Annotated in this window: 94 protein-coding genes and 5 pseudogenes (2 of these 99 only partly in view); 63 read left to right on the forward strand and 36 right to left on the reverse strand. The window is 44.1% G+C overall.

The annotated features are described in order from the left end of the window. From JOD82_RS02280 to JOD82_RS02315, 8 genes are all read left to right on the forward strand, one after another. A protein-coding gene (locus tag JOD82_RS02280) for a sugar ABC transporter ATP-binding protein (RefSeq protein ID WP_069011764.1) crosses the window boundary here: on the forward strand, window positions 1-1,307 show its 3' portion. Its footprint begins 175 nt before the window's first position; only the last 1,307 of its 1,482 coding nucleotides appear in the window; its start codon lies beyond the left edge, outside the window; it ends in the stop codon at window positions 1,305-1,307. Between the two features lies 1 nt (window position 1,308). Then, a complete protein-coding gene (locus tag JOD82_RS02285; RefSeq protein WP_013310465.1) occupies window positions 1,309-2,277 on the forward strand; it encodes an ABC transporter permease subunit in 969 nt (322 codons plus the stop codon). A 34-nt stretch (window positions 2,278-2,311) separates the two neighbouring features. Next, window positions 2,312-3,232 carry a ribose ABC transporter substrate-binding protein RbsB gene (rbsB, locus tag JOD82_RS02290; RefSeq protein ID WP_025720638.1) on the forward strand — a complete coding sequence of 307 codons (921 nt, stop codon included), beginning with the start codon at window positions 2,312-2,314 and terminating at the stop codon, window positions 3,230-3,232. Between the two features lie 220 nt (window positions 3,233-3,452). Then, window positions 3,453-4,460: an ABC transporter substrate-binding protein gene (locus tag JOD82_RS02295; protein ID WP_209947452.1), complete on the forward strand. Its 1,008-nt coding sequence runs from the start codon at window positions 3,453-3,455 to the stop codon at window positions 4,458-4,460. Window positions 4,461-4,497: 37 nt separating this feature from the next. After that, entirely contained in the window at window positions 4,498-6,213 is a 1,716-nt protein-coding gene (locus JOD82_RS02300) for an ABC transporter ATP-binding protein (protein ID WP_069011768.1), read from the forward strand. Window positions 6,214-6,250: 37 nt separating this feature from the next. Next, complete coding sequence (locus tag JOD82_RS02305; protein WP_069011770.1) at window positions 6,251-7,231, forward strand: ABC transporter substrate-binding protein; 981 nt, start codon at window positions 6,251-6,253, stop codon at window positions 7,229-7,231. Window positions 7,232-7,455: 224 nt separating this feature from the next. Then, a complete protein-coding gene (locus JOD82_RS02310; protein WP_069011772.1) occupies window positions 7,456-8,520 on the forward strand; it encodes a FecCD family ABC transporter permease in 1,065 nt (354 codons plus the stop codon). Between the two features lies 1 nt (window position 8,521). Further along, window positions 8,522-9,568: a FecCD family ABC transporter permease gene (locus JOD82_RS02315; RefSeq protein WP_069011774.1), complete on the forward strand. Its 1,047-nt coding sequence runs from the start codon at window positions 8,522-8,524 to the stop codon at window positions 9,566-9,568. Between the two features lie 116 nt (window positions 9,569-9,684). On the opposite strand, the gene JOD82_RS02320 is transcribed toward JOD82_RS02315, so the two are convergent. Further along, complete coding sequence (locus JOD82_RS02320; protein WP_007432475.1) at window positions 9,685-9,852, reverse strand: hypothetical protein; 168 nt, start codon at window positions 9,850-9,852, stop codon at window positions 9,685-9,687. A 298-nt stretch (window positions 9,853-10,150) separates the two neighbouring features. Here JOD82_RS02320 and JOD82_RS28965 point away from each other — a divergent pair. Both JOD82_RS28965 and JOD82_RS02325 read left to right on the forward strand, forming a co-directional pair. Further along, window positions 10,151-10,273, forward strand: a pseudogene (locus JOD82_RS28965) (type I methionyl aminopeptidase); the annotation flags it as partial. A gap of 300 nt (window positions 10,274-10,573) precedes the next feature. Beyond that, window positions 10,574-11,530 carry a tyrosine-type recombinase/integrase gene (locus tag JOD82_RS02325; protein WP_029517491.1) on the forward strand — a complete coding sequence of 319 codons (957 nt, stop codon included), beginning with the start codon at window positions 10,574-10,576 and terminating at the stop codon, window positions 11,528-11,530. 149 nt (window positions 11,531-11,679) lie between these two features. On the opposite strand, the gene JOD82_RS29685 is transcribed toward JOD82_RS02325, so the two are convergent. After that, on the reverse strand, window positions 11,680-12,081 hold the full coding sequence (locus JOD82_RS29685) for a DinB family protein (protein ID WP_209947527.1): 402 nt from the start codon (window positions 12,079-12,081) through the stop codon (window positions 11,680-11,682). Window positions 12,082-12,603: 522 nt separating this feature from the next. Beyond that, entirely contained in the window at window positions 12,604-14,565 is a 1,962-nt protein-coding gene (locus JOD82_RS02335; RefSeq protein WP_209947454.1) for an endonuclease MutS2, read from the reverse strand. Between the two features lie 613 nt (window positions 14,566-15,178). Between JOD82_RS02335 and JOD82_RS02340 the strand changes: the two are divergent. Beyond that, window positions 15,179-15,397: pseudogene (locus tag JOD82_RS02340) on the forward strand (ABC transporter ATP-binding protein); the annotation flags it as partial. An 83-nt stretch (window positions 15,398-15,480) separates the two neighbouring features. Here the strand turns inward: JOD82_RS02340 and JOD82_RS02345 are convergent. Next, window positions 15,481-16,698, reverse strand: a complete 1,218-nt coding sequence (locus JOD82_RS02345) for an MFS transporter (protein ID WP_209947456.1) — start codon at window positions 16,696-16,698, stop codon at window positions 15,481-15,483. A gap of 383 nt (window positions 16,699-17,081) precedes the next feature. Between JOD82_RS02345 and JOD82_RS02350 the strand changes: the two genes are divergently transcribed. Next, window positions 17,082-18,179 (forward strand): DUF3900 domain-containing protein, encoded by a 1,098-nt coding sequence (locus JOD82_RS02350; RefSeq protein ID WP_069289650.1) that lies wholly within the window; start codon window positions 17,082-17,084, stop codon window positions 18,177-18,179. Window positions 18,180-18,297: 118 nt separating this feature from the next. Here JOD82_RS02350 and JOD82_RS02355 read toward each other — a convergent pair whose 3' ends face one another. Then, window positions 18,298-19,227: an L-lactate dehydrogenase gene (locus JOD82_RS02355; RefSeq protein ID WP_013310450.1), complete on the reverse strand. Its 930-nt coding sequence runs from the start codon at window positions 19,225-19,227 to the stop codon at window positions 18,298-18,300. A 232-nt stretch (window positions 19,228-19,459) separates the two neighbouring features. Here JOD82_RS02355 and bcaP point away from each other — a divergent pair, with 232 nt between their 5' ends. The 11 genes from bcaP to JOD82_RS02410 all read left to right on the forward strand — a co-directional run bounded on the left by bcaP (window position 19,460) and on the right by JOD82_RS02410 (window position 29,822). Then, window positions 19,460-20,851 (forward strand): branched-chain amino acid transporter BcaP, encoded by a 1,392-nt coding sequence (bcaP, locus tag JOD82_RS02360; RefSeq protein ID WP_209947458.1) that lies wholly within the window; start codon window positions 19,460-19,462, stop codon window positions 20,849-20,851. A 162-nt stretch (window positions 20,852-21,013) separates the two neighbouring features. Next, a complete protein-coding gene (locus JOD82_RS02365) occupies window positions 21,014-22,264 on the forward strand; it encodes a YCF48-related protein (protein WP_209947460.1) in 1,251 nt (416 codons plus the stop codon). A gap of 153 nt (window positions 22,265-22,417) precedes the next feature. Continuing rightward, window positions 22,418-22,600, forward strand: a complete 183-nt coding sequence (locus JOD82_RS02370) for a hypothetical protein (protein WP_029517499.1) — start codon at window positions 22,418-22,420, stop codon at window positions 22,598-22,600. A 188-nt stretch (window positions 22,601-22,788) separates the two neighbouring features. Further along, window positions 22,789-23,184: a DUF2500 domain-containing protein gene (locus JOD82_RS02375; RefSeq protein WP_013371386.1), complete on the forward strand. Its 396-nt coding sequence runs from the start codon at window positions 22,789-22,791 to the stop codon at window positions 23,182-23,184. Window positions 23,185-23,319: 135 nt separating this feature from the next. Next, the gene (locus JOD82_RS02380) at window positions 23,320-24,069 is read left to right on the forward strand and encodes an SDR family NAD(P)-dependent oxidoreductase (RefSeq protein WP_069011786.1); all 750 of its coding nucleotides are present in this window, start codon (window positions 23,320-23,322) and stop codon (window positions 24,067-24,069) included. Window positions 24,070-24,187: 118 nt separating this feature from the next. Next, window positions 24,188-24,610, forward strand: coding sequence for a cell wall hydrolase (locus JOD82_RS02385; protein WP_029517501.1), 423 nt, complete (start codon window positions 24,188-24,190; stop codon window positions 24,608-24,610). Window positions 24,611-24,662: 52 nt separating this feature from the next. Next, on the forward strand, window positions 24,663-25,118 hold the full coding sequence (gene gerQ, locus JOD82_RS02390) for a spore coat protein GerQ (RefSeq protein WP_029517502.1): 456 nt from the start codon (window positions 24,663-24,665) through the stop codon (window positions 25,116-25,118). A 388-nt stretch (window positions 25,119-25,506) separates the two neighbouring features. After that, window positions 25,507-26,808, forward strand: a complete 1,302-nt coding sequence (locus JOD82_RS02395) for a hemolysin family protein (protein ID WP_209947529.1) — start codon at window positions 25,507-25,509, stop codon at window positions 26,806-26,808. A gap of 205 nt (window positions 26,809-27,013) precedes the next feature. After that, window positions 27,014-28,021, forward strand: coding sequence for a biotin synthase BioB (bioB, locus tag JOD82_RS02400; protein WP_209947462.1), 1,008 nt, complete (start codon window positions 27,014-27,016; stop codon window positions 28,019-28,021). A 36-nt stretch (window positions 28,022-28,057) separates the two neighbouring features. Further along, window positions 28,058-29,176: a glycerol dehydrogenase gene (locus tag JOD82_RS02405; protein WP_029517505.1), complete on the forward strand. Its 1,119-nt coding sequence runs from the start codon at window positions 28,058-28,060 to the stop codon at window positions 29,174-29,176. Window positions 29,177-29,330: 154 nt separating this feature from the next. After that, a complete protein-coding gene (locus tag JOD82_RS02410; RefSeq protein WP_209947464.1) occupies window positions 29,331-29,822 on the forward strand; it encodes a hypothetical protein in 492 nt (163 codons plus the stop codon). Between the two features lie 72 nt (window positions 29,823-29,894). Here the strand turns inward: JOD82_RS02410 and JOD82_RS02415 are convergent, their stop codons facing one another. Then, window positions 29,895-31,127, reverse strand: a complete 1,233-nt coding sequence (locus JOD82_RS02415) for an aminopeptidase (protein ID WP_039273168.1) — start codon at window positions 31,125-31,127, stop codon at window positions 29,895-29,897. 162 nt (window positions 31,128-31,289) lie between these two features. Here JOD82_RS02415 and JOD82_RS02420 point away from each other — a divergent pair, with 162 nt between their 5' ends. The 9 genes from JOD82_RS02420 (at window position 31,290) to JOD82_RS02460 (ending at window position 41,774) form a co-directional block, all read left to right on the forward strand. Continuing rightward, window positions 31,290-31,586 carry a hypothetical protein gene (locus tag JOD82_RS02420; RefSeq protein ID WP_023988878.1) on the forward strand — a complete coding sequence of 99 codons (297 nt, stop codon included), beginning with the start codon at window positions 31,290-31,292 and terminating at the stop codon, window positions 31,584-31,586. A 126-nt stretch (window positions 31,587-31,712) separates the two neighbouring features. Beyond that, complete coding sequence (locus JOD82_RS02425; protein ID WP_039273163.1) at window positions 31,713-32,516, forward strand: MBL fold metallo-hydrolase; 804 nt, start codon at window positions 31,713-31,715, stop codon at window positions 32,514-32,516. Window positions 32,517-32,653: 137 nt separating this feature from the next. Then, entirely contained in the window at window positions 32,654-33,673 is a 1,020-nt protein-coding gene (locus JOD82_RS02430) for an aldose 1-epimerase (protein ID WP_209947465.1), read from the forward strand. Between the two features lie 155 nt (window positions 33,674-33,828). Beyond that, window positions 33,829-34,530 (forward strand): FadR/GntR family transcriptional regulator, encoded by a 702-nt coding sequence (locus tag JOD82_RS02435; RefSeq protein WP_209947467.1) that lies wholly within the window; start codon window positions 33,829-33,831, stop codon window positions 34,528-34,530. A 96-nt stretch (window positions 34,531-34,626) separates the two neighbouring features. Beyond that, window positions 34,627-36,171, forward strand: coding sequence for a 2-isopropylmalate synthase (locus JOD82_RS02440; RefSeq protein WP_029517510.1), 1,545 nt, complete (start codon window positions 34,627-34,629; stop codon window positions 36,169-36,171). A 164-nt stretch (window positions 36,172-36,335) separates the two neighbouring features. Continuing rightward, window positions 36,336-37,724, forward strand: coding sequence for a class II fumarate hydratase (gene fumC / locus JOD82_RS02445; protein WP_165146542.1), 1,389 nt, complete (start codon window positions 36,336-36,338; stop codon window positions 37,722-37,724). 199 nt (window positions 37,725-37,923) lie between these two features. Continuing rightward, a complete protein-coding gene (locus JOD82_RS02450; protein ID WP_029517512.1) occupies window positions 37,924-39,390 on the forward strand; it encodes a potassium/proton antiporter in 1,467 nt (488 codons plus the stop codon). A gap of 216 nt (window positions 39,391-39,606) precedes the next feature. After that, window positions 39,607-40,728, forward strand: coding sequence for a phosphodiester glycosidase family protein (locus JOD82_RS02455; protein WP_029517513.1), 1,122 nt, complete (start codon window positions 39,607-39,609; stop codon window positions 40,726-40,728). Window positions 40,729-40,769: 41 nt separating this feature from the next. Beyond that, window positions 40,770-41,774, forward strand: coding sequence for a stalk domain-containing protein (locus tag JOD82_RS02460; protein ID WP_029517514.1), 1,005 nt, complete (start codon window positions 40,770-40,772; stop codon window positions 41,772-41,774). Window positions 41,775-41,899: 125 nt separating this feature from the next. Here JOD82_RS02460 and JOD82_RS02465 read toward each other — a convergent pair whose 3' ends face one another. Further along, window positions 41,900-42,439: a helix-turn-helix domain-containing protein gene (locus JOD82_RS02465; protein ID WP_209947469.1), complete on the reverse strand. Its 540-nt coding sequence runs from the start codon at window positions 42,437-42,439 to the stop codon at window positions 41,900-41,902. Between the two features lie 269 nt (window positions 42,440-42,708). Here JOD82_RS02465 and JOD82_RS02470 point away from each other — a divergent pair, with 269 nt between their 5' ends. After that, window positions 42,709-43,122 (forward strand): DoxX family protein, encoded by a 414-nt coding sequence (locus JOD82_RS02470; RefSeq protein WP_209947471.1) that lies wholly within the window; start codon window positions 42,709-42,711, stop codon window positions 43,120-43,122. A gap of 49 nt (window positions 43,123-43,171) precedes the next feature. Beyond that, entirely contained in the window at window positions 43,172-44,038 is an 867-nt protein-coding gene (locus JOD82_RS02475) for a VOC family protein (RefSeq protein ID WP_209947473.1), read from the forward strand. Window positions 44,039-44,116: 78 nt separating this feature from the next. On the opposite strand, the gene glsA is transcribed toward JOD82_RS02475, so the two are convergent. Further along, window positions 44,117-45,055, reverse strand: a complete 939-nt coding sequence (gene glsA / locus JOD82_RS02480) for a glutaminase A (RefSeq protein WP_209947475.1) — start codon at window positions 45,053-45,055, stop codon at window positions 44,117-44,119. A 295-nt stretch (window positions 45,056-45,350) separates the two neighbouring features. Here glsA and JOD82_RS02485 point away from each other — a divergent pair, with 295 nt between their 5' ends. Genes JOD82_RS02485 through JOD82_RS02495 form a run of 3 tightly spaced genes read left to right on the forward strand, consistent with a single transcriptional unit; the run spans window position 45,351 to window position 58,256 of the window. After that, complete coding sequence (locus JOD82_RS02485; protein WP_245248883.1) at window positions 45,351-48,791, forward strand: amino acid adenylation domain-containing protein; 3,441 nt, start codon at window positions 45,351-45,353, stop codon at window positions 48,789-48,791. 7 nt (window positions 48,792-48,798) lie between these two features. Beyond that, complete coding sequence (locus tag JOD82_RS02490) at window positions 48,799-57,378, forward strand: non-ribosomal peptide synthetase (RefSeq protein WP_141695507.1); 8,580 nt, start codon at window positions 48,799-48,801, stop codon at window positions 57,376-57,378. Beyond that, window positions 57,375-58,256, forward strand: a complete 882-nt coding sequence (locus JOD82_RS02495) for a glycosyltransferase family 17 protein (protein ID WP_069011799.1) — start codon at window positions 57,375-57,377, stop codon at window positions 58,254-58,256. The genes JOD82_RS02490 and JOD82_RS02495 overlap by 4 nt, the downstream gene beginning before the upstream one ends. A 110-nt stretch (window positions 58,257-58,366) precedes the next feature. On the opposite strand, the gene JOD82_RS02500 is transcribed toward JOD82_RS02495, so the two are convergent. Then, window positions 58,367-58,669 carry a hypothetical protein gene (locus tag JOD82_RS02500; RefSeq protein ID WP_069011801.1) on the reverse strand — a complete coding sequence of 101 codons (303 nt, stop codon included), beginning with the start codon at window positions 58,667-58,669 and terminating at the stop codon, window positions 58,367-58,369. A gap of 292 nt (window positions 58,670-58,961) precedes the next feature. Between JOD82_RS02500 and JOD82_RS02505 the strand changes: the two genes are divergently transcribed. The 5 genes from JOD82_RS02505 (at window position 58,962) to katA (ending at window position 63,692) form a co-directional block, all read left to right on the forward strand. Continuing rightward, complete coding sequence (locus JOD82_RS02505) at window positions 58,962-59,867, forward strand: NUDIX hydrolase (RefSeq protein WP_069011803.1); 906 nt, start codon at window positions 58,962-58,964, stop codon at window positions 59,865-59,867. Between the two features lie 28 nt (window positions 59,868-59,895). After that, window positions 59,896-60,387: a riboflavin biosynthesis intermediates N-glycosidase gene (locus JOD82_RS02510; protein WP_039273133.1), complete on the forward strand. Its 492-nt coding sequence runs from the start codon at window positions 59,896-59,898 to the stop codon at window positions 60,385-60,387. Next, window positions 60,384-61,283, forward strand: a complete 900-nt coding sequence (locus JOD82_RS02515; protein WP_069011805.1) for a TIGR02452 family protein — start codon at window positions 60,384-60,386, stop codon at window positions 61,281-61,283. Before JOD82_RS02510 ends, JOD82_RS02515 begins: the two co-directional genes overlap by 4 nt. Before the next feature lie 59 nt (window positions 61,284-61,342). Next, window positions 61,343-61,945 carry an adenylyl-sulfate kinase gene (cysC, locus tag JOD82_RS02520; protein WP_209947477.1) on the forward strand — a complete coding sequence of 201 codons (603 nt, stop codon included), beginning with the start codon at window positions 61,343-61,345 and terminating at the stop codon, window positions 61,943-61,945. Window positions 61,946-62,234: 289 nt separating this feature from the next. Next, window positions 62,235-63,692, forward strand: coding sequence for a catalase KatA (gene katA, locus JOD82_RS02525; RefSeq protein ID WP_209947479.1), 1,458 nt, complete (start codon window positions 62,235-62,237; stop codon window positions 63,690-63,692). Between the two features lie 121 nt (window positions 63,693-63,813). Here the strand turns inward: katA and JOD82_RS02530 are convergent, their stop codons facing one another. From JOD82_RS02530 to JOD82_RS02560, 7 genes are all read right to left on the reverse strand, one after another. Then, complete coding sequence (locus JOD82_RS02530) at window positions 63,814-65,124, reverse strand: MATE family efflux transporter (protein WP_069011809.1); 1,311 nt, start codon at window positions 65,122-65,124, stop codon at window positions 63,814-63,816. Continuing rightward, the gene (locus JOD82_RS02535) at window positions 65,091-65,933 is read right to left on the reverse strand and encodes an ABC transporter ATP-binding protein (protein ID WP_069011811.1); all 843 of its coding nucleotides are present in this window, start codon (window positions 65,931-65,933) and stop codon (window positions 65,091-65,093) included. Before JOD82_RS02535 ends, JOD82_RS02530 begins: the two co-directional genes overlap by 34 nt. After that, entirely contained in the window at window positions 65,926-66,762 is an 837-nt protein-coding gene (locus tag JOD82_RS02540) for an ABC transporter ATP-binding protein (RefSeq protein ID WP_069011813.1), read from the reverse strand. Before JOD82_RS02540 ends, JOD82_RS02535 begins: the two co-directional genes overlap by 8 nt. 8 nt (window positions 66,763-66,770) lie before the next feature. After that, a complete protein-coding gene (gene nikC / locus JOD82_RS02545) occupies window positions 66,771-67,625 on the reverse strand; it encodes a nickel transporter permease (protein ID WP_039273117.1) in 855 nt (284 codons plus the stop codon). After that, complete coding sequence (nikB, locus tag JOD82_RS02550) at window positions 67,622-68,566, reverse strand: nickel ABC transporter permease (RefSeq protein WP_069011814.1); 945 nt, start codon at window positions 68,564-68,566, stop codon at window positions 67,622-67,624. The genes nikC and nikB overlap by 4 nt, the downstream gene beginning before the upstream one ends. Before the next feature lies 1 nt (window position 68,567). Next, window positions 68,568-70,103: a nickel ABC transporter substrate-binding protein gene (nikA, locus tag JOD82_RS02555; protein WP_209947481.1), complete on the reverse strand. Its 1,536-nt coding sequence runs from the start codon at window positions 70,101-70,103 to the stop codon at window positions 68,568-68,570. 207 nt (window positions 70,104-70,310) lie between these two features. Further along, entirely contained in the window at window positions 70,311-71,774 is a 1,464-nt protein-coding gene (locus tag JOD82_RS02560; RefSeq protein WP_209947532.1) for a DHA2 family efflux MFS transporter permease subunit, read from the reverse strand. Between the two features lie 137 nt (window positions 71,775-71,911). On the opposite strand from JOD82_RS02560, the gene JOD82_RS02565 reads away from it, so the two are divergent. Together JOD82_RS02565 and JOD82_RS02570 are read left to right on the forward strand one after the other, a co-directional pair. Beyond that, entirely contained in the window at window positions 71,912-72,481 is a 570-nt protein-coding gene (locus JOD82_RS02565; RefSeq protein WP_029515149.1) for a TetR/AcrR family transcriptional regulator, read from the forward strand. A 202-nt stretch (window positions 72,482-72,683) separates the two neighbouring features. Further along, a complete protein-coding gene (locus tag JOD82_RS02570; protein ID WP_029515150.1) occupies window positions 72,684-72,935 on the forward strand; it encodes a YolD-like family protein in 252 nt (83 codons plus the stop codon). A gap of 202 nt (window positions 72,936-73,137) precedes the next feature. Here JOD82_RS02570 and JOD82_RS02575 read toward each other — a convergent pair whose 3' ends face one another. Beyond that, on the reverse strand, window positions 73,138-73,467 hold the full coding sequence (locus JOD82_RS02575; RefSeq protein WP_069011816.1) for a DUF3817 domain-containing protein: 330 nt from the start codon (window positions 73,465-73,467) through the stop codon (window positions 73,138-73,140). Window positions 73,468-73,845: 378 nt separating this feature from the next. On the opposite strand from JOD82_RS02575, the gene JOD82_RS02580 reads away from it, so the two are divergent. Next, window positions 73,846-75,897 carry a fibronectin type III domain-containing protein gene (locus JOD82_RS02580; protein WP_029515153.1) on the forward strand — a complete coding sequence of 684 codons (2,052 nt, stop codon included), beginning with the start codon at window positions 73,846-73,848 and terminating at the stop codon, window positions 75,895-75,897. 299 nt (window positions 75,898-76,196) lie between these two features. Here JOD82_RS02580 and JOD82_RS02585 read toward each other — a convergent pair whose 3' ends face one another. Genes JOD82_RS02585 through JOD82_RS02605 form a run of 5 tightly spaced genes read right to left on the reverse strand, consistent with a single transcriptional unit; the run spans window position 76,197 to window position 80,473 of the window. After that, window positions 76,197-77,585: a HAMP domain-containing sensor histidine kinase gene (locus JOD82_RS02585; RefSeq protein WP_209947483.1), complete on the reverse strand. Its 1,389-nt coding sequence runs from the start codon at window positions 77,583-77,585 to the stop codon at window positions 76,197-76,199. Then, the gene (locus tag JOD82_RS02590) at window positions 77,576-78,235 is read right to left on the reverse strand and encodes a response regulator transcription factor (protein WP_029515155.1); all 660 of its coding nucleotides are present in this window, start codon (window positions 78,233-78,235) and stop codon (window positions 77,576-77,578) included. The genes JOD82_RS02585 and JOD82_RS02590 overlap by 10 nt, the downstream gene beginning before the upstream one ends. Before the next feature lie 37 nt (window positions 78,236-78,272). Then, the gene (locus JOD82_RS02595; RefSeq protein WP_209947485.1) at window positions 78,273-79,031 is read right to left on the reverse strand and encodes a lantibiotic immunity ABC transporter MutG family permease subunit; all 759 of its coding nucleotides are present in this window, start codon (window positions 79,029-79,031) and stop codon (window positions 78,273-78,275) included. A gap of 1 nt (window position 79,032) precedes the next feature. Next, window positions 79,033-79,764, reverse strand: coding sequence for a lantibiotic immunity ABC transporter MutE/EpiE family permease subunit (locus tag JOD82_RS02600; RefSeq protein ID WP_165146497.1), 732 nt, complete (start codon window positions 79,762-79,764; stop codon window positions 79,033-79,035). A gap of 1 nt (window position 79,765) precedes the next feature. Continuing rightward, the gene (locus JOD82_RS02605; protein ID WP_069011825.1) at window positions 79,766-80,473 is read right to left on the reverse strand and encodes a lantibiotic protection ABC transporter ATP-binding protein; all 708 of its coding nucleotides are present in this window, start codon (window positions 80,471-80,473) and stop codon (window positions 79,766-79,768) included. A 150-nt stretch (window positions 80,474-80,623) separates the two neighbouring features. Between JOD82_RS02605 and JOD82_RS02610 the strand changes: the two genes are divergently transcribed. Next, window positions 80,624-81,751 (forward strand): NAD(P)/FAD-dependent oxidoreductase, encoded by a 1,128-nt coding sequence (locus JOD82_RS02610; RefSeq protein WP_209947487.1) that lies wholly within the window; start codon window positions 80,624-80,626, stop codon window positions 81,749-81,751. A gap of 78 nt (window positions 81,752-81,829) precedes the next feature. On the opposite strand, the gene JOD82_RS02615 is transcribed toward JOD82_RS02610, so the two are convergent. After that, entirely contained in the window at window positions 81,830-82,696 is an 867-nt protein-coding gene (locus JOD82_RS02615; RefSeq protein WP_209947488.1) for a MurR/RpiR family transcriptional regulator, read from the reverse strand. A gap of 180 nt (window positions 82,697-82,876) precedes the next feature. On the opposite strand from JOD82_RS02615, the gene JOD82_RS02620 reads away from it, so the two are divergent. Then, on the forward strand, window positions 82,877-83,896 hold the full coding sequence (locus JOD82_RS02620) for a Gfo/Idh/MocA family oxidoreductase (RefSeq protein WP_069011831.1): 1,020 nt from the start codon (window positions 82,877-82,879) through the stop codon (window positions 83,894-83,896). A 1-nt stretch (window position 83,897) separates the two neighbouring features. Beyond that, window positions 83,898-84,884: a Gfo/Idh/MocA family protein gene (locus tag JOD82_RS02625; RefSeq protein ID WP_209947490.1), complete on the forward strand. Its 987-nt coding sequence runs from the start codon at window positions 83,898-83,900 to the stop codon at window positions 84,882-84,884. A gap of 144 nt (window positions 84,885-85,028) precedes the next feature. Here the strand turns inward: JOD82_RS02625 and JOD82_RS02630 are convergent, their stop codons facing one another. After that, complete coding sequence (locus JOD82_RS02630) at window positions 85,029-87,263, reverse strand: alpha-galactosidase (RefSeq protein WP_069011834.1); 2,235 nt, start codon at window positions 87,261-87,263, stop codon at window positions 85,029-85,031. 243 nt (window positions 87,264-87,506) lie between these two features. On the opposite strand from JOD82_RS02630, the gene JOD82_RS02635 reads away from it, so the two are divergent. The 11 genes and pseudogenes from JOD82_RS02635 to JOD82_RS02685 all read left to right on the forward strand — a co-directional run bounded on the left by JOD82_RS02635 (window position 87,507) and on the right by JOD82_RS02685 (window position 98,154). Continuing rightward, window positions 87,507-88,346, forward strand: coding sequence for an AraC family transcriptional regulator (locus tag JOD82_RS02635; protein WP_209947492.1), 840 nt, complete (start codon window positions 87,507-87,509; stop codon window positions 88,344-88,346). Between the two features lie 136 nt (window positions 88,347-88,482). Continuing rightward, on the forward strand, window positions 88,483-89,340 hold the full coding sequence (locus JOD82_RS02640) for a GRP family sugar transporter (protein WP_209947494.1): 858 nt from the start codon (window positions 88,483-88,485) through the stop codon (window positions 89,338-89,340). 172 nt (window positions 89,341-89,512) lie between these two features. Next, window positions 89,513-90,568, forward strand: a complete 1,056-nt coding sequence (locus tag JOD82_RS02645; protein WP_176715732.1) for a LacI family DNA-binding transcriptional regulator — start codon at window positions 89,513-89,515, stop codon at window positions 90,566-90,568. A 52-nt stretch (window positions 90,569-90,620) separates the two neighbouring features. Then, window positions 90,621-91,793: a Gfo/Idh/MocA family protein gene (locus JOD82_RS02650; protein ID WP_039273095.1), complete on the forward strand. Its 1,173-nt coding sequence runs from the start codon at window positions 90,621-90,623 to the stop codon at window positions 91,791-91,793. 36 nt (window positions 91,794-91,829) lie between these two features. Beyond that, on the forward strand, window positions 91,830-92,558 hold the full coding sequence (locus JOD82_RS02655; protein WP_029515175.1) for a ThuA domain-containing protein: 729 nt from the start codon (window positions 91,830-91,832) through the stop codon (window positions 92,556-92,558). Between the two features lie 75 nt (window positions 92,559-92,633). Then, window positions 92,634-93,740: a Gfo/Idh/MocA family protein gene (locus tag JOD82_RS02660; protein WP_209947496.1), complete on the forward strand. Its 1,107-nt coding sequence runs from the start codon at window positions 92,634-92,636 to the stop codon at window positions 93,738-93,740. A 305-nt stretch (window positions 93,741-94,045) separates the two neighbouring features. Continuing rightward, the gene (locus tag JOD82_RS02665) at window positions 94,046-95,083 is read left to right on the forward strand and encodes an aldo/keto reductase (protein ID WP_069011841.1); all 1,038 of its coding nucleotides are present in this window, start codon (window positions 94,046-94,048) and stop codon (window positions 95,081-95,083) included. Window positions 95,084-95,184: 101 nt separating this feature from the next. Next, window positions 95,185-95,757, forward strand: a complete 573-nt coding sequence (locus JOD82_RS02670) for a TetR/AcrR family transcriptional regulator (RefSeq protein ID WP_029515180.1) — start codon at window positions 95,185-95,187, stop codon at window positions 95,755-95,757. 312 nt (window positions 95,758-96,069) lie between these two features. After that, entirely contained in the window at window positions 96,070-96,822 is a 753-nt protein-coding gene (locus tag JOD82_RS02675) for an SDR family NAD(P)-dependent oxidoreductase (RefSeq protein WP_029515182.1), read from the forward strand. A gap of 55 nt (window positions 96,823-96,877) precedes the next feature. Continuing rightward, window positions 96,878-97,123 (forward strand): annotated as a pseudogene (locus JOD82_RS02680) (oxidoreductase); the annotation flags it as partial. Window positions 97,124-97,302: 179 nt separating this feature from the next. Then, on the forward strand, window positions 97,303-98,154 hold the full coding sequence (locus JOD82_RS02685; RefSeq protein WP_209947498.1) for an NADP-dependent oxidoreductase: 852 nt from the start codon (window positions 97,303-97,305) through the stop codon (window positions 98,152-98,154). 7 nt (window positions 98,155-98,161) lie between these two features. Here JOD82_RS02685 and JOD82_RS02690 read toward each other — a convergent pair whose 3' ends face one another. Continuing rightward, window positions 98,162-99,769: a mannitol dehydrogenase family protein gene (locus JOD82_RS02690; protein WP_029515186.1), complete on the reverse strand. Its 1,608-nt coding sequence runs from the start codon at window positions 99,767-99,769 to the stop codon at window positions 98,162-98,164. Then, on the reverse strand, window positions 99,770-100,846 hold the full coding sequence (gene uxuA, locus JOD82_RS02695; protein WP_209947500.1) for a mannonate dehydratase: 1,077 nt from the start codon (window positions 100,844-100,846) through the stop codon (window positions 99,770-99,772). Between the two features lie 158 nt (window positions 100,847-101,004). Here uxuA and JOD82_RS02700 point away from each other — a divergent pair, with 158 nt between their 5' ends. From JOD82_RS02700 to ppsA, 4 genes are all read left to right on the forward strand, one after another. After that, window positions 101,005-101,658 (forward strand): GntR family transcriptional regulator, encoded by a 654-nt coding sequence (locus tag JOD82_RS02700; protein WP_029515188.1) that lies wholly within the window; start codon window positions 101,005-101,007, stop codon window positions 101,656-101,658. A 50-nt stretch (window positions 101,659-101,708) separates the two neighbouring features. Next, a complete protein-coding gene (locus tag JOD82_RS02705) occupies window positions 101,709-101,918 on the forward strand; it encodes a hypothetical protein (protein ID WP_029515189.1) in 210 nt (69 codons plus the stop codon). 63 nt (window positions 101,919-101,981) lie between these two features. Continuing rightward, window positions 101,982-102,353, forward strand: coding sequence for a hypothetical protein (locus JOD82_RS02710; RefSeq protein ID WP_209947502.1), 372 nt, complete (start codon window positions 101,982-101,984; stop codon window positions 102,351-102,353). A gap of 447 nt (window positions 102,354-102,800) precedes the next feature. Continuing rightward, entirely contained in the window at window positions 102,801-105,419 is a 2,619-nt protein-coding gene (gene ppsA, locus JOD82_RS02715) for a phosphoenolpyruvate synthase (protein ID WP_209947504.1), read from the forward strand. 411 nt (window positions 105,420-105,830) lie between these two features. On the opposite strand, the gene JOD82_RS02720 is transcribed toward ppsA, so the two are convergent. From JOD82_RS02720 to JOD82_RS02770, 10 genes and pseudogenes are all read right to left on the reverse strand, one after another. Continuing rightward, window positions 105,831-107,993: an amidase gene (locus JOD82_RS02720; RefSeq protein ID WP_209947506.1), complete on the reverse strand. Its 2,163-nt coding sequence runs from the start codon at window positions 107,991-107,993 to the stop codon at window positions 105,831-105,833. An 821-nt stretch (window positions 107,994-108,814) separates the two neighbouring features. Beyond that, window positions 108,815-109,144: pseudogene (locus JOD82_RS02725) on the reverse strand (tyrosine-type recombinase/integrase); the annotation flags it as partial. A 135-nt stretch (window positions 109,145-109,279) separates the two neighbouring features. After that, window positions 109,280-109,915, reverse strand: coding sequence for a 5,6-dimethylbenzimidazole synthase (gene bluB / locus JOD82_RS02730; RefSeq protein WP_029515198.1), 636 nt, complete (start codon window positions 109,913-109,915; stop codon window positions 109,280-109,282). A gap of 284 nt (window positions 109,916-110,199) precedes the next feature. After that, window positions 110,200-110,617 (reverse strand): annotated as a pseudogene (locus JOD82_RS29580) (hypothetical protein); the annotation flags it as partial. Window positions 110,618-110,984: 367 nt separating this feature from the next. Next, window positions 110,985-112,157: a MalY/PatB family protein gene (locus JOD82_RS02745; protein ID WP_245248884.1), complete on the reverse strand. Its 1,173-nt coding sequence runs from the start codon at window positions 112,155-112,157 to the stop codon at window positions 110,985-110,987. Further along, window positions 112,147-113,007, reverse strand: coding sequence for a DUF3737 family protein (locus JOD82_RS02750; RefSeq protein ID WP_209947508.1), 861 nt, complete (start codon window positions 113,005-113,007; stop codon window positions 112,147-112,149). The genes JOD82_RS02745 and JOD82_RS02750 overlap by 11 nt, the downstream gene beginning before the upstream one ends. Window positions 113,008-113,155: 148 nt before the next feature. After that, the gene (locus JOD82_RS02755) at window positions 113,156-113,551 is read right to left on the reverse strand and encodes a cupin domain-containing protein (protein WP_069011858.1); all 396 of its coding nucleotides are present in this window, start codon (window positions 113,549-113,551) and stop codon (window positions 113,156-113,158) included. 31 nt (window positions 113,552-113,582) lie between these two features. Beyond that, window positions 113,583-114,329: an SDR family oxidoreductase gene (locus JOD82_RS02760; RefSeq protein ID WP_069011860.1), complete on the reverse strand. Its 747-nt coding sequence runs from the start codon at window positions 114,327-114,329 to the stop codon at window positions 113,583-113,585. 79 nt (window positions 114,330-114,408) lie between these two features. After that, entirely contained in the window at window positions 114,409-115,161 is a 753-nt protein-coding gene (locus JOD82_RS02765) for a carboxymuconolactone decarboxylase family protein (RefSeq protein WP_209947510.1), read from the reverse strand. 129 nt (window positions 115,162-115,290) lie between these two features. Further along, window positions 115,291-115,343, reverse strand: the final stretch of a protein-coding gene (locus tag JOD82_RS02770; RefSeq protein ID WP_069011864.1) for an NAD(P)H-dependent oxidoreductase. It continues 481 nt past the right edge of the window; 53 of the gene's 534 nt are visible here — the last part of the coding sequence; its start codon lies off the right edge, out of view — the gene reads right to left on this strand; its stop codon occupies window positions 115,291-115,293.

Raw genomic sequence — 115,343 nt, forward strand, 5'->3', positions numbered from 1 at the left:
TCATCATTGACGGCCAGGAAACCTATTTTGCTGACCCCAAAGAAGCGGAGCAAAAAGGAATTGCTTTTATTCATCAGGAACTGAATGTGTGGCCGGAGATGACTGTGCTGGAAAATCTGTTTATCGGCAAGGAAATGACATCCAAGTGGGGCTTACTAGATAGCTCCAAAATGAAAGCGCTAGCAAATGAACAATTCAGCAAGCTTTCGGTAAACCTTCCATTGAACGGTGAAGCAGGCGAGTGTTCAGTGGGTCAACAGCAGATGATTGAAATTGCCAAAGCACTCATGACAGATGCTAAAGTTATCGTGATGGATGAGCCGACAGCCGCCTTAACCGAACGGGAAATTCAGAAGCTATTCGAGGTTATTACTTCCTTGAAAAAAGTTGGTGTTTCGATTGTGTATATTTCACATCGGATGGAGGAAATATTCGCGATCTGTGATCGGATTACCATCATGCGTGATGGGAAAACGGTGGATACTCAGGCGATTCCCGATACGAATTTTGATGAGGTTGTACGGAAAATGGTAGGTAGAGAGCTGACTGAACGCTACCCGGTAAGAACGCCTGCTTTGGGAGAAGTGGTGCTGGAGGTCAAAAATGCTTCGCATAAAGGGTTGTTTGAAAATGTGAATTTCACTGTACGATCTGGGGAAATTGTAGGTTTTTCAGGCTTGATGGGCTCGGGACGGACCGAGATCATGCGTGCGTTATTTGGACTGGATGCTTTGGATCGTGGTGAGATTCATGTGCGTGGAAAAAAGGTGTCTATTCGTAAACCGGATGATGCAGTGAAACTAGGGATTGGCTTCATTACAGAAGACCGAAAAGATGAGGGTTTGGTGCTGGATTTTTCTATCCGGGAAAATATGGTACTGCCGAATCTGTTCAGTTTTACTTCAAAAGGATTTATTTCAGGTAAAAAAGAGGTAGATTTTGTTAACACTTTAATTAAGCGCTTACAAATCAAAACCCAATCGGGCGAAACAACGGTTCGCAGTTTGTCAGGTGGTAACCAGCAAAAAGTGGTTATTGCCAAATGGGTAGGTATTGGTCCGAATGTACTTATCCTTGACGAACCGACGAGAGGTGTGGATGTGGGAGCCAAGCGGGAAATTTACCAGTTGATGAACGAGTTGACCGAACGTGGAGTCGCGATTATCATGGTATCCTCGGAACTCCCTGAGGTACTCGGCATGAGCGATCGTATTGTCGTAGTGCACGAGGGAAAGATCAGCGGAGAGCTGAGCAGGGAAGAAGCCACACAAGAAAATATTATGACGCTAGCTACAGGAGGACAGTAATATGACAACTATGAATGAATCAAAAAGCAGCAAAGGCTTTCAAATGTCACAAATCACACAGAAGCTTGGCCCATTGTTGGGGCTCATTATTTTGGTAATCATTGTATCGGTCTTAAATCCCAGCTTTTTGGAACCGCTTAATATTTTGAATTTATTGCGCCAGGTATCCATTAATGCGTTGATTGCGTTCGGTATGACCTTCGTTATTCTCACAGGCGGAATTGATTTGTCAGTCGGCTCCATATTAGCACTATCCAGTGCGTTTGTCGCAAATATGATGCTGGCCGGGTTCGATCCTATTTTGGCGATTATCATCGGTTGTGCATTGGGTGGCGTGATGGGGATGGTCAACGGCTTGATGATTACGAAAGGTAAAATGGCACCGTTTATTGCTACACTAGCAACCATGACTATTTTCAGAGGATTGACACTCGTTTATACCAACGGTAACCCTATTACAGGACTCGGAGACAGTCTGGTATTTCAATTGTTCGGACGTGGCTATCAGTTCGGTATTCCGGTTCCAGCGATTACGATGCTCATTACCTTTGCTGTTCTATGGATCATTTTGCATAAAACACCATTCGGACGCAAAACGTATGCCATTGGTGGTAACGAGAAGGCTTCAATTGTATCTGGTATTAAAGTACCGCGTGTAAAAATCTGGATTTATTCTCTGGCTGGAATGCTTTCCGCGTTGGCGGGAGCTATCTTGACTTCACGTTTGAACTCGGCGCAACCTACAGCAGGTACTTCTTATGAATTGGACGCCATTGCGGCTGTCGTATTAGGTGGAACAAGCCTCTCGGGAGGACGCGGACGAATCGTAGGTACATTAATTGGTGTGCTTATCATCGGTACGCTAAACAATGGCTTGAACTTGCTGGGGGTTAACTCATTTTATCAAATGGTGGTAAAAGGGATCGTCATCGCTATTGCTGTATTGATTGACCGTAAAAAATCCGCATAATACACCTAATCTGCGTAGAAGGAGACACATAAATATGAAAAAGCTTACATTAATCATGACTGCCTTGCTGCTCCTGCTCATGACAGGGTGTTCCTTGGAACCGCCCGAATGGGCGAAACCTAAAGCGGCCGCGAACCTGAAGGACATTAAAATCGGCTTGTCGATCTCAACACTGAATAATCCATTCTTCGTCTCTCTCAAAGACGGAGTTGTGGCAGAGGCCAAAAAACAAGGAATGCAGGTCATTGTTGTGGATGCACAAAATGATTCGGCGAAACAAAGTAATGACGTGGATGATCTGATTCAACAGGGAGTAAACGCGTTACTCATTAATCCGACAGATTCTTCGGCCATTTCCACTGTGGTACAGTCAGCGAATGCATTGAACATCCCGGTTATTACACTGGATCGTTCTGCTGACAAAGGCGATGTAAAAGCACTCGTCGCTTCAGACAACGTAGAGGGAGGACGAATGGCTGCCCGATATGTGATTGATCAAGTTGGAAAAGGTGCCAAGGTGATCGAGCTGGAAGGTGTTCCAGGAGCATCCGCTACCCGTGAACGTGGGAAAGGCTTCCATGAAGTAGCAGATAAGGATCTGAAAGTCATAGCTAAACAATCGGCCGATTTTGATCGGACCAAAGGTTTGAACGTGATGGAAAATCTGCTGCAAGGCAACCCGGACGTTCAGGCAGTATTTGCCCACAATGATGAAATGGCGTTGGGTGCGATCGAAGCAATCCAAAGCTCAGGTAAGAACATTCCAGTCATCGGTTTTGACGGTAACGAGGATGCGCTTAAATCAATTAAGGAAGGGAAACTGACAGCCACCGTAGCTCAGCAACCCGAGCTTATTGGTCAATTGGCGGTGCAGGCAGCCAAGGATGTACTTCAAGGTAAAACCGTGAAAACATCCATTCCCGCTAAGCTGGAGTTAGTGGATCAATCGAAATAAAAAGGACGCTTGACCTAACATATTAAGCTATTCGGACTGATGCTGTAATGCGCATCAGTTCTTTTTTTTGGCTATTCTACGATGACGATACATACACATAAATGGAAGTTTTTTATTTTTGTATTGTAAGAACAGACGGTAAAAGATAGAATAACAATTATATGATAATGAGAATCACTATCATATTATGAATTGTATATATCTAAGGAGGACGTATATTGTGCAACAAAGGTACAGATTAAAACGGGAATCCACGTTTTGTCTTGTGGTTCTTTTGATGGTTGTATTGAGTGCATGTGGAAACGCAGCTAGCAACAACCAGACAAATGACAAGACCAGCACTAATGATCCTTCCGGACAATCCAAAACGGTTGTCATGCGCGAATATACTGATGCTACTGGTAATAAGATCAGTATCCCTGCAAATCCACAGCGAGTTGTCACGACACAATATTTGGATGCTATGCTGGCCTTGGGAGTTAAGCCTGCAGGTGCTGCTTCCCACTTGTTGGAAGGCGACTATTTAAAAGGTAAGATTGACGGAGTTGCGGATATTGGGAACCCGACAAATGTAGAAAAGGTGCTGGAGTTACAACCGGACCTGATCATCACAACAGAATATACCACGCCAGAAGTGAAGGAGCAGCTGGAGAAAATTGCTCCAACCGTGGTCGTTTCGTTTGGAGATGGCGACTTATTTGAGCAACTGCGGAATGTCGCAGCCGTGCTGGGTAAGGAGAAGGAAGCCGAGCAGTGGATCGCTAGTTTCAACAAAAAGGCTGAAGAAGGTCGAAAGAAGCTGGCTGGAAAATTCAAAAAAGATGAAACGGTTACGATTTATATGGCCTACGATAAGAATGTGTTAAGGGTATACGGAGCGCGGAATGTAGGACATGTTATTTACCGTTCACTGGAATTGAATCCTCCTGAGTACATACGCCAGAAGCTGGCGAAGGACCCGAGATTTAATTATGTTTATGATGTTATTTCAATGGAAAAGCTGCCTGAACTATCAGGAGACCGAATTATTATGCTGGTTTATGATGAAGCGAGCAAGGACGGAATGCTTAAGCAAATTGAACAAAGTGCACTGTGGAGAAATCTTCCGGCTGTCAAGAACCACAAAGTGTATTTCATCAAAGCAGATCCGTGGTTTACGTACTCACCGCTAGCCGTTGACCAATCTCTGGATGAGGCCGTTAAAATGTTTTCCGTTGATCCGAAGTGATCAGTTCAATTGAAATTAGAAAGGAGAAGTCATGACTATGCTTAGACGGTTTTTTGAATACTACCGTCCTTACCGGACTTTGTTCATCATTGATTTCTCTTGTGCCTTGCTGGCAGCACTGCTGGAGTTAGCTTTTCCGCTTGCAGTCAACCGGGTGGTCGATGATTTGCTACCCAGTGGGAACTGGAAATGGATTTTATATGCCTGTCTAGCTCTACTCGGTATTTATGTCATAAGTGCTGCGCTGAATTACGTAGTTACCTATTGGGGGCACAAGCTGGGTATTAACATCGAATCGGACATGCGTAAAAAGCTATTTGATCGGGTACAAAAGCAATCTTTTCGCTTTTTTGACAATAACAAAACAGGGCATCTCGTTTCCCGTATGACCAACGACCTGATGGATATTGGGGAAATTGCCCACCACGGACCCGAAGATTTGTTCATCGCGTTGATGACACTGGGGGGAGCCTTTGGTATCATGCTCAGCATTAACTGGAAGCTGGCTGTACTGACTTTCATCATTGTACCCCTCATGATTTACTTGTCTCTTTATTTCAGCCGTAAAATGTCTGCTGCTTTCCATCGTATGTTTTCTGATATTGCGGATTATAACGCTCGCATTGAAAATAATGTCAGCGGGATTCGCGTTGTTCAAGCGTTCTCCAACGAAGCACATGAAATGGAACGTTTTGCTGAGAATAATGGACGTTTTCGTAAAACGAAGCTGATCGCGTACCGGATTATGGCCTGGAATTCCTCGATTAGTTTTATACTAATGAAGCTGGTTTCATTGTTTGTGCTTGTGTGTGGAACATGGTTTGTTATCGAAGGACAGATGACCTACGGGGAATTTATCGCATTTGTGATGCTGTCTAATGTATTCCTGGGGCCAATTAAACAAATTAATTCTGTCATCGAAACGTATCCGAAAGGGATTGCCGGCTTCCGACGGTACCTGGATTTGCTGGAAAGTGAATCGGATGTAGAAGATCTGCCTGGGGCCAAGGCGGTTAGCCATCTTAATGGAGATATTCAATTTGCAGGTGTAACGTTTGGTTACGAAAGCAAAGATAAGGTATTACGCAAAGTAGACCTATCTATCCATGCAGGTGAAACCGTAGCACTTGTAGGTCCTTCAGGAGCAGGTAAAACGACACTTTGCAGTTTGTTGCCTCGCTTCTACGATGTTGAGGAAGGTAGCATTACCATTGATGGGATGGATATCCGTGAAATGAAGCTGGATTCGCTGCGATCCATGATTGGTATCGTACAGCAGGATGTATTCCTCTTTGATGGAACGATTCGTGAAAATATTGCTTACGGTAAGCTTGATGCTTCGGAAGAAGAAATCTGGGATGCTGCTCGTCGAGCTCAGATTGAAGACCTTGTTCGCTCATATCCGGATGGTCTGGGTACAATGATCGGTGAGCGAGGTGTAAAGCTCTCCGGTGGTCAAAAGCAACGTTTGTCTATTGCCCGGATGTTCCTTAAAAATCCGCCTATTCTCATTTTAGATGAAGCGACATCAGCGTTGGATACAGAGACAGAAGCCGCGATTCAGCAGGCGCTGACAGAGCTTTCCCAAGGTCGCACGACACTCGTTATCGCCCATCGTCTGGCAACAATCAAAAATGCTGACCGCATTATCGTAGTTGCAGATCAAGGAATTGCCGAGCAAGGCAGACATGAAGAGTTATTGGCAGTAAAAGGAGCGTATAGTCGCCTGCACCAAGCTCAATATGGAACGTAAATAGGCCGATATGACACCGTAAATAGAGAGAGGAAGATTGGGCTTGACAAAGAAAATGTGGATTGTGATGATGCTTCTGTCAGTCATTTTAGTTCTTACCGCCTGTAGTGGAAACGTGAAGCAACCGGATGAAAAGCAGAATCAAACTTCTAGTGAACAAAAGTCAGAGGAAATGAAAACAGTCAAAACGATTCATGGAGATATTAAGATTCCGGTTCACCCTCAGCGGATTGTAGTTGATATGTACCAGAATGATTTACTAGCACTAGGGATTAAACCTGTGGGAAGTGTTAAATATTATCTGGATAATCCGTTTTCGAAGGAGATTGTGCAGGGCATTGCAAGCATTGGAGATCGCGGCAGCGTATCCATTGAAACAGTATTGACTCTGGAGCCTGACTTGATTCTAATTGGTTCCAAAGATGCTTCTGAATATGAAAAATATAGTAAAATTGCTCCGACCATCGTCATTCCTTATGGAACGTATAAGAATGTGCATGAGGAACTGACAGCTTTTGGTGAGCTACTTGGAAAAGAACAGGAAGCCAAAACATGGCTTGCCCAATACGATCAGCGGATGCAGGCTGCACGTGACAAGCTAAAGGGTATTATTCAGCCTGAGGATACGTTCACCGTAATGGAAGCTTCGGATAAAGAATACTATGTATATGGTGATAATTTTGGCAGAGGAGGACAGGCCGTATACAGAGGACTCAATTTGACACCTCCGCCGCTTGTCCAAAAAGAATTATTAGGTGAGACTCAATGGAAGTCGGTGTCAAAAGAAGTCATTAATCAATATGCAGGCTCTTATATCTTTCTGACGGTTAACAAGGATTTGAGAGGTTACAAAGGAGACAGCATATGGAAATCACTGAATGCGGTCCGGCAAGGTAAGGTTTTTGAGCTTCAGGAGGATCGATATTGGTACTTCGACCCGATTGCCATTGTAGGACAAGCTGAGGAAATCGCAGATATGATCGTCCAGCGGAATAAAGAGAACGCCGCACAGAAGTAGTCGTTTCGGTGTTGTTCGCAGCCCTTTGGTATTTATGCCGAAGGGCTTTATTTTTTCACAATAGGGTAGAGCATTAGGCACTCCTCGAAATTTGCTATTGAAGCTATTGCCACATTAATTTACAATAGTAAAGATTGCGTGATAATAATTCTCATTATCAACATCATCTTCAACACAGTTCGTGATAGCTACATACTATTCAACAGTAAGGGTGAACAATAGTTATGAAATTATCAGAATCATCAGATGGCCCCGCTCAAAGTAAACATAACCAGTCGCCGACTCAATTCCACTCGCGACCTTGGGCGGCTACGCTTATCCTGACAGTTGGGCTTGGAATTTTAGCGTTCGGTATCGCGCTATCCCTATCTTTTGGTGCAGCCTCTATTAGGCTAGAAGAGGTATGGAACGCTGTTTTTCATTTTAAACCCGAGTTGCAAAACCATCAAATTATTTGGGAAATCCGTCTACCTCGAATTCTGGGAGGGGTTTTAATCGGTGTTTGCTTTGCCGTTGCAGGTGCAATTATGCAAGGAATGACTCGAAATCCACTTGCTGACTCGGGCTTGCTTGGACTGAACTCGGGAGCCAGCTTGGCGATGGCGATTTGCTTTGCACTTTTTCCGGGTTCTTCTTTTTTACAATTAATGTTGTATTCCTTCGTTGGTGCAGCTCTGGCTGTTGTGATGGTATATGGTACAAGTTCTATATCCAAATCAGGTCTCACGCCAGTTCGTCTTGTATTGGCGGGTGCAGCTGTCACGGCATTGCTGTCTGCCTTAGGAGATGCGATCAGTTTGTACTTTAATGTTGGACAGGATTTGGCTTTTTGGTATGCCGGAGGGCTTAGTGGAACCAAGTGGGTTCAGCTCGGTATAGTTTTGCCTTGGGTTGTGGCAGCTTTTATCGGCGCTCTCATGTTGTCGCGCTCCATTACGCTGCTTAGTCTGGGAGACGAAATTGCATTGAGTCTTGGTCAGCGAACTGGGGTGGTAAAGGTAGTCGGGATGATTCTTGTTCTGATTCTGGCGGGTGCAGCAGTGTCATTGGTTGGCTCTATAGGTTTTGTGGGATTGATTATTCCCCATATAACCCGCAAGCTGGTTGGCGTCGATTATCGCTGGATTATTCCGTGCTCGGCCATTATGGGAGCTTTACTCATTGTGTTTGCCGACCTGGCAGCCCGTATGATTAATGCGCCTGAGGAGACACCAGTGGGTGTACTTATTGCCTTAATTGGGGTTCCGTTCTTCCTTTATCTGGCACGTATGGAAAGGAGGGCACTGTAAAATGAATAACGTTACGAATGGGGCTATTGCCAAAGCTAGTCATCGTAAAAAAATCCATGATTGGATGGTTGTTGTCATTCTGCTCATATTGCTCATTGCTGCGTTCACCATAAGTGCAAATACGGGAACCATCCGGCTTTCGCCAATGGAGCTATTTAGAACTTTATTTGGGCAAGGGACTCCACAGCAGGAATTAATCCTATTTGAATTCCGATTGCCACGAATGGTTATTTCCCTTCTAATCGGTGCAGGCCTCGCTGTTTCTGGCTGCATTATGCAGGGAGTTTCGCGTAACGGTCTAGCGGACCCTGGTATTCTGGGGATTAATGCGGGCGCCGGGCTGATGGTCATGCTGTTTGTATTGCTTTTTCCATCAATGCAAACTACAAATTCATTGTTTTTACTTCCCGCTCTTGCGCTGATTGGATCAGGAGCAGCTGCTATTCTGATCTACGCGCTTTCTTACAAGAAAGGCGAAGGAATTTCCCCAACAAGGCTACTGCTGAGCGGGATTGGTGTAGCGGCGGGTATCAGTGCTGCGATGATCATTATGACTCTTAAGCTGACACCTGAAAGCTACACGTTTGTAGCTAATTGGTTAGCAGGAAGCATCTGGGGCTCAAACTGGAAATTCGTAATGGCTCTGTTGCCTTGGCTGATTGTATTACTTCCTTTTGTATACTACAAAGCAAATGTGATGAATGTGCTTAATCTGGGGGATCAGACCGCATCGGGGTTGGGTACACCTATCGAAAAGGAACGTATTCTCCTTCTGGCTGCTGCGGTTGGATTGGCCAGTTCTAGTGTTTCGGTTAGTGGCGGTATCGGCTTTGTCGGTTTGGTGGCTCCACATTTGGCGAGAAAGCTGGTGGGCCCGAAGCATAAAATGTTGCTGGTAACCTGTGCTTTAGTCGGAGCACTCCTGGTACTTGTAGCGGATACGATCACACGATCTTTACCTTTACAGAAAGAAATTCCGACAGGTTTGATTGTAGCCATTCTTGGTGCGCCATACTTCTTATATCTGCTGAGTCGCTCCAAAGGGTAACATCCGAAAGAGTACTACCTGTCAATTAAAGGCTACACACAACAAATAACCTTCAACACCACTAAGGAGAAGTGGGGCTGAAGGTTATTTTTTCATTTGATTAGCAGCCTTTCATCTTAACGGGAAGTATTCAAGGCATGAGAGGTTTGATGCAGCTCTCTGATCATTTTATGCAACGTGTAATTTTCCTGACGTGTCACGCCGTGTTGATTTTCCTGAACCAGCAATTGATGGATGTTTCGTTTTAGAATTTCACTTCGACGTTCCAGCATTTCGGTACTCATAAATAAATGAACACTCCCTTTGTCATGAATAAACCTACATTTTTGAAATGAGCATAGGTCGAATATAAGGTTGCCTTTCGACTTCTTTAAGTATATCGTGCTGAATGATCAAGGGAAAACGGAGCTAGACTGCAAATTACTTTTTCTCATCATCCATGCCGTGTCGACAGCGACTCACCCCATGAGTTCTTAGATATACTTCCTGATGCTGGCGATAACAAGGGATTAGGGGCAATTAACTTAATGTATATAATTTGACTGTCTCATGTTTTCTGATTTAAAGGCTATCATGGGGAGTTGGGGTTCTTGTGTGGAACATGACGGTTGGACAGCTCGAATAATAGATCATTCGATTTGTGTTCAATATGAACATACAGTTGCGATAACAGAGGATGGTCCTCAAATTCTGACACTGCTATAAAGTAGTAGTGCCTTTCTGGTTACTGGCGAACAAAATTATAACGAATATGAACCGCATTTATGCGTTTTTTTAATGCTAAATGCTTTCGCTCGGCTGCTAAATAAGGGGGAAAACGCTCTATTTACCCTTGAAAAGCGTTTAAAAAACAGCGTATAATATAAATTATACGCTGTTTAGGTTTAAAACGACTTTTGGAATCTCTTCTGCGTAAGATGTCGATTGAATTGTCGATAAAAATAAGACGAAAATGATCGTTTTACAGTATATTTCGGAATATGAACTGAATTGGAGGCGAGCGGGATGAAAAAAGAGTTGCGACATGTGGAGCTCGATACAACAGAAGAAATTGATGAAATATATACTGAGGAGCTGGAAGCTTTTTTGATTTGGATGAAGGATGCTGGATATACGATACATACGCAAAAAAATTATATAGGGGATGTGAAGCAGTTTTTACGCACGTTGCGTGATAAACCACTCGATCAGGTGAAGAAGATTCATGTTATGTCGTATTTGTCTAAAGCGCGGGAGGGAGGAGCCGGAGATAGTACGCGGAACCGGAAGCATGCAGCGGTGAACAGTTTTTTTAAAGCGCTACAGGAATTTGAGTTATGCAGCACAAATCCGGCAGCGGGAATTAAAAAAGCAAAGACTGAAAAGAATCGTATGCCCGTCTATCTGGATGAAAAGGATATTCATCCGTTTTTGCTCGCGGTGGAGGGGAAATATGCAAATCGTAATATGGCAATTTTTCTGCTGATGGTCTACATGGGATTGCGGGTGGGGGAGGTTCACTCATTGAATGTCTCGGATTACAGTCGAGAAAGACGTACCTTAGATGTGTTCGGTAAAGGACGTAAGTGGCGTACTCTCCCGGTACCGGAAGCCGTGTGTGATTTTGTGGAGCATGCGTTGGAGGAAAGATTGACGCCGTGGAGAGGTAAAGAGGATGCGATGTTTGTATCCCAAAAAGGTCGCCGTCTGGCAGTGCGCACCATTCAACAGATCGCTACAGAAACGTTCGAAAGATTCCAGCAAGATAAGAGTATAGAACGCCGGGAGGCTTATTCCAGCCATAAGCTGAGACATACATTTGCGACAATGCTATTGCGTAAGGGAGCAGATCTGCGTACCGTACAGGAGCTGCTAGGGCATTCATCCATTCAGACAACCACAGTATACACACATGTCACTGATCGGGAAAAAGAAAAAGCAATGGATAAGCTGGATATTCAGATACCAATATCAGGATTATAAGTACAGCGTGAAAGTTGAGATTAAATGAAAATGAGTTTACATAATAATAATTATGTAAACTCATTGGGCAGAATTACATCCTGACTTGAAAATCACATCAACGGCATTAGGTCATTACAATCATGAACGTAGTATTCTTTTTCATAGCGTTAGTCTTGTTTTTGATTGATTTGTTCCAAATGATGCCGCAAATGCTGAATATAATCGTCAACTAGCCACTGTAATGTTTCGGTGGAGTGGTCATCTTTTTGAAATCTTTTCTTAGAATCGAATGATGTACATGAGTTTAAAACATTTATGATTTGCTTATTCAATAGTTTCCATAGATGTATGACATCCACGTAAGAGAACACTTCCTGATACTGATTAGCTGCCACCCATTCATTTTGCGCATACGATTCAATTTTGATAGGGGATGTTGAATGCTTAATCATGATAAATCTTCGATGATTATTAGAAGCGGAGTCGCATAGATGTCCTAGTATTTCTTTTTTGGACCATTTCTCCGAGAACGGTTTGGCATTAAATTCATGTTCTGTGATCGAAAAAATTCTTTTTCATAATCCTCGATGATTCTCGCCAGTTCTTCAACAGCATTCTTCAATAGACTAGCCTCCTTATTTTAATGATCGTCTTATGATTAGCATTAGAATAATTCAAAATAAGCTGGAAAGAAATGGTTAATTAAAGGTTAGTATGATATTGCCTTGACGAAAGCTAACACAAATTTATTTAAAGAAATAAATTTGAACCTGGTACTATGGTAGTTAATTTAAATGAGGACGTTCTCATGAAAGAAGAACATCCCTATCAATTTTTGGAATCCTACAAATCTAAGCATAAGATGCCTTTGTATCCTAACGTTAGAATGATAACAAAAGTGATTATTCGATGAGTGCCGGATTGAGTAATACAAATAAGAGGGAAACCGTCTAGTTTACATAATATATATTATGTTTTCCGTTGGTAGAATCTGCAAGTGGATCGCTCTTGTTAAGTGTCCGCTTGCAGATTCAAGTTTCACTGACAATATAAAAATAGCTTATTTTTCAGTTGAGAATATACCCGTGCGTCTACATTTCATTTTCTGGGGGAGATTCGATCATCACTCCTTCGACATGCTTGCGTCTCAGCAGTTTCCGTTTTTTGCGGTTTTCCTTGGTTTCTAAAACAATATCCAGATCATAGTCGTCAGGATACAGTTCAGTAGCAGCGATGTGAAGGACGAGCCTCTTTTTGTTAATGCTCAGTTTTTGTCCTTGGATCAAAATTCCGACATTCCCCCGTTCATCCTCGGTTTTGTATACAATTCCAGTTCGATCCAGGTAGCCTACATAAACACTATCACCAAGGGCAAATGGCTTGGTTTTGAGAGGAAGTTCTTGTTTCCTCCGTTTTGTGGCTGTATCGTCAAAAGCCGCTTTTTTAGGAAGAGACTTATTTGCATCATCAGACATTTCATCATCAACACAAGGGGGAATAACAAACGATTCCTGTGTATTTTGAGATGCTCTGCCCGCAGAAATGGCCTCGGAACGCTCGATAATACGTGTCCACATGCCCAGCTTCAGGGCAATTGCATATGCGTAGCTTTCTCCGGCCTCTCCAATGCGAAGTCGGTACAAAGGCTGTAGCGTTTCGGTATCAAACTCCATACGAGCATTCTGAAATCCCGGTGTATTTTCAGCAAAATGCTTAATTTCGCTAAAGTGCGTTGTAGCCACTACTGTCGCCCGGCGACGATGGAATTCTTCTAGCAACGCGATAGAGAGACCTACTCCTTCTCCCGGATCGGTGCCGGATGCCATTTCATCAATCAGGATCAGAGTAGAGTTGCCTGTTGTCTCTAATATGCTAATCATGTTGCGGATGTGTGCAGAAAAGGTGCTCAAAGCATGTTCAATGCTTTGCCCATCCCCGATGTCTACCACAATTTCCTCGAATACAGCCATTCGGCTGCCATGCAAAACAGGTACCAGTAGCCCCGATTGCACCATTAGTGTTAAAAGACCGACGCTTTTGAGGGCCATCGTTTTTCCGCCTGTGTTCGGTCCGGTGATGATGAGTGAGGAATATCCTTCGCCAATTGAGAAATCAAGCGGCACCATGGTATGGGACATCAACGGGTGACGTGCACCTTGGATGTCTATAATCCCGTTAAGGTTAAGTTCGACAGGGATAGCATCCAGAGTCATGGCGTATTTGGCTTTTGCCAATAAAAAATCCAATACACCTACTGTCTCTGTATTGATGCTTAGTTCCCGGTTGTATGACTCAGCCATTGCCGTCAGGTCTCCCAGCACTTTCATTTCTTCTTTTGATTCTTCTGCCATGTTCGCGCTCTGATCGAATTGCAGATTCGTAATCTCGGCAGGTTCAACGTAAACCGTTTGACCACTTCCTGATTCATCCAGTACATTACCTTTCACTTGTTTACGGAATTCTTTTTTGATTGGAAGCACGTAACGGCCATTGCGCTGACTAATCATATTTTCTTGCATAATGGATCGGTGACGGCTGGTGAGAGAGTCAAGTTTTCTCTTGATACGTTCTTCAGTAACCGCAATTTTTTTGCGAATTTTAGCTAGTTCTTTACTGGCCATATCCGTCACACGTCCCGAATGAATACATCTTTCGATTTCGGATAAAAGTGGCTCCATGCTATACATGGAAGATGCATAAGCGCTGACGGTTGGAGCAGCGTCCGCCTTGGAATGCATATATTTTATCAGTTGAATACAGCTTCGAATGAATTGAGCCATATGAGAAAAATCACGCTCGCTGAACATATACCCGGTTCCGAGCAGTTGAAGAATGTGCTCCATACCTTCCAACGAAGGAACAGGAACGCTTGCTCCGTGGCGAATGATCTGTAACGCTTCGTTCGTTTCGTCAAGACGAATCTTAATGGTACGGATATCAGTAATTGGCCGCATAGTAGCAGCGTGACGCTTACCCAGGTAAGAAAAAGCACATTCAGAAACTCTTGTTTTAATTTGATCATATTCCAAACGCAGCATTGTAGTTTCGTTCATGAATAAATCTCTCCTTTGGTTGTGTGGTGTAAGGATTTAGAAAACCTTGCTGTTAAAATAAAAAAGGGCGGAGAATGAACAAAACGTTCATTCTCCGCCCTTAAGGAAAGAGGGAATTTATCTTCAAATAAGCCTGTTATTCAACTTTTGTAGTTCCGAGTTCCGTGTTTCCAATTCATTCACGCAATAGTTCTTTGCTAAGCTATTGGGATCGTGAAAGGAAGACGTTTAAAGGGAAGTTACAAAATCTGAAAACAAAAAAACCGCGCTGAACACAGCACGGAATAGAGCCTGGATGAAGATAATCCCGAAGGCGATTTATGATATCCGCATGTTCTTAACTAATATCAGGGTAACAACACGGCAACAAACAAACCTGTCCCCGAAGGGTACAAGCGCCTGATGATACTCCCTGAATATGCAATTGCTTAGTTAAGAACATTCACCGACATCAAAATCTCTCCCTTAATTGAAGATATAACCATACTATACGATTGGACAGGCGTTGAAGTCAAGTCCGACTTCTTTAATACGCTACAATGGTGATCCTTATATTAACATAACGTATATTATGTAAACTATATATCTAATAAAGCTTTGTTATCTTTTAAATGACAATGAGAAGGATATTCAACAGGCTATTAACCGCCTTGTCCAAGGTAGAACGGTCATTGCTATTGCTCATCGCCTCAAAACGATACGAAACGTAGACCGTATTGTAGGATTGGACAAAGGAATGGTCGTGGAGCAGGGACAACATGATGAGCTGTTGGATGATAACGGCCTGGATGCACGATTGTGGAAAAGACAGCATGAAGGAAGAGAGTCATAATCCGTCTGAAATTATGATACAAACATTAAGAAACCGCCCCGGAGGATGGCATATCACCTCTCCAGGGGCGGTTTCTTGTGCTGCTATTCAGAATCATCGGCTATGACAGCTTGTACAGGCCGCCTGTCACGAAGCAATGGTAACAACAGCGTCGCTCCGACCAAAAACAAGCCGGCGCTCACGGTATATACGGTGTTCAGGGAGGATTCGTGTTTGAGTGTTCCGCCGATACTCATACCGACGACCATCATCCCGGAGAACAGGGGAGAGAGGGCACCACCGACGCGGCCGATAAAAGCAGCTTCGGCATTTTTCATCATCATCGTGTTGATACCGATATGAATGCAAGGATAAAATAAGCCGCTGAAAACTTGTAGTGCCATTGTCAGCACAATATTGTGCGACCATCCGACTCCAAAGGTTGTCAGTGTGCTGACCAAAAGTCCGGCCACCAGCAGCAATTGCGGCTGTACTTTTTTGGCAACCCCCATAATCAGGCCACCTCCCACCAGCATAGCCGCTCCGTTCGCCATTAATGGCCATTGCAGGAATTCCTTGTTTTGTCCAAGGTTCTCGATGGCGACAAAAACCATTAATGGTTGAATAAGTCCAACCGCAAGCCCAATTACGGTAAATGTTCCCCCAAGCGTGCGAAGTGTGCGGTTATTCCATACATAACGTACTCCTTCTTTAAGCTCTTGAATGAAATGAGTGGGTTGATCATCTATCTCAAGTGCTTGTTCATCTTGTGGAATACGAGTCAGGACAAGCGCCGAGATGAGAAACAATATTCCGGTTATAGACATTGAAATGAAAATTCCAAAGTGTTGATAAATAAATGTACCGATAACAGGGTCTATAACCATAAATAATGCCATGAGAGATTGAAAAAGGGCCATCACTCCCTGTAGCTGTTCTGGTGCTACATGCTGCTTAAATATCTTCATCGCAGACGGCTGAGAAAATTGAGATAGAATGGCCGAAAAGAAAGTAGACAGCAAAAGTACTTGCCATGACCCGTACCATAATGCCAACAAGACAATAAAAATAGAGGCCGCGGATAGCAAATCGCAACTAATCATAGTCCGTTTGGGCCGCCAACGGTCCGCAAATGTTCCTCCAATGATAGCGAACAGAAAAATAGGCATGAATTCAGCAACCGAAATGAGCGATACGTAGACGGGATCATTATGAGTCAAATCTGTTACATACAAAAGTATGGCAAAGTTGCGCACCCAAATGCCCAAATTTAGCAGCGCATTGGAGGCGATAATGGTCCTTATATATGGATTTTTAAACAACAACAAACTCTCCTTTCCTGTTTTCAAGGCGCAACCCCTTGGGATATTGTTTTATATAAACAAAATTTATTTTTGTCTATATAATAATAGATAATATAATAAATTAACTACTGTTTAGTCAAATGTTTTTTGAAACCAAGAAGAAAGTAGAGCATGGAAATAAAGAGGCCAATGATCCTTAAGGACGTGAATTAGAATAGTGATAAAAGTACTCACTTTAAACTTGCGAGTTGGTAATAATATCTAATCAAAAAAATAACATAATATATATTATGTTAACTAAATTGCTTATCTAATAATAGGGCTCTGAATCCGATGTACCTTTTAAAATCATAGTGATATAATTACGCGTACATGCCTGAAAAGGAGCGAATGGAACATAAATGAACTTTCAAGTGGATTTTTTATCTTTTTTTGTAATTCAGGTAGATGGAAAAGAAGGACAGGGTGGTAAGTCCTATAAGCATTACGCTACAATGGACGACTACGATTATGACGAAAGCGATGTTAAAAAATTTTTGGACGGGGAATTTACTCGTATTAGCAAGCGGAAGGTTGAAAAAAATCCCAGCACAGAGCAGGCACCGACCAAAATCGGCCGCTTTATCGTCGAACCGGAGCATGAATTGAGCAGTAATCCGAATTTCAATATGTTCGCCCGACTGCGGGCAGCAGAGGATAAGGAAGATTTTAAAAATGCTTGTGACGATCTGGTGCGGATGTATCTGGATACGAGCGCAGTACGCGGCGGAGCGCTGATCATTGTACAGGCTACCTTGAATACACACTCGGATGATCCGTTTATTTTTGTGCTTAAATGTGATTTTGAACCTAAAATTGCCAGAATTACCGAAAGCAGTTTGGTGAGTGAGGTCGAAATGGCTATTTCTGCCCGTAATATGAAATCCATCATGTATCCTTACATGCTTGAGGAGGGGATGAACGATGAGTGGGAGCTTAAAATTCACCAGTCTTCGCATGCCCGGTATTTTGAAGATTTTTTGAAATTCGTGACCTATGAGCAATCCATGCCCGAAATCGTCAATGAGCATGTTATGGGCTTCGTTCAGAACTATGTAGAAACCAAATGGCCGGATGCATCTAATGAGGAAAGACAGCAGGAAGAGCGTGATCTGGAATTGTGGGCGGCTAGCGAAAAACGGGATTTGCAAGGGAAATGGGAACCCCTTCAGGTCGTAGAGGCTGCACAGCATATTGTCGAGCTGAAACCAGAAATTGAAGTTCGTTTTAAACTAGATGATACGGCCGTGCGTGGGCTACTGTCCGACTTTGGCGCCAAGCTGCATATCACGAAACTTCATGATAGATATGCACTTATTATTGAAGGCGATGCATTTACGTTTGAAAAGGGATTTTCACCGATTGAGCTGCTCCAACCTGAATCGTTTGAAACGGTGGCTGAGCGGCTAAAAGAGAAACGCCAGCATGAAAATGAGGATGGCGATACGCCACCTTGGTAATTCGAATGCAAAGCAAGACGACAAATTGAACTTTTACATTATAATGACTAAAAAACTGGCCTCTCAACGGATATTACCGCTGTGGAGGCCAGTTTTGTTTAGCTTTTATGTTCCCGATCTACATATGAACTTTGCTAATTTGATCTTTCAGCTTGTCCGCAGATTGAAGCAACCTGGCACGTTCCTCGTCATTGAGCGGAAGATCCAAAATTTCACGTACTCCATTGTGATCTACGATACTTGGAACACCTAAATATACGTCAGATACTCCGTTATAATCTTCCAGCAAGGTGGACACATTAAGTACCGACCCCTCGTCCCCGAGAATGGCGGCTACGATTCGGTCGAGAGCCAGCCCTATAGCATAAGAAGTTGCGCCTTTAGCATCTATAATTTCATAGGCAGCATTCTTGGTATTTTCAAAAATTTCATTTTTCGTTTCTTCACCCAGTTCCAGCGGAGTTCCAGCTACGTTGGCTGTGCTCCATACAGGTAACTCAGAGTCACCATGTTCTCCAATAATATGGGCGTGGATGCTTCGTGGATCGATGCCCTTTTGCTTCCCGATCAGATAGCGGAAGCGTGCGCTGTCCAGCAACGTTCCTGATCCAATGACTCTGCTTGAAGGCCAACCACTGCGTTTCCAAGAGATGTAGGAGAGAATGTCCACTGGATTGGTTGCGATCAGCAAAATGCCATGTGTATTGACCTTGACGATATTATCAATAATACTTTCAAAAATTTCGGCATTACGCTTCAGTAAATCAATGCGCGTTTCTCCCGGCTTTTGTGAAGCGCCCGCTGTAACAATAATGATATCTGCATCACGGCAGTCTTCATAATCACCTGCCCACACTTTGACACCACCGAGAAAGGGAAGCCCATGATTCATATCGAGCATTTCCCCCTTCGCCTTTTTGACGTTGACATCAATAAAGACAAGTTCTGACATGCGTTGGCGCAACAGCAGGGTGTAGCCGGTTGTTGTGCCAACCGCTCCCATGCCGACAATAGCCACTCTACTTCGTTTGTAAGGTTTTAAGCTCATAAAATCCTCATCTCCTTCTCGGGTTGTATACCTTTTCATTTTGGGATATTACTTAAAAATTTATCTTTCCAACTCAGTGTACCCTATATACTAACCCACCGCAAAGAAATATGACATTTTTCCTTGACTTCAAAGGCGAGCTCGCTAATAATTAATCGAATGATAAGAACACGCACTAAAGCGTTGCAGCACCGATATTGACGCATGAAATTATGGAAAGAGGATTCGGCATATGGACTTATTTCGAAAAAAAACAGGACTGCTCCCGCATGAGGAAAGCGGATCTACAGGTCGCTTAAAGAGAACAATGGGTGCCTTTGATCTCACCATGCTAGGTGTAGGATGTATTATCGGTACCGGGATTTTTGTTATTACTGGCAAGGCAGCAGCAGAAAATGCAGGTCCTGGATTGATGCTCTCCTTTGTTATTGCAGGTATTGCCTGCGTACTAGCAGCCTTGTGCTATGCGGAGCTTTCATCTACAGTTCCCGCAGCTGGGAGCGCTTATGCGTATAGTTATATTGTATTTGGAGAAATTTTGGCCTGGGTACTGGGGTGGGACCTAATTCTGGAATATGGAGTGGCGGCCGCCTCTGTGAGTAGTGGATGGTCTGCTTACTTTCAAGGCTTGCTGGCTGGATTTGATGTACATTTACCGCTGGCTTTAACCGCAGCCTTCGATTCGACCAAGGGGACCATTATTGATCTACCAGCCGTGTGCATCATTATGCTCATCACATTGTTACTGAGTCTCGGAGCCAAGGAGACGGTCCGATTCAATTTAATAATGGTTTGTGTTAAAGTCGGAGTTGTATTGCTATTTATTGCAATCGGTATCTTTTATGTTAAGCCTGACAATTGGACACCATTTTTGCCTTATGGATTTTCTGGTGTTTTGAGTGCTGCGGCAATCGTATTTTTTGCTTATCTGGGTTTCGATGCCATCTCAACTGCAGCCGAAGAGGTGCGCAATCCGCAGCGGAATATGCCCATCGGCATTATCTCTTCTCTTGCGATCTGCACGGTATTGTACATTGCCGTTTCAGTTGTGCTAACGGGAATGGTACCTTATACGCAGTTGGGGGTAAGTGATCCTGTTGCGTTTGCTCTCCGCTTTATTCATCAGGATTTCGTAGCCGGATTGATTTCAGTCGGTGCGATTGCGGGGATGACCACCGTTTTACTGGTGCTGTTGTTTGGTCAAACACGGTTGATTTTCTCCATGTCACGTGATGGTCTTTTACCCGTATTTTTATCTAAAATAAATGCCAAAACTCAAACACCGATTCGAAGCACTTGGCTGGTAGGTAGTATTATCGCATTGGCTAGTGGATTGTTCCCGTTACATGCACTGACCAATTTGACGAGTATTGGAACCCTGTTCGCTTTTGCTGTGGTATCGGTAGGGGTTATCGTTCTGCGCAAGAAACGCCCTGATTTGAAAAGAGGCTTTACTGTGCCGTGGGTTCCGTTGCTCCCGCTTTTAAGTGCGTTGGTTTGCATCGGTCTGATGCTTCAGCTTCATATTAGCACCTGGATTGGATTCATTGTGTGGCTCCTGCTTGGATTGCTGATCTATTTCTTCTATGGATACCACAAAAGTTTGTTGAACCGTAAATCCTAATAAATTTTAGTATAAAAAGCCGGCATCCTGCACTTTTGTGAAGGGGCCGGTTTTTTTTGTCATTACGCGAAATGTGTCACATAGAGGCGTTTATGGTATAATTCTGTTTCAGATAAGCTTTTGGCACGTGATTACAGCATGCCATCGAGGGAGGATTTTTATATGAAACTGCGCTGGCGTGCGCTCTTGGGGGGAGTACTACTGCTGATAGGTATTCTGCTGACTGCCTGTTCTGCTGAAGCCCCAGAAACGTTAACAAAACCTCCGATTGAGGAACCTGATGATCAGGGTCAGACGATTACTATTAATCCACCAGTGACTCCAAAGGTGGGCGATCCCAACGCCAAATATGTAGTTCAGACGCGAATAGCGGATTTTCATTTGATTGATAATAATAAAGGGTTAGTTTGGGGAGTTACCCATAATGAGCTCCGACTTTATGATACTCATGATGGCGGAAAGACATGGAATAATATTTCCCCCTCCGAAAACGTCCAATTTCAAGACAAACTTGAATATGGAAAGGACATCAGTTTCACTGATTCGCGTCACGGTTGGGTTGTCCGCCAAAATTTGGATAAAACAGCAACCGTCATTCTGAGAACAGCAGATGGAGGACAGAGCTGGGATGTTTCAGCGCTTCCAAGCGGGGATCATGTGAGCTCGATCCAATATGTAAATCCAACTACTGGCTGGATCATGGCATATGTAAAACTGAATGAGCAGGATCAACAAAAACTGTTGTATCACACCACTGACGGTGGAGCCACGTGGAATAAAGTTGCGCAAAGTTCTGGTATGACATCCAACAAATCAGGCTCAGGTTTACCCGATCGGGGCAGTCTGGCCGGGATGAGCTTTTCTTCCAACAAGCAGGGATTTGTAGCGATCAATCTAGATAACAGTGTTAAGTTGTACAAGACTTTGAATCAAGGGAAAACCTGGACGCCGGTAGCTAACAGAATTCAGGGCTGCCCTCAGGCCAAAGCAGAAGCCCAGCAGTCTCTGAAAGGGAGCAGTACCTCGTATTGGATTCCAGTTCTTTGCTCTGGGGTTAACGGCACAAAATATAATGGACTGTTTACAAATGATACAGGGGCCCAATGGAGCGATGTATCTTTGGGTCTGAGTAGCAAAATTAATTCTATTATCCCTGGCCGTACGTTTCTAAACGAAAAGGAAGGGTGGATCATAACCGAAACCGGATTGAGCCGTACATTGGATGGGGGGAAGACGTGGACAAGTCTCACAGGCAACAAAGTGCTACCTTCGAAGCTAAAAGACTACCCACGATCGGTCAAGCTCCGTTTCGCCTCTTCTTCGGTGGGGTGGCTGCTTCTGGAACGCCTTGATGACAAGAAGTCACTGCTGCTGAAAACGACGGACGGCGGTGCGAACTGGAGAATTTTATAATCGCTATAAAGGTGATTGCCCTGGGGTATTTTTCTCAGGGCGTTTTATTTTTAAAAAATTTAAATTTTATACGATTATATGTGAAAAAAATCACAAACTAACGAATAAGCCGCTGTTATACTAAACCTGTAAACAACGATAGGAGTGATAATCATGAGAGCGAATCAGGATCATATGTTAACCCAATACTACCTACAATTTTGTTATACTTGCCAGGATGCCTATGGTTGCACGACTGAAGAGGACTGCAAGCAGTGTGCAGAGCGTTACGCTGAAGACGAAGATCATGAAGCTCTGGATGAAACACAACGTTATCTCCAGCTTGTACATGTGTAAATCAATGAATCATTCTGATATCGCCATATCTTGAGCCTCCCGGATTATTCCGTGGGGGCTCTTGGCGTTCTTGAGGGTTGCTATCAAATTTGGGCAGGAACATACATATACTGTTATGGAAAGCTTAGGTCAGGTCAGGATGCCCGGTCGTTTCCCTGTGGAATGCCTGGCGGAGAGGAGTGCGGTGCATGGGTTTTGAATCATTATGGATGTTCGATTGGCTGGGCACGGTACTGCCCGTATTTTTCGTTGTCGTGTTGGGTATTGTCGTGTTGTCTGCAGGCAGGGAAGTCATGGAATGGAGTCGGAATAAAAGGCAGCCTGTACTGACGGTCGGTTCCCGAATTACGGCCAGAAGGACACATCTCCAACAGAGGCGGCAGGAGGAACAAGGGACTCGCACCTATACTTTCTATTACGTAACCTTCGAAGTGGAAAGTGGCGACCGGATGGAGTTTAAGGTATCTGGGGAAGAATATGGCCAATGCGCTGAAGGGGATGAGGGACGGCTTACTTTTCAGGGTACAAGGTATATCGGGTTTCAGCGTCTTAATCGCTATAGCTTGGAACAGGTTAAAATGTAGAATTCAGTCTAATTATTTTTGGAATCATTTACAGCCTTCTGTAAGAAACCAGGGTAGGGGGCTGTAGATGTTTCTTGTTCAGCACATTTTGGTACATATATACTAGAACAGAGTAGTTCAGAGGAGGAATGATTCGTGTCATTTGAGGGACAAGTTGTTATTGTAACAGGAGCGGCGCATGGCATCGGGAAAGAGGTCGCTTTTGCCTACGCTGCTCAGGGTGCCTATGTTGTATTTGCGGACTACAATGAGGAAGAGGGTGCCGCAGCCGCTGCAGCAGCCCGGAACGAGGGCTATCAGGCCATTTTTATTCCTTGTGATGTACGGAAGGAAGAAGATATTGTGGCGCTAATCCGTGCTACGGTAGAAGAATACGGCACGATTCATACGCTAATTAACAACGCAGGCGTATCCAAATGGAAATCTCCATATGAGTTAACGCTAGCAGAATGGGATGACATTTTGAATACTAATGTACGCAGCTGTTTTATTGCCACTAGGGAAGCAGCTAAGGTGATGAAACGAAACGCAGAAGGTGGATCTGTGGTCAATATGACCTCTACACGAGCTTTCATGTCAGAGCCGGATACAGAAGCCTACGCGGCATCCAAAGGAGCCATTGCGGCCCTTACACACGCGATGGCTATATCGCTAGGAAAGGACGGGATTCAGGTCAATTGCATCAGTCCAGGGTGGATTGAAACCGGGGATTATGAGCAACTGCGTGCAGAAGACCATCAACAGCATCCGTCTGGGCGAGTAGGAACCCCTAAAGACATCGCACGGGCCTGTCTGTACTTGACACAACCTGGTAATGATTTTGTAACAGGCACGAATCTGGTAGTAGACGGTGGCATGACACGTAAAATGATTTACGAGCCATAATAAAATCCTAAATGAGTAGTCCCAATCTAGGGGCTATTTTTTTGTTTCTGGACTGTCACCCATTGGGCATTTGTACCATACGATAGGGTATGTGATGGAGAAGCGAGGAGGGGACGCGTTGGCTGTAATCAAGACCAACTCAGAGGATGTAAGGACACTCGCCCGATTGATGCGGGCAGAGGCCGAAGGAGAAGGAGAGCAGGGGATGCTCATGGTTGGCAATGTCGGAGTAAATAGGATTTTGGGCAATTGTCTGGATTTTCAGGGGATTCGCCTTATGAACGATATGGTGTTTCAAAGTCCAGGCGGATTTGAAGCTACCCAAAAGGGGTACTTTTATCAAAGAGCCCGTGACCGTGACATTCGTCTTGCCCGTCGTGTCATTAATGGGGAAAAAATACGCCCGGCGTCCAATGCATTATGGTTTTTCAGACCGGCAGGAGACTGTCCGAACACCTGGTATAACCAGACCAATACCGGACGTTTTAAAGCCCATTGCTTTTTTAGCCCGTCTGTACAGGATTGTCCTGCCGTCTATTAGAACGCTTCAACATGAGTTTGAATAATTTAAAACCATTTTAGGAGGAATTTACATGATTTCACAGCAAGCTTACCGTCCTGTTTCTTATCCTGCTGGTAGCGGGTATCCCGAATGGCCCAGAGGGATGAATCCGGTCGGAACTATGCAGCCCATCAGCACCTTCCCCCCTCAGGTTAACAGCGGTAGTGCGATGACACCGGCTGGTATGGTGGTACAGAGCCAGACTCCACAATTTGAGCAATCATATATTGAAAACATTTTGCGCTTGAACTTGGGTAAAACAGGTACCTTTTATATGACGTATGAAAATAACCGGGAATGGAATGCGAAAATATTCAAAGGTATTCTGGAAGCAGCGGGTCGTGACCACATTATTATCAGTGATCCGGCTACGGGCAAGCGGACGATTTTGCTGATGGTGAATCTGGACTATGCTACTTTTGATGAGCCATTGTTGTACCAATATCCCGGCGTCATCGGGAATCCGGGTGCATCCCCGGTTCGCTGATGCCTTTATATATATGAGTCTACATCCTCTGCCAGACGGCAGGGGATGTATTTTGTTTATAATCTTTCTCAAATATAGTAGCTTTCTTGGTGGTAAGCGGCGAAAACGAGAGCTTTACGACCTAAATGATAGTGGAGCTGTTTTTTCTGACATTGCTTGTGGTTTGACTGTATAGAGTATAGTTATATAATTAAATATAAGCTGATGAATAATCTAATCATTTATGCGGAATATGGCTTTGGAAGCCGGAAGGAGTGAATGTGTTGGGAAGTTGACGCTGCTTATGATGTGTTATCGTTCTGTCTATGATGAAACTATCCGAAGGAGGTGCGCCTGTCTGCCGTAATGACGGCTGATGGGGAGCATATTGAGTGACCCTTTACCGAGTATGTTTAACTTATTTATTGTTTTTGCATTAGTACTATTGAATGGTTTTTTTGTATCTGCGGAATTTGCCATGGTGAAGGTCAGAGGCAGCCGTATTGAGACTTTGGTGGAGGCGGGCAATAAAAAGGCCGTATACGCCGCCAATATGTTACACAACTTGGACGCTTATTTGTCTGCCTGCCAGTTGGGTATTACACTGGCATCGTTGGGACTAGGATGGATCGGAGAGCCGGCCATCGCACATTTGATCGAACCTGTATTTACAGCCGCTGGATTAGGAGCGGTATATGTGCACGGTACTGCCGTGGTTATTGCATTTATTGTTATTACGATTCTGCATATTGTGTTGGGTGAATTGGCGCCCAAAACGATAGCTATTCGTAAATCTGAGACCATTACGCTGTATTCAGCCATGCTGATGACTTGGTTTTACAAGTTGATGTATCCATTCATATGGGCGTTAAATGGAATGGCGAACAGCCTGCTGCGTTTATTCCGTCTGGAGCCGGTATCCGAGAATGACGATTCCGCGCATACCGGAGATGAAATACGCATTCTGATGAAAGAAAGCAATAAGAGCGGACTAATTGATAATACGGAATTGGCGCTTGTTGATAATATATTTGATTTTACCGACACGACCGCCAGGGAAATCATGATTCCGCGAACTGAGATGATCTGCTTATACAGTAATGAGTCCACAGAAGAAAATCTCGCGATTGCGACGGAAAGCATGAGAACCCGTTATCCAATCTGCGCCGAAGATAAGGACCATATTATCGGCTTTATCCATATTAAGGACCTTCTGCGGGCGAACACACTGGATACCCGTACGATGATTCGACCGATTCTTGCTGTCCCTGAATCTACGCAAATTAGTGATCTGCTCAAACGCATGCAGCGTAGCAAGACGCAAATCGCAATTTTGATTGATGAATATGGCGGTACATCGGGTATGGTAACGCTGGAAGATATTATGGAAGAAATCGTTGGTGAAATTCAGGATGAGTTCGATCAGGAACGTCCGAGTTGTGAGCAGATTAATGACGAGGAATTTTCCATTGACGGCATGTTATTAATTGATGAAGTGAACGACCGCTTTGGGCTGGATCTTGATCATGAGGATTATGATACGGTAGGGGGCTGGCTATACTCACATGTCGAGGTTATTCCCCCACAGCCTGGTCAGACTGTAATGTTTGAGGGATGTATGTTCACGGTAGAAGAAGTTGAAAACAAGCGGATTTCACGTATTCGGCTGATAAAACAGCTTATCGTCGTGGAAGAAGCAGGAGTCTCATAACGGAATAAACCTAGAGAGCGACCTTGAACGATGTGGGGTCGCTTTTTATTTTGTCTCCTTTACAGAATGGACATGAATTGATATGATGTTCGTGTGATTGTCAACCTAATTATAATTATTTGGGTTGACAATAAAAAAGGAACTTCCTCTTCGTTGAAAATCTTATCCATTTACATGATCATTAAATTTTGGGAGGCAAGAAGGTATGAATTTACTAAACGAGGTTATAGATTGGGGCTCGTTGGCTGAAAAAGCAATACACGGCAGCCGTGTATCGCTGGAAGAAGGCATAGCGGTACTGGAAGCCGATGATGAGGAGTTATTACCGATTATGCAAGCTGCATTTCGAGTACGACACCATTTTTACGAAAAAAAAGTAAAGCTCAACATGATCATGAACGCCAAAAGTGGCCTGTGCCCAGAGGATTGCGGTTATTGCTCACAATCTATCGTATCCACGGCGCCTGTGAACAAGTATAGTATGTTGGACAAGGAATCACTGTTGGCTGGAGCTAGGGAAGCAGTTGCACGGAGAGCAGGGACGTATTGCATCGTAGCTTCGGGCAAGGGCCCAACAGATCGGGAGCTGGATCAGGTGATTGAGGCTGTACAAGAAATTACTCATACAATGCCACTCAAAATTTGCGCTTGCTTAGGGATTCTCAAGGGAGATCAGGCACGGCGGTTGGCAGAGGCTGGGGTACATCGATACAATCATAATTTAAATACAAGTAAGGCCAACTATCCCTCGATTACAACCACACATACATACGATCAACGCGTCGAAACTGTGAAAATGGCACAATCTCACGGAATGTCTCCATGCTCTGGCGTTATTATCGGGATGGGGGAAACGAATGAGGAAATCGTTCAAATGGCTTATGCCTTACGGGAGTTGGATGCTGACTCTATTCCGGTTAACTTCTTGAATCCAGTCCCCGGAACCCCATTGGAGGGAGCAAAGCGAATATCACCTATCCAATCTTTGAAAGTGCTGGCACTGTTCCGATTCATCTGTCCATCCAAAGAAATACGCGTTGCAGGTGGACGAGAGTTGAATTTACGCTCATTACAACCGTTATGCCTGTATGCAGCGAATTCAATTTTTGTTGGAGATTATTTAACGACAGAAGGCCAAGAGGTCACATTTGATCATCAAATGATTGAAGATCTTGGTTTTGAAATTGAGATGTGTGCCCTTTCAACCGTATAATAGAAATTGTACAAACTTGGAAGGGAGAGTTAAACAATGAGCGAAAAAGTATTTATTAGTCCAGGTAAATATGTGCAAGGGAAAAATGTGATTGATAAAACAGGTGAGTATGTTAAGCCATTAGGCCGTACTGCCTTGGTTATTGCGGACAAGCTGGTTTGGGAGATTGCAGCCGACCGCGTGGTAAAAAGTCTGGAACTGGCTGATATTACAGCAGTTAAAATTGAATTTCAAGGGGAAGCCTCCAAAAACGAAGTCAACCGTATTGTGGATCAGGGACGAAGCGCCCAGGTCGACATTGTCATTGGTGTAGGTGGCGGTAAAACGCTGGATACCGCTAAAGCTGTAAATGAACTTCTCGGTTCCTCAGTTGTGATTATTCCAACGACTGCTTCTACAGATGCCCCTACTAGTGCACTATCTGTTTTGTACACCGACGAAGGTGCATTTGATACGTATTCCTTTTTCAGTAAAAATCCGAGCCTGATCCTAGTGGACACAAAAGTCATATCTCAAGCACCGCCCTTATTCCTCTCCTCAGGCATTGCAGATGCCATGGCGACGTGGATTGAAGCCCGTGCGGTCATTGAAGCTCGCGCAACGACAATGGCTGGTGGTTTGCCAACTTTGGCGGCAGAAGCCATTGCGTCCAAGTGTGAGGAAGTTCTTTTCGATTACGGACTGCAGGCTTACGAATCCGTGAAACGCAAAGTCGTCACACCTGCGCTTGAAGCGGTAGTGGAGGCGAATACGTTGCTAAGCGGTTTGGGCTTTGAAAGCGGCGGTTTGGCAGGCGCACATGCGATTCACAATGGTTTTACCGTTCTGGAAGGAGATATTCATCACCTAACACATGGTCAGAAGGTAGCTTTTGGCACCTTAGTCCAGCTTGCCTTGGAAAAAAGACCTTTGTCCGAGGTGGAGCGGTATATTGACTTTTATCTAAAACTCGATCTGCCTGTCACGCTGGAAGACATTAAGCTACAGGAAACTTCCCGAGAGGATTTGTACCGGGTAGCTCAGGCTGCTACCAAAGAAGGCGAAACTGCTCACAATCTACCATTTGCTGTCACAGCGGATGATGTGCTTGATGCAATTTTAGCGGCTGACCAGTATTCACTTGCCTATAAGGCCAAAATTGGACATAGAAACTAACTCCATACGAAATAAAGTAGATTCAAAGGCCGCTGATCAGCGGCCTTTTTTCCATTATTTAACTTGCAACTTATGTTATGATTTTTATGGTACATAATCAGGAAATGCCGGGAGTATATTTAGGGCTTCCCTAAAATTTGAGAGGAGTTTAGCGATGGCAAAATGGAACGTAGAAGATCAAGGTATTCAATATACTATTGAGTACAAGCGTAGCTTAACTGGCGGGAGAATTATTGTGAATGGAAGCGAGCAGAAGGTTAAAAGCCAGAATGCATTTTTGAACTTGATTGATTTTCCTATTAAATTGAAAGAAAAAGCTGTAAATGTTGTTGTCATTGATAACAAAGCGGATTTAGCTGTGGACGGTGTATATCTTGGGTCCAATCAACCTTATGTTCCTGTGAGTAAAGTTCCGGGCTGGAGTTGGGCTTTTGTCGTGGTCAGCTTGGTTATAGGATTGCTATTTTCGGGGATTTTCGGTGTGTGTATAGGAATATTGGGCAGCATGTTTTACGTGAAATCATCTTTATCCATGCATCAAACCACCAATCGAAGAGTTGTAAATTGCTTTATTGTCTTTTTCATCATCAGCGTGATACAAATTGTTTTTGGAATTGCAGCGAATTCTTGGATTAACACGTTGTAAAATAGATCAACTTAGCCTAAGGTTGAAGCAAGAAGGCTCTCACGCATGAAGCGGTGAGAGCCTTTTGCTGTGTTAGATCGCCCAATTTCCTTTACGGAAGATAGGTTCCTCAGTACCGTCCTCAGTAACGCCGTTGATGTCCATTTCACCTGAACCGATCATAAAGTCGACGTGAGTCAGACTGGAATTCAGGCCGTTGGCAGCCAACTGCTCTTGAGTCATATCCTTGCCGCCTTTAAGGTTAAATGCATAAGCATTACCGATGGCCAAGTGGTTAGAGGCATTTTCATCAAACAACGTATTATAGAATAAAATATTTTTATCAGAGATAGGTGACTTGTGAGGTACAAGAGCAACCTCACCCAGGTAGTGTGAACCTTCATCCATTTCTACGAGATGCTGAAGAGTTTCCAAACCGGTTTCTGCCTGTACATCGACAATACGTCCATTTTCAAAAGTCAGTGAAAAGTTGTCGATGATATTTCCGCTGTAGCTAAGTGGCTTGGTGCTGCTGACCTTACCGTTCACTCCCGTTTTAAGCGGAGCTGTAAACACTTCCTCAGTAGGCATATTGGCTACAAAAGTATGTCCCTGTTGGTTGACGCTTTCAGCCGCTACCCACAGATGATCTTTTGCCAATTCGATGGTGAGATCTGTGCCTGGAGCCAGATAATGCAGCTTTTTATAGCGTTTGGCATTTAAAATATCAGATTTACTGGAAAGGGTTTTCAAATGCTCTTTCCATGCCTCCACGGGGTTATCCAGATCCACACGCACGGTGCTGAAAATGGCATCCCACAGTTTATCCATTTGCTCGGAAGCTGGCAGATCAGGGAATACTTTGGCAGCCCATTCTGCAGAAGGATAAGCAATCAGAGACCAACTGAATTTGTCAGCCATTTGATATTCGCGGTATTGACGTAATTCATGTGACCGCACGCGCTGAGCAGCAGTAATTCGGCTGGACGGAATCCCCTGAAGCAAATCCGGATTTTCTGCAATGACATGGAGGACAGCTGCGCCATTTTCGACCTCTTCAGTCATTTCGGCTGCGTACCATTTGGGAGCAATATTAAAAGTTTCATCAGGAGCTAGTTCATACTGTAATCGAGTAATGGTCTCATCACTCCATTTTACTGTAACCAGCTTGGCTCCGGCAGTATACGCTGATTTGACGATAAGTCTCACGAGTTCGGCGGACAAAATTGGTGCATGAACGATGAGTGTCTGCCCAGGATGGACATTGGCGCCGACCCGAACGGCTAACTCGGCATATTTTTGCAATTTTTGTTGAAAATCTGACATGTAACTTTCCTCCATTTCACGAAAAGCCTTAAATAAGGCTTGGGTAACTTGCACAGTTTTTTTGCAAATTCCACACATAGCTTATATATTGTACAATGTAACGAAAAGGTTCACAAATTAGTTTTGGTACTATTTAGTGAAAATGAAAGGGCGGATAGATGAATGACAGAGCAAAATTCACCTCAGGAAGTGAAAGAAGTACATATTCAACAGGCACAAATGACAAGAGATGAGAATGGTGCTTATTTGGGCCAAGTGGTATTTGGAGTAGACGGGCAGAGTTCTGTATATGAAATCACATTCCACAGTAAAAGGGGAAAGGAATGGGATTACAGTCTCCATTTTGCGGGAGAGCCACGGGTGGAGGAAGAGATGCTGCAAATGGATAGCTGGATTGAAGAGAACGATGATTTATTCGACTATTTGCTAGATACGGCATGGAGCAAATTACCCGAGTAATGTAAACATGGTCTATTTTCGTGACAAGCGGATTATATTTAGCAGTGTCCGCATAATCTGCTGACATGGGGGAAGCCTAAAGGTCGATATTAACAGTAAATTCCATGTGAATAGGAGGGTGAAGCTTTGGCAAATCATCTGTTCACCGAAGGAATGACGGCAAATGAAGAGGCTGCTCCCGATCTCCTGAGCTTACGGACGCTATTTGTAAATATGTGTTTTATTGGGGAGCCAGGAAGCCGTTCCTGGGTGCTGGTGGATACGGGGATGACAGGATTTACGGACTCGATTATACGCCTGGCAGAGGAACGGTTCACTGGCCCTCCGATCGCTATTGTGCTTACACATGGTCATTTTGATCATGTAGGTTCGGTTATTGAGTTGGTACAGCATTGGGGTACACCTGTTTATGCACATCCTTTGGAATTACCTTATTTGACGGGAATGAAGGATTATCAAAAACCTGACCCTAGTGTAGGGGGAGGTTTAATGTCGGGCATTTCCTTCTTATACCCCAGTGATGCTATAGATCTCGATGATCGCATCACCTCCCTGCCCCAAGATGGCAGTGTCCCTGGTGCCCCTGGTTGGAAGTGGCTGCACACGCCAGGACATACGCCTGGTCATGTATCGCTTTTTCATGAGCGAAGAAGGTTAATGGTGGCCGGTGACGCTTTTATTACGGTGAAACAGGAATCGGCACTGGCCGTTATTTTACAGGAAAAAGAAATACACGGGCCTCCTGCGTATTTTACAACAGATTGGCAAGCTGCGCAGCGCTCGGTGGAAATGCTGGCCAAGTTAAAGCCTGAGATTGCAGTTACAGGACATGGTCATTACATGCATGGTGCTGAGCTGACAGATCAGCTAGAGCGACTGGCAGGAGATTTTGAGCACATGGCTGTACCCAAACAAGGGCGTTATGTGTAGTCATGTGTGAAGGACGATGCCTTGCGGGGCATCGTTTTTTTTGTGGACGTGGAATTTTTTTGCTCAGCATGGTATAGTCAAGCCAAAAGCTAAACGCTTTCATTAAACATCGTCATTTCATCAAGGAGGATTTTTTGATGACACAACAACATGCTGCAATTGGTGATCTTTATTATGGAATACCGGCGATTCGTCTTAAATTTGGACGATATGAAGCGGTTGCCCTGCCGGGAAACGGCGCAAATCTGATTTCTTTTCGTGACAATGAAACGGGATATTCTTTTCTGCGTGAGCCAGATGCTGAGAGCATAGAGGCTTTTAAGCAAAGCCCGTCCGTTTACGGAATTCCTTTCCTGTTCCCTCCGAATCGGTATGAGGATGGAAAATTCCTGTGGAATGGTGTTACATATGAGCTGCCGATAAATGAAGAGGCGACCCACAACCATCTGCACGGCTTTTTACACACTGTTCGGTGGGAGGTCGAGGACTACGGTTCCGGGGAGCAGGGCAGCTATGTGGTAATAAATCAGCATGTAAGGGAAGGACATCCCATGTTCCGCTATTTACCCTTCACCTTTACCATGAAACTAACGTACAGTCTGGACGAATTTGGCCTGCATCAGCGTTATGTGATCCATAACGAGGGCGATCAACCGATCCCCAATTTATTTGCCTTTCACACAGCGATTCGCGTTCCGTTCGTACCCGATAGCTCGCCTGAGGACTACAAGATTAAGGTCACAATCGGTGAGCGTCGTGAGCTGACGGAACGGTTGTTGGCCACAGGTCAGTTCCAGCCTTTATCTCCGGAAGAGGAACTGCTGAAGACGACGGGAGTTAGTCCTTATTTTGCCTCTATGGATAATCATTACACGGCAGCTCCGCAAAATGGACGCAACTACATGGAACTGACACACAGTAAGACAGGTGCTACCCTCGTATACGATGTAGGTACAGCTTATAAGCATTGGATGATCTGGAATAACAAAGCGAACAAGGAATTCGTCTGTCCTGAGCCGCAAATGAACATGATCAATGCACCGAATCGTCCGGACTTGCCTGCGGAGGAGATCGGATTGATAGCACTGGCTCCAGGCCATATTTTTGAAGCAACCAGCCGTTTGTATTGTATTACACCTAATAAATCGAAATCCTAGCATTTAAATTTATCCTTATAGGCCTGTATCGTGTCCAACGGTGCAGGCTTTATTTGGGGTTGTAAAGCACAGGTAAGGGCCAATGGGGAAGGAGGACGAAAAAGGTTGCAGAATGCCAAGCAGTCATAGTATGATACGAAACAGGAGATGATCAGATGAATTTTCCTTTTCAAGCCGTCAAACGCAAGCAAATCGCCGATGAAGTAGCTGAACAGCTGCAACGAAAAATTGCTGCTGGTGAATGGGATGTGGGCACTAAGATTCCAAGCGAACCTGAGCTCATGAAGCTATTCGGAGTCGGGCGATCTACAGTACGTGAAGCGGTTAGCGTTCTGGTGCATGCCGGTCTATTAGAGAAAAAGCAAGGACACGGAACTTTTGTTTGCCAACCGACAACTTCTCATGAGCCATTGGATTACCGTCTAAGCCGTGCTGAAATTATTGAGGTTTATGAAGTGCGGAGTGTGTTGGAACTAGAGATTGCCAGATTGGCTGCGTTACGTCGTAAAGACGAGGATCTACGCTTGATGCGTGAGGCGCTGGATCGTCGTGCTGCAACCCTGGCCGCTGGAGATATGAACGGGTATTTGGATGCGGATATCACTTTTCACTTGGCTGTTGCCGGAGCTACACGCAATAAGGTGCTTACAGATGTATATGGCAGCTTTGTAGAGGCCATTCGCAAGGCGTTGAACAATCTCATTACCGATCCGGCGATGCAAAATCATTTTACTGTGCAGCATGAAAAAATATATGAAGCAATCCGGGATCAGGATGGCAAGGCTGCCGAGATGTATAGTATTCAACATTTGGACGGCACCAAGCTGGAGCTGCAAAAGCATATGGGAAGTTCATAATTTTTTTTACTCTTAAACATCAGATGATCGGATGAATAAAATATTTAAACCTTCTACTTGAGCATCTCCTAAAATCAAACCAAAGGTGGTATCTGTATGCGCAAAATATGGGTGTTGGACACAACGTTAAGAGATGGAGAACAATCACCAGGAGTTAGCTTAACTAGCACGGAAAAGGTGGAAATTGCCCTTCAGCTGCAAAAATTAGGCGTAGATCGGATTGAGACCGGCTTTCCAGCAACCTCGCCTGGTGAGATCACCAGCATGCAGGAGATTGCCAAACAGGTTACCCAAGCGACACTGGTTGGTTTTGCGCGCTCGAAAGAACAGGATATTGATGCGGTCAGAGAGGCGCTACGAGGAGCAGAGGATGCCTGTCTTCATTTGTTTCTGGCTACCTCACCTATTCACCGCCACCATAAGCTTCGAATGGATAAAACGAAAGTATTAGAGACCGCTGCTGCTGCCATTCGTTATGGACGCAAGTATTTCAGCAAGGTAGAATTTTCAGCAGAGGACGCCAGTCGTACCGAACTGGACTTTATTTGTGAGGTCGTAGATATGGCGATTCGTGCTGGAGCGACAATCGTCAATTTACCGGATACGGTGGGATATGCCTCCCCGGATCAGTTCGGTGAAATGTTTAGAATTGTAAAACAACAAGTGCCCGGTATCGAAAAAATACAACTTAGCACACATTGTCATGACGATCTTGGTATGGCAACAGCTAACACGCTGGCGGCCATCCGTAATGGTGTAGACCAATTTGAAGGTACCATCAATGGCATCGGTGAGCGAGCCGGAAATACACCTATCGAAGAAGTTGCACTGGCCCTTGACACCAGAACCGAGCTTTATGGTGCACAAACGAGTCTGGTTTTGGAGGAACTGTATGCTACCAGTCGCCTGGTGAGCAAACGAACGGGGATGTCGGTGCCGGGAAACAAGGCCATTGTTGGAGCCAATGCGTTTGCTCACGAGTCTGGTATACACCAAGACGGAATGCTTAAAGAGCGTACAACATATGAGATCGTGTCCCCTGAGCGTATTGGTCTGAAGACGAGTAAACTTGTGTTGGGCAAGCACTCGGGTCGACATGCATTTAAAGAAAAACTGGCGGACATGGGCTTTGATGCTTTGACGGAGGAACAGCTGCAAGAGACGTTCCGCAAATTCAAAGCATTGACGGATAAGAAAAAACAGGTGTTGGATGAAGACTTGCTCGTCCTGATGGACGAAAGCCGCAATGCCTCGCCTCAAATGTACACACTGGATTCCATTCAGGTGTCTTATGGTAATCAGTCGGTTCCAGTCGCATCCATTCGATTGGGTAAACAAGATGGGACAGCAATTGATGAAGTGGCAATGGGTAACGGTTCTGTAGATGCGATTTTCCATGCTATAGACAAGGCCAGTGGTGAAGAGGTGGAGTTGGAGGATTATTCGATCCAATCTGTAACTTATGGCAAAGACGCATTGGGGGAAGTGCACGCCATTTTGAGGCAAGGAGAGTACACAGCTCTGGGAAGAGGCACAAGTACTGATATTTTGGAAGCTAGCGCCAAAGCTTACATCGATGCGCTGAACAAGCTACTGGGCAGAAAAGAAGTGCATGCCAAAAGCAATATCACCATTAGTTGATCCTAGTGGTCAGGCTTGTAGACGAATTTTCCTTCTTCCTCCTCTGGACTCATCGTAAAAAAGCGCTTGCAAAATAAATGATAACATTTGAAATTTAATGTATAATAGGCAAGAGAGATCACCATATTTTGTCTGAATTACATAGGCCAAGAGGAGGAAATGAGTTGAACTACCGCATTGAAAAGGATACGTTGGGCGAAATCAAAGTACCAGCAGACCGTCTGTGGGGAGCGCAAACACAGCGCAGCAAGGAAAATTTCCCGATTGGCTCGGAGAAAATGCCATTAGAGGTCATACAGGCGTTCGCGGTGCTTAAAAAGAGCGCGGCGATCAGTAACTATAAGCTGGGTAAGTTATCACAGGAGAAGCAGGACGCCATTATTTATGCAGCGGACGAGATTCTCGCAGGGCGGGTTGATGACCATTTCCCGTTGGTTGTATGGCAGACAGGGAGCGGAACGCAGTCCAATATGAATGTGAATGAAGTGATTGCTCATCTGGGAAGCCAATGGTTACAAGAGCAGGGAAAAGATACGAAGCTGCATCCAAATGACGATGTTAACATGTCGCAAAGCTCAAATGATACGTTTCCTACGGCGCTTCATGTAGCGGGTGTCATTGCAGTGGAGGACCGTTTGTTGCCTGCTATCGATAAGCTCAAAGAGACTTTTCAACAGAAGTCAGAGCAATTCAAGGATATTATAAAAATTGGGCGAACCCATTTACAAGATGCGACACCGCTTACGCTGGGTCAGGAAATAAGTGGTTGGTATGCAATGTTAGACAAGAGCAAGCGAATGATAATCGACACGGTGCAATACATGAAGGAGCTGGCGATTGGCGGTACAGCGGTGGGGACTGGAATTAATGCTCATCCAGAGTTTGGCTCCCGAACCTCAGCGGAAATTTCCAGTTTCACTGGCAAAACGTTCACTTCCGCACCCAATAAATTTCATGCACTGACTAGCCACGATGAAGTGGTGGCCGTACATGGAGCAGTCAAAGCGCTCGCTGCCGATTTGATGAAAATCGCCAATGATGTTCGTTGGCTGGCAAGTGGTCCGCGTAGTGGCTTGGGCGAAATCACGATTCCTGCTAACGAGCCAGGTAGCTCCATCATGCCCGGCAAGGTAAATCCGACCCAGAGTGAAGCACTGACGATGGTCGCTACGCAAGTCATGGGTAATGATGCAGCTATCGGCTTTGCAGCAAGTCAGGGTAATTTTGAACTGAACGTGTTTAAGCCAGTAATCATATACAATTTTTTGCAGTCTGTTCATCTGCTGGCCGATTCCATCATTGCTTTTAATGACAACTGTGCCGTTGGCATTGAGCCTGATCTCACGAAGATTGAGCACAATTTGAATAATTCACTGATGCTGGTGACGGCATTGAATCCACATATCGGATATGAAAATGCCGCTAAAATCGCCAAACTTGCACATGCAGAAGGGCTGTCCCTAAAAGAAGCGGCACTCCGCAGCGGACTGTTGACTGAAGAACAGTTCGATCAATATGTTGTACCTGCGCATATGATTCATCCTAAAGCCTAAAGCACGACGATTGTCTCTGCTTAAGCCTTATAAAAAATATACAAACCAGCTCATCGAGTGCGATTTAGCACAAACCATGAGCTGGATTTTTTATTTTATTATATAATTTTTTGTTTAGAATTAGTATTCTGTGTGATTTGAGGGTATATAGATAAAAGGCGAAAAATTGAACATCTATTTTCAAGATAGGAGAAGCCGTATGGAACAGACAACCGTTATTAATTTTATTGTGCTTTTGCTGTCCGGCTTGCTGCTGGTCGGTGTGCTGACTACCAAATTTTCCAGCCGTTTCGGTATGCCTGCGCTTGTTTTGTTTATTGCCGTAGGCATGGTGCTCAGTCAGTTTATTTATTTTGATAATGCCTTTATCACACAACTAGTTGGCATTCTCGCGCTCATTGTAATCTTGTTTGAAGGCGGGATGCAGACAAAGTTTGCAGATGTTAAGCCAGTTATTCGACCTGCGTTGTCATTATCAACCTTGGGGGTCATCATTACGACTGTAGTCATTGGCGTCTGCGCCAAGTTTATTTTAGGCGTAAGCTGGATGGAATCCATGCTGTTTGGCGCTATTGTTGGTTCGACGGATGCGGCAGCCGTGTTTTCCGTTCTAGGAGGTAAAAACATCAAAAAGCGAATTACCTCGACGCTTGAAGCGGAATCCGGTAGTAATGACCCGATGGCTGTATTTCTCACAGTAACATTGATTGAGCTGATACATCACCCTGAGCAATCCATTTGGATACATATCTTGTTATTTTTATGGGAAATGGGCTTTGGTTTAGCCGTTGGTTTTGTACTCGGACGCTTAGGTGTATATGCCATTAATAAAATGAATTTTGATTCATCCGGTTTGTATCCTGTGATGGCATTGGCATTTGCGGTCTTGACGTATGCGGCGGCATCGTTACTAGAGGCAAGCGGATTGCTGGCGGTGTATGTCATGGCGATTGTATTGGGAAATTCCGACTTGACCTACAAGCGATCTATTATTCATTTTAACAATGGCTTTGCCTGGATGGTGCAGATTATGATGTTTGTCCTGCTCGGGTTATTGGTCTTTCCCGATCAATTGCTGGGCATTGCATGGCAAAGCTTGGCGCTCTCCTTCATCCTCATGCTCGTGGCTCGTCCAATAGGCGTGTTCCTAAGCTTGCTTTTTTCCAGGTACTCTGTGCGCGAGAAAACACTGTTATCCTGGGCAGGACTGCGTGGGGCGGTACCTATTGTACTCGCAACCTATCCTTTACTGGATGAGATGGATGTAGGACCTTTGTTTTTTAATGTTGTATTTTTCGTCGTGCTCACTTCTGCAATTATTCAAGGTACCACTATTTCGTGGCTAGCGGTGAAGCTTGGCTTGATGGACCCTAACGAGACGTCGTCTCCATCACTGCTGGAATTAGTTTCTCTGGGAAAAACTACTTCGGAAATCAACCACATTCAGGTACAAAATGGGATGTCGATAGCGGGCAAAGCGATTCAGGATATACAGTTGCCTGAAGATATTTTATTCACAGCCATCATTCGGAACGAGCAAATTATTGCCCCGAGAGGCACGACGGTGATTGAACCGGGCGATACTTTGTACGTGCTTAGTCCCAAACTCAAGCGACAGCAGATGAAAGAGCTGTTCATGCTGCTCGAACCGGAGGCTGCTCCGTAAATAGGATATCACCCCTACATTTCAGTCCTTCACATTTATGTGAAGGGCTTTTTAATGTATTCTTTTTCAGAGTGGATGAATCTGTTAAAAAATTGACACTATCATTCTACAAAATTAGTTTATGATATTGTCGTTAGATGTCGCAGCCTATCGTTACGGATCATTTGATGGGCAATAGTGATGAAATACGATAGAACCAAACAGGAGAGATGATAAATGAAACCGGAAGTCTTGCCACAGCGTGCAGCAGCTCGCAGGCAGAAAAATAAGAAAAAGAAACGAAAAGGAAAATTTGGTCGCTTTATGCTGCGACTTTTTATTGTATTCCTGTTAGCGGGAATTGGGGGTGGTGCATGGTTGTTTTTAACCCCTTCTGGCAAGGACATGCGCTATCTGGCTGCGGACACGCTGATTACGACTCAGCATCGTCACTGGGCGAAATATTTTATCGGCGAAGCAGAAGCGAAGAAACGAGTGGCTGAATATTCAGCCCGGTTCGAAGAGATGGGTGAGGAGAAGGATAGACATACAATCAACTTGCCTGATCTGATACCCACCAAAGTACAGCAAACGCCGTTGGTTGAAGTGGAAGAAGTGTCGGGTCGTAACTATCATGGCTATGTTATGACGGTGCATGACCCCACTAAAATTAGGCTCGGGATTCCAGCTAAAGTCGGCCGGGGAGAACATGTATCTAGCATGGTCGAGCGTTTGGGGGCTGTTGCTGGCGTAAATGGCGGTGGCTTTGCTGACCCCAACTGGAATGGGAATGGTTTTAAACCGATTGGCGTTGTCATTTCCCAGGGTAAGATATACTACAATGATATGGGGAGAAATGCCTCTGTTCAAATCGTAGGTATTGATAAACAGGGGAAAATGATAGCCGGTCACTATTCGTTGTCCGAGTTGTCCAAAATGAATGTGCAAGAAGCGGTTACTTTTCAACCACGTCTAATCGTGAATGGGAAAGGTCTGATTCGCAATGCAAGCGAGGGGTGGGGAATTGCCCCCCGTACCGCAATGGGGCAAAGAGCTGACGGTGCCATTATATTCGTGACCATCGACGGTCGTCAGCCTGGGTACAGCATTGGTGCCAACTTGTATGATATGCAAAATATTTTGCTTAAACATGGAGCAGTTATCGGTGCTAATCTGGATGGAGGTTCTTCAACGGTGCTAGTCAAGGATAATGCCATTGTAAACAAGCCTTCTTCTGAATACGGAGAGCGGTATTTGCCGACTGCGTTTCTCGTATTTGAGCATCCAGAGACCGTTAGTATCCCGAACATATGGGAAGGTTTGAATCCTGGAGACATTGACGCAGCCAAAAAGAGATAGGTCAGGAATGAACAAGTTCATTCAGTGAACGGAGACTGATGATGAAGCTAAAACGAGCAGGATTTCAGCGATTGTTTGTCGCCTTGTTAATGCTATCCTTACTCTTGACCACAATGCATCAGGCGGCTGCCGAAGCTACTAAACAGGGTGCCATAGCGTCTCAATCAACGCAGTTCATAGATATTGTTATAAACGGACAACCTATTGACAGCAAGGCTAAACCTCTATTGATCGACGGGAAGCTCATGGTTCCGCTTAAATCTTTAGCCGAAGCTGTAGGTGCAACCTACCACTGGGATGTCAAAAAGAAGCAGATTACGCTACAAAAGTGGGCAGAACCCTTGGTTCTTAAGGAGCGGTCACGTAAGAACCAGCAGCAACTTACCTTTGAGGTTGTAAGTGAAGAAGTATATATACCTCTGAGAGATGTTTCGCTTGATTTAGGTTATACGTTGGAGAAGACAAATACACAGATTCAGATTCAGCCGCCGATTCACGGTAAACTAAAAGAACAAATATATGAGGGAGATCTCGTGGCAGCACGCGAAGCGTTAATCCGCATAAACAGAAGTTCTGTCCATCCTTATATAGAACCACACCGTCCTAACACTGAGCTTCTGTCCAGTGTCTACATGTTCCCCCAAGGTGAAGCATTACGGTATTTTACAGTGAACGGGGATGTGCTGAGTCTGATTGAAGTGAAGGACGGTTTTCCGATTGTCACCTATCAAGGGTATGTGGGAGCTCCCTTTGATAAAGAATTTACAATGGAATACGACCCGCTGGGGCGTTTTTTGGAGAATAAAGCCAAAAATCAGTGGGGAACTTATCCGAAAATAAATAAGCCGCTGATCTACGAGTTCACTACAGGATGGGGAGACAGCAGTACCACTTTCTATGGGCGTATTACTACGGATAAAAAAGAAGAACTGCTGGGTACTACTGGTGATCCGATAACTGGACTCCCGGCTAATACCAAACAAATTATGAAAACCTTCAAGCTGCCGTGGGAATCGCGTACAGATGCCCAGCAGGTGATGGAATAAGTTAAAAGCAGCAATAGCAAATGAAAATATAAGAAGCGCGGATCGTTGAAGTAAAGATACTTCCGGTACGCGCTTTTTTCGATAGGATTTGTACTTTTGTTGCTTCGTGCTTGCGTAAATATCTATTAAACATCATTATTTGCTTCGAGAAACACGGAGATCAGAATTCGGGCGTTGTTTTCTCCCACATTTTTGACATAGTGGGGGATGGCTGCTCTCCAGCTAAAGGAATCTCCTGCTTCCAGGGTAGCTGTATCCTCGCCTTGCTCCACGTATACCGTGCCCTCCAAGATAAAATGAATCTCATCCCCTGCATGAGCATGCTCTTCTTCTGTAGATGAGCCGGGCGGCATTTCAACGAGCATCATTTTGACGTTACCCTGACCCCCCAAATGATCGACCTGGAGCCTGTTTTTACCATATAAGGTTTTACGGCGCTCGTCCTTGCGAATCACTTGCATGCGTTCCTCATCTTTAAGAAGCAGAAAAGCAAGAGGTACGTTCAGCGCATTAGCGATGCTGTCCAATGTAGCAATGGAAGGTGAGGTTTTATTATTTTCTACTTGACTCATAAACCCTTGCGATAGTCCGGTTCGTTCGCATATTTGCTGAATGGATAAATTTTTACGTTTACGAGCAGCGCGTATGTTGCATCCTATACTCATAGAGCGTTCCTCCTTTAAGAAAATATAATGTATACTAATGTAATATTTATCATACCAAATATTTTGTTGACAGACCACAGTTTCTTATGATAAATTCACATTACAAAATAATTATTTCTATTACTAATAATTCGAGTTTGATTCACATTCATGTGTTGCGGCATAGATTCAGACAGTATTATTTTTTTAACCAAATTATTAGTAATATAAATTAATTATTCATATGCACTTGTATGAGTGTAATAAACAAACAGAATGGAGAGATAAATATGAGTTCAGCAAGCAGAAATATTTCTACAATTATGCGGGTGGCACTGGGAATTTTGTTTTTGGCACACGGAATTGCTAAATTCCAAATGGGGTTGGGTAATGTAGCAGGCTGGTTTTCCAGCATTGGCGTTCCAGGATTTTTAGGTTATGTCATTGCGGTGATTGAGTTGGTCGGCGGAATTGCATTGATTCTTGGATTACTTACCCGCTATGTATCTGCGCTATTTGTGATTGTTTTGATCGGCGCTATTTTTACAGCAAAATTGTCCGGCGGGTTGATGGGGAATGGTCAAGGAGCTGGCTATGAGCTGGATATTGCTTTTATTCTTGTAGCACTTCATCTGGTATTTGCACCAACGACTCGCTTATCTCTGGATTCGTTGATCGGCCGTCGTGAGTCAACCGAACAATAATTTTTGAATAGCTTTAGTCCTCCAATCCATGTAGAAAGAGGGAAATCTCATGACAGCATATATTCATGACAACACCAAAATCGGGCAGGTTTCATTAAAAGTAAGCAACTTGGAACGTTCTATTCAATTTTATACAGAGGTCGTTGGTTTTCAGCTACTGCGTCAAACGGCGGATACCGCTGAATTGACTGTCGATGGGAAGCATGCGTTACTGATCCTTAACTATATTGAAAATGCAGTTATTCTGCCGCGCCAGTCCGCAGCCGGATTATACCACTTTGCTATTCTTCTACCGAACCGTGTAGCTCTGGGCCTGTCTTTACGTAATCTGCTGGCTCATGAGATTGAAATCGGACAGGGAGACCATGATGTAAGTGAAGCCCTATATATCCATGACCCCGATAATAACGGAATTGAAATCTATGCAGATCGTCCCCATGATCAGTGGAAAAAGGATGCAAATGGATTTTACATGATGGGAACAGATCCCGTGGATGCAGAAGATTTGGTTGCGATTTCCGAGAATTTACCTTGGCCGGGACTACCTGAGGGAACGGTAATCGGGCACGTCCACTTCCATGTGTCTAATTTGCTCAAAGCACAGCAATTTTATTGCGATGTGCTTGGCTTTGACATTACGTGCCGGTATGGCTCTTCAGCCTTGTTCGTTTCCGCAGGTGGTTACCACCACCATATGGGCTTGAATATATGGGCAGGTGAAGGAGCCCCACCAGCTCCTGAGCACGCTGCCGGACTGGATTATTTTGAATTGATCGTACCAGATCAGAATGAATTGAATGCCATTGTGGCTCGTTTAGAGGCAGCAGGCTATGGAGTGCAAGAACGCGATGGCGCCAAGTATGTAGCTGATCCGTTCCGCATTCAAATTAAACTGGTTAACGGTCAAATCTCGTAACATAGAAGGAACTCAACAAAAATAGAAAAGGGTATTCCTATAAGCCGTAAAGGCTGGGAATACCCTTTTTTCGTATATCTAGAACAAGCTCCAATCCAAATCCCGAGACATCGTCTCCAGCAAGTGTACACCGGCTGTACTGTTTCCCATACGGTTCAGAGAAGGTCCAACCAGTCCAATGCCATAGCGTCCAGGTACCATCGTCATAATACTGCCTGATACGCCGCTTTTGGCAGGTAGTCCGACTTGAATGGCGAATTCCCCTGAAGCGTCATACATGCCGCATGTCGTCATAAATGTTTTGGCGATCTGTACATAGCGGCGGGGAATCAGCGGTATACCTGTCACCGGATCACGGCCGTTGTAGGCTAGTACAAGTCCCATACGTGCTAAATCTGTACAGTTCAATTTGACAGCACAATGTCTGAAATAAACTTCAAGCACATCCTCCACATGACCTCTTAAAATACCTTTTTCCATTAGAAAATAAGCAAGGGAACGGTTTAAATGGCCTGTAGCTGATTCTGAATCGTAGACATCCTGATCATATTCCAATGTGTCATTGTGGGTGAGGAGGCGGAAAAATTGGAGAACACGGGCAAATTTCTCTTCTGGACTGTTCCCGCGAATCAGAGAGGAGATCGCGATTGCCCCCGCGTTAATCAGTGGGTTAAACGGAATTCCCGGCTCAACCAGTTCTAATTTTAGCATGGAATTAAAACGGTCTCCGGTAGGCTCCATCCCCACCTTAGAGAAGACAACGTCCTCTCCATTATCCATCAAGGCCAGAATGAGCGTAAATACCTTTGAAATACTTTGCATCGTAAATTGGATTTCCGTATCCCCGGCTACCACGGTTTCACCCTCACCGTTCATTACAACAACACCAAGCGCGTCGGCCGGGGCTTTGGACAGTTCGGGAATATATGCTGCTACCTTGCCATGAATATACTCATGACGGCTTTGTTCTACCCATTCCGGCAGTTTGGTCTGTAATCTCTGCCACTCCGATGTCATTTCTTTTCCTCCAGTCGAGTAACCAATCTGTGGTATTTTATTGTAGAGCAAAAAGTAGCTATATACTTATTTTAAAGAAATTTTCAGTCAAAAAACAAGCTCTGATGTCATTTCTTTTTCTCCAGTTAAATACCCAACCTAATGTAATATCGGAATTATAGTTTATCCTCTGTAGTCTTCATTCTCTTCATCCAACTGCCTATCCAGAAATCACTTCTAAGTGGCACATATACCTTTTTTAGCATTGGCTCATAAGAAAGATTCCCATCTTTAAAAAAGTTAATAGGAGAAGGAGATGAAGTGGAGCATGGTACACGGTATGTTAGCGGATTACCCGCGGGAGAAAACGATTCATCAACTGTTCGAAGAGCAGGTTGAGCGCACACCGGATCACATAGCAGTTGTATTTGGGGACAAGCACTTGACGTATGCTGATCTGAACAAACAGGCTAATCAACTAGCACATGTTTTGCGGGCTAAAGGTTTAGATCAAGACGAGGCTGTCGGAATGATGGTCGAATGTTCATTGGAAATGATCATCGGAATTTTCGGGATTTTAAAAGCTGGGGGAGCGTATGTGCCGATTGATCCTGAATACCCGAGGGAACGTATACGCTATATGCTGACGGATTCTGGTGCAAATCTCCTGCTGACCCGGCTTCCAATCCACCAGCAAACAGAACTCGCCAGTGTTGTACTGGATTTGATGGACAAGCGGAACTATGGGAAAGAAACAGGGAATCTCTCATCTAAGCAAGGTTCCGACACCCTTGCTTGCATTATGTATACGTCTGGCTCTACAGGCGTACCTAAGGGCACCCTGACGATGCACTACAATATTACACGTGTTGTTAAAAAGCCGAATTACATCCAATTCTCGACAAAAGATAGGATATTACAAGTGGCCAGTTTTTCGTTCGATGGTTCTACATTTGGTATTTATGGAGCTTTGCTTAACGGAGGCACTCTCGTTTTGAACTCACAAGATCAAACCATGAATGCACGTGAGCTATCAAGCGTCCTACGGACACAAAAGATCACGAAATGCTTCGTCACGACAGCACTTTTTAATGCATTGGTGGATGTGGATCCCGATTGCTTTGCAACAATTAAAACCTTGCTATTCGGTGGTGAGAAGGTTTCAGTCAGCCATGTGCGTAGAGCGTTTGCCCGTCTAGGTCCGGGCCGCTTAATTCATGTCTATGGACCGACGGAGAGCACGGTATTTTCTACTTATTATCATATCGATCATTTGGACGAAAATGCAAATACCGTACCGATCGGCAAACCCATCAGCAACACGAAGGTTTACATCTTGGATCAAGAGCAGCATCCTCTGCCACAGGGAGTTGCAGGTGAACTGTACATCGCTGGCGATGGATTAGTTAAAGGTTATTTGAATCGTCCAGAGCTGACAGAAGAGAGGTTTATTCAGTCTTCATGGGTACCTGGAGGCAGGTTGTATCGAACCGGAGATTTGGTGCAAGAGCAAGCGGACGGAAACATCGAATATATCAGCCGGATCGACGATCAAGTGAAAATACGGGGTTATCGAATTGAGCCTGGGGAAATAGAGTCGCATTTATTAAAAGTAGATGATATACAACAAGCGGCAGTTATTGCCCGTGAAAAGGAGGCCGGTCAAAAGCAACTGGAAGCATACTTTACGGCGACCAAAAAACTGACAGCAGATGAAATTAAAACGGCTCTCTCTATAAAGCTGCCGAATTACATGATTCCATCTTTTTATATACAACTAGAACAAATGCCATTGACACTGAATGGTAAGCTGGACCGCAAGGCACTGTTGGCCCTTGAAGAGAATATGCATGGTGGAGCAGAATATGTGTCTCCTAAGCCAGGACTGGAAACGAAGCTGATGGACATCTGGCAGGATGTATTGGGTGTGCAGCAGTTCAGTGTTTTAGATAGCTTCTTCGACCTCGGTGGGCATTCTATTCATGCACTTACATTAATGTCGAGAATGGAGCGTGCAGGATATCACGCCACTTTAACAGACATTTACCACTATAAAACGATTCGGGCACTCGCTGATTATCTTCATTCAACTCAGAATAATATTGTAGGGTCCGAAAAGCAACAGGACATCATAAAAACAACTCAAGAGTTGATATCTTGGCTTCACCAAGAAACAGATGGTGTTTACGAGCTGGTGAAATACCAAGTAAGGGATTTTATTCACGAAGTTAGAGATATTCAGGTGCTTTACTGCGACACGGTGGCTGACGTTAACCATATCATGCGGATCATGGACGGGAAAATAACTCAAGAGCTACTGCCACACTACATTGTACCACTGCATCAAAAAACTAAAATGGCTGATCTATACTGGACCATGGATGAAGAGGTATTTTTCCAACGTCTGGGCTTAAAAAGCATGGATCTGGATCAGGTGGAAGGTTTACGCAAGCTTCTGGAAAACGATTATTTGAAAAAAGATCAGTGGATTAAAACAGGAGCAGTGGCACAAGAATATCCGCTAAGTGGAATTCAGCAAATGCAAATTTCGTTTGATACACCTCCAAGTTTAGGTATATTTAGGCTGGATGAGTGCGTGAATTACGATTTTTTGGATCAGGCTTTCGCTCATTTTGTACAAAGTCAAGGATTACTGAGAAGTGTCCCGGTCCAAAGAGATGAATGGACTTATTGGAGGGAATACGTACCTTCTAGCGATGGTTTACCAAAACTCAACATCATTGATGTGTCGGATTACAACCCATGTGGTCCCATTACGGACATGATAAATGATTATGTTACGAACACCCGTTTCGCCGAAGAACATACTTTGTTCCACATGTTTGTGCTGAAACGAAACCTTCGTGAACATTATGTCATAACTATTTATCATCATGCGATATGCGATCGGGTGACCTCGGAAGTAGCTGAAAGACAGTTGGTTGCTTACTACAGGAGTCTGCTTCAAAATCGACCCCTTCCTACGGATGAAGTGAAGCCCTATGTGGAGTATGTCAATCTAATCCAAAGTGGACCGAAAGGAATTACGGAACAAGAATTGATATCAGCCTTTAATCTGGAAGCGTTCCAAAAAAGCAAGCAAAATGTCTTCCAGGCACCAAATCTTCGAACGTGCACAGAAGCCTACCTGTTTAACGTAAGCATCCCTGCTGAAAATCCTTCTTTGGAGTTTGCGCTTTCTGTCTATACAAGGGGCTTGCAAACTTATTTAGGTATGGATAAGCTACCATTGTTATTTTTATATGATGGAAGAAGGTACGAGGAGGCGGCTTATTATAACACGGCCGGTGAATTTATTGATTTTGTACCTATGCTGATCGAACTGAAACAAAATCCGGATGAAATGATGCAGTCTGTCAGAAGCAGACTGGAATTATTAAAACACCATACGATTAATTTTATGCATCTTCTTACAAGTCCTGATTACAAAGACAAGTGGGAACGTGCCAGAACACTTGCACAGTTTGGGAAGCAGTACGAGCAACTAGACTTATTCATGTTTAACTATTTAGGAAACAGCGCTAAGGCAGACTCAAAATACAGCAATTATTATGATGAAACTATCATAAAGCAACCCAATCCGCTGCCGATCTATTCACTGTTCAATTGCATTGCTTCTTCCTACACGGACGGCCTTATTTTTTCTATACGATGCAGTTACGAGATAGAGGTTGAGGAAGTCAGGGCTGCATTTTATCAAGCTGCCGGTATGGCATCCCGGATAGGGGAGGTTTAATAACGTGATGGAATCAGCTAATACATCTAATCAGAGTAGTTCTGATAGGCCGCGACGTTACTTGCCTTTATTTTCTCAGCAAAAAGGAAATGCCGGATTGCCCGAAGGCGATGATCAAGCACTTTACAAGATTCGTTTGGGGACAAGACAGGTCAAAACGATTATGGGTTTTGTACAGCATCATCAGTTGGGTATGCCTTCTTTTATAACAGCCATATGGTCCGTACTGCTATCCCATTACTCCAATCAATACGCTCTGCCTGTTTTATATTCCGTGGTATCAGACAAGGAAGGGAAAGAATGTCGTCTGGATTATCCATTACTCATTCATATACAGAAGGAAGATCATCTTCTCTCTTTGATACAAAGGATACAAATGGAATGGAACAAACAACATAGTAGCGACGAATTGAGAGAGGATTTTTCGCAGCAAACTAAAGTTGATCCTCCATCAGGGGCAGGGAAGGATTTCTTCAATGTGTGTATCGCAGAGATTTATGGTGACTTTCCTTCTCCAAGTTTAAATGCGGAAAAGTCCCCTCCCCTTTACGGTATAGATCAGCCAGAAATCGCGCTCTGCTACCGGTATGACCCGGATATATTGGAGTGCGCAATACAGTATGATGGCAGCCGTTTCGGAAAAATGCAGATCGCTAGATTCGCAGGCCATTTCAAAACACTGCTGGCAAATGCACTCCTTCTTCCGGAGAAGACGGTACTATTTCACCCCATGCTGACCACAAGAGAACGCAGACAGATGCAACAATGGAATGATACGGAACAAGCCTATCCTTTGGATAAAACTGTGGTTCAATTGATCGAGGAGCAGGCTAGCCGAACACCCGATGCAATCGCTTTAGAGTTTGGAGAGCAGAAGCTGACCTACTATGAGTTAAATCACCGGGCAAATCAAATCAGCCGCATGATTTTAGAGTCGTATTCGATACAGGGGCATGGCGTTCTGCCGACCGGCACGCTGATTGCCATCGTCTTGGATAGAAGCGCAGATGTGATCCCGTCGATGTTTGGAGTTATGAAAGCGGGCGCTGCTTATCTTCCGATCGATCCCCAATATCCTGGGGAACGGCTGCGATTTATTTTAGAAGATGCACAGGCCCAAATGATTATAACGCACAGCCAATTAGTAAGTAGGCTAAATCCATATATTTCTCAAATGGGTAGGGGAGCATATTCGCTGATTTGTGTGGATGAATGCTTGGTGCAGCAGGACTACTATCCCTACGAAAACTTGAAGATCAAGGTTACACAGAATGATCTCGCTTATGTCATCTACACATCCGGTTCTACTGGAAAACCGAAGGGAACCCTTATTGAACACGCGGGTCTGGTTACGTTGATCCCTTATCTTGTTGAAAAGTTTGGAATCACCTCAGATTCAAGAGTCATGCAATTCGCCTCCATTAGTTTCGACGCTTCAGTCTATGAATGGATCGGCACGCTATCAGTAGGCGGAACAGTGGTTGTTCTGTCAGACGAGGAACTGCCTCCTTATGCAGACATTTCAGATATTCTTGAAGAGAAAAATATCCACGTTGCGATGCTAACGCCATCTGTGCTGCGAACGATGAAACATAGAGAACTGCCAAGGTTGCGGACAATTGTATCTGCTGGAGAACCCTGTACGCCTGATATTGTGGACTATTGGGGAAGAGGAAGACGATTCGTGAACGCTTACGGGCCGACCGAAGTGACGATTATTTGTTCTACTTCCGTCTGCAGACCGGGAAAAGAAATTACAATCGGCAAACCCGTCTATAACAAACGTTTATTCGTTTTGAATCCATTCGGCAGTCCTGTGCCTGTCGGCGTTCCCGGTGAATTATGGGTGGGCGGCATAGGGCTTGCCAGAGGATATTTGAATCGTGAAGAACTGACTCAGGAACAGTTCGTTCACAAAGAGGTTGTAATTAGCAGTGAATATCCGCCACACAGTGAGCGGCTATATAAAACCGGGGACATTGTGAAATGGACGCCGGATGGTGAATTGGTTTTTATCGGCCGTAGTGATGAACAAATTAAAATCAGAGGGTATCGTATCGAGCTAGGTGAAATAGAACATCAGCTCCGCCAACATCCTGACATCGGTCAATGTGTCGTTCAAGCCTGGAAGGACGGGGCCTACCATAAACTGGTGGCCTATTATACTGCTGTAGAAGAGCTGAAAGAGGCCGATCTGACACAGCACTTAAACTCTGTATTACCAGCTTATATGGTTCCTTCATATTTTTGTTATCTGGAGTCAGTTCCAGTAAATACAAACGGTAAAGTCGACCGTGGAGCTCTCCCTGATCCGAGGGGTACCTTATTTAATCAAGCTGATGAAATTGTGGAAGCAGACGAGGACGGTTTCGAAAAGCGCTTGCTTTGGATTTGGCGGCAGATTTTAAAAAGAGGAGATATCGGGGTTAACGACCATTTTTACGCGGTTGGGGGAGACTCAATTCTTGCCATTCAGGTCGTATCTATGGCCAGGGATCATGGTATCATGCTTACTCCAAGACAAGTTGCGGAGTATCCAACCATTCAGAAATTAGCTGCTGTGGTTACTTGGACAGACAATGATCAAAAGGAAGATCTCAGCATTGACTTGACAGGCGAATTTGGTTTGACACCGATCCAGCACTGGTTTTTCGAGCAACAGTTTGTAGAGCCGCATTATTTCAACCAATCCCAGCTGTTTGTACTCCGTGATTGTGATCCTGTGAAGCTGGAAACCGCCATTAATCAATTGATTCGATTACATCCAGAGCTGTCGATGGAGATCGTAGTCAAGGAACATGCGTATTCGCAGCGCTACCGAAAGGATGCTTCCATTCAACTGGCTAGCTACACCCTTCAACAAGTCGATTATCCCGAATCCGAAATTTCAAGCATATGTGATACGTGGAACAGACAATTGAATTATGAGACGGGCGCCATGATGTATGCAGGAGTAATTCAAGGCCACCCTGACGGTAAAGCCCGTCTGTTTATGACTATACATCATCTGGTCATTGATGGAGTGTCTTGGAGAATATTGGTTCAGGAATTGTATCAATTGTATCAGGGTACAGCGTTGCCTCCCGTTTTAAATCCATACAAGAAGTGGCATTCTGCATTGATGAGTTATTCTAGACATAAAGATACTTTACGTCATATTGAATATTGGAAAAAAGTACAGCATCAAACTACAGCATTTGTACTGCCAGTAGACCATTACCCGGATCGTAAAAAGAGCAGTGAGTCTTCGGAATTAGTTACAATGCTTACTCCTGACGATACGGAACTGCTTTTGCACCATTGCTCTCAGGCTTATCATACCGAGATTAACGACCTGCTACTTACAGCCTGGTCCCTGGCGCTCTCCGCTTGGTCTGGGCAGAAGACGATTTCGTTTCGCTTAGAAGGCCATGGACGTGAGCACTTTGTATCCGATATAGATCTGACAAGAACCATCGGTTGGTTTACCTCCATGTTTCCGGTATGCATTCAGATTACGGACAGTTCCCCCTTGGGAGCGACGATTAAATCTGTCAAAGAGCAGTTGCGTTGTATTCCTCACCGCGGCATGTCATATGGCGCTTTGAGATACTGCCATCCGAATACAGAAGTCCGTTCCGAGTTATCAGCTTCTGAACCTCAGGCTCTTTTCAATTACTTGGGCCAGTTTGATCAGGGGAATGCGAGCGAATTAAACCAGTGGTTAGGGTTTACAAGTGACGCAGCACAGGATTATAGCTCGCCGCTTAATCATGGAACAAGCCTATTGGAACTCAACTGTTCCATTGTTCATAGCAAGCTGCATTTGTTTATGAAATATAGCAAACGTCACTATGAAGAAACCACCATTACTCAGTTGTTAGATACTTTTATAACACGTGTGCTTGCTATTATCGAACATTGTAGCCGGACTGAACACCAAGAGTTCACACCTAGTGATTTTCCATCCGTGTCACTGGAACAACATTCGCTTGACGAGATCGTAAAGACATATCATTGGCAATATGGTTTGGATAAAATGATGTACCTAAGTCCCTTACAAGAAGGACTGCTGTTCCATTATTTAGATCATCCTAGTTCCAATCAATACTTTGTGCAGGTTAGTTGGAAATATCATGGTAGGCTAGAGGTTGACCGTTACCGGGAAGTCTGGAACAGCATTATTTCTGAAAATGATAGCTTGCGGACTTGCTACATTTGGGAGGCGTTGGACAAGCCCATACAATGTATTATCCGAAATGCAGAATGGGATTGGACATTTTTGGATTTTGAAGTAGAGCAACCAGAGCAGCAACAAGAGTGTATCGAACGCTGGATGACAATGGATCGTAATCGCCGTTTTGATCTGAGTCAGCCTGCATTCCGCATAACACTGATTCAGACTGCTTCAAACGAATGGACGATGATCTGGAGCTACCACCATATTTTGCTGGACGGTTGGAGCCTGCCGCTACTAATAAATCGAGTTCATGAGCTCTATGCTTGTAGCCTGCAAAACCGGATGCCACAGCGCAGCTTGACCCGTTCTTATGAAACTTATATTCGTTGGTTAAACAATAAGGATCGCACAGAGGCCGAGTTATTCTGGAAGGCATATTTAGCCGACGTAACGGAGCCAACCCAACTACCGATAGAGAAGGGCATACTTCCCGAGGCACATCAACCGATTGAGAACCAGCAGATCGAGACTCTTTGTATTGATCCGAGACGAACCAAGCGGATCGCTGATTTTGTTAAGCAAGCGCAAGTTTCGCTAAATACGTTGGTGCAGTTTGCATGGGGTAAAGTGCTACAAGTCTATCAAGATGCGGATACAACCATATTTGGTATGGTCGTTTCCGGAAGGGGATCGGATCTTGCAAAAGCGGATCAGATCACAGGTATGCTGATTAATACGCTGCCTTTGGTCATGCACTGGAATGTCGAGCAAACCATCACTGAATATGTACAAAAGCTGCACCAAACCATTCAGAAACTAAATGACTACAGCTATGTGAGTCTGAATGAACTGAAGAGCTGGACTGGTATTCAAGGACATGTCATGTTTTACAGCATCGTAGCATTCGAAAATTATTTGAACGACTATCGGCAACCAGAAAATGAATTGAAGATGTCAGCTATGGAGGAACGAGAGAAAACGAATTATCCAATGACGATCACCGTTGCCAATGACGGGGAACAGATCACCATCAAGTTTATGTATGATGCAGATCGATTGAACCAAGAAACGGTTTGTCGACTAGCAGAGCATCTGCTAAATACGCTGGAATATGTGCTGGAATACCCGAATTACAACGTCAGAGACGTTTGCTTCATGAACAAGGATGAATATGAACGAATCGTCTACGACTGGAACAATACGTATACAGCATATCCCAGAGAGTGTTCAATTATTGATCTATTCCAAGAGCAAGTGGAGCTGCGGTCTTCACAGCCTGCAGTAATTGCGCACAATCAGGTTATGTCCTACCACACCCTAAACCTCATGTCCCAGTACGTTGCCAAGATGTTAACGGATGATGCTGATGATAACAATCATGGAAAGTTTATTGGAGTTTACTTGCCGCGCTCTCTTGAATTCATTGTCTCCATCCTGGCGATCATGAAAGCGGGATATGCCTATGTTCCCATTGACCCCGATTTTCCGGCAGCAAGAACCCGCGAATTAATCAAGGACGCTGGACTGGACACCATTATCACTTCACAGGAAGGAGCGGAACGTATCTCGGAAGCCTGTAAGGGAATCCGTTTAACACTGATGGATACAAAGTATTTTGACCAAAATGGAGTTGTGGAACCAGAAGAGAAGGAGAACATGATTGCTCCCAATGACCTTGCTTATCTAATGTATACATCCGGATCGACGGGAAAACCGAAAGGCGTTATGGTGGAACATCGCAATGTCATTCGCTTGGTCAAAAACACCTGTTATTTTCCGTTTTCTTCTGATATCAGATTGCTCTATACAGGTTCGCCTGTTTTTGACGCTTCTACGTTTGAAATTTGGGGGACGCTGCTGAATGGAGGACAGCTGTTTGTAGTTTCAAAAGATGATCTTCTAAATATACATGTGCTGGAGCAGCGGATGAAGGAGTGGAGAATTAATACACTATGGCTAAGTTCTGCACTGTGTAATCACTGGATTGAAGAAAATGAAAAGATATTTGCTGGACTCCAATGGTTGCTCATAGGTGGGGAAGTTTTATCGGTTAAGCATATCAATCGTATCCGTCTTGCCAATCCGGAACTTTCGATTCTCAATGTATACGGTCCTACGGAGAACACCACCTTTTCGACGAGCTACCGGATCGAAAAGCCTTTTGAGCAGAATATCCCTATTGGCAAGCCCATTAGTAATTCAACTTGTTATATTCTGGACAAACGGGGCCGTGTTCAGCCTGTCGGAGCAATCGGGGAATTATACATGGGAGGAGACGGGGTTGCAAGGGGGTATTGGCAGCAAAACCAAATGACACAGCATGCGTTTGCACCGAATCCATATCGTTCTGCCAAAGATGGTGAAAGAGGTACGAATTCAATTCTATACCGTACGGGAGATCGGGCGAGATGGCTGCCAGACGGGAATATCGAGTATATCGGACGGGCTGACGATCAGGTAAAACTTCGCGGCTATCGAATCGAACTCGGAGAAGTCGAGTTCCGTCTTAACAGCTATCCTGTAGTGAAAGAATGTCTGGTCTTTATCCGGGAGGTTTATGGCGATTTGCGGATGATCGCTTACTATACAGCGGAAGAGGAGCAACGAGTGGAGCAGCTTCATACTTTTATGGCTGAAGGTCTTCCTTCTTATATGTTACCGTTTCGTTACGTTTGGCTGAAATCGTTCCCATTAACGGCTAACGGGAAAATCGATCGCAAAAATCTTCCTTTACCTGAAATCCATAGCAGCGATAAGGAAGCAAATGCTGGACCGAAGACTGAACTGGAGCAAACCATAGAAGAAGTTTGGAGCATGGTCCTGAAGCTTGATTACATTGGCAAGAATGAAGATTTTCACACGTTGGGAGGCCATTCGCTCCATGCACTACGAATAGCCAGCCTATTGCAAAAAAGCGGATATCCGGTTACGGTCAACCAAATATTTCGCGAACAGACGATTGAACTTTTGGCCCTTTCATTGATCCATGCAATGACGGATACAGCAACTGACCTTTGTCCGAACATGGATATCCCATATCAGTCTATAAGAAAAGAATACCCGGATGACGGATTTCCGCTGTCTGCTGTACAAAAACGTTTTTTCCAAAGAGATCTCGTGAATTATAACATGTTTAATGTACCTTACTTGGCTCGGCTCAAGAATTACATTCCTACAGAATTGCTGAACGCGTCGATTGAACCACTATTGAACAAACATACGGCGTTGCGGCTGTCGTTTGCTCAACTGGATGATGAATGGTATCAGTTTGAGCAGACAATAAGTGCAGGACAGGTAGTTTCTTACGTAGATTTGCACATGGTCTCGGGATCACATGACGCCTACATTTCGGAATACTGCTCGAAAGTGCAGCATGAATTCGATATCAAGGAAGGACCTTTATGGAAAGTTGTGTTGTTTGACCATTATTGCGAAAAGAGACAACAGGTGATATTACTTCTGTTCCATCATTTAATTTTTGACGGGATTTCCATAAACATTTTTTTAGAAGAGTTGAGACATCTTCTCTTGCCGGGAAAAAGGAGTGATTTGGCGTTACATGCGGAGGAGAAGGAAAGCAGTTATCGGGATTGGTGCATAGCGTTGTCGCAATATGCGGCAAAGGGCCCTTTTCCTAAAGCATCCACTTTCTGGAGTAAGGTTGTGGAAGGCGGCCAATCTTTACAGGTTGACAGGGAATCGGAGATACAGCCTCTTCACCGACACATGAGAACTATAACGTATGATTTACTTGAAGGAGAGGAGCATATTCTTCTTCTAAAAGCATTGGCTATGAAGCATCATACTACTCCACTGAGCATCTTACTGACGGCGTTGTCACAAGCTTGTTTCCAATTGAAAAAGCAATCGGATTTGCTGCTGCATGTGATGTCTTATCAACGTGAGTCTTTTTTGCCGGGTATTATGATTGATCGTACTATCGGTTTTTTTGCCGGTGCATACCCCCTTCGAATTCAGATCCCAGAAGGAGAACTATTGGGGAATTGGGAAACGGCACTGAGACATGTCACACATACGTTGCGGCATATTCCATCTGAAGGCTTGGATTATTTTATTTTACGACATATGATACAGGGAATTTATCTAGATAAGGAACCACTAAGGGACGGAACACACATGCTTTTCCATTACCAATCAGAGGAAATGAACGGGATAGCTGATGATTTGTTTGAGCCTTTACCCATATCTTACGGAAATACGAACGCGGCGGACAATCCCTCTGCTTACAAGTTAAATATGACGGCAGGTCTTAGATGCGACAGATTAAGTTTAACCTGCTATTATAGTTCACTGCATTATAAGGATCAGACGATCGCTGAGCTAATACGCCTCATATCCAGACATCTGTGCCAAAGCATCAGTGTTCGCCCATATACCATGATAGCGGAGGGGAGCTTCAGATTATGAAAATATATGAATTTTGTCCATTTTTCAATGAAAATCGCATTGCAGATATTAAAATAAAAGAAAATTCCGGTTGGATTGATGAGTTGCACGTGATCGAAGCTAACAAGACGTTCAGCTATTTAGATAAGCCTCGGAACTTTAATCCAGATTATGTTGGTCCCAAGGTCATTTATCATCCATTTCATGCGGATCAACTGTTTCGTGAACCTGAGAAGCACTCATTGTACTTTGATGTGGATAGCTGCGGTGCGGACAACTTTGACCGCTGGTACTGGCGTCTGCTCAGCCATAACAGTGCGTTTCATAATGAGGCTTGCCAAAGAAACAAGAGTATCTCTATCTTGCAGGATAAGGTTGAGGATGATGATGTGATCATTTTGGCTGATTTTGATGAGATCATTGATAACCGGATGGCGGATCGTATTGTTTCGGAAGTGAAGAAACATCAAGTTATTACAATTAAAATGCACTACTCTGTATTCTTCCTGAATCTTTTTTGCCAATCTAATCACGGTGCTCCTTATTGGAGCTATCGCGTGTTCGCCATGACCGGCCGGTACTTCAAAAGTATGCCTTTCTTACCCGACTATCTCAGGAAGAAAGGGATTGCTGAAGCGCTGTATCATGACATTTATTGTCTGGAGGAGCCAGCTGGATTCCATCATTCATGGCTTGAATATCAGAAAACCGCGCTTCCCAAACTGCAAGCTTTTGCCGCCAATGTAGAAGATAAAAGTATTTTAAATGCAGAGTATATTGATCAATGCTTACATGATAAAAAGCTGTACTATATTGATACTGAACTTTATGTTGATAACTCAAAATCGTTTTTGAGCAGTCTACAGGAACTTAAAACAGATGATCTTTGGTACAATTAAAGGGAAAAGAGATCAAATAAAAACTGCCGACGGGGTCGGCAGTTTAGTTTAAAGACCTTCTGATGTATCAGATTGATTTATCGGAAGGTTGTTTTGCTATGTACTTGGAATCAATAGTAGCTGCTTGAATTCAATGAACTTATGAGTGCAGGCAACAGAGCAACAGCCATAATGATATAGATCACGATTACAATAGCGGCCCAAAGAAGGCCTGCTTTAGCGTAATTAGCTTTGCTCGGATTAGTCGAGCCGCTAAATGCCCACACAAACAGCATAATAAGTCCAACTACCGGTATAGCCATCAGAAGTAAACTGATCATCCATTCCTTGAATGAGACTGGAGGCGGGTACACAGGGGCTGGTCTGGATGGTGCTCCTTGTTGATTGTTTTGCGGATTAAACTGGTTAGACAATTGGATCTTCTCCCTACGTGATTAGTATGTTGTGTTTCCTATATTGACCAAAACATCATACATGATATGACAATAAGCAACAAGTAAAATTCAGTAAACAGTCTAATAGTACTATCAAACGATAAAAAATAGGTCTATACACCCTATTGACGAAGCAGTTTTTATATATTATTGTATTGATATTAACATTTTGTTTTTATCAATTGATTCAAATTAAAAGTTACATAGAGCATTCGCCACTTTTGACTCAAAAGCGATGAAATACCCATATATGAACAGGTAGGTGACGCAAGTGACAGATGGATTGAAACATAATTACAGTGGCTTGACGGAAGAGGAATTTTTGGCCGCTTATGATGCGAGTGAATATGAGCGCCCATCCGTAACGGTAGATATGCTGCTATTTACGGTAATGGATCAGCTCCAACAAAATTACCGTAAGCTGCCGGAGAAGTCCCTACAGCTTCTTTTGATCCAAAGAGGGGAGCATCCCTATATAGGACAATGGGCGTTGCCAGGTGGTTTTGTAAGTATAGATGAAAGTCTGGAAGAAGCTGCACGACGCGAGCTTAAAACGGAAACGAATGTGGATCAGATTTATATGGAGCAGCTATATACTTGGGGAGATGTGGCACGTGATCCACGTATGCGGGTGATCAGTTGCGCTTACATGGCTTTAGTTGACCACGATTCCTTGGAGGTACAGGCGGGGGATGATGCCGCTGATGCCCAATGGTTTGAGCTGGATTACAGCGTAGCTCAGGAGACGCGGACGAATCAGCCGGAAGGTTACACATGGGAACAAGACATTGACATCACATTGAAGCATGGGGACATCCATCTGTCAGCCAAAGTAAAAATAACTGAAATTCTTAAGGGAAGAACCATTGAAATCAAGCGAGAAGTGCTGGAGTCACAGGGAATTGCTTTTGATCATGCCAAAATTATTGCGTACGGTATAGAGCGTCTGCGCAGCAAAATAGAATACACAGATATCGCATTTCACCTGATGCCGGCTCTATTTACACTAAGTGAGCTTCAGCAGGTGTATGAAATTATTCTAGGTAAGGAGCTGTTGGCTGCAGCTTTTCGTCGCAAAATAGCTGATCTCGTGGAAGAAACCAATGAGTATAGAAAAGCGGCCGGACACCGTCCATCCAAGTTATACCGATTTAAGCCTCGGTCGCGTTTTATGTAACATAAGGAATATGAAATGAGGAATCATCATGGAAAAGTTTACGTTTTTTTATCGCAGTCATTCGCCGTTTTCGCAATGGTATCCTTCTGATTTTGTCGTGGATGGAATGGAGTTTAACTGTGCCGAGCAATATATGATGTTGAAAAAAGCACAGCTTTTTGGGGATGAAGAGGCGGCCTTGAAAATTATGCAAGCCCCTACTCCAAGGGAACAAAAAGCCCGCGGCCGCAGTGTGCGCGGATTTGACCAATCCTTGTGGGAGGCCAATTGCCGGCAATTTGTGTATGACGGTAATTACGCCAAGTTTACACAAAATCCGAATTTGCTCAAGCACCTGCTTAAAACGAAAGGAACCACTCTGGTTGAGGCTAGTCCAACCGACACCATTTGGGGTGTAGGCTTAGCTGAGAACGATGCTCGTATACGGAACCGCAAGCTATGGCGTGGCACGAACTGGCTAGGAGAAATATTGACGAATTTACGTGAGGATGTATTGCAAAAGGAGGAATGGTCATCATGAAAAATACAATGAATTCTCGGAGCAACCGAGATGCCCGATCGAGTATGGCGCAGGAAACACTATCCATTTTGGAACATGGGTATTATACGAATAACAAACAGGCTCAAGTAAATATGACAAATGACATAGGGAATGCGGTCACAGGCTCGAAGTTATATACACCTTCTCAGCTGGTAACTGTAAAACAAGAGGCAGAGCAAAGAATAAAAAGTATATTGGAGCCTTCTTCCCGCATAGACGAACAGAGGATCATTGCAAAATTGGAGGTTACGGGAGAAAGCACGTTACAGGCGGCATACAGACTCCAGGTAGAGGAGAAGCTGACCCACGTGGCGTGTTTGAATTTTGCATCAGCCAAAAACCCGGGAGGTGGATTTCTCGGAGGCAGCCAGGCTCAAGAGGAAAGCTTGGCTCGTTCGTCAGCGTTGTATCCTTGCATTTCACAAATGGAAGAGATGTATGGACATAATCGGAAGCTGCGGAGCTGTTTTTATTCAGATTATATGATTTATTCGCCTGAAGTTCCGGTATTTCGGGATGATCAGGGAACATTGTTGGAGAAGCCGTATCAAGTCGATTTCCTGACCGCACCTGCTGTAAATGCTGGAGTGGTGCGAGAACGGGAGCCAGAGCAGGTGAATCGGATTGGTGAAGTGATGATGGAGCGAATCCGTTACATTCTTGGAATGGCTAAGCAAAACGACGTAGAACATCTTGTGCTGGGAGCCTATGGTTGCGGGGTATTTCGCAATAAGCCGGAAGAGGTTGCCCTCTGGTTCAAGCAAGTAATTGTAGATGAAGGATATGGTTTGCTGTTTGACCGGATTGTTTTTGCAGTGTTGGATCACAAAGCAGACCAACGTACTTTAAACAGCTTTAAAAATGTTCTTTCTTGAAGTAAAGGCAGTGCATTAAATCGTTTACTATAATATCTCATGAAAAAGGAAGGTGCTGAATGGAACCATCTTCGAATATAACCTGGCATGTGTCCGATATTGATAAGCAAGCGCGTCAGCTTTTGAATGGCCATAAAAGTCCGGTGCTTTGGTTTACAGGGCTGTCTGGTTCGGGAAAATCAACGGTATCCTCCACACTTGAAAAAGCGTTATATGCACGAGGCATACACACGTTTATTTTGGATGGGGATAATGTTCGGCATGGTTTAAATCGGAATCTAGGTTTCTTACCCGCTGACCGTAAAGAAAATATTCGTCGTATTGCTGAAGTTGCAAAGCTAATGGCACATGCGGGTGTCCTAACCATTTGCGCCACCATTTCCCCTTATCGTGAAGATCGTGAAATGGTAAAGGAGATTTTAAAGCAAGAAGGTTGCTATGAGATATATATACAGTGCAGCCTGGAGGAATGTGAGCGACGCGATCCAAAAGGAATGTACAAGAAAGCGCGCGCCGGAGAAATTCATCATTTTACGGGGATTGATGCTCCTTATGAAGCACCGCTGGAACCGGATCTAATCGTATCCACAGAAGGCCGGGAGGTAATCCAGTCAGTTGAGGATATCTTGGATTTTCTTGATAGGAAGCAGCTGCTATTATGATTTTATGATGAATTCTACATGAATATTATCTGAAAGCCTCAATGGTAAAACTTCGAGAAGTGATCAAAGTAATCATTATAGAAAGTAAAAATGAAACATATATATTGGTGAATAAATACAGTACTGCATTTACGGCAAGCCTTATGGGGCTTGCTTTTTTATTTGTGATTTTAAACTAATTCTAAATCCTAGATTATAATAATTATAAAAAAGTATTGATTTTTGTTTGTGTACAATTTATAGTGAAAGGCACATAGTTAACCAATTCATTCAAGAGGTGATTTCAATCATGAGTAACCAACCAACGAACCTGACTACAAGCTGGGGCGCTCCTGTTGGAGATAATCAAAATTCGATCACAGCAGGCTCACGGGGTCCCACACTAATTCAGGATGTGCATCTGCTGGAGAAGCTGGCGCATTTTAACCGGGAGCGTGTGCCGGAACGTGTCGTTCATGCAAAAGGTGCAGGGGCGCACGGATATTTTGAAGTCACTAATGATTTGTCTGCATATACAAAAGCAAGCTTCTTGTCTGAAGTGGGCAAGCGTACACCGATGTTTATCCGTTTTTCTACTGTGGCGGGTGAGCTGGGCTCGTCCGATACTGTACGCGACCCGCGTGGTTTTGCGGTGAAGTTTTATACAGAAGAAGGTAACTATGATCTCGTGGGCAATAATACACCTGTGTTTTTTATTCGGGATGCCATTAAATTTCCTGACTTTATTCATACGCAAAAACGTCATCCCCAAACCCATCTGAAAAACCCGAATGCGGTCTGGGATTTCTGGTCCTTATCTCCTGAATCGCTGCATCAGGTAAGTATTCTAATGTCTGACCGCGGTATTCCAGCTACTCTTAGACATATGCATGGTTTCGGTAGTCACACGTTCAAGTGGGTAAATGCCGAAGGACAGGCAGTATGGGTGAAATATCATTTTAAAACAGAGCAAGGTGTGCAAAATCTTGATGTGGATTTGGCTGCGAAAATTGCTGGTGAAAATCCGGATTATCATACAGAAGATTTGTTTAATGCCATCAAAAAAGGTGATTTTCCTGCATGGAAACTTCATGTGCAGATTATGCCGGTAGAAGATGCAGATACGTATCGCTTTGATCCATTTGATGTGACAAAAGTATGGTCTCAAAAGGATTACCCGCTGATCGAGGTTGGACGCATGGTGCTGGATCGCAATCCTGAGAACTATTTTGCTGAGGTAGAGCAGGCGACATTCTCCCCGGGTTCATTTGTTCCTGGTATTGAGGCATCCCCGGATAAAATGTTGCAAGGACGCCTGTTTGCCTACGGCGATGCACATCGCTACCGTGTAGGTGCAAATCATAATTCGTTGCCGATCAACCGTCCGCATGCGGAAGTTCACAACTACCAACGCGATGGTGCATTGCGCAGTGACAGCAATGGCGGAGGATCTGTCTATTACGAGCCTAATAGTCTCGGTGGACCCAAAGAATCACCTGCGCACAAAATGGCTCCTTTTGAAGTGTCTGGCGAAGCTCAAAGTGTAGCCTACGATCATCATGATCACTACACACAACCGGGCGACCTATACCGCTTGCTCAGTGAAGAAGAGCGTGCACGCCTGGTCCGAAACATCGTAAATGCGATGAAGCCCGTAGAAAGTGATGAAATCAAACTGCGTCAGATCGGACATTTCTACAAAGCTGATCCTGAATACGGACGCCGTGTAGCCGAAGGTTTAGGCTTGACCGTTCCTCAAGGCGAGTAGAGGTATCTGCAAACTCCTAACCTGAAAGCCGTATGAATAAATAATAAAAGGATGTCCCAACACCACGTACATGGTGGATGGGACATCCTTTGTTTTTGAGAGCGATGTAAATCAGGTGCTGCTATATCCTCTGCAAGCGAGGTAAATAGATTACAAGAAACAGTGACCGTCCTAGTGCAAATACGATAAAGGATAGCCAAAGTCCGTGATTCCCATAATGGGGAACGCACCAGAAGAGAGCGATCAAAAAGCAGAGCAATGAAATCAGCATCGAATTGCGGATCGGATACGTTACCGTCATCCCCGTAAACACACCGTAGAATACCAGTCCCAGCCCGGCTGCCAGTGGAAAGACCACAAGCCACCCATTATAAGGGCCTGTAAGGCTAATCACTGTAGCATTGTCCGTAAATAGTGAGATAAGCGGCTCTTTCAGTGCGAAATACAATCCTCCTGTCACTACGCTGGTCACCAGTGTCCAGAACCAGGACAAGTGAATAACCCTTTGCAGCATTTTACGATTCCCGGCACCCCGAGCCTGACCTGTCATGATGCTACTAGCGTTGGCGAACCCATCAAAAAAGTAAGCCATAATGTAATGGATCTGCAACAAAATAGCGTTTGCCGCCAATTGATCGGTTCCAAAGCTCGCACTGCGCGCCGTAAACAGATTAAACATCGTCAGCAGACAGGCTGTACGGATCATAAGATCAAGGTTTGTTGCCATGACACTTTTCAACTCTGAAGCTCCAAACCATCCTCGCCAATTCATCTGTCCGCTTTGCTTCCATTCTCTCCAAATCGATGAGCGGAACACCAGAACGAGACCCAATATACATGCAAGAGCCTCCGCAATCAGAGTAGCGCTTGCAACACCAGTGACATTCCAATGCATCATCTGTGTAAATACAATAGCTAATACCATATTGATTACGTTCATTGTAATTTGCAAAAATAATGTAGCCTTCACACGGGATAATCCCATCAGCCAGCCGAGCAGCACATAGTTCACCAATGTAAGAGGGGCTCCCCAGATACGAATGTTAAAATAAATTGCTGCCTGCGCTGCCACATCCTGAGCTGGATGGATTAGCTGCAGAGAAGCTAACAGAATGGGCTTTTGTAACACAATGAATACCGCACCAATGAGTAAAGCAATGGCCAGTGGGCGCATGAGAGCAGCTATGCCCTGGTCGTTATTTTGTGCCCCCGCGGCTTGGGCCGTGAAAGCTGATGTGCTGACTCGCAGGAAGCCAAACAGCCAATATAAAGTATTGAAAATAAGAGTGCCCACCGCTACACCGCCTAAATACGCGGAATCGCTCAAATGACCGATTACAGCTGTATCCACCGCACCGAGTAGCGGGGTTGTAATCGTCGAAATAATTAAAGGGATAGCTAAAGCAAGATAGGCTCGGTGGGAAGGCAACATGTTGAAAAAACCTCCAGTAATGATTGTGTGTAGGGATGGCGATCCGAATGAAATAATGCTTCCTTGGGAAAATGCTCAAGCACACTGCCTTCTTTCATGACCATGATTCGATCACTCATAAAGTGCACAGCCGCCAGATCATGTGAGATAAACAGATAAGCCAATCCTAGCTCATCCTGCAAATCCTTGAGCAGATTTAAAACGGTGGCTTGTGTGGTCACATCCAGACTTGCTGTTGGCTCGTCCAATACGATAAAATCCGGCTCTGTGCTGATGGCACGTGCGATGGTTACACGCTGCTTTTCCCCACCGCTAAGCTGATGTGGAAACTTGTCCAGATAGCTGGCTGGAAGCTTTACCATATCAAGCAAATGTTCTGCTATATCCCGACGTTCTGAGGACATACCCGTCATAAAAGAAGGAACATAGTACTTAAGCTGGTCCAGTGGCTCCAGCAGGGATTGCAGGATGGTTAGTCTGGGGTTCAAAGCCGCAGATGGATGTTGAAAAACTGCACCCAGCCTGCTGCGAATCCGTTTTAACTCGCTCCGCTTTAATCCCCGGATAGACTGCCCATCTAGTCTAAGCTCACCTTGATCAAATGGGTCCAATGTCAATATACAGCGAGCGAGTGTGCTTTTCCCACTGCCGCTTTCCCCGACAATGCCCAGACATTCTCGAGGGGAGATCGACAGAGCAACATTTTGCAGCACCGTTTTGCCTCCAGTGTAAGCCTTCGTCAAACCGGAGACGGTCACGACAGGATTAGACGTGTCTTGCCGCTGAGCGCAGGCGGCTTGATTATTCATGTGCAGCGCTCCTTTCCATTGCGTCCTGTTCTTCAGTGCTGTTGTAAGGTAAACGTGCTGGAGCGCCCGGAGACAGCGGCGGAATAGCTGCCAATAGACGACGAGTATACGGGTGGTCCGGATGGTTCAGCACCGCTTGCGTTTCACCTATTTCAACCAGTGAACCTTCGCGCATCACTGCGATTCGATCTGCATACTTGCGTACATGACGCAGATCGTGAGTGATCCACAAGACGGAAATACCCGTTTCCGTCCGGATTTGGTCAATGAGCTGCAGCACCCGATGAGCTGTGAGCGTATCCAGCGCCGTTGTGGGCTCGTCGGCAATAAGTAACTTCGGCTCCAGTAGTAGTGCAGCCGCAATAGCTACCCGTTGCAATTGACCGCCGCTGAGTTGGAACGGATAGCTGCGGTACACACGCTCGGCGGGAAGCTGTACGCGCTCCAGCACCTCGATACAGCGCTGCTTGCGCGCCTTGCGATCTTGCTTGCCATGGGCGCGCATCAGCTCGTCCAGTTGGCTGCCTACACGCAGAAAGGGGGTGAAAGCCCCGTGGTAGTCTTGAAAAATGTAGGATATTTCACTGCCAAGCAAAGAGCGCCTTTGTTTAGCGGGTAGATCTAGTAAATTATTGTCCTTCCACGCAATGATACCTTCCGCTGTAACAGAAGAGGGGAGAAGGCCGCCGATAGCGAACGCCGTCATGCTTTTGCCGCTACCACTTTCGCCGGCAAGAGCACACCATTCCCCCGGACGAACGGCAAGCTCCAGTTGCTCTACAATCGTTTTTACATTGGTCCGAATCGTTAAGCCTTCAATAGTCAGCATGTGCCAATTCACTCCTCTGTCCGGGTTTTAACATCATAACGGTCGCGTAGTTTATCTCCAAATACGTTTGCTAGTAGCACGGTTAGCACGACAGCTATCCCAGGAACCAGCATCAGGTGGGGAGCCATTTGAAAATACGCTCGTCCTTCATTCAACATAGTACCCCATTCCGGAATTGGTGGCTGTGGACCTAAGCCCAAAAAAGATAGGGAGGCAATCATTAAAATAATTTTGCCGACATCCAGCGTAGCCAGCACAAGAACATTCCCTATTGCATGGGGGAGAATATGTCGCATGACAATCCGCAGGGAGGAGGTACCCGCCAGTATGGATAACGAAATGTAATCCTTTTGCTTTTCTGCCAGCACGGTACTACGCACCAGGCGTGCATAACCAACCCATTTTACCGCAGTTACCGCGAAAATAAGATTTACTAAGCCTGGTCCGAGCAAACCGCTCAGCACAATGGCAAAAATATAATCTGGTAATGTCATGAAGGCATCGACCACCCGCTTGAATACACGATCCATCCAGCCTCCAATAAATCCTGAAAGCAGACCAAGAGGGACCCCGACAACCAGCGAAACGGCCAAAATCAACAAACTGGTTCCGACAGTCGTCCGAAGTCCAGCTATGACTCTCGATAGTACATCTCTGCCCAAATGATCCGTTCCCAGCCAGTGCGTAGCGCTGATCGATTGTAGTCGATTCCCCATCTGGATACGATACGGATCTTGCGGTGCAAGAAACGGAACGACTGTAATTGCTGAAAGAATGAGCAGGATGGAGAGCGACACGATCCATGTTTTGGACAATCGCGTTCTAGTGAGCTGCCCGTTTTCCGCATGTACGGATTTTATCATGATAAACGTTTCTCCTTCAAAGCGATTTCAGGATTGACCCAACGGTAGGACAGCTCTACCAAAATATTGATACATACAATGAATCCAGCCATAAATACGGTATAGCCCTGAATTATGGGGTAATCCCTTGCAGCAATGGCATCCACAATCCATTTTCCCAGCCCCGGATAGGCGAATAGCACTTCAATCACGACTGTGCCTCCCAGTAGGCTACCTATACTCTCACTGAATACCGTAATGAGTGGAACTAGACTGTGACGGAGCATGTGTCTGAAAAAAATGCGGATGGGGCTGATGCCACGCGCTTGCGCCGCTTTGATAAAGTCTTGCCCCGAGCTTTCAATCAGACTTGCGCGAATCATTCGTACATAAACGGCCGCCATTGCTAATCCCAAGGTAAGAGAAGGGAGTACCAAATGAAAAGCGGTTCCTTCGCCCATAGACGGCAAAATGCGCAATTTAACTGCAAACCATTCGATAAACAAAAGCCCCAGCCAAAAGCTGGGAATCGAGGAGCCGATTAAGGCAAACACACGACTGGCGCTGTCAATCCAGCGGTTACGGTAGAGCGCAGCCATCGTTCCCAAGGGTAGAGCTATTAGCAGCAAAATGAACAGAGAGCCTCCGGTCAGCAGCAGCGTATAAGGCAGTTTTTCCATAAACTCTGTGAATACCGGACGATGGGTTAAATAAGATTGTCCAAAATCAAACTGAAGCAACTGAACCAGCCACTTACCATATTGCACAGGTAATGGTTGGTCCAGCCCTAGTTGGCTGCGCATATCCGTAATTTGCTGATTGGACACAGCTACATCATCGACTCGGAGAATGCTCCGGACGGGATCGCCCGGAACAAGCTTAAGCAGACAGAAGCTCACAAAGGAAAGAATAAGAAAGAACAAAACTAGTTCAAGAAACTTTTTGGCCATGGATTTGAACATGCTAGTTCACATCCAGGTCCTGGGTTAGCAAGTAATATTCACTTTGGCTAGTTACCCAGTTATGTACGTAATCGCGATAGGCCACTACGTTGTTTGGATGGACCAGAAAGGATTGCAGATTTTCTTGGTCAATCAGTGTGACAGCTTTCAGCGCCAGCTTGTTGCGTTGTTCCTCATTCACGGTTGTGTTCAGCTGTGAAATCATACTCGCGAGTTCCGGTACATGCACACGCCCATAATTTAGTGCTCCTTCAGGCATGTAAGCCGCATTTAGAAAATAGCTTGCATCGCCGCGCGGGGCTGTAATGCTACTATAAGTCGCTAAATCCCAATCCTGATGAGCGGTAAGATATTCGTCAATATTATCAACCTGACGGATATCAATCGTAATGCCAAGTTCTTTAGCATTAGCCTGAATCAGCTGGGAAATGAGTGGAAGTTCCGCTCTCGACTGGTAAGTTAGTAATGTAAGTTGAAGCGGCTTGCCGTCAGGGGTTGCAACTTTTCCGTTCTGCACTGTATATCCAGCTTGCTTGAAGCCTTCTCGTGCAGCATTTAAATCAAATTTTTTCGTAATATATTCCGGCGAAAATGGAAAGTCGGGCAAGAACGGCCCTTGAGCAGGGGTTCCCTGGCCGGACATAATACCGCTGGCAATCTCATCACGGTTGATCAGGTTATCGAATGCCTTACGCACAGCCGTCTTTTTCAGATCGTTATTGTTCATATTGTAAATAAGTTGATGCGTTCGCAAACTAGGAAGTGAGTCAACCTTAACAGTAGAATCAGCTTTCAATAGCTCCAGGCTTTCAATTGGCGGGCGATACACAATATCAGCAGTTTTGGCTTGAAAAGCAAGCTGACGTGCATTGGCGTCTTCGTTAAACATGAATTTGGCATGCTTCAACTTTACTTCACCGTTCCAATATTGTTCATTGCGATCTAAATTCAGTTCACTTCCAGCACGGAAGCTGGCAACCTTGAACGGTCCCGTCCCAGATGGGAGGTCACCTGTAGCTGTGGTGTCTATAATAGCCGTATTCGGATGAACCAGCTCAGACACAAATTCTGGGAAAGGCTTGTCTGTCGTAATGGTCAAAATCTGTCCATCCGCATGAATATCACGGATATGTAGCGCATTTTTGACCGATGGATTGAGCTTTAACGCTCTTTCCAAAGAGGCTTTGACAGCAGCAGCATTGACGGTTTTACCGCTGTGGAAGTTCACACCTGATCGGATGTTGAAGGTCCAGTGCTGTCCGTCCTTGCTGTTCCATTTGTCTGCAAGCCAAGCTTCCAGCTTAAGATCCTTGTTCACTTTGATCAGTGTTTCACTTACTCCAGCACGAACAGCTGTGTAATTTACATCTGAATGGGGGTCTATAGTAGGGCTTTGCACGTTGAACAATAAGGTGACACTTTTATCTTGTGGTGCAGCAGATGGAGAGGGTGAAGCTGACGGAGATGAAGCGCAGGCTGCCATCATCACCGCCATTACCGCAGGTATAAATAGTTTAAAATAAGAACGGTTAAACAACAGGGAGTCCTCCTTAATAGTAATCGTAATTTTTACGCTTTAACTCATAAATCATATCGTAACCAAATGAAGGTGCTTTGTAAATATGTAATTGACGAATGTGTATGTAAATTCATATCAAAAAGACTGCTAACCAATAGTGATATGGTTAGCAGTCTTTAAGTTTATTCACATATTTTTAATTTGGGGTCACATGAAAATTATGAATTAGTGCATGGGAGCTTTGGCAGTGCCATGTTCAACATGAACTCTGCGGATGAAAAAGGCAAGGATCAACCCGATCACACTGATGATCATCGCAAAGAAAAATGAATTTTGTGATCCGATTGTCATGGCATTGGCCATTTCATTTACGGATTCAGGCATACTGGATTGGCTCAAATAGCCTTCCATACCTTTGGAGAGAATGCTTACCGCTACAGCTGTACCGATTGCACCAGCAACTTGTTGGAGCGTACTCATAATGGCTGTTCCGTCTGGGTATAGATCCATAGGGAGCTGATTTAGGCCGTTTGTCTGAGCTGGCATCATAATCATGGAAATGCCGATCATCAAGCAGCTATGAAGCACAATAATGAGTACAAGAGTTGATGTTGTTGTAATGCCGGACAGGAAAAACAAAACAGCAGCTACAATCACAAGTCCTGGAATGACAAGCCACTTGGGACCGAATTTATCGAACAATGAACCCATAATAGGAGACAAGAGGCCGTTGATAATCCCACCGGGCAGAAGTACTAAACCTGCTGTTAGAGCAGACAGAGCCAGCCCCTTTTGCAAAAAGAGTGGAAGAATCAGCATCGTAGAAAGGATCGTCATCATACATAGGAACACCATAATAGCGCCAATAACAAACATAGGGTATTTAAATACACGCAAATTCAACATAGGCTGCTTCATTTTCAATTGACGTACAGAGAACAGTATCAACGATATCAGACCGACAATCACAGGAAGCAGAACCATCAGGCTAGCCCAACCTTCGCCACCTTCTCCGGATTTACTGAAACCGAACACGACACCGCCGAAGCCAATGGAAGATAACAGGATAGATAAAAAATCAATTTTGGGCTTGGTCGTTTTTGAAACGTTTTGCATAAATAAAATACCGCAAATCAGTGAGAGAACCAAGAACGGAAGGGAGATCCAGAAGATCCAGTGCCAAGACAGATTTTGCAGTACCAGTCCTGCAATGGTAGGGCCCACTGCCGGTGCGAACATAATGACCAATCCGATGATCCCCATAGCCGCGCCTCTCTTTTCAGCTGGGAAAATGATCAAGATGGTGTTAAACATCAATGGCAATAACAACGCCGTGCCAATGGCCTGAAGAATACGTGCGATCAATAGCACTGAAAAAGTAGGTGCAAGCGCAGCAACGAGACAACCAGCTATTGAGAACAGCAACGATGTAACAAACAGCTGTCTTGTCGTAAAGGTTTGAATCAGCAATCCCGATACAGGTACTAAAATACCAAGTGTAAGCAGATAAGCGGTTGTCAGCCATTGGGCTGTTGCAGTTGTAATATGCAAAATCTGCATCAAATCATTCAGTGCAATGTTAAGTGCCGTTTCACTGAACATCCCAATAAAGCCGCTAAGGAGCAGCGCAATCATAATAGGTAGCACCTTGAACGTTTTGGGTTCAGAGGGTGAACTTGTTTGACTCATTGTACTCATGTTGTTTTTGTTCCTCCAAATAAATTAATAGTGTTGAATTATAACAATCGGTCTATATATAATAAACATGTTGTTATTTTTTTGTCAAAGTATAAGTTGTAAATATTAAATAATGAAGGATGCTGTATATGGCTGCTAAACCCGAATCATACGAGAATATCGTACAAACCGCATCGAAGCTCTTTTTTCATCAGGGGTATCACGCGACCGGACTGAATCAGATTCTTGCGGAGAGTGGATCACCGAAAGGGTCACTTTATTATTATTTTCCGCGTGGTAAAGAAGAATTGGCTTTGGAGTGCATAAGAAGAGGGAATGAGTTTATAAAGCAAAAATTAAAACAGACACTGGACGGGAATGATAATCCAGTGCTAGCCATTCAGGATTTTATTCGTAATACAGCTGAGGAGGCAGACCGTACCGGCTTTAACGACTTCATGCCGATTGGCTTCTGGGCTGCTGCGGAAACTTCCTGTATTAGTGAATCGCTACGTCATGCTTGTGTGAATACGTTTACAGATTGGCAGCACATCTATATGGAGCGTCTTCAGGAATCGGGCTGGGACGAGGAAAAGGCACGCAGTCTGGCGGTACTTATCATTTCGATGCTCGAAGGTGCATTGATTTTGGCCGTTACGCAACAGAGCAGTGCTCCTATTTATAATATCGTGGATTACATTCCACAGTTGGTCAAATAATCCTGTCTCTTCAATTTTCAATCTCTCCTAATGAGCTCCAACAAGTAACTTTAGAGAGCCGATGTTCTCGTTTTTGAGAACTCGGCTTTTTTGTGGTTCTGAGACGTAATTTTACTCACATTACCAGCACCAAATGATGAAAAGTATGGTAAAATAGAATGAATTTGATTTTGATTTTGCACGAAAGGAAGGGTGATAGCAAGTGGCAAAAGCGAAGGTACCCAAACGGCCTACTCGGGATGAATTTGTACTGGAGGAAATCGGGAATCAGCTTGTAGAAGCACAACGAGAGCAATCCGAGGTTGTATTGACCGTATGGGGACGCGCAGAAACAACCCGCGGACAGATTGTTAAAATGGACCCAAGAACAGGGAAGGTTCATGTAGAGAGTAATGGAGAAACGGATAAAGTTCCTTTTATGGATATTATGAGTGTAAATTACCCGAGAGATTAGTTGTTGTGATTACATAAATATAGCAGAAAGGGACAACAAGAATGACAAAGTTAGAGTCTCCCTTACTGCGAGGGAAAGTAACAATTTAAAATTCGCGTATACAAAAACAACCGAGTGGTTTAGAGCCATCGGTTGTTTTTGTATACTGCTGCATGAGTGGGAAGAGCCGCGTTGTTGTATTGGCACTTGCCCTTGTATATGCTTATGCAGCTTTTATCGGGCTGGTATGACTCGCACGTGCTTCGGCTTTCTTAAGCACCTTACGATCAAAAATGAAGGGGCCAAACGGCAAAAGTGAGGCAATCAAGGCAGCAAGACTTTGCAGTAGCGTTATTTTCCGCATAATCAGCATGACCACAGTCGCTACTACATAAGCCACGAACAGTACCCCATGGATCATACCCACCCAGCTTACCATTTGCGGTATTCCAGCTGCGTATTTAAGTGGCATAGCGATACACACAAGCAGTAGATATGAAATTGCTTCAATATTACCAATGACACCAAACATCTTAAAGGCATTTTTGAACATAATACACCTCTTTCTCTTATTACTTAAAATTTAATATATCCTATAATGCATTGTTATTAAACGGTAGAAAGTTACGATATATCGAATATTTACGGCAGATGCCAACGTCACACAGCTTAGCGCTCCTGGAAACGATAATTGTAATTTCATTTAACTTGTCAAAATGTGTATCCCTATTGTATGCGCGACCCCCTATCAGTAAAAATACGGTGTGAAGCCTAAACATTTTGTATGCAAATTCCGATAACAGTTAAATGAACGTGTGTACATTATGGTACATATTTTAAAAGCTGAATTGCAGCAGAAGGGCTTGTAAGCTTAACTTATTAGTTTTTGACAAATAAAATTTCCATACTGGTATCAAGGAGAGCATAGAATATGAATAAAAAACGTTTGCGTCAATGGATGGCTCCGTTCGCAACGGCTACACTGATTTTGAATACGGGATATGGCATTTTGACACCCGATGCAGTGGCTAGCGCGTTGCCGACTGAGAGGCATTACTCAAATCTGACAGGCCTAAATACAACACAGTTACATACCAAATTAGCAACCGCTCAAGGTAGTCAAGTGCCTGTTACTTCAGGTCCGAAAGTGACTACGTTAACCAAAGGTTATGGTCAGAACACCTATCTTAACCAAATGCTAAAAGTAATGTCGAGCCAAATGGTGACTGCGAATATCGCGCCGGCAGAGGTAAGCAATCTGACAGCGGTTCCTACAGAAACAACAAAAGTAAATTTGTCCTGGAACAATCCGTCGGACATCAATTTTGACCACGTAAAAGTGGTGGGTGTTACTAACGATGTGTATGTAGATAACATTAGAAGTAACTCTTATATGTTAAGCGGTTTACAGCCGAACACGACATATACCTTTCGCGTGAAAACGGTGAATAAGAGTGGAAATGAATCTCTCGGTACAACAATACAGGCTAAAACGGCTTCCGTTGATGGTCCTGTGGATAAGACACCACCAGGAGAAGTAAGCGGACTGGCAGCGACGAATGTAGGATATAATGGATTTACCATCAATTACATATTGCCTAAGGATGCTGACTTAAGCCAAGCGATTGTCTATTTAAATGGTACAGAAATTCAAAGAACCACAGGCACGTCTTACACGTTTAATGTCTTGAATGCTGCCACAGCCTATACCGTAACGGTCAAAACGATAGACAAATCCGGAAATATATCTCAAGGAGTTAGTATTCCAGTTACAACTTCTACGGTCTCTACCGATATCGTGCCCGATGTGACAGGTGCTTCAGTGACATCAGTTAATAACTATAGTGTTACTGTTTCCTGGACAAGGCCTAGCGGAATTAGTACGGTCAGTCTGTATAAGGACGGGCAACTGGTAACCGATTCAACAGGAACATCCTATACTTTCAACAATCTTTCGGCAAGCCAGACCTATACGTTCACGATAAGATCTAAGCGAAGCACAGGTACATTGTCCTCCGGTGTGAGACTAACTGCCACAACGGACAGTACGTCTTCCAATTCGTCAGAAGTGTCCAATCTTGAAGTAGATAGCAAAAGTGACACCTGGATCAAAATCACCTATGATATGCCGAGTCGAGCCGACAAGGTGAAGATATATGTGGATGGTGATTATAAGGGGACTACAAGCTCTGAGTCCTATAAAATCACGGATTTGCGAGAAGGACGCTGGTATGAGATTAAGGTCGTGACTGTCAATAGCAATGGAAGAGAATCTAGCGGTGTAAAGATATCAGAACGCACGGATTCGGATGGTTACTACTCTTCTTCATCTAGTTCATCGAACTATGAGAAAGCAAGAGATTTGATGCGAATTGCGGAAAACAGTCTAAATGCGTCCGACTGGCGTTCTGCCAGAGATGCAATCAGTGATCTGCCGAGCGGAACCCGTAAAAGCGATCTACTGGATCGGCTAGAAGCTATTCGCAATAGAGCGATTGGTACCGGTAGTTCATCATCCGGGACGAGTTCTACTACGACAACCACTTCTGGTACAACGTCTTCATATCCTAACAATGCGGTTTCCTCCTATTCATCTTCGTTCACCCTGACACCAGGAGCTAAATCAGCTTATGTCGATGGTCGTGCTACGACGATGGCTCAGGCTCCTCGGATCATTAATGGGGCGACGATGGTCCCGCTGCGCTTTATCAGTGAACGGATAGGTTACGAGGTGAATTATGAAAAATCGACCAAAAAGATTATTCTGAATCGACCTACAGACGGCAAACAGGTAGTGCTTCAAGTCAAGAATTCGACCCTTGCCGTATATGAGTTAAACAACTCCCGAAGTTATTCGACAAACATCACAGCTCCGGTTATTGTTAACGGCTACACGCTGGTTCCATTACGAGTGATTAGCGAGCTTTCGGGGTATCAGGTGAACTATAATACTGCATCCAAACAAATTACGATTACCAAATAAATGCATCTGTTAAAAGAGTTCTAAAGTGAAAACTTTAGAACTCTTTTTTGTCTACTATCCAATAAGTGTACGTAAAATGCGAATAGGGGCGCTTTATAAGCGCCCGCTAATAGAGTTATAAATTGACAATCAGCTACTCTGTAAACAAGTTATTTTGGCTAAAAAGGATATCAAGCTGCTTAAGATCTTCTACAGTTAGTTGAATACTCAGCGTTTGAAGATTAGTTTCGATCTGATTAGGCTTGGTCGCACCTGGAATGATTAAGGTATACGATAGGATTGATTCTCGCTTGTATGATTCATGCACTGATTGGTATCTCAATGCTTACCTGTCCGCCGCTTGTCTGGGTGGAGTTGGTGATGATCAGTTGTCCGCCATGTAGGTTGACAATGGATTTTGTTATATACAGGCCCATACCGTAATGTCCACTCAATCTTCTGGATGAATCACCCATATAAAACTGCTCGGCGGCCTGTTTGAGACCTGCTGGAGAGAAGCCCGGGCCTTCGTCTACGATGCTGAACCGAATACAGTTTTCAACAGATTCTACGATCAGCTGGATCTCGCTGTATTCAGGCGCCTGATCCACCGCATTAGAAGCAACATTCATAATGGCACGCTCAAGTAGCACTGGGTCTGCATACAGCGTCTTAGGGAGGTTATATGCAGCGAATGCTACAGATATTTTTTTGACAGCAGCCAAGGCCATTATCTGATCTTTCACTTTCGATAAATAGAAGTCAGCATCCATCGTTTCCGCCCGCAGGGTGACTAGTGTTTCCGCTTTTGAAATGTCAATGAGAGTTTTAATATACTGCTCCATCTGCCTGGTGCTTTCCGCAATATAATCCGTATAGTTCTTTTGCTCTTCGGACTGTTCGGTCTCGGACAGTAGCTCTACGTTTCCACGAACGATAGTGAGTGGTGTTTTGACATCGTGTGCTAGAGCGGAAATTTGCTCGCGGCGGGATTTTTCGAGATTCCACTGTTTCTGAAGCGATGTCTTTAAAGTTTCTTTCATTTTATCCATGGAATGCAGCACCTGATCGATCTCCATCACGCCACTGAACTTGATTGAGAAGTCCAAATCCTGTGCTTGAATTTGTTTGGTAGCCTGCTGCAATCCGATCATCTTACGTGCCAGCTTTCGTCCGAAGGAGGAAGCCAGTAAAGCACCTCCCCCCAGGAAGGCGATACAGAACACGGCCAAAAAGGACAATTCTGCGTTCGGCAGATATTGACGCAGGATAGGAAGTTCAAACTGTGCCGAGACAGAATAGCGCATCACAGTAATTTCATCATGATGTGGAACTTTTACATAGTTATAGGGAAATTGATACGCAGTATTGCTCTGCTGCGTAACACTCCAAGCGGCTTGGGCCTGGTTTTCAGAAAGATTTCCTTCAATGAGGCGGCCTTCCGAAGTGAACAACGCGTACTTATACAGTTTTATCTGAGAATTCGGTTGCAGGGTCTTGCCCGCTTCAATGATTGACTTGTCCTCCCGTACCTGCTTCTCCGCATAGTTCGCGGGAAGAATGGCCCCATAAGATATCAGGGCATAGAAGATGAGGACCAGGAACAGAGCGAGCGCAATCGTCCCAATACAAAACATAACTAAATAACCCAGGAAAATGGTTCGTAATTTGGTAGTCTTGCGTGCTTGTTGTACTTTGGTTACTTCCATCGGTAGCCGATCCCCCAAACCGTCTCCACTGGAGAAACCTCTACTTTGCCAAGCTTGGCCCGGATATTTTTGACATGCTCTACAATGGTGGCGGAATCGCTGTCCCCATCCAAGCCGAAGACCGCTTCGTAAATCTGCTCCTTAGAGAATACCTGCCCCCAGTTCAAAGCTAGAAACTTACATATTTCATATTCACTTTTGGTAAACGGGACTACAACATTCTGAACGGTGATTTCCTTGCCAGACAGATTGAAATGAACTTCCCCGATGCAGAATACATTACGCCGTTCACGATTCTCCCGTCTGAGATGGGCGTTGATTCGTGCGCGCAGCTCTCCAGTGCCGAACGGTTTGACAATATAATCGTCGGCTCCATCCCCAAGCCCCAACATCACATCGTTCTCCATGGATTTTGCGGTAAGAAACAGTATCGGACAGTCTACCTTGCTGCGAATTTCCCGGCAGAGTGTGAATCCGTCCATGGTAGGCATCATCACGTCAAGCAGTATAAGATCAAATGCTCCGAGCTGCATGGTGAGAACCTGTGGGGAGGCGGAGACCACCGTGACAACATGGCCATCTTTCTGCAAAATATTTTGAAGGAGTGCCAAAACGGCGGGTTCGTCATCAACGGCCAACAAGTTTGCCATGCTTTATTCACATCCCTTGCTTTCTTTACTCTAATCTTTACTCCAACGAACTTTGTCCTTCCCAACGACAAATCCATAACCCTAATAATACCATGATGACTAAGGTCCCTACTACGCAATATCTGATTCCCAAATCGAGCTGTATAGCTTCAGGGATAGAATCAGCTGAGCTTACGCCGTATTGCACCCAGATCGTGATGAACCGGGCCGCCCAAGCAGAGGGAACGAATATCCAATTATGATCACCCAGCCCTGTAAGAAGCAAAGCGGACAATAGACTCTCCATAATACCCAGGCCGATGGAAGCTCCCTTACCGAACCGCAAACTAATGAAAAAATGCAGAATATAAAGGAACACACTGGACACAAACAGAATGCAGGCAGCCAACACATAAAACTTCAAGCCATACGGGGACTCTTTCATAAGATATATATAGCCAGCCCCAAAGCCGCCTGAGGCAAGCAGCACACTGCCAAATCCCAAGCACAGGAGTAGGCTAAGCTTGCTCAAAAAAGGTAACAGCTTCACCGACGAGGTCAAGAGGTGTTGGAAATTTCCAGCGACTGACTCCTGCTCAACAGCAATGGAGCATACAATACCAATCATGGTAGGAAGAACCACAGCCAGGACCTGCAAATAGCCGTCTATCTTCGAAATCGGTGAATACGGAGTAAAGGAATAGTAGGCTAGAAAAATTGCTATCCCCAAGATCGGCACAAGCAGCTGCACGAGCAATAAGGGCTGCCTTCGAAGTTTAAGCACGTCAGATTTCAGATTGCGGAAGAAAGATATCATCTTACTTAGCCTCCCGTTTACGGAAAGACATGGCCGTCAGCACTGACAGAATCATGAATAGACATACTGTGATCAACAGGCCGGGAACAATTATGCCTCCATCCAAAAGTGGATCTCCTGAAGGAACGGCAAGCCCATTAGGCAGCACTTGGATGACGGCGCACATCAATCGCGCTGGTATAGCATAGGGTACCGCCCACCATACAGAAGACGTAGCGAACAAGACGGTGCAGGCTACGTTGCCCAGCATGTTGATGATTAGGGTGGCAAACATGCCTATTCGATCCGTCAGGAACAGGCAAAGTGGAACTTGCCACAAAAAGGTGATGAAGAGGATCAGAGTTGCAGCGACGCTTTCTGCTAGTGTCACGGAAGTTGAGAATACGAATCCGCCAAGAGTTATCCCTATAAATAAAATAATAGAGGAAACCATTAAGAGTCTTACGCAAACCCCGATTTTACCGTACCATACCTGAGCCAAATCTACAGACATGCCAAGGACAGCACGGTATTTCAGCTTCTTGCCATCCTTTTGGATCACTCCTGAGCATATTAAGGTGAGCGCACCTGGCAGCAGCATGAAATACCACCAATTGTAGCTGGCGCTTTGGAGCATATGTCCCCCCATGAGCACGGTACACAGAAGAAGAGTAACGATGGGGGCCAGCCAGACCAGCTTTTTCGTAAAGGTACGCTTTAATTTTAGATGCTCGGCGGCTATATATTGCTGCATCCTACTCATCCCCTTTTCGGTATTCCTGTGCAATCTGCATGAACAACGATTCCAAGTCTTGTCCTGGTGTAACCGCCTCTTGGTAAGCTAATATGCCACCAGCGATAATACCGACATGGTCAACGATTTGTTCGACTTCGGATAAAATATGACTGGAAAGAATTACGGTAATTCCTTGCTTCGGGAAGGAGCGAATCAGCTCGCGTTGCTCCTGAATGCCAATGGGGTCAAGTCCGTTGGTTGGCTCATCTAAAATTAGTAGTTTGGGATGGTTGAGGAGCGCAATAGCAATGCCCAGCCGCTGTTTCATGCCCATCGAGAACTGGCCAGAGCGTTTTTTCCCGGTATGAGTCAAATCAACAATGTTCAGTACTTCATCAATTCGTGAATCAGGTAGTCCGAGCAAGGTTGTACGAACCTTTAAATTCTCTCTAGCAGTCAAATTCTCATAGAGTGGAGGAGATTCGATCAGTGCGCCGATCTGAGCGAGATATTTTCGTGACCAGGGTTTTCCTTGGAATAAAATTTCACCGCCTGTCGGACGTAGCATACCAGTTAACATTTTCAAGGTGGTTGATTTTCCAGCCCCATTTGGGCCAAGTAGCCCATAGACGGAATTCTCCTGAATAGACAGTGTGACGTTGTTCACCGCCTGTTGCCGTCTAAAGGTTTTGCAGAGATTTTTAGTCTGTAAAATAATGTTATCCATATCAGTTCATCCTTTTCATTCGTTCTGACAACTACTTTACAGATCAATTCTAAGAACTTTATAAGGATAGAAATATTAATGTTTCAAACTTTATGCATTCATGCGGTATTCGCTATAATGGATACAGTGATTTAGGAAAGGGATGTATTCATGAAGAGGGTTATCGTAATCGGAGCAGGAATTCTGGGGGCATCGACAGCATACCAGTTAGCAAAATTGGGCGCTGATGTCATTCTTGTAGACCGCAAAGATAAAGGACAGGCGACTGATGCAGCTGCTGGCATTATTTGTCCCTGGTTATCACAGCGACGCAATCAAGCTTGGTACCAGCTCGCCAAAGCGGGCGCACGTTTTTACCCCGGATTGATTGAAGAACTTAAAAGCGAGGGGGAAACAGAAACTGGCTATGCTCAAGTTGGAGCTCTCAGTATTCATAATGATTTGGAGAAAATTAAAAAAATGCAGGAGCGAGCACACTTACGACAAGCGGATGCGCCAGAAATCGGTGAGATTACGCAACTAAATGAAAAGGAAACCCATGAACAATTTCCTTTGTTAGTAGAAGGTTACCATTCTGTTCATATTAGTGGTGCCGCTCGTATAGATGGTCGGGCGCTGCGTGATGCGTTGATCCGATCAGCACAAAGAAATGGGGCAACCCTTATCCATGGGGATGCTGTGCTTCAATACGATTCCGACCATGTAACAGGAGTAACGGTCGGTGCAAACAGCTTCTCATCTGACGAAGTCATTGTTTGTGCAGGTGCATGGGCCAATCAACTGATGCTGCCTTTGGGCATTCATTTTAAGGTTAGCTTTCAAAAAGCACAAATTATGCATTTGCAGGTTTCTAATAGGCAAGACACAGGCACCTGGCCTGTAATCATGCCGCCTTCTGATCAATATCTGCTTGCTTTTGACAAGCAAAAGATCGTAATAGGGGCGACTCACGAAAATGAAATCGAAGGCTACGATACAAGAGTAACAGCAGGTGGAACGCAAGAAATCCTAAATAAAGGTTTAGAATTAGCACCTGATTTAGCAAATAGTACTTTTCAGGAGGTAAGAGTTGGTTTCCGTCCTTTTACACCCGGTTTTCTACCGGTGATCGGAGCTGTTCCTGGCTGGAATGGCCTTATAGCGGCAAATGGGCTTGGAGCATCCGGGTTGACCATGGGTCCCTTTATTGGAAATCAGTTGGCAAAGTTGGTACTTGGAATGGCCTTGGATATCGATATCAATGATTATGATATTCAAAAAGCAATAGTTGAAAGTTGATCCTTGACTGAGGAGAACAATATATATACTGAAAAAGTCGCCATACTGGCGACTTTTAGTTTTAGTACTATATTTATTTTATACGTCATTCATCATGTCATTGAGATGCGAATTCTTCAACGATTGTGTTGCGAATTGCATGTTTTTTAAGTAGTCAATTTTATAGATACAGGAGTAGATCACATTTAATACATAGTCAAAGGCAATTTGCGACGAAAATGTACCAATCTTGGCATGTTTTACTTCGTCATTAGGCACCTGGATACAGATATTACTGAGTTTGGCCAATTCATTTTGACTGGTTGCTGTAATTGTGATAAAAGGAATATTTTCATGTGTAAAGTGCTTTGCTGCTTTTAAAAAGATCGGTGATTTTCCGTGGTAAGTTAAAAAAACAGCGCAATCCTGTGGCGTAAGATTAGCCGTATGGTACGCCCACTCAGACAGCTCCGTAGCTATAACCACATACTTGTTAATTTTCACTAATTTATTTTGGAAACTTTTCGCACGGATTTGTGAATCTCCTAACGCATATATAAAGATCCTTTTCGCTTGATCCAGCAATAGGGCTGTTTGCGACAATAAATCATCATCCATGAATGTAAAGTTTTTTTCTATCGTTTCCTTCATTAATTCTGCAATTTCTTTCGCCACTTGAAGTGGGGATTCATCAAAACCAAATGGATAGTTGGGGTCTACATTGGAAATGTTCTGGGTATTCTGCTGAAACTCCCGAGCAAGTTTGATTATGAACTCCTTGAAGCCAGATAGCCCAAGTTTATGTGTTAATCGATTAATCGCGGAATGCGAAGTATATGTTGCCTTTGCAAGCTCCTGAATATTTAAGTGCAGGATAGTTTCCTTATGAAGCAAAATATAGGATGCAATGCTTTTTTCGTTTGGTGTAAAGTTTTGCATTTCGGATAATTGCATCAGTATTTTCAACAGGTTCACTCCGGTTCAATTGAAATGACGTTTGATAAAGGATCTAAAATAAACATTTTGTTTGAAAATAAACAAACATTTTTAAAAATATTCGGTTGATTGTACCATTTTGGCGGCAAATCCTTTACGATCAACGTTCTTCTTCTATAATAAATGAAAAAGAGCCTAGGGGGAATTAATATGCTTAACATCGGTTATATTGGGAATGGCAAAAGCACCAATCGGTATCATCTTCCTTTTTCATTGACCAGAGATCATTTGAACGTAAAGACGATCTACGCCCGTAATCCAGATAAAGGGGAGTGGGAGAAAATCCCTGGTGTGCAGTATACTGATAATCTTGAATCTCTAATGAACGATAAGGAAATTCAGTTGATTGTTATCTGTACACCTGTAGAATCCCACTACACTTATGCGAAAATGGCACTCGACCACGGGAAAAATGTACTTGTTGAAAAACCCTTTATGTTAACGAAAGAAGAAGCTGTGTCCATCTTCCAATATGCCAAAGAGAAAAATCTGATTATACAGTGCTATCAAAACAGACGTTACGATTCGGATTTCCTCACTACCAAGAAGGTTATTGAATCAGGAAAACTCGGTGATTTGTTGGAGGTGGAAATGCATTTCGATTATTACCGCCCTGAGACCCCCAACTCCACCTCTCATTTTTCCAAATATAACAGTTACCTCTATGGACATGGCGCTCATACCATTGACCAGGTTCTTGCCTATTTTGGGAAACCTGACACGATCCATTACGACGTGCGCCAATTGCTCGGTTCTGGAAGAATGAATGATTATTTTGATCTAGATTTTTATTATCCCTCACTTAAGGTATCCATTAAATCCAGCTTTTTTCGTTTAAAAGAGCGGCCGAGTTTTGTTGTATACGGCAAAAAAGGCGTTTTTATAAAGCAGACAAAGGATCGTCAGGAGGAGCATCTTAAATTATACTATCTGCCTAAGGGACACGCCGATTTCGGCATCGACCAGCCTGAGCATTATGGCATTTTAACATACCTTGATGATAAGGGCGAGTATCATGAAGATAAAATCGTTTCTGAAAAGGGAGACTATGCCCGAGTGTATGACGATATGTATCAGTCGATCGTAATTGGTAAAGAAAAAGTGATTAAAGACGAAGAAACGATAATGTGTATGGAAATACTTGAAAAAGGTATAGAGGAGTGCAGCTAAAATGAAGTTAGGAATTGTCGGAGCAGGGATGATCGTAGGGGATCTATTAAGCTTTATTCAGGAAATCCCGACCATTTTACTAAAGGGCATTTGTTCTAGACCTAGCCACAAGGGGAAATTACTGGATTTACAAAGTAAATATGGAATATCTCAGATTTATTCGGATTACAGCGAGATGCTGATGAGTCGTGATGTGGATACAGTTTATATCGGGTTGCCTAATCATCTTCATTATTCATATGCGAAAGAGGCATTATTGAGTGGTAAACATGTCATCTGTGAGAAGCCGTTTACTTCCAATTTGCAAGAATTTCTAGAGCTAAAAGAAATTGCTCAGCAAAGAAAACTGGTATTGGTGGAAGCCATAACGAATCAATATTTGAAAAATTATTTGTCAATGAAGGAGTATATACCTAAGCTTGGTGAGATCAAAATAGTGGAATGCAACTATTCTCAATACTCATCTCGGTATGAAGCTTTCAAAGCGGGAATAATCCAGCCTGCGTTTAATCCGGAGATGTCTGGTGGAGCCTTGATGGATATTAATTTATATAATATTCATTTGGTTGTTGGATTTTTCGGGAGCCCGAAGAAAGTGCAGTATTGGGCGAACATGGAGCGTGGAATTGATACTTCAGGTATGCTGCTGCTTGATTACGGTGACTTCAAGTGTGTCTGCATAGGTTCAAAAGACAGTACGGCTCCCAATGCAGTGAACGTTCAAGGCAATAAGGGCTATATACACATGGCAAGTTCAGCAAATATATGCGACTGCTTTGATTACACTGCGAATAAGGAAACGCCAATCCGGGTAGATCAGAAAGATCATCCCCATCGAATGTATGACGAATTCGTTGAGTTTGACCGTATCATCGAGGAAAAAGATTTGGAAAAAGTCTCAGAAATGCTTGAACACAGCGAGAGGGTCATGAATGTCATTGAGAAAGCCAAGCAATCCGCCAATCTTGTATTTGGTCCTGATAAATAAAGAAGCAGCTCAATTACTGAGTTGCTTCTGATCCGTAATTCCCACACAGCGGACACTGCATAACGGATAACCACTTCTTCGTTTAATCCTTGATTTCTCTCTTCAGTCATGTCTTTGATATCATTACTTCAAGTCATAATCCAATCACGAGGAAGTCTCTTTAGTTAGAGTGAATAATTCAGATGAAAAATCATATTTCTCCGCAATATTAAAATCCTGGTCAGCCTTATAAGGCGGGGTGAGTATAAGTCCGATGTTCATTAACTCGCTGCCTGTAAAACGTCGGTCCAATTCTTCCACGAAATATACTGCCATTTCGTCCAGTCCGATGAGCTTTAGCCGTGAATAAGCTGCATTGGGGCGTGAGAGAACCTGGTACCAGCCGACGAGAGCATGCTCACGTTCTGCATCAATGGTCATCCATGCTGTTTCATTTTTTTCAAAGGGACTTAGCAGACGGTAAAAGGTTCCCTGTGTAATTAATCGTCGGTGACGTTTATATACTTGTATTTGTTTTTTAATTACATTGCACTCTTCTTCGGACAACGCCAATGGGTCAAGTTCATAACCGAATATACCAAAGTAGGCGACATTGGATCTAGTTTGCAGCGGTGCCGTTCTGCCTACCTGGTGGTTCGGGATGCTTGACACATGAGCACCCATACTGCTAAGCGGATAGGCCATGGAAGTGCCATACTGAATCTTCAGACGTTCTATAGCCTCGCTATCGTCGCTTGTCCATGCTTGCGGAGCGTAATAAAGCATCCCTGGATCAAACCGTCCCCCACCGGAAGCACAGGACTCAAACAAAATCTCAGGGTGTTCGGTAATCAGCTTCTCATATAAAGCATATACACCCAGGACATAGCGGTGAAAAAATTCGCCCTGTCTTTCCTTGCCCAGAGATAACGAATAGGCTTCTGAAATACAGCGATTCATATCCCATTTTACGTATTCGATCCGAGCAGAAGAGAGCACGTCATCCATTAACTTAAACAGGTAATCCACGACAGGCGGTTGGGAATAATCAAGAACATATTGATGACGTCCATGCTTGCGTTGACGGCCGGGTGTTCCCACAACCCAGTCTGGATGCTCCCTCATAATATGAGAGTCGGAGTTAACCATTTCCGGCTCGAACCAAAGACCGAATTTCATCCCGAGCTGATTGATCTTCTTTGCCAAATTCGAGATCCCGTTCGGTAGCTTTTCAGGATTTTCAAACCAGTCACCGAGGGAAGAGGTATCATTGTTTCTTCGACCGAACCATCCGTCATCCAAGACAAAGAGTTCAATCCCCAGTTCACCTGCTTTTTTTGCCATATCAACTATTTTCTGCTCAGTAAAATCAAAATAGGTCCCCTCCCAGTTATTGATCAATACAGGTCGTTCCCGCTCGGTCCAACTGCTGCGAATTAAGTGTTTATTGTACAGGCTATGGTATGCTTGGCTCATGCCATTTAAACCGCTCTCAGAATAGACCAGAACTGCTTCAGGCGAATAAAAACATTCTCCTGGCTTCAGGGTCCAGCAGAATTTGTCAGGATGAATGCCGATCATCAATCGGGTAGTTGAATAGCTGTCCACTTCCGCCTGGGCAAGAAAGTTCCCGCTGTAAACGAGATTAACCGCATATACTTCTCCTTGGTGTTCCTGTGATCCGGGTTTGGCAAGCGCCAGAAATGGATTGTGAACATGACTACTAATTCCTCGAGTGCTCCCAATCGACTGTAGCCCAGGTCTCAATGGTGTACGCTCCACATGACGTTCCCTGCCCCAAGCCCCTGATAAATGAATAATTTCATATTCGGCTTCAGGAAGATCAAGACTCAGGCTCATTAGACGGTTGACTCTCAGGGGATTATTCCCGGAATTCGTTATGGATACGGATCTCGTGATCACGGGCAGTTCGCTGAAGATGGTGTAAGCAAGCACGGCCACCGTTCCTGTAAGAGAATCGGTCAGCGTGATGAGGAGTGTCTCTGCTTCATGTGCTTCCTTACAAAACGTAGCTGGAAGATGAGGAATTTTAGGTTTTCCAGTGATTACCTCGTAATGGTCATAAGTGAACTCCATTATATGAGATCCGTCCTCCTGTATGATCTCAATTGCTGGCTCTCGAAAGTCTCCACTTCCCGCAGAAGGAAATTCCTGCTTAATACTTTCCAACGATGTCACCAAGTCACTATCAAACTCACCGACAGACACGGGACGATAGCTTCGCTCGATAAAGCGGTCATATTGACCAAGGTACTCTATTTTTTTGCCGTAATATAAATGCTCCAATTGCCCGTTCTCCATGACACGGAAAAGATAACTACAGTATTTGTTCGTTAAGTGAAATGTCCGTTCCTTTTGGTTAACTTGTAGACTAGCCATGTACATAGCCCCTTTCAAAATATGTCGAACCACTTGAAAGCGTTATTATTGAATCAGCATAACAAAGATAGTGATAGTAAATACATGACTTTTTTTAAGTTGGATATGGGAAAAACAAAGAACCTTACAAAAAAATATAGTTTAGAGCCAAATTTTTTCTGGACATTTGTCATCCTTAACTTATGCTATACTGTTAAATTAACAAGCATAGGTTCTTTATTTGGAAAAGTGAGGAGGATGCCAATGGGCCAGAATATGATTCAATATGTTGATACGTATACCAGTTCAGAGCATAAAAATATATCAGATTTGATTTTGTATAACTGTGGCACAGAGCTCTGCTTATCCAAACAGGATTTTGGACCCATCGCCCGCGATTTTAATCTGGTTCATTTTGTACTAAAAGGACGAGGTAGGCTGGTGATTGACAACAAAAATTACGATATAGGAGAAGGACAGGCTTTTTTAATTCCGGCCAATAGGGTAGCTTATTACCAGGCGGATGAAGCCGAGCCTTGGGAGTACAGTTGGGTCGGCTTTATGGGCATTAAATCCGACATCTACCTGCAGAACATATCACTTCCACACCAGAACCCTTATATAATTGATATCGAAGATATTACGTTCTTTCATTCCACGATTATTGAGATGTTGCGGATCGGAGATAACACGCTTTCTTCATCGCTGGCTATACAGGGGTATTTATTCCATATTCTTGCCAAACTTGTACACAATTTTGGGGAAACGATGTCGATAAAGGAACAGCTTCCTTATTCGGTGCAAGCGATAAACTTTATTGAGAAAAACTACATCAGTGGCATCCAGATTAGTGAAGTAGCGGAGTACCTTGGTCTACATCCGAATTATCTGACCTCCGTTTTCAAACTAGAAACTGGTGAAACGCCTAAACAATATCTGATAGTCCTCAGGATTAAAAAAGCGTGCGAATTGCTGCAGCATACAGACTATTCGATCCAGGTCATATCTAATTCGGTCGGCTATACCGATCAGTTGACCTTTTCGCGAGCTTTTAAAAATGTAATGAGCATATCACCCAGCGCGTATAGAAAAAAATTTCTTTGATTTTGCTATATAAATCTATAAAAATATTTGTATTTAGAAGCGGTTTTTTTTGCTATCGTAAAACTGTGGATTTTTTCCTGCATGGCATTTTAACGATTGTAGGAAGAGTACTTTTTACGGGAGGAGAATTTCGCGCGTGGATTTCATTATTGCTTTTATTCCAGCCCTTGGCTGGGGAGTTATGCCGATACTGGCGCATATTACAAAAGCCAGTCCCCGAGAACAGCTGACAGGTACCGTTATTGGTGCTGTGCTGTTTTCCCTGTGCTTGTACACCATTCATCCTACCTCATTAACACCGATTCATTTTGTGGTAAGTTTTATATCTGGTATTTTTTGGGCCGCTGGACAATTGCTCCAGTTTCAAGCTTTTCAAAAAGTAAGCGTATCGATCGCCATTCCTGTGATTTGTGGTCTGCAGTTGATAGGGACGACGCTATTTGCCGCACTTATTTTGGGTGAATGGATAACAGGGTACCAATATGCGATAGGCGTTGGTTCTCTTCTGTGTATATTGGTAGGAGTTCTGTTAACCAGCTATCAGGGCAAGTCTGCTGGATTGCCCAAGCCTTTGCCGGTACCCATTATCATAATGTTGGTTTGCTCGGGGTTAGCGTTAAGCAGTTATGTCGTGATTAATCAGTTTTTTCATATATCCGGGCTATCCGTCATTCTACCGCAATCGCTCGGTATGCTATGCTCAGCCATGGCCATGAATCTGAAGGGCAAAAAGCGGCTACGATTCTCTCTGGTGGTTCGCAATTTGTCGACAGGATTGGTTTGGAGCATTGCGAATCTAGCACTATTTATTTCCAATGGGCTGATCGGCATGGCGGCTAGTTTTCCGATCTCTCAAGCGAGCATTGCTATTGCCTGTGTTGGCAGCATTTTAATATTTAAGGAAAAGAAGAGTCCTCAGGAATGGATAGGTATACTTGCGGGAATTACAGTACTGATGATAGGAGTAGGAATGATCAGCATGCTCAAGCCTTAAAGAATCATTTTGTATCTTGTATATGATCAGGTGTTTTGACTGTTTGCCAGTAGGAACCACGAGACCACGTTCTTTTAGTAACGAAAAGAGCTTATCCATCTATGGGGTACGCTTTTTGGGATTGACAGAGGTAGGACTGCATGAGAAAATGTACGCGCGTACATAAAATGATTTGGAGGTGGGTAATATTGTTTCGCGCAAGGAAGTAGCCGAACTTTCCGGCGTGTCTGAAGCGACAGTATCCCGGGTCTTGAATGCGGTAGGTCCTATCAAAGAGGATACGCGAAGAAGGGTTCTGGACGCAGCCAATCAGCTTGGATATGTTCCCAGTGCGCTGGCCCGTAACTTTGCCCGAAGGAAGAGTGGCCATCTTGGTGTGGTTATGCCTTATGTCCCGAAGGCGCACTTGTTCTCAGCCTATTTTTTCTCTGAGATGCTGAGCGGTATCGGAAACAAGGCTAGAGACAGCGGACTTGATCTGCTTCTATTGTTCCGGAAGCCGGGGGAACGGATTGATTACAGTAGTCTTTTCCGTCAGCAAAGGATCGATACCTGTATCATCCTTGGAGCCAGGGATGACCACGATGAGGTGGAAGCTCTAAAGAGGCTTCAGGAAGAAGGACGTCCGTTCTGCGTCATGAATCACCATTTTGAAGGGCAATCGTTCTGTGAAGTGGATGCAGACCATGTAGAAGGCAGCCGGGCGGCTGTAAGTCACCTCATCGAGCAGGGATACAAGCGGATTGCCTTTCTCAACGGCCCGGATATCTATTCCAATAGTACTGAGCGAATGAAGGGTTATCGTACCGCGCTTCAGGACGCTGGGATTGAATATGACCACGAACTGCTTCTGGAAGGTAACTATAGCCGTCGGAGCGGACTCGAAGCCTCAGCTACAATCGCAGACCAATTGAATGATATTGATGCTGTATTTGCGGCGAACGACCGGATGGCTCTTGGGGTAATGCAGGGTCTCCGTGAGCGCGGACTGGCAGCTGACCGGTTTCCGGCGTTTGTAGGCTATGACGATTCGGATGCGGCTGAGATGGCTGTTCCGCCGCTAAGCAGTGTCCGCGTACCTTTTTATGAGATGGGGGAGCTTGCAGCCTCGAAGCTTATACCCGATTCTCAGCATCTCATTCCGGCTCTGGAACTAACCGGGTGCGACTCAATAAGAGAACTCCTATCCACAGAACTGATTATCAGGGCGTCATCCATTCGTCAATAACACCATTCGTCAAAAATTCGTTGAAACTCAGACCCATAAGGAGGATCACGACATGTCTAATCGTCTTCGTATCGGAATGGTTGGCTACAAATTTATGGGCAAGGCTCACAGCAACGCTTACCGAAGTCTACCCATGTTCTTCCCAGATGCCCCGCTGCAGCCAGAGATGTCCGTTATCTGTGGACGCAACGAGCAGGGGGTTCAGGCAGCTGCCCGCCAGTACGGCTGGACCGAAAGTGTTACGGATTGGCGTGATCTAGTGAAACGTAACGATATTGATCTCATTGATATTAACGCCCCGAGTAATGCCCATAAAGAAATTGTCGTGGAGGCTGCCCTCCATGGCAAGCATCTGTTCTGTGAGAAGCCGCTTGCGCTCTCGCTGGCGGATTCACGTGACATGCTGCAGGTAGCAGAGCAAGCAGGGGTCAGACATATGGTAGGCTTCAACTATCGCTTTTCACCGGCTGTCCAGCTGGCAAAGCAGCTAGTCGAGAGCGGTCGCCTAGGCAAAATTTATCATTTTCGTGCCTTCTTCCTTCAAGACTGGATCATGGACCCGTCCTTCCCGCTGGTATGGCGGCTGCAAAAAGACGTGGCCGGTTCTGGCTCTCATGGTGATCTTGGCGCCCATCTGATTGATCTCGCTCGCTTCTTGGTTGGCGAGTTCCATGAAGTGATCGGCATGAGCGAGACATTCATCCAGCAGCGCCCGTTAGCTTTGGAGATGAGCGGGTTGAGCTCCAAAAGAAACACTGAAGCAAATGCTCCAATGGGAGAAGTGACAGTCGATGATGCCACGCTGTTCCTGGCACGCTTCGCCGGAGGTGCGCTGGGCAGCTTCGAGGCCACACGTTTTGCTGCCGGACATCGGAGCACCAATTCATTCGAGATCAACGGTAGCCTAGGCAGTGTGCGGTTTGACTTTGAACGAATGAACGAACTGGAAGTGTATTTCACACAGGATGAGGAAGACGTTCAGGGCTTTCGCCGCGTACTCGCCACCGATCCGGCACACAAGTATTCTGAAGCTTGGTGGCCTGCAGGACATACGATTGGATTCGAGCATACCTTCACCCATGAGATGCTTGAGATGTTGAGTGCCATCTCTGAAGGAAGGCAACCGTCGCCGAACTTCCGTGACGGTGTTGCTTGTCAGGCTGTGCTTGAAGCGGTAGAACGATCCATAGAGGAACGCCGCTGGGTATCCATTGAAGAAATGTAGTATAACAATACATTCCGAAAGGTGAGTGGATTACAGATGCGCAAGGCACTGATTGTATGGGGCGGATGGAACGGACATGAGCCGGAGCAGGTGGCGGCCATTTTTGAACGCATTTTGAAGGAAGAGCAGTTCGAGGTGGAGGTGTCTAATACCCTTGAAGCCTACCAGGATGCAGAGAAACTGCTTGACCTGGACCTGATCGTTCCAATGTGGACCATGGGACAGATTGAGCAGGAACTGGTCGATAATGTCTCCGCTGCGGTTCAAAGCGGCGTAGGTCTCACAGGCTGCCATGGTGGCATGTGTGATGCCTTCCGGAACAATGTGGATTGGCAGTTTATGACAGGCGGGCAATGGGTTGCGCATCCCGGCAATGACGGCGTAGAGTACATGGTGAACATGAAGCGCGGCTCCAGCCCACTTCTAGACCATATTGAGGATTTTCAGGTCAAAAGCGAGCAGTATTACCTCCACGTAGACCCAGCAGTTGAAGTGCTGGCAACCACACGCTTTCCCATCGTACCAGGCCCCCATTCAGCTAATGGGCCAGTGGATATGCCCGTTGTATGGACGAAGCGCTGGGGGAACGGCCGCGTCTTCTACAATTCGCTGGGGCATCACGCAGATATCATAGATATGCCTCAAGTGACCGAGATGATGCGCAGCGGATTTCTGTGGGCAGCAGCAGGCAAACAGGCGGTGGCCACCCGGGGCAGCTCTCTCGCAGAGGCTTATACAGGCATGACAGACAACCAGCAACGCTAGGGTGAACAGGATGGTATCCGATGTAACAAAAGAATGCCATTATCCATTTTTTCTGAAGAAGAAGGGAGTCTAGGCATGAACAAAATGAAAGTAGGCATTATCGGGTGTGGTAAAATTAGCGGAATTTACATGGGAAATTGCCATCGTTTCGACATTCTGGAGCTGTACGCTGTAGCGGATCTGGACCAAGGTCGGGCAGAGGAGCAGGCGGTAGCGTTCAACGTTCCGCATGTATATTCGGTAGATGAGATTTTGGCTGATCCGGAGATCGAACTCATCATTAATTTGACCATTCCGGGCGTTCACGCCGACGTATGTCTCAGAGCTCTTGAGGCAGGCAAGCATGTCTATGTGGAGAAGCCACTTGCCGTCACCCGTGAGCAGGGTCAGGCTGTCTTGGATCTTGCTCATCAAAAGGGACTGCTTGTCGGCTGCGCACCAGAGACCTTCTTCGGTTCCGGTATACAGACATCATTGAAGCTGATTGAAGACGGAGTCATTGGGAGTCCGGTAGCCGCTACGGCTTTCATGATGAGCCGTGGACATGAACATTGGCATCCTGATCCTGAATTTTATTATGCAGTCGGCGGCGGTCCAATGTTTGATATGGGCCCTTATTATTTGACGGCTCTGGTGCAAATGCTGGGTCCGATTGCTGCCATTTCGGGCATGACAGGCAAGGCGATGGACCAGCGAACGATTACGAGCGAGAAAAAGAAAGGCCAGACTATCCCAGTCGATATTCCGACCCATGTGGCCGGGTTGCTGCGCTTTAAGCAGGGAGCTGTCGGTACGCTGATTACCAGCTTTGACATCTTTGGTGGAAGCACTCTGCCACCGATTGAGGTTTACGGTACTCATGGCACGCTGCAGGTGCCTGACCCGAACACGTTCGGAGGGCCAGTTCGCTATAGGCTGCTAGGCGAGCAAGAATGGACAGAGGTACCGCTGCTGCCAGGATACCAGGAGAATACACGGGGCATCGGTGTTGCCGATATGGCCTACGCTATCCGCAGCGGACGGCCTCACCGCGCTAGTGGAGAACTGGCCTACCATGTGCTGGAAGCGATGTGGGCGTTCCATGATTCTTCCGATCAGCAGACCTTTTATACGATGCAGAGCACATGTCAGCGCCCGGCGGCTTTACCGGAAAACCTGCCCTTGTATACGTTAGATGTGTAAAATAATGTAAATTTTACATCCCGCTTTGAATGTTCATTTCTATTAAAAAGAAGACTCCAGCTCCGTTTTGACCGGGGCTTGGAGTCTTCTTAGTTCATTTTCAGGAAGGATTTTAATTGCGGGTATAAAATCATTCTTTACCGGTCGTTCTAGATATGTTATATTGTTGGCGTGGGAGGAGTACACGGATAAGAAGCCAAAAGTTATGGGGAGTGGTGTGAGTGTGAGATCTTGCCGTGGAGCTCTTCTACGAATATTAGAATGATCATTCTTAATATAATAGATGGAGAAGGGATGGATTGAACATGGAATATCGTGTATTAGGAAATACAGGCCTTAAAATAAGCAGTTTTGTATTAGGTACAGGTACTTTTGGTTTTTGGGGCAACAATACGGAGAAAGAAGCTGCAGTCATGTTAGATGAGGCTTTGGCTGGAGGCATTAATCTGATCGATACAGCGGATGTCTATTCAAGTGGTCAATCCGAAGAAATTCTGGGTCAGATCCTAAAAGGACGCAGACAGGATGTTATACTGGCCACGAAAGGCGGAATGCCCATGGACAGTGGGCTTAATCAATCCGGTAACTCTAAATATTGGATTAAGCGTGCAGTAGAGGGAAGCTTGAGAAGGTTGCAAACGGACTATATCGATTTGTACCAACTACATCAGCCAGATATCCATACCGATATTGAAGAGAGTCTTGACGCACTTACGGACCTGGTTCGTGAAGGGAAGATTCGCTATATTGGTACATCCAATTTTCAGGCATGGCAAGTGACCGAAGCACAGTGGACTAGCGAACGTAAAAATACAGCACGCTTTGTATCCGAGCAAGCCCCATATTCCATTGTGAATCGGAGTATCGAATTCGATTTGCTTGCTGCAACTGCAAAATATGGAATGGGCGTAATGGTTTGGAGCCCACTTTCGGGTGGTCTACTAACGGGAAAATACCGCTCAGGAGAAGCGGTTGCCCCAGATTCAAGAGCAGCGAGTTCTCTAGGGAAACTTTCAACTGTTGTAGACCCAAATCGAGAAGAAAACCGAACCAAGTTCGAAGCCGTTGCTAAGCTCCAAACCCTTGCAAATGAAGCAGGATTAACTTTGCCTCATCTTGCCATGGCATTTACACAAGCTCATTCGTCAGTTACTTCTGCTATAGTGGGGGCAAGAACAATTGAGCAACTACGTGAAACGTTAAAAGGCAGTGACATTCGATTAAGCACTGATATTCTGGATGCGATAGATGCTATCGTTCCGCCAGGAGTAACCCTGGATGCCCTGGAAAAAGGATGGACGCCTGATTGGTTACAAGCAGACAAACGAAGAATCCTGGGTTAAATATATAAGACAGACCTCATAGCTGTAATGTATTCACATATTTTAAATCTAGTTTGCCGATCCTTCACTAAATTGTATAATGATTATTCGAGGTGATTACGATGGCAAGATCAAAAGAATTTGAAGTTAATGAAGTATTAGATAAAGCGATACACCTGTTTTGGGCACAAGGATATGAGAAAACTTCAATGCAAGATTTGGTTGAGTTTATGGGCATTCACCGAAGAAGTATCTATGATACCTTTGGGGATAAGCATGCCTTATTTATGAAAGCTCTCGAACGATATGAAACGAAGCAGACCAGCAAAATGAGGTTTCTGATTGAAAAACAAAAACCGATCAAAGAATCAATTCGGGAGTTGTTTGAGGCGACAGTAAGAAACGAAGGAGAACCTCTAGGGTGTTTTCTCGTGAATTCAGGTGTGGAACTCGGCGTGTTGGATCCTGAAGTTGCATCCTTAGTTGATGAAAGTTATTCGCGAACTGAGGAACTCTTGACTAACCTTGTTCTGAAGGGTCAACAATCGGGTGAATTCAAGGCTGACTTGGATCCTGTAGTTATTTCTCATTATTTAATGAATGCGTGGTTAGGGCTACGTACGTTGGTTAAGACAACAACGGATCAGCAAAAATTAAAGAATATTATTGATATGACACTGACCGCTTTAGATTAAAAGTGAAATTACAGCATGACAGGCAAAAGGAGTTACCTCAATGGAGGACTGTTTGTTTCCGTGATACAAGTTTTTTCTTGTCCCTCTAACATAAGAAAGAACTTGTATCTTACGCCTCAAACATGTCAAGGAATACCGCTCCAAAATTACAATTCTTAGCCACGAAAAAATTCTTTATTGTTCGTTCTAAAATTGATATGCTAATAGCAAGTCAGATCTAACTGTTTTTTTTACCCTAATAAGAATGGTCGTTCTAAAATCGTCTTTAAAACTTATTTACACTAATATGCATGTTATGAAGGAGAGAATATTATGAAGTATACAGTTATTACAGGAGCAAGCTCGGGGATTGGATATGAAACGTCATTGGCATTTGCGGCACGTGGCAAAAACCTAATCTTGGTAGCTAGAAGATTTGATAAATTAGAAGAACTCAAATCAGCAATTCACAATATTGACCCTAATGTAAATGTTATTGTTCATACAAGTGACCTGTCTGTTACAGATCAAGCCTACACACTATATAACGATTTAAAGGAATACCAAATTGAGACCTGGATAAACAATGCGGGACTCGGTGAATCTTCTTTTGTAGCAGAACAGAATTTAGATAAAGTTGAAACCATGTTACGTGTTAATATCGAAGCTTTGACCATCCTTTCTACACTATATGTACGAGATTATGCTGATGTAGAAGGAACTCAGTTAATTAACGTTTCATCTGGACTTGGATATGCCATTGCTGTTGGGAGTGTTACTTATTCTGCATCTAAGTATTACGTTAGTGCCTTCACAGAAGGACTTGCAAAAGAACTAGAAATAAAAGGTGCAAAACTAAAGGCAAAGGTTTTAGCACCAGCTATAACAGAAACGGAATTTGTGAAGAAATCATTAGATGCAGAAGATTTTGATTATAAAGCAAACATGCCTAAGTACCACACTGCCAAACAAATGGCGGGCTTCATGGTGGATCTTTATGACAGCAACGAAGGGGTAGGGATTGTAGACCAGAACTATAATTTCAATCTCAGAGGTCAAATATATCCGATCATTTCAGAATTTTAAATTCAATTTATAGATCTGTTGAGTTTATTGAAAGAGGAGAGTATCCAATGAAAAGTTGTGGAGTAAAACGAAGATTGGAAAAATGGAGCTGCCACATCGTTTAGCAATGGCACCAATGACACGTAGCAGATCGCAAGAAGATGGCACACCGGGAGAGCTAACATCTCTTTATTATGCTCAGCGTGCATCAATGGGACTCATTATTACGGAGGGTACACAACCTTCTGATGATGGTCAAGGGTACTTATGGACACCTGGGATTTATACGGATAAACATATTGAAGGATGGAAAAAGGTTACTTTGGTCTGGGGAGTAAAGGTTACACGGACTATCCGACGATACGAGAATTAGAATCGCAAGAGGGACTACAATAGCAAAAGAGTGGAACATGGCGTACAACCGTAAATTGTACGCCATGTTTTTAGCCAATAGTTCCATGGTTATGCTATCCCCAAATTAGCAAAGGAAGAGGATAAATCATGAGAGCAGCACAAATACAGAAATATTCAAAAAAAATCCAAGTGGAGTTAAATGATGTTGACATGCCACAGATCAACAACCATGAGGTGCTTGTCAAAGTAAAGGCAGCAGGTGTAAATCCACTGGATATCCTAAATTTGAATGGTAGTGTTCGGATGATTGCTGACTATAAGTTGCCATTAACTTTAGGGAATGAACTGTCTGGCGTTATTGAAGCTGCTGCTGTACCCCTTACTGCCTTGACTGCTTATCAAGCATTGCACGATGTACTCCATGTCCAGCCGAATAAAAAGCTATTCATTCCTGGAGGAACCGGAGGATTTGGCGCTATGGCAATCCCCATTGCCAAATCACTGGGGTTATTTGTTATTACAAGTGGAAGTGAAAGAGGCAGATCACGTATACTGTCGATCGGGGCTGATCAGTTCATAAATTATAAGGCAGAGAATTATGCTAACATACTGTCCGATATCGATTATGTGATCGACACCTTGGGTACTAAAGAGATCAAAGCTGAACTGGGTATTTTAAAACCACAAGGGAAATTGGTATCATTGAAAGCCGGACCTAATTATCGCTTTGCGGTTGACAATCGTTTTCCCCTGTGGAAAAAAGCATTATTTGGTCTGGTGGGTGCTCGCTTAGATTCTTTAGCGCGCAAGAATCAAAATGAATATCGTTTTTTATTTGTGCAAGCCAATGGAAGTCAATTACAAGAAATCACTAAACTTGTTGAAAAAGAAAATATAAAGCCCTCTATAGATTCAACTTATACGTTTGGTGACATTAACAAGGCGCTGATTAATGTGTCGACGGGCCACTCCCAGGGCAAAGTGATTGTGACCTTCTAAGTAAGTTCTAGTTCACATACTTCTCTATCGTACTTCGGACTGCTCCGGGACCTGCCAGCATTTCATGAAACATGGCTTCAATCTTGTCGCCCAGACCAATTTCATATAATCGGACACCGAACAGTTTGTCATCTTCGAGGAGGCAGCGAACCTTGGAGGTCTGATCGCCCAGCTTCGTATTTTTCAAATATCCCTGCAACGTATCCAGTAACGGGTCCGGACTGAGTGTGAAGGGTTCTCCTTGATCATCCACTCCCAGCAAATAGCGACACCAGATCGCAATGGTCAAGGGAATAGCAGTCAAGTTCGCAGGATCAAGTCCTACTGTGCCAACATAAGACTTTATGGTTTCACCAAAACGGATGCTCATCTTTTGAGAGGTATCTGTTGCAATCCGCTGTGGCGTATCCGGAATATAGGGATTGGCGAAGCGTTCCTGCAATACCTCGTCAATAAATGGTTTCGGTTGAATAATACCGGGATCAACTACAACAGGCAACCCTTCCTTGTAGCCGATAGTTTCCACCAGACGACGTAATGTGTGATCCTTCATTTCATCTGCAATAAGCTCATACCCAAGCAGACACCCAGCTAGCGCCAGCGCTGTATGCAGCGGATTGAGACAGGTAGTGACTTTCATCTTCTCCACTTTGTCCACTGTATCCCGATTCGTGAAAATGATACCAGCTTCCTCTAGTGCAGGTCTCCCGTTCGTAAACTTGTCTTCAATGACCAAATACTCGCTAACCTCAGCATTGACAAAGGGAGCCGTATACGTATGCCTGGAGGTAACGATTAACTCCATGTCGGCTAACCCCAGTTCCTGAAGAGCAGACTGTACTTGCAAGGAAGGGCGGGGGGTAATTTTGTCGATCATGGTCAGGGGGAAGGTTATTTTCTCCTCATTCTGCAGATAGTCTGCAAATCCTTCCTTTACCAGGCCTCTGCGAGTCCACTCCTTGGCGATGGCAATCATACTATCCTTTAACAGATCGCCGTTATGGGAGCAATTATCCATGCTCACAAAAGTCATTGGAAGTCGCCCCTTTAGATAACGCCGATAGGCAAGCGAAGTAGCTATGCTCATCACATGCGCTGGTTGTTCAGGGCCATTCATCAAATCCCTCTCTACAACAGCCAGATACTTGCCGTCGGGCCCGGTCAGAGCGTATCCTTTTTCCGTGACAGTAAAGCTGGCCATCTGCAGGGACGGATTCTCAAATATTTCAATCAGACGGAGGTAGTCGTCTGGACGATTCTGCTCTGCCGCGATTTCCTCAACGATGCTTGCGACCACGCTCTTGTGAAATCTTCCGTCTGCACTCATCAACACCAGTAAGGTTAAATTGTCGTAAGGCTTATAGGCTTTGTCGATCATTTCAAAATCAAAGGCTTCGGCTGCAATAATACCTGTATCCGCTTTCAAGTTATTCAGTAGTTGTTGCTGCGCATTGGCTATCAACCCTCGAAAAATATTGCCTGCTCCGAAATGCACCCATTGCGGTCGAAGTCGGGTGTTATGGGCTACAAGCTCCAGATCATATTTCGGCAATTCAATACCTGCTGCTTCCCAGGCCGCCTTATCTAAAAGGCCTTTCCGGTCAAGTTGGAGCATTTATTTCACTCCTTTGCCTTGAGAGAGACTATCCCAGACACCAAGCAAGTACATAACTCCCAGTGCACGGTCATACAAACCATAGCCTGGCCGACAATTCTTTTCTTCCCCCCATAGATGTCTGCCGTGATCTGGACGTACATATCCCTGATAGCCGTTCTCGTGATAAGCTCTAACTATTTCCGGTACATCGACGCTTCCGTCCTTCCCGCGATGTGACACTTCAATAAAGTCTCCATTCTCAAACACCTTGACATTACGAATATGCGCAAAATGAATACGATCATGAAACTCCCGAATCATGGCTGGTAAATCATTCTCAGGATTGCTTCCCAGTGAGCCTGTGCAGAAGGTTAGACCATTATATGGACTGCTCACTGCGTCTAGGATGCGCCGGATGGTCTCACGACTCCGGACAATTCTCGGCAATCCGAAGATGGGCCATGCTGGATCATCAGGATGAATGGCCATCTTGATGTCAGACTCCTCGCAGACCGGGATGATGCGCTCAAGAAAATACTTTAGGTTGTCAAACAACTTGTCTTCTGTGACATCCGCATAAGCAGCAAAAAGTTCATCCAGTCTCGCCAACCGTTCCGGTTCCCAGCCAGGCATGGTGAACTTCCCAGCTCCCTTGAGAATCCGATCCACCATTTGGCGGGGATCATCAGTAATGGCAGCCTTTTCATAAAAGAGGGCATTGGACCCGTCAGGCAGTTCCTTGTACAGCTCTGTTCTGGTCCAGTCAAAGACAGGCATAAAGTTATAGCAAATCACCTTAACTCCCACTTTGGCTAATTTTCGAATGGTGTCGATATAAATGTCAATATATTGATCGCGGGATGGTAGGCCGATTTTGATATCATCGTGGACATTTACACTTTCTACGACCGCCGAACTAAAGCCCTTGCTCGTAATCTGATCAGCTACCTCCTGAATTCGCTCCATTTCCCATACTTCACCAGCTACCTTATCATGTAAAGACCAGACAATGCCCATAACTCCAGGAATTTGCCGGATATGGTCCAGCGTAATATTGTCGTTGCCTTCTCCATACCATCTCCAGGTCATATTCATAACGATACCTCCCTGATTATATTCGTCTGTCTTGTATACAAGATTGAGTTGATCATAAATTATAGGGTTTGTTCTTGTCAATGATAATTATAAAGGGATTTATCACCTCAAAATGCTTTATAATAGTTCTAGATTTATAAAGTGAAGGTAGGAATGAAATGTTGACGAAAGAAGAAATCAAGCAGCTTTTGAAAAATGATATTTTGTCACTGACTTTAAAGCCGGGTACTCTACTGAGTGAGACGACTTTGTCAGAACGCTTCCAGCTGTCCAGAACTCCGCTACGCGATGTATTAAAGTGGCTTGCGCTCGAGTCCTACATTGATATTTATCCCAAGAAGGGGAACATTGTGTCCTATATTGATCTGGAGTCCGTTGAGCAAATTATTTACTTAAGAAGCGCATTGGAAAAGGAGATTATGAAGGAGCTTTCTTCGCAAATTACATTAAGCGATGTGCAGGAGCTGAGCGATATTCTGGACAGACAGAGAGCTGTGATCGAAGAAGATCATGCGACGGATCAATTTCTCAGTTTGGATGATCAGTTCCACCAAACCATGTTCCAATTGGTGGGGCGGGAGTTTCTTTGGCAGCTCATTCAGCAGTCAAATGTTCACTATATCAGATATCGCAAGCTGCATATGCTGGAAACAGGGAAGCTGATGGGCATCTGGCATGAGCACCAAGCTATGCTTGAATACATGCTGAATAAGGAAACAACCAAAATGGATGATCTGGTTCATCATCATCTTAGAGAGGATATCCATTCGCTCGATTTTCTTCGGAAGTTCGCTGATTATATCAAGAAATAAGGCGGCTAGCTTAAATTAACTTGTATGAATATTGAGGAAGTGGGGGAGTCATGGAGGCTGTTCTACGAGTTGGATATATCGGTGAAAGAGCGAGTAAGAAATGCGAGACTGCAGCAAAATTTATGGGCGGAAACGAGCTGGCCTTTGTCATTCCGTTTTTGCTCGTGAGTATTGTTATTTACCGTCAGGCGGTGGCCAAACTGGAGGAATTCTCACAGGAGTTTTCAGACTTGTATACATGTCAATTGAAAAAATACTGAAATATTTCTATGATTTAAGTGAAAAATGCCAGACCAATTCTAGATTATAAAGGGGGTAACCGTATGTGTAGATATGCAATATGCGGCCCATATAAAGATATCTTTGCCTGCTTTACCTGCAGGAAAGTATATAAGCAGACATCACGGTTTGAAATGCCGAAGGATGAATATGAACGGATTGTCCATGTCTGTCCGCAATGCCAGGCATCCATGCATGACATGGGTCATGATTTTCAGGCCCCGAAGCAAACGGATATCAAACAGTGGAAAAAGGTAGAGCTACTATATCAACAAGGATACACTTACCACTCCTGCGGCTGTGGTGGCCCCGGGTACAGACCCTCTCGGCTGCTAGAGGTGCCTGAATTTCTGGAAACACAGCGAACGTTTGAGAATAAGGGAGAGGCGCTGCTGTACCGGCTTTTGCAAAGCTAGAACAAACGTAAGTGAAAGTAAATTTAGCAAAGGGAACAAACGTATTTTGAAGCGTATCCAACAATTCGAAGAAGTCTACTCGTGGACAGGTTTTCTATCGGAATTTGTTTGATCGAGCAAAGCAGGTGTTGTAAGGTAGATCGATTTGGAATGAGATAATATTCTTGTCATGCAGCACCTGTCGGGTAATAAGAATTTCATCCCATTCATTGCTGCGAAATCGCGGCTTTTTTTATTTTAAGAAGTGATAGCGGAAATCAAAAAAGAACCTGGATAGTTTTATCAGGTTCTTTTATATTGCATAAATCAGACACGATGATATAATCAGATTATCTCTTATAAAGATGTAGTATACATAAATAACACATCTTACAATTAAATCTTACCATGCCGCTAAACTCTTGTCAAATGTTTTTTTCTCAATTTAATGGTTAGGAGAGATGTTGAATGAATTCACTGGTTCTCGATTTTCAAGAAATGGATAACACTCAGCTTTTGCTTGTTGGTGGAAAAGGGCTACACTTAGGGGCATTAACCAAAATGGAAGGAATACAAGTGCCAGAAGGGTTTTGTGTTACAACAGTGGGATATCAAAAAGCCATCGAACAAAACGAAATGATTCATGCTTTGTTGGATCGGCTAACTACGCTTAAAGTAGAAGATCGAGAACAAATTTATGAAATCAGCAAGAAGATTCGACAGGCCATTATGGAAGTAGCCATTCCTTCCGATGTTGTGAAAGCAGTTGCTCACTATCTCTCCCAGTTTGGCGATGAATATGCTTATGCCGTGCGTTCTAGTGCGACCGCTGAGGATTTGCCGCATGCTTCTTTTGCTGGTCAACAAGACACTTATTTAAATATTATCGGCAAAGAATCCATCTTGGAGCATATCCGCAAATGTTGGGCTTCTTTATTTACGGAACGCGCGGTAATTTATCGAATGCAGAATGGATTTGATCACAGCCAAGTTTATTTATCTGTTATCGTTCAAAGAATGGTGTTCCCACAGGCTTCAGGGATTTTATTTACCGCTGATCCCATCACTTGCAACCGAAAGCTGCTCTCTATCGATGCCAGTTTCGGACTTGGAGAAGCACTGGTCTCTGGCTTAGTCTCTGCCGATTGTTATCAAGTACAGGAAGGGGAAATCGTCGATAAGAGGATAGCAACCAAAAAATTGGCTATCTATGGACGAAGAGAAGGCGGAACAGAGACTCAACAAATCGATCTCGATCAGCAAAGGACTCAAACCCTTACAGAACAACAAATTTTACAACTGGCACGAATTGGAAGACAGATCGAAGAACACTTCGGCTGCCCCCAAGACATCGAATGGTGTTTGGCGGATGATACATTTTATATTGTCCAGAGCCGGCCGATCACCACTTTATATCCCATTCCTGAAGCAAATGACCAGGAGAATCACGTGTATGTATCTGTCGGTCATCAGCAAATGATGACTGATCCTATTAAACCACTGGGGATATCTGTTTGGATATTAACAGGTGCCACGCCCATGTTTAGAACTGGTGGCGGAAGGCTGTTTGTGGATATCACGATGGGCCTGGCTTCACCGGCTGGCAGGCAAAATTTATTGGATGTTCTAGGGCACTCCGATCCGCTCATAAAAGACGCGCTTATTACCATCATAGAGCGGGGAGATTTTATAAAATCGGACCCATATGACACAAGCGAACCGGGGCCCGTTAAAAGCCATAAGGGTATGTCGTCTGCGGATATTCTGGAAGAAGCAGGAAAAGACCCGGAAATTGTTGCTGTTTTGATTAAGAGTAGTGAGACATCGTTATCAGCATTAAAACATAATATCCAAACGAAATCAGGATTGGATGTATTTGATTGTATCCTGGAAGATATGCAGCAACGGAGGCAGCGAGCGTCAGAACTGAAAAATTTGAATGTGATTATGGCCGCCATGCATGCTTCAGCATGGATCAATGAAAAAATGAATGAATGGTTAGGTGAAAAAAACGTAGCAGACACACTTTCCCTATCTGTACCTAACAACGTCACTTCGGAAATGGGTATGGAGCTACTGGATGTTGCAGATGTGATTCGTCCCTATCCGGAAATAATTGAGTATTTACAACAGGTAAAGGATGATAACTTTTTGGATGAACTGGTTCAATTCGAAGGTGGGCAGCAGGTGCGTGATGCTATTGCTGTTTATCTCGACAAATATGGAATGCGATGTGCCGGGGAGATCGATATTACAAGAACACGCTGGAGTGAAAAACCAAGTACACTGGTACCTATGATCCTCAGTAACATCAAAAACCTTGATCCTGGCGCCAGTAAACGAAAGTTTGAGCAAGGGCGACAGGAAGCTTTGAACAAAGAACAGGACTTATTAGCCCGATTGAAACAATTACCGGGTGGTGAACAAAAAGCCGAAGAGACAAAACAAATGATCGACCTGATCCGGAACTTCATCGGTTATCGTGAATATCCGAAATACGACATTGTTAGTCGCTACTTTATTTATAAACAGGCTTTACTAAAGGAAGCGGAACGACTCGTACAAGCCAACGTTCTTCATGAAAAAGAAGATATTTACTATCTCGCTTTTGAAGAATTGCAGGAAACCATACGCACAAATAAACTGGATTACCAGGTCATCGACAAACGAAAAGATGAGTACAGATTATATGAAAAACTAACTCCGCCACGTGTTATCACGTCTGATGGCGAAATCATTACGGGTCAGTACAAACGAGAAAATATCCCTGCCGAAGCTATTGTAGGCCTCGCTGTTTCTTCGGGTATTGTAGAGGGGCGGGCACGTGTGATCCTGAATATAGAAGGGGCTGATCTGGAAGATGGCGATATACTAGTCACCGCCTTTACCGATCCTAGCTGGACTCCATTGTTTTTATCCATAAAAGGCTTGGTTACGGAGGTGGGTGGACTGATGACCCATGGAGCCGTTATCGCACGTGAATATGGCTTGCCAGCCGTTGTCGGAGTGGAGAATGCGACCAAACTGATAAAAGATGGGCAACGAATTCGCGTGCATGGAACCGAAGGGTATATCGAAATATTGTAATGGCTGAATACGCTAAGTAATAGCCTCTGTCATAATGGACGGTATTAAATGCAACCTGTCATGGATAAAAGGGCGATTATCCTGTCGTCCTTTTATCCATGACACAAAGTACCCCCCCAAAATATCAACTGATTTTAATTTTTGGGGAGAATAATTTAAGAACTTATTTATTTGATGATCGAAAAAACACATTATTTAATGTGTAATAATAATCAGGAGCCTTTAGGAGTTATCAATGGTTTCCCTTGCTGCGATCAACACAATGATTTATACATAGCTGATCCGATCTAAATCTCTTGTGCTGCTGTGTGATTATTTATGATCATCTAATTTATGCGTGCATGCAGAGGAAGACACACCGAAGTGTTTTTATTCAACAAAATCCAAAAGTGATTTCTATGATGTCCTACGTTATTGGGGTAAAGTGACAGACTTGACTTGAGCAGAGGTATTTCCGTAAATATCTTTAGCCAGCACGAGAATATGCAGCGTATCGCCCTGAGAGGCACCATCCTGTTTATATTTAGTAGTTGGAAGCGTTGCTGACCAATTGGTTTTATCTTCTGTAATAACGACACGAATGCCATTGACATAAACTTTAAGCTGTGCGATATCGCTTTGATCTGTGACTGAACCTTCCAAAGCGAGAACATCATCCGTGATTGAAGCATACAACTTAAGTTCAGGGGTTCCTGTTTCCTTGCGTTTAGAGGGTGGGAGAGAAGTTTGCGGGTTATAGGAAAAGGTTTCATCCTCAAGCGCTGGCGTGCGTGCTGCAATAGGACGGTTTTTGGTAGCCTGCTCATAGGAATAAGCGTAACGAAGCAGGTCGTTATCGCTGTATGCGGCACCTGCCATTGTCAGATTAACGGGCATTCCGGTATCCTTCATAGCGCCCATACTCACAGACACACTTGGGATCCCGTACTCGCGTAGAATAAAATTCGTATTGGAGAAATAGTTGCCATTCTCCCAAGCCTCCTCATAGGATGTTTCATTCACATCGGAGTCAGCTTTACCGATATTCGAATTTGCCGGGAATACAATAAAATCAAGGTTGTTTTGCTTCATCCAATTTTCAAAATCAATCTTTCGTACATTTTCAAGCCCCCGTAGTCCTTCTTGAAACTGAGGAATTTGTTCGTAAGGGGTGACGCCTTTCTTTATGGTTTCAATAAATATGTCATAGTGGCCAAGATCTCTGCCACGTTTGGCATCTACCGAACCGGGTGGATTCGGGAAGACGGTTGCAGGGTCTATATTAGCCCATGACGGGAAATTCGGATCGTCCACACTTTTAAGGAATTCCTCAGCTGCATAGGGATTAAGCAGCCCGAATTCCTTTTCAGCCCACTTTGCCGGCATTAAACCACGTTCTTCAGGTGTTTTCGCTGTTGCCCGGTCCTTCTCGCTGTTGGCCTGCAAGGGGAAGTCAACTTCCACAACCTCAGCTCCAAGAGCAGTTAAATCCTTTACAGCTTTTTCCCATAATGCCTGTATCGAAGGTCTGAATTTGATCGGAGTTGAGGTTTCATGGTCCTTACCGATATAGATTTTCGGAACGCCAATGCGTTTGCCTTGCAAAGCTTGAATGTCTCGTAGCTCTAAATAGGACTTGGGACGGACACTGTTGACAGAAGGGAGCCGAACGGCTTTCTGTTCTCGCCAGAAATCACCCTTGGTAATCTTATCTTCTACAACGATCACGTCAAGCAAGCGGAGCATGTCCTCGATAGTCCTCGTATGTGGCACAACGACATCCCGTATAGGGAAGAGCGGCCAATTCCCCCGAATGGAGATTAGCCCTCGCGATGGCGTGTAGGCAATTAAACCATTGTTCGATGCTGGTGATCTTCCAGAGGATACCGTTTCTTCCCCCATGCCGAAGGCAGCGAGGTTGGCGGCTGTTGATACACCAGATCCGTTTGAGGAGCCGGAGTACCAGGCTGCAGCCAAATAATTTGGATTGTACGGACTTTCAGCACGGCCATAAACACCTCTTTGCATTCCCCCTGCTGCCATTGGCGGCATGTTGGTTTTACCAATGAGCACCCCACCAGATTTACGTATCTTCTCTACTGTAAAGGCATCGTCCTTTGACATCAGGTTTTTGAAAGCTGGAGATCCAGAAGCGACAGTAAGTCCCTTAACCTTGTAACTGTCTTTAACCGTGTAGGGGATGCCTTGCAGAGGCCCGGTTTTAATACCTTGCGCCCTAAGTTGATCAGCCTGAGCAGCTTCTTTTAGTACGTCGGGGTTCAGAACGGGGATGGAATTTAGTCGAATGCCACTAGAATCATAGGCATATACCCGGTTAAGGTACAGGGCGGTGAGCTCGACACTTGACAGTGCTCCTGACTTCATCGCTTCCTGCATTTGAGCAATCGTAGCCTCTTGCAATTGAAATGTGACTAGAGAGGAGGCGGGGTCACTAGTTTTACTAGAGGATGAGGGTGAAGGAGCGGCGGATGCAAGCGGGCATCCCGTGAAAGTTAAAATCATACCAACTGCAATCCATTTGCAATAGTTGCTGACTACATTCCTTGTATTCGCTTTTAGCGTTCGTGCGCACATAGCATTTCACTCCTTAAAATTAGGTAGTATCAGGAATTTAAAAAGAGGGGGATGAGAAAGGCACTTTTATAGCATAAATGTTTCTAATTATACTACTTATTTTCATGCAGAATGTCAATTTTTGTAATGCGCAATACAAGGAAATTCGCTACTTTTAAGTGTGAAATCTAGTAATCCATGATTCAGATTGTTGCATCATCGCTGATTCAAGTTTTGAAATGAAAACGACACCGTTTTGGTGCCGTTTTTTCGCGGGAGGAGGCAATAGAGGCTTAATTCTTACGTTTTAATTTATGACTTGATTCCTTTTTAACAGCTCCCATAATTGATCAGCCACATCATTTGGCGATTGAGGCATGTTATTCAGAATCCACGATTGCTTCAGAAACAAGTAAGGTTGAACGTTTGGTATAGGAATAGGTTAAAAACCGATTGGACATAATTAAATGTGTTGGTGAACGGTTCTGGAAGGAAATATATGCGTACATATCATGACATTTTAATTCCTGCACCAATGAATAAAGAAGTAATTTTAGTAGGTAACTTTGTGTCAATGTACAACAGAAGTCCACATTATCTATATGTACATATGTACAAAATACGGGTTTTGTGAACATGTATAAAGAAAACCGTATAACAGCTTGGCTTTAGCTTGGCTTTAGCGTGTTGTTGTACATTTGTACATTGACACAAAGTTCCTTACTTAAGCAGTTTAATCGGAATTTTGAGTAACTTAGTTTTTTTCTCCAAGCGAATGAGGTGATTTTTTTATTATCAAACTAAGTAGGAAACTTTGTGTCACTTATTTGACGAGCCCTACATCACTTATCCATATTATTAACCGCATTTCGCATTTCTTCATCTGTTAAATGTGTATAGATCATAGTTGTTTGTATTGAGGAATGTCCTAACTGATTTTTTAATCTGGGTACATCATTATTCTCCAGATGGTATCTCGTCGCGAATGAATGCCGTAAAGAATGTACAGTTAAAGCCGGCTTTCCAAAAGCTAAAGCGTATTTTTCAATCAGTTTCTCTATAGATCGCTGAGTTAAGCGTCGGCTTTTTCCTTTACGCCCTATGGGAGCTGCAATAAACAAAAAGCTTTCATTTTTTTCTGGGATATATCTGGATTCTCTAATCTGCAGATAAGTAACTCAAAGTTCGCATAATTTTGTAATCTCGAATAAATTTATCTTTTTCATTTGTCCTTGCTTAATGATGCTTATGAAACAATCGTTTCTGTGAGCATCATATCCAAAAAGGGAAATTAACTTATATTTCAATCATTCCCAAGAATTATGGTGTATTAGATTATTTAGATTACGACGTCTCTCCCAATTCACTTGCTCTAGGATTGGTTTTGTAGGATAAAAATCCGTATAACCTAATGAAACCAAAGCAATAGGATCAATATGTGGTGGAATATTTAGTATTTCCCGTACGTCTGTTTTCTTGTAAAAACTCACCCATCCCATAGCTATTCCTTCTGCATAAGACGCCAACCACATATTTTGGATACAACAGGCGACGGATAGAATATCTGTTTCAGGAATAGAATTTCGCCCAATTACATGTCCCCCACCTCTAGTTGGATCACATGTAATACAGATCGTTATAGGTGCTTCCCTTATACCCTCTAATTTTAACGAGAGAAATCTTGTCTTTTTTTCATCTTCATAGTGTATGGACAAGGCCTGTATTTCTTTATGACATGCATACGCCAATCGTTCTTTAACTTCTTGAGAGTCAATTACAATAAAATCCCAAGGTTGCATAAAACCAACGGAAGGTGCATGATGACCAGCCATTAATATGTTGTTTAACTTATCTTTGGATATGGGTTTTCCATTAAATGATCGAATATCTCTCCTTTCAAAAATGGCTTTAAATATTCCTTTTCTTTCATTATCATTTAACAATTTAATTCCTCCCTTAAAACAAAAATCCCCAGAATGCGCCAGTACTCAGATTATTATGACAGGGTTTCAGGTTCAAGTTTACATTGAAGTTGGTATTTTATGATATAACTCTTATGCTTGAAATCAATATTATCTCTTGCAGTTCATTATCAATCCATAGTCTAAACTGCCTGACCCTCAAAACAACGAACTACGATCACAAAATTATAAACTTTTCACAGACTGACTCAATTGAACAACCCCACATAAACTATCTGGGACTTCAAAGTCCGGCTTATCTAAAGATAAGGCTTTAACTTATCAATTGCGACTTGGAACAAATCATCCGGCAGCAGTTTATAGATATTGCCATCGATCACGTACATCTGCGTTGTCTTCCTGCGCTGACCAATAATTAAAATAGCCGAATAGTCGTTTTTCTTCCCGGCTTTGATAGCTGATCCAATGTACTTGGCAAGTTCCATTTCCTCAAACTCAGGCAACCTGTCCCAATACATGAGATTCTAAAATATGTATTCATCGCTTGCTGCACATCAAATAATAATAGTCCAAATACTCGCTCCATATAATCAGCGATTCTGCAAATACCTTGGCATTGTCAAGAACTCTTTCTATATAGGTCACAAAATCTGGTTGTAGTGCTTCTCCAAGTGCCACAGCTTTTGCTGCAATGACATTCATAAGTGGGCTCCCCTTGTATCCCTGGGATCAACACCATAAGAAACAAAATTATAAAAAAGTTATAGGAAACCATTATGATATCGCTTTGGGACTGCAAACCGGCAGCGGTAAGACTCTAGTTAGAAAGGTAACCCCAAGAAAGAGATTTTCGAAACAGTTACGAGTTCGCTGGCATTGGCGGCATCCAGATAATCCGCCCCCAATGCCAGAATTAGATTGTATTGTTCCTCACGCGACGCTTTGCCCTCTCAATGCACAGTCGGCCGTGGACAGTGGCTCCACTTTTGTGAACACGACAAAATCGGCGTCAACTTCATTAAGTGATCGTGCAACTTTATCCCAAATTCCCATTCATTTCGTGGAGGAGTGTCCGGTAACCATTATTGAATCAATCATTCACTCTTTGATATGCCTGAATCCCAATCTTCAAGCGCTGCAATCCATCAACTAGTCGTTTTTTAGGGCAGGCGTAGTTCAATCGAATGAAATCGTATCCATTGCCGCCATAAATGGCGCCCTCCGTGACATACAGCCCCGTTTCTTTCCTTATGAATTTACACAGTTGACTTACATTAGAAGTTATGTTCCGGCAATCGATCCAAGCCAAATAAGTCGCTTCCGAATGGATAATTTGGAGCTGCGAAAGTTTACTAGCCAAATAATGTTCGAGATATTGCTTGTTCGCCATGAGATATTCCAATAAGGCTTGCAGCCAGGGTTCGCCTTCCGTAAAGGCAGAGATTGCTGCTTCAATCGCAAAAAAGTTAGGTTCGGCCACTTCATCGGTGTTAATGCCACGGTGTACAAGTTTACGAATCTTCGAATTCGGCACGATAATACTTGAAGTTTGAATTCCCGCAAGATTGAAAGTTTTCGTCGGCGCCACACAGGTGATGCAATTTTGGGCGATCTCTTCCGATATTGAAGCGAAAGGAATGTATGGGTGGCCTGGGTGTGTTAAATCGCAGTGAATTTCATCGGAAAGGATAAGGACCTGATGCTTGACGCAGAGCGTGCCGAGTTTCTCAAGAATTTGTTTGTCCCACACTTTGCCTATGGGGTTATGCGGATTGCAGAAAATCATAAGCGTTGTGTCAGAATCGGCTAGCTTTTTCTCCACATCGTCAAATTCGATCGAATATCCATTGTCTTTGTAAATCAACTCACTTACTAGAACTTCTCGTTGATTGTTCTTTATGGAGTTGTAGAAAATGTTATAGACAGGCGCAAGCACTAGCACTTTGTCACCGGCTTTGGTCATTTTGCGTACGATAGATGATATTGCCGGCACTACCCCCGTGCAAAACATAATCCATTCTTTTTGGATCTGATATTGATGTCTCTTTTCCCACCAATGGGCAACCGAATTATAATAAGTATCTGGTATCGAGGTATATCCATAAATATGATGGTCTAATCTCTTTTGCAGAGCATCGACTACAGCAGGCGAAGTCTCAAAATCCATATCCGCCACCCACATCGGCAGCTCTTCTGGTTCAACATCCCATTTATAAGAGTTAGTGGCCAAACGGTTCGTCATTTCATCAAAATTAAAGGACAAATCGATCACCTGCTATATCCAGCTCATATCGGGTGTAGGCAGCGTTGATTTCTTCGTCATTGATGATGATTTCGCCGATATCCTTTGCTTTGATTTTCCCTGAGATTGGATTTTTCACGCTATCAATTGAGGTCTTGGTTTCCACATCAATGGTTGAATATTCGAATGCCAAGTCGGTATTCAGAATCGTTCCGTTCTCGATTACGAGACGGTCCATGTAGCACATTCCCTGATTGCTTTCGATAGTACAGTTGATAAAGGAGATGTTTTTCGAATTCCATCCTAAATATTCTCCGATGATCAATGAATCATAGACGGTGACGTTCTCGCAATTCCAGAAGGCGTCCTTTGAAATAATCTTCGCATTGCGAATCTCCATATCCTTAGCTCCGTCGAATGCGTAGTTCCCTGCTAATGTGAAATTGTCGATATTGATATTTGCACTATTCATTCCAAAGTAATCACCTTTTGCGGTCACATGATGCAAGTGAATATCTTCGCAATTCCATAAGGTTTCTTGCGCGTTGGGCAGATCGACATACGTCAGTCGGATTCCGCTCGAACGCCGAAATGTCTTTGGCGCCTCTATTACGCTGTCACTGATGACAATTTGGTCTGTATACCATATTCCCGATCGGGCCATTTCAAGGAAAGTGCTACGATCAACACGAATATTATTGCAATACCACAAGGGATATTTCCATTTAAAAATGCTATTATCGATAGTAATATCGTTGCTTTCCTTCAGGGGAGACTCGCCATCTGCAAAAATGGAATTAGTGACCATGAGGTTCTTTCTCTTGAAAAGTGCTCGTTCTCCGGTAAGCATTTGTTGATCGATCGTTTGCATAATACTGTCTCCAATCGCTCAGTGCTAGCTTCAAATATTCCATGACCCCATAATTCGCAGAATAGCAACAGCGGGTTCCAGATTTATTAGAAGCTTCTATATAAACGGCGGCATTAACGGCTGCCGTTTATATGTGTTAATCCATTTACTATAGCTTAATATATTCTTCATCCAGTACGGGTTCTAACCAATCTGTTTGTCCTGGTGTAAGAGCTAAGTGAACAAACCAGCTATCCTTTGTAGCCCCATGCCAATGTTTTACGTTCTGTGGAATGTTCACCACATCGCCTGTTTTAAGTAATTGAGCTGGCTTTTCATCTTCTTGATACCACCCCTCACCGCCAGTAACTAACAACACTTGCCCGGTATGATGAGAGTGCCAGTTATTACGGGCACCGGGAGCAAAGGTTACATTCCCGATTGCTGTATTGAGTGGTGCTGGATCGGTAAACACCATTTGTAAGTATGCGTCTCCGATAAAGTTTTTTTCGACTTTTTGCCCCAATGGGAAGAGTGTGCTATGGCTTAAGTGCTCGTTCTTCATTTTTCATCTCTACTTTCTTATATTTTTAACGTTATCCAACTTGAGCTGTTGGTCGAATGATCATCTCATTAATGCCCACATCCGATGGTTGTTCGATGGCAAAGGCAACGGCACGTGCAATGCTGTCTGCATCGATTGCTATCTTGTAAAAATCATCCAAGCCCGCTTTCATTGCCGGATCGGTTGTCGTCTCCAGCAGTTCGCTGGTCACAGCCCCCGGCGAAATATTGGTCACACGAATATTTGTACCACTCATCGCTTCTTCTTGACGCAAGCCTTCAGAGATTGCTCTTACGGCATGTTTGGTACCACAATAAACTGTTCCGCCTGGGTAGATGTTGTGTCCAGCTACGGATGAAAGGTTAATAATATGACCTGATTTCCGTTCTCTCATAGATGGAAGGACTGCTCCGATTGCGTACAAAACCCCTTTGATATTGACATCGATCATTCGGTCCCATTCATCAACCTTTTTCAAAGCAAGAAAAGCCTGCGGCATGATTCCAGCATTATTGACTAAAACATCAATTTTTCCAAACTCGTTAAGCGCATATGCAGCAAGATCCTCCATTTGTTGGTGCGAACTTACATCCGTCACTTTATATATAGCTTGTCCGCCGCTTTGTTCAATTTCATCTTGTAATTTCTTTAACCGGTCTTCGCGGCGAGCGGCAAGAACCAATTTTGCTCCTTTGGATGCCAGTTCTTTTGCAGCTGCTTCTCCAATACCGCTGGACGCTCCTGTAATAATAACTACTTTTTCTTGAATATTTGACATTTTAGATAAACATCCTTTCTTAATTTTAGGTACACTTTCATCTATAAAAAAAATCTATTTTTTCGCTTAATTTCTCTTTCTATTCTGGAATGATTTCATTCACACAACTCAAAGCATTTAATGTTCTCGGAAAACCCATATAAGGAAGGCAATGAGTGATGGCCGTGATCATCATATCCTTGTCATTGCCTACATTCAGGTTGCCTTGCACATGTGCCTTGACTTGACTTTCACAACCGCCGAGACTACTCACAATACAGAGGGTCAGCAACTCCCGTGTTTTCAGATCAAGGCCTCCACGAGTATAGAAGTCACCAAAACAGAAGGCAGAAAGATAGTCCTGTATATGCTTTTGATTGTATGGGACATTCTTCCTGTTCTTTTCAATGATATCGCCAAAGATTTCTACCTGCACTGCAAGGCCTTTGTCTAACCGATTCTCTTCTTCAACCTGCTTTTGACTTTCGAGAGGTAACTCGATATTTCTGGATTGGAAAACCTCATTAATCTCCGCGATGGCATTTAGCGTTTTAGGGAATCCTAAATAAGGGGCACAATGGTAAATGGCCTCTTTAATTTCTACCGGAGTTAGTCCAACGTTCAGTGCAGCATGAGCATGCGCCTTGAGCTGAGGTAACGTTTGATTCGTTACAAGCACCACCAGAGTGATAAGCTCACGTTGTTTATCGTCCAACTTCCCTTGATAAAAAACTCCCCCAAAAATAAAACGGCTCAGGATGTCCTGAAAATCAGGATCAGTAGCGTATGCTCCCGGCATTCCATTACCAAATAGCTGTTTAAATGTTTCTTCACTCTTTTCAATTCGATTCATAACTGTGCCTCCTGCTTGTTTTTTTTGTGGATGAATAAGACCCACTGAAAGAATGACGATAATTGCGACGCGGTAACCTCCAATTCCCGTCTCTATGATGAAGCCAACAGGCTTAGCATCACCATTCTTCTAGACAAGTTTAGGATTCAGCGCATAAGCCACATAATCCTTGGCACTTTGCT

The organism is Paenibacillus sp. 1182 (genome assembly GCF_017833915.1).
GTDB lineage: Bacteria > Bacillota > Bacilli > Paenibacillales > Paenibacillaceae > Paenibacillus > Paenibacillus polymyxa_D.

What these genes read in the sequence shown, in the direction of transcription:
- JOD82_RS02415 (WP_039273168.1), bottom strand. Translation starts at nt 31,127, where the DNA reads ATGTCAGATTTTCAACAAAAATTGCAAAAATATGCCGAGTTAGCCGTT.
- JOD82_RS02420 (WP_023988878.1), top strand. Translation starts at nt 31,290, where the DNA reads ATGACAGAGCAAAATTCACCTCAGGAAGTGAAAGAAGTACATATTCAA.
- JOD82_RS02355 (WP_013310450.1), bottom strand. Translation starts at nt 19,227, where the DNA reads ATGAGCTTAAAACCTTACAAACGAAGTAGAGTGGCTATTGTCGGCATG.
- JOD82_RS02685 (WP_209947498.1), top strand. Translation starts at nt 97,303, where the DNA reads ATGAGAGCAGCACAAATACAGAAATATTCAAAAAAAATCCAAGTGGAG.
- JOD82_RS02595 (WP_209947485.1), bottom strand. Translation starts at nt 79,031, where the DNA reads ATGATATCTTTCTTCCGCAATCTGAAATCTGACGTGCTTAAACTTCGA.
- JOD82_RS02490 (WP_141695507.1), top strand. Translation starts at nt 48,799, where the DNA reads ATGGAATCAGCTAATACATCTAATCAGAGTAGTTCTGATAGGCCGCGA.
- JOD82_RS02600 (WP_165146497.1), bottom strand. Translation starts at nt 79,764, where the DNA reads ATGCAGCAATATATAGCCGCCGAGCATCTAAAATTAAAGCGTACCTTT.
- JOD82_RS02585 (WP_209947483.1), bottom strand. Translation starts at nt 77,585, where the DNA reads ATGGAAGTAACCAAAGTACAACAAGCACGCAAGACTACCAAATTACGA.
- JOD82_RS02300 (WP_069011768.1), top strand. Translation starts at nt 4,498, where the DNA reads ATGCTTAGACGGTTTTTTGAATACTACCGTCCTTACCGGACTTTGTTC.
- JOD82_RS02605 (WP_069011825.1), bottom strand. Translation starts at nt 80,473, where the DNA reads ATGGATAACATTATTTTACAGACTAAAAATCTCTGCAAAACCTTTAGA.
- JOD82_RS02590 (WP_029515155.1), bottom strand. Translation starts at nt 78,235, where the DNA reads ATGGCAAACTTGTTGGCCGTTGATGACGAACCCGCCGTTTTGGCACTC.
- JOD82_RS02690 (WP_029515186.1), bottom strand. Translation starts at nt 99,769, where the DNA reads ATGCTCCAACTTGACCGGAAAGGCCTTTTAGATAAGGCGGCCTGGGAA.
- JOD82_RS02475 (WP_209947473.1), top strand. Translation starts at nt 43,172, where the DNA reads ATGACAGCATATATTCATGACAACACCAAAATCGGGCAGGTTTCATTA.
- JOD82_RS02665 (WP_069011841.1), top strand. Translation starts at nt 94,046, where the DNA reads ATGGAATATCGTGTATTAGGAAATACAGGCCTTAAAATAAGCAGTTTT.
- JOD82_RS02350 (WP_069289650.1), top strand. Translation starts at nt 17,082, where the DNA reads ATGAACTTTCAAGTGGATTTTTTATCTTTTTTTGTAATTCAGGTAGAT.
- JOD82_RS02760 (WP_069011860.1), bottom strand. Translation starts at nt 114,329, where the DNA reads ATGTCAAATATTCAAGAAAAAGTAGTTATTATTACAGGAGCGTCCAGC.
- JOD82_RS02440 (WP_029517510.1), top strand. Translation starts at nt 34,627, where the DNA reads ATGCGCAAAATATGGGTGTTGGACACAACGTTAAGAGATGGAGAACAA.
- JOD82_RS02720 (WP_209947506.1), bottom strand. Translation starts at nt 107,993, where the DNA reads ATGTGCGCACGAACGCTAAAAGCGAATACAAGGAATGTAGTCAGCAAC.
- JOD82_RS02655 (WP_029515175.1), top strand. Translation starts at nt 91,830, where the DNA reads ATGCGCAAGGCACTGATTGTATGGGGCGGATGGAACGGACATGAGCCG.
- JOD82_RS02675 (WP_029515182.1), top strand. Translation starts at nt 96,070, where the DNA reads ATGAAGTATACAGTTATTACAGGAGCAAGCTCGGGGATTGGATATGAA.
- nikB (WP_069011814.1), bottom strand. Translation starts at nt 68,566, where the DNA reads ATGTTCAAATCCATGGCCAAAAAGTTTCTTGAACTAGTTTTGTTCTTT.
- JOD82_RS02610 (WP_209947487.1), top strand. Translation starts at nt 80,624, where the DNA reads ATGAAGAGGGTTATCGTAATCGGAGCAGGAATTCTGGGGGCATCGACA.
- JOD82_RS02395 (WP_209947529.1), top strand. Translation starts at nt 25,507, where the DNA reads ATGTTTAACTTATTTATTGTTTTTGCATTAGTACTATTGAATGGTTTT.
- JOD82_RS02430 (WP_209947465.1), top strand. Translation starts at nt 32,654, where the DNA reads ATGACACAACAACATGCTGCAATTGGTGATCTTTATTATGGAATACCG.
- rbsB (WP_025720638.1), top strand. Translation starts at nt 2,312, where the DNA reads ATGAAAAAGCTTACATTAATCATGACTGCCTTGCTGCTCCTGCTCATG.
- katA (WP_209947479.1), top strand. Translation starts at nt 62,235, where the DNA reads ATGAGTAACCAACCAACGAACCTGACTACAAGCTGGGGCGCTCCTGTT.
- JOD82_RS02650 (WP_039273095.1), top strand. Translation starts at nt 90,621, where the DNA reads ATGTCTAATCGTCTTCGTATCGGAATGGTTGGCTACAAATTTATGGGC.
- JOD82_RS02765 (WP_209947510.1), bottom strand. Translation starts at nt 115,161, where the DNA reads ATGAATCGAATTGAAAAGAGTGAAGAAACATTTAAACAGCTATTTGGT.
- JOD82_RS02405 (WP_029517505.1), top strand. Translation starts at nt 28,058, where the DNA reads ATGAGCGAAAAAGTATTTATTAGTCCAGGTAAATATGTGCAAGGGAAA.
- JOD82_RS02375 (WP_013371386.1), top strand. Translation starts at nt 22,789, where the DNA reads ATGGGTTTTGAATCATTATGGATGTTCGATTGGCTGGGCACGGTACTG.
- JOD82_RS02515 (WP_069011805.1), top strand. Translation starts at nt 60,384, where the DNA reads ATGAAAAATACAATGAATTCTCGGAGCAACCGAGATGCCCGATCGAGT.
- JOD82_RS02540 (WP_069011813.1), bottom strand. Translation starts at nt 66,762, where the DNA reads ATGCTGACTATTGAAGGCTTAACGATTCGGACCAATGTAAAAACGATT.
- JOD82_RS02335 (WP_209947454.1), bottom strand. Translation starts at nt 14,565, where the DNA reads ATGAACGAAACTACAATGCTGCGTTTGGAATATGATCAAATTAAAACA.
- JOD82_RS02750 (WP_209947508.1), bottom strand. Translation starts at nt 113,007, where the DNA reads ATGCAAACGATCGATCAACAAATGCTTACCGGAGAACGAGCACTTTTC.
- JOD82_RS02410 (WP_209947464.1), top strand. Translation starts at nt 29,331, where the DNA reads ATGGCAAAATGGAACGTAGAAGATCAAGGTATTCAATATACTATTGAG.
- JOD82_RS02710 (WP_209947502.1), top strand. Translation starts at nt 101,982, where the DNA reads ATGTGTAGATATGCAATATGCGGCCCATATAAAGATATCTTTGCCTGC.
- JOD82_RS02535 (WP_069011811.1), bottom strand. Translation starts at nt 65,933, where the DNA reads ATGAATAATCAAGCCGCCTGCGCTCAGCGGCAAGACACGTCTAATCCT.
- JOD82_RS02485 (WP_245248883.1), top strand. Translation starts at nt 45,351, where the DNA reads ATGAAGTGGAGCATGGTACACGGTATGTTAGCGGATTACCCGCGGGAG.
- nikC (WP_039273117.1), bottom strand. Translation starts at nt 67,625, where the DNA reads ATGATAAAATCCGTACATGCGGAAAACGGGCAGCTCACTAGAACGCGA.
- JOD82_RS02635 (WP_209947492.1), top strand. Translation starts at nt 87,507, where the DNA reads ATGGGCCAGAATATGATTCAATATGTTGATACGTATACCAGTTCAGAG.
- JOD82_RS02450 (WP_029517512.1), top strand. Translation starts at nt 37,924, where the DNA reads ATGGAACAGACAACCGTTATTAATTTTATTGTGCTTTTGCTGTCCGGC.
- JOD82_RS02565 (WP_029515149.1), top strand. Translation starts at nt 71,912, where the DNA reads ATGGCTGCTAAACCCGAATCATACGAGAATATCGTACAAACCGCATCG.
- JOD82_RS02630 (WP_069011834.1), bottom strand. Translation starts at nt 87,263, where the DNA reads ATGGCTAGTCTACAAGTTAACCAAAAGGAACGGACATTTCACTTAACG.
- JOD82_RS02510 (WP_039273133.1), top strand. Translation starts at nt 59,896, where the DNA reads ATGGAAAAGTTTACGTTTTTTTATCGCAGTCATTCGCCGTTTTCGCAA.
- JOD82_RS02320 (WP_007432475.1), bottom strand. Translation starts at nt 9,852, where the DNA reads ATGAGTACCGAAATGCTGGAACGTCGAAGTGAAATTCTAAAACGAAAC.
- JOD82_RS02705 (WP_029515189.1), top strand. Translation starts at nt 101,709, where the DNA reads ATGGAGGCTGTTCTACGAGTTGGATATATCGGTGAAAGAGCGAGTAAG.
- JOD82_RS02755 (WP_069011858.1), bottom strand. Translation starts at nt 113,551, where the DNA reads ATGAAGAACGAGCACTTAAGCCATAGCACACTCTTCCCATTGGGGCAA.
- JOD82_RS02315 (WP_069011774.1), top strand. Translation starts at nt 8,522, where the DNA reads ATGAATAACGTTACGAATGGGGCTATTGCCAAAGCTAGTCATCGTAAA.
- ppsA (WP_209947504.1), top strand. Translation starts at nt 102,801, where the DNA reads ATGAATTCACTGGTTCTCGATTTTCAAGAAATGGATAACACTCAGCTT.
- JOD82_RS02465 (WP_209947469.1), bottom strand. Translation starts at nt 42,439, where the DNA reads ATGAGTATAGGATGCAACATACGCGCTGCTCGTAAACGTAAAAATTTA.
- JOD82_RS02370 (WP_029517499.1), top strand. Translation starts at nt 22,418, where the DNA reads ATGAGAGCGAATCAGGATCATATGTTAACCCAATACTACCTACAATTT.
- JOD82_RS02325 (WP_029517491.1), top strand. Translation starts at nt 10,574, where the DNA reads ATGAAAAAAGAGTTGCGACATGTGGAGCTCGATACAACAGAAGAAATT.
- JOD82_RS02495 (WP_069011799.1), top strand. Translation starts at nt 57,375, where the DNA reads ATGAAAATATATGAATTTTGTCCATTTTTCAATGAAAATCGCATTGCA.
- JOD82_RS02460 (WP_029517514.1), top strand. Translation starts at nt 40,770, where the DNA reads ATGAAGCTAAAACGAGCAGGATTTCAGCGATTGTTTGTCGCCTTGTTA.
- JOD82_RS02700 (WP_029515188.1), top strand. Translation starts at nt 101,005, where the DNA reads ATGTTGACGAAAGAAGAAATCAAGCAGCTTTTGAAAAATGATATTTTG.
- JOD82_RS02310 (WP_069011772.1), top strand. Translation starts at nt 7,456, where the DNA reads ATGAAATTATCAGAATCATCAGATGGCCCCGCTCAAAGTAAACATAAC.
- gerQ (WP_029517502.1), top strand. Translation starts at nt 24,663, where the DNA reads ATGATTTCACAGCAAGCTTACCGTCCTGTTTCTTATCCTGCTGGTAGC.
- bioB (WP_209947462.1), top strand. Translation starts at nt 27,014, where the DNA reads ATGAATTTACTAAACGAGGTTATAGATTGGGGCTCGTTGGCTGAAAAA.
- JOD82_RS02560 (WP_209947532.1), bottom strand. Translation starts at nt 71,774, where the DNA reads ATGAGTCAAACAAGTTCACCCTCTGAACCCAAAACGTTCAAGGTGCTA.
- JOD82_RS02660 (WP_209947496.1), top strand. Translation starts at nt 92,634, where the DNA reads ATGAACAAAATGAAAGTAGGCATTATCGGGTGTGGTAAAATTAGCGGA.
- JOD82_RS02625 (WP_209947490.1), top strand. Translation starts at nt 83,898, where the DNA reads ATGAAGTTAGGAATTGTCGGAGCAGGGATGATCGTAGGGGATCTATTA.
- JOD82_RS02365 (WP_209947460.1), top strand. Translation starts at nt 21,014, where the DNA reads ATGAAACTGCGCTGGCGTGCGCTCTTGGGGGGAGTACTACTGCTGATA.
- JOD82_RS02530 (WP_069011809.1), bottom strand. Translation starts at nt 65,124, where the DNA reads ATGTTGCCTTCCCACCGAGCCTATCTTGCTTTAGCTATCCCTTTAATT.
- JOD82_RS02455 (WP_029517513.1), top strand. Translation starts at nt 39,607, where the DNA reads ATGAAACCGGAAGTCTTGCCACAGCGTGCAGCAGCTCGCAGGCAGAAA.
- glsA (WP_209947475.1), bottom strand. Translation starts at nt 45,055, where the DNA reads ATGACATCGGAGTGGCAGAGATTACAGACCAAACTGCCGGAATGGGTA.
- JOD82_RS02435 (WP_209947467.1), top strand. Translation starts at nt 33,829, where the DNA reads ATGAATTTTCCTTTTCAAGCCGTCAAACGCAAGCAAATCGCCGATGAA.
- uxuA (WP_209947500.1), bottom strand. Translation starts at nt 100,846, where the DNA reads ATGAATATGACCTGGAGATGGTATGGAGAAGGCAACGACAATATTACG.
- JOD82_RS02575 (WP_069011816.1), bottom strand. Translation starts at nt 73,467, where the DNA reads ATGTTCAAAAATGCCTTTAAGATGTTTGGTGTCATTGGTAATATTGAA.
- JOD82_RS02285 (WP_013310465.1), top strand. Translation starts at nt 1,309, where the DNA reads ATGACAACTATGAATGAATCAAAAAGCAGCAAAGGCTTTCAAATGTCA.
- JOD82_RS02470 (WP_209947471.1), top strand. Translation starts at nt 42,709, where the DNA reads ATGAGTTCAGCAAGCAGAAATATTTCTACAATTATGCGGGTGGCACTG.
- bcaP (WP_209947458.1), top strand. Translation starts at nt 19,460, where the DNA reads ATGGACTTATTTCGAAAAAAAACAGGACTGCTCCCGCATGAGGAAAGC.
- cysC (WP_209947477.1), top strand. Translation starts at nt 61,343, where the DNA reads ATGGAACCATCTTCGAATATAACCTGGCATGTGTCCGATATTGATAAG.
- JOD82_RS02670 (WP_029515180.1), top strand. Translation starts at nt 95,185, where the DNA reads ATGGCAAGATCAAAAGAATTTGAAGTTAATGAAGTATTAGATAAAGCG.
- JOD82_RS02620 (WP_069011831.1), top strand. Translation starts at nt 82,877, where the DNA reads ATGCTTAACATCGGTTATATTGGGAATGGCAAAAGCACCAATCGGTAT.
- JOD82_RS02580 (WP_029515153.1), top strand. Translation starts at nt 73,846, where the DNA reads ATGAATAAAAAACGTTTGCGTCAATGGATGGCTCCGTTCGCAACGGCT.